Below are 114,628 nucleotides of genomic sequence, written 5' to 3'. Positions count from 1 at the left end.
GACCAAGGAGGAATCCAGCAGCGGACCGATACGCACAGCCACGTCATAGCCGTCTTCCACCAGGTCCACCACGCGATCGTTCAAGTCCAGGTCGATGATTACGTCGGGATAGCGTTGCAGGTACTCGGCAATGGCCGGGCCCAGGTGCAGGATGCCAAACGATACCGGCGCGCTTACCCGCAAGCGGCCACTGGGGCGCTGCCCTTCGGCCTGCAGCGACAGTTCCAGATCGGCCACCTCCGCCAGGATAGGCCGCACGCGCTCATAGAAGGCGCGCCCTGCGTCGGTCATGCTCAGCTTGCGCGTGGTGCGGTTCAGCAGGCGCACACCGTATTTTTGCTCCAGGTAGGCGATCTGGCGGGTGACCACGGACCGCGCCTGGCCCATCTTGTCGGCCGCAGCCGCGAACGAGCCCAATTCCACGACCTTGGCAAAGGTTTGCATGGCGGTGTGCGTATCCAAGATTGTTTCCTATCGGGGAACAATAATTTGCAATTCTGCATGTTTATCTTTGTTTTTGGAATCGCAAGAATAGCGCTCATCAAGAATCTTCCCATCCTGGGCGATTCCCTACCGCTCTAGGAGAGTGCAATGGTTGATACCCGTACCGCGCCCTATGCCGCGCTGCTGCTGCGTGTGGCGCTCGGCATCATGTTCCTGGCCCATGGCCTGACCAAACTGCTGGTGTTCACGCTGCCCGGCACGGCACAGTTCTTCGCCAAGATCGGCTTCGCCGGGTGGCTGGCATACCCTGTGACTTTCTTTGAGGTCGGCGCCGGCTTGTTGCTGATTCTGGGCGTCCTGCCGCGTTGGGTGGCCGCCATCGCCGTGGTGCAGCTGTTCGTGGCTTCGACGGTGCATTTCCCCAATGGCTGGGGCTTCGGCAACGCGGGCGGCGGCTGGGAATATCCGATCTTCCTGACGGTGGCGGCCGCCGTGCTGGCGCTGCTGGGCGACGGCAAGTTCGCGCTGGTCAAGAGCGGCCGCGGCTGATCGCTGCGCGCACCAGACTGTCTACCGCCACGGACGTGGCCGATGAGACGGCCGGACCATAGAATGGCCCGGCCGTTTTTCATTTTCGGAGTTTCCATGTTCAAGCCGTATTTCAAGCGCGCCGCAGCCGTGGCCATGCTGGCCCTGGCCTTGTCCCCCGCCGCCCATGCGTCCGCCGAGCAGGAGGCCGCCAACAAAGCGGCCGTGCTGGCCTTTTACGAGCAGGGCCTGAACCAGAAGGACGCCGAGGCGGCCCTGAAGTACGTGGGCGACCGCTACGTGCAACACAATCCGAACGCGGCGGATGGGCCCGAGGGTTTCCGTAAATTCATCGGCTTTCTGCGCGAGAAGTTTCCGCAGTCACGCAGCGAGATCAAGCGCGTCTTTACCGACGGCGATTACGTGATCCTGCATGTGCATGCGGTGCGCCAGCCTGGCGATCGCGGCAGCGCCATCATCGATATCTTCCGCCTGGAGCAGGGAAAGATCGTGGAGCACTGGGACGCGGTGCAGCCCATTCCCGAGCAGTCCGCCAATCCCAACGGTATGTTCTGAGCGCGCTTCAGGCGTGCGGAGCTGGATCGAAGCCCAGTTCCCGCGCCACATCCTTTTGCGCGATCAGCGCCAGCGGCGCGGCGGGATAGATACCGGGCAGGGTGGCCTGAATTACTTGGCCGGGGGCGAGATCCGCCAGCGCATCCAGTAGTGGCGCGCCTTCAGCCGTGGCCATTTTTTCCAGCAGCGGCGGCAGGTCGCGATCCAGCACGATGCCGGCGCCCAAGGGTGTCATGGCATACAGTTGGCCTGCGTCGTCCAGCCGCCAGGCGTCGACCGAATCCACCGCCGCATTCGTGTGCGTAAGCAGGCCGCGGCTATCGTCGCTCAAGCGCAGCACATAAGGCGCGGCGTCCAGCCGCAGGAACACGCGTTGGGGGCCGTTCTGGAAAAACCAGCGGCCCGCGTCGTCATGTTCATAGTTGCGGTTGATGAATTCCAGGATCTGTACGTTGGTGATGGACTCGCCCGGACCGCCTGCAGCCGACTGGCCTTGCGGGTGCAGGCGCCAGCGGCCGCGCGCATCCAGGGACAGCCAGCCGTACACCGCCGGCACGTTGGGCCAGCGGGCCAGCGCGTCCTTCACCGACTGATCCATGTTCAGGGCCGGATGATGATGGGGGGCGGGTTGATCACGATGGCGGGCGCCGGCATCGCAGGCACGACCACCGGCTGGGGCGCGTAGCCATAGCGGTAATCGTCGCGGCACTTGCGCTTTTCCTGGTAGTCGCCGTTGCGCTTCCATTTGCGCTCGACCTTACAGGCGCCGTCCCAATATTGCTCCTTGTACTCGCGGCCGTGGCGGTGGCGATGCTTGTCCGAATCCGCCTGCGCCGCCAGCGGCGCCAGGGTGAGCAATGCCGCCGCGGACAGCGTCAGCAGCGCGGAAGAGGAGCGGGCTCGAGAGTTCGGAATAGTGCGCATGGAATCGTCTTGAGTGGCAAACGGCGTCACCATAGCAATCATTTGATTGCCGGCGCGTAGTGATGCGTAACCAGATGCTGAGGAACAGATGCGCCTCGCTTGAGCCGTCGCGCGCTCCTCTCGCGTCGGTTAAATTTCAGCAGTCACTGTTGGCGGACCGGAAAACAAAAAACCCGCAGAGCCATGTCTGCGGGTTTTTTGAGAAATCGCTGGAGGCGCAAGCCGGAATCGAACCGACGTACACGGATTTGCAATCCGCTGCATAACCACTCTGCCATTGCGCCAGCACTTGCAAGAAAAAAGGAAGCGCGGTGTTGGCCGTTGCTTCCTTTTTGTATTTGGAGCGGGAGACGAGTCTCGAACTCGCGACCTCAACCTTGGCAAGGTTGCGCTCTACCAACTGAGCTACTCCCGCGGAGGCACTGCATTTTTGGTGTGATTTCTGACTTGGTTTTCAGAAGGCCGTGTCCACCAAAGACAGCGATTATACACAGAAATTTTGGCTTGTGTAGCCTGACCGCGCGGCGAGACGAAAAAATCGCCGCACGGCAGGCTTCACCGCGTTCTCAGGGCGTATCGCTCGACGCCGGCGCGGGGGCCGTGGATTCGGGAGCGGACTCGGCAACCGGCGCGTCAGCCGGCGTGGACTCAGGCGCGGCAGCCTTCTTCGCGGGACGGGCTTTGCCCGCCGGCCGGCGTGAAGCCTGGCGTCGCGCATAGGCGGCTTGTTCGGCCGTCACGGTGCCCGCAGGTTGGCCCTGCAGGTCGACGCGTGTTGCGTCCGCGACCATGCTGCTCCAGTAGCGCGTGCCCTTGCACCACGTTGCGATGGCTTGCTTCAACTGCTCTTGGGTCATGCCCAGCTTTTCGAGATGCTGAGCGGCGTCGGCCAGGATGCCCTGTTTGAGCGGCAGTTTCGGCGCCGGATTCTTGGGGAAGGCCTGCGGGAAGTGCTTTTGCAGGCGCCATATGGCTTCGACAGCCGGGTCGACAGGCTCCCGCTTCTGTTGCGGCCGGGCCGCGGCCTTCTGTTGAACAGGCTCCCGCTTTTTTGTCCGGCCTGCCGCCTTCGGTTGGACCGGCACCGCCTTTTGAGCCTGTGCCCGCAGCTGCTCGCGCAGGTCGGCAAGTTTTTCAAAACCCATTGTTATTTCCAACACCTCAGATTTGTTCAGGCAGAAGGTTACCCCATGTGCGCGAATGCAGCACTGCCGAGAGGTTCGCGTGTGGTAGCGGCGCCATGGTGGACGGGGGGAGTCCGCGCATGGCCACGGCGCCGTGACGGTCGAGGCCAGGACTTCCACCGTCGGTTTGGGAGTAAGAGTGGGGGCGAATTCCGGCCCGTCAAGGTCGCGGTTGATCGGGGAATTGTATGCCTGGTCAAACTGGCGCCCGGATATTGGCTGGAACGGTAAATCCTGCTTCGGTAAACACGGAAAAAATTCGAAGAATCACGCGGGTTTGGAACGGGTATTAATCACTGGAGACGGCGGCTGGAAACAGCGCCTGGAAAGCGGAAATCCTGAATAGGTCCGAATCAGTAATAAACATTCCCTCAAGAACTTCCGATCGGGCTTGCATTGCGGTCCGGCAAGATGGCGGCGTTTATGTCTATTTGTTTCCATCTTGTCGTGAAATATGCATGTATTTCAACAACTTGGATGGTATCCAAACTGGCTGTCTAGTGAATTCGTATAGTAATCGTTTTAACTAGAAAACTAATGTGGATGGTATCCAAACCAAATATGTAGATATTCGGATGGTATCCATGTTTGTTATTTCAATAATAAAGATGGTATCTATTCATTAATTATTGGTATTGCAAAAAAAGGGGTATAAATTGCGTCCTTTTTTCGAGAAAACTCATCCGCCCATTCGGATGGGGCGGTTACTTAATAATACTTTTATAGCGATCCAGTAATGTCTGGATGTCTCGGGTATTAATCGACATATGGAGGATTTACGTTGATAAACGACACAAAGAAATGGCTGACGGCGACGCTCGCGTTGAGCGCGTCCTACTGCGGTGGCGTCACGGCTGCGGACCTGACCGTTGGGGCGGGCAATACGCAAGTGTTCGACGGCTCGGTCAATTTCCCCGGTGGGGTCGATGTCAGCGGCGGCACGCTGGTGATCGGCGGCAACGGCGGTGGGGCAGGGGTGACTCTGGGCGGGAACGTCAATGGAAACTCGAACGGCACCATCGCGGGCTTCGGCTCGATCAGTGGCGATCTCAACGTGACGGGTGCGCGCGTGGCTCCCGGATACGAAGTCGGCACGCCGACCGGAGTCTCCAACGGCAACCTGGTCGTCAACGGCAATCTGTCGATGAACAACGCCGTGTTTGATTTCGAGACCGGCTATGCCGGGCTGCCCATCACGCAACCCGGCACGGGCGACAACATCACCGTGCGCGGCAACGCGGCCATCAACAACACCACGCTCAACGTATCGGTCAACACCCTGGGCGTCAATGCCGGTTACTACCGGATCCTGTCGTACGGCGGCAGCCTGAGCGGGAACGGCCTGACGCTGGGTTCGGTCTCCGGCGACTCGGCCCCCGCCGCAACCATCCAGACACTTACGGGCGACAAGCAGATCAATTTGATCCTGGGTCCGAGCACGACCAACCTGTGGAACGGCAATGGCGCGGCATCCGCGGCGCAATCGGGCGGCGGCAACGGCACCTGGAGCGCCAGCAGCGCGAACTGGAACAGCCCGAGCAACGCCACGGGAGCGCTGCCCGACGGTGGCTATGCCATTTTCACGGGCGCCGCTGGCACCGTGAGCGTGGACGGCAGCGCCGGTCCGGTGCGCGTGTCGGGCATTCAGTTCGCTACCGATCGGTATCGCCTGCAAGGCGCTCCGATCACTTTGGTCGGCAGCGGCGGCAACCCCCCGGTGATCGTGGTTGGCGACGGCACCTATGCGTCCGGTCAGTTCGTCGACACCATCGACAACCCGCTGCAAGGCACGCAGGGCTTCGTCAAGACCGGCCCGGGCTCGGTGATCCTGACCGCCGATAGCAGCGGTCTCACCGGTCCCATCCTGATCGCCGACGGCGCGCTGGAAATCGACGGCAAGCTGAACGGCCCCATGGATATCGGCCGCGAAGTCGTGTTGGCCGGCGTGGGTCAGGTTGGCTCCACCAATCTCTATCCCACCGCGGTCATTTCTCCCGGCAATGACGGCACGCCCATGGGCACGCTTACCGTCAACGGCAACCTGACCTTCGGCCAGAACACCATCTACCGCGTGCATGCCGATCCCACCAGTAGCACCAGCGATCGCATTCACGTCACGGGCGTAGCCTACCTCGACGGCACCGTGGCGCATGTGGGTCCCGATGGCAATTACGCGCCGCGCACGACCTATAACATCTTGACGGCGGATGGCGGCATACAAGGCCAGTTCACCGGCGCTTCGAGCGCGTATGCCTTCCTGACACCCACGCTCAGCTATGACCCGAAAAATGCGTACATGACGCTGACGCGCAATGACGTGCCGATCGGCAGCATTGGAGGCTCGGGCAACGAGAGCAACGTGGGCGGTGCGCTGGACAAGGAAGAGCCGCCCGTGTCTGGCAACGGCTCGACCTCGACGGGCAACGGCTCGACCTCGACGGGCAACGGCTCGACCTCGACGGGCAACGGCTCGACCTCGACGGGCAACGGCTCGGCCGCGACGGGCAACGGCTCGACCTCGACGGGCAACGGCTCGGCCGCGACGGGCAACGGCTCGACCTCGACGGGCAATGGCTCGGCCTCGACCGGCAATGGTTCGACCTCGACCGGCAGCGGGTCTGCAGGCGGCAATGAGTCTCCCTCGGCCGGTAGCGGCTCTAACCTGGTCGACAGCGGCATTGCCGCCGGCAAGGACACGGGCGCCAGCCAGGTGGCGACGGCTGTGCTCTCAATGACGCCGAACGAAGCGCGCTCGGCATTGAGGATGCTCTCGGGCGAAGCGTATGCAAGCACCGCCAGCGTACTGTTGAGCCAAGGAGATACCGTGCGCACGTTGCCGCTGTCCCACCTGCGCGGCAACCTCGACGCGCCGGCGCTCGCTGGACGTCCCACGGCGCAGCTGGGCTCGTCGTCGTCGTCCGCGGCCTTGCCGCAAAGCGGCGCATCGCCGGTTTGGGCGCAAGCGTTCGGCAACTGGAGCAAGTTCGGCAGTGACGGCAACGCATCGAGCCTGAGCCAATCGGCCGGCGGGCTCTTCGTCGGCGGCGATGGCGCGGTGGGCGGCGGATGGCGCCTGGGCGGCGCGGTTGGCTACATCGGCAGCCACAACTCCATCGACGACGTATCGTCGCGCACCAATGTCGACAGCTACACGGCAACTCTGTTCGGCGGGCGGAACTTCCAAGCAGGCCCCGGCAATATCCGCTTTATGGCCGGCGCAGCCTATACCTGGCACGATATCGATGCGAAGCGCGATGTCGTGGCTGGCAGCCTGAACCAGCGGCTCGAATCCTCCTACCACGCCTCGTCCACGCAAGTGTTCACCGAGCTGGGCTACAACCTGCCGCTGGCAGATGCCTACACCATCGAACCCTTTGCTGGCTTGGCGTGGAATCAGCTGCGCACGCGTGGTTTCGAGGAATCTGGCGGCACGGCGGCCCTGCGTGGTTCGAGCAGCTCCGATGACGTGACCAGCACCACGCTGGGACTGCGCGGCGCATGGGAGTTCGGTTCGGAGCATGCACCCGGCCGTCTGACCGCGTCGCTGGGCTGGCGCCACGCCATGGGTGATGTGACGCCCAAGCAGCAATTGGCGTTCGATGGCGGCAGCACGTTCTCCGTGACGGGCGTGCCGATCGCGCGCAACGCCGCAGTGCTCGGGCTGGGCGCCGAAATGGCCATCACGCGCAACACGACGGCCGGCATTGCCTACGACGCACAGTTCGGCGGCGGCAACCGCCAGCAGTCTGGTGTGCTCAAGCTGGCCATGCGCTTCTGATCCGGCGCTGGGCACCACGGAAGCCGAACAAGCCGCAGTCTGCCGCGGCTTGTTCGGCGACCTGGCGATTACGGGAGCTCTCTGGGCTGGCAGCGATACCGTCAGTCCCAGGAACGGGAGTATTCATGGCTGCTGAATAGTTCGGGCAGCCCTGCAACCTGCTTGAACCGCAGTACTTCTTCCGGGTCCATGCCCAGGTTCCGGGCAATGCACTCGTCGTTCCAGCCAGCATTACGCAACGCGACGACAACGTCTGTCATCGGTTGCACCCCATGGACGCCACGGGCGCGATTGTGCCGGATGGTCGATGCGATGCGATCGGGCAGATCCCCGCGCGAAGACCGGATGTGGACGATGGGCAGGTAGCCGTGAATGCGTAGGCGGATGGGCTCCGAAGTCTTGCCGATGTAATGGCGGTGGAACCCGTCAACGACCAGGTGCCGGGTCGACTCGGCGTGGGCGACGATGGGCTGGGTGAATCCGTCCATCTCGATCGAATGCTTGAGCAACCGGAGTTCGGGTGGCGCGACGCTATTCGGGTTGTAGTCGTTGCCCTCGACTTCTTCGGCTGGCAACCATTGCACGCAATCGACCGGCTCTTCGGAGAAAGGACTGCGCGAGTGCAGCTTCTGTCGAATTCTGTTGATCGCATCAACCTTCTGCCGCAGCGGCAGGCTCTCCAGGCGCTGAAACAGAAGGTCTGCCTGGTTGACGATATTGTCAGGCATTCAACTCTCCCAGCGCAAAGGTATCGGTCTTGCGAGGCTGCAACATGGTGTGTTGGGGTTCAATGGCTTGCATCAGATGGCTATCCTTCGGGCAGGGCCAGCGTTTTCAAATCGGTCTTCGATGTGCTGAATGACAGCGAGCGGGCCATGTCCTGCTTCAGCAGCGCCATCGCGACCCGCCTCCAGGACGGCTGTTTCTTCTTGTTCTCCAGCGCCGGTGTGCCCGCGTCCGGCCAGACATGCAGGGGATAGCCATTCTTGGCCCACCAGCCGATGAACTTCCGTATGCGCCGGCTATACACCGCCTTCAAGGGCGGCGGCAGGGTGCTGAGCAGGAATCCGCTATACGCGCGCCAGGAGGCGAACGTCGGCGGTAGCCCCAGCCCGCCGCGGTAGCCAAGAAACCTCTGCCTGCAGTATCGCGCCGCGTAGTTCGCTCCGGATACCCGCTGGACAACGCGTTCCCAGGTCTCTGGTTCGATCTTGTGGAACAGGTCCAGTCCTTTGCGCTGGTCGTCTCCGAAAGGTTGGCAAATGCGCATTTGGGAAAACGGTATGCCTACACGGTACATGTGGTCGTACAGCCGGTTGTAGCTGCAGCGTCGGTCGGCAACGTAGCGCCACAGATCTTCAAAGCGCCAGTCGTAGATCGGAAAAAACGACACTGCGCGGCCATCGCCGTTCGGATCCGAGCTCCAGGGGATCGCGGCGGCGGCGGCGTCAGGCCGCCAGGCGCCTTTCTTCGGCGTGTTCCTGGCCTTGACCGCCAGGTAACGATTGAGCGATTCATCCGAGCGGATGCCCACCAGGAAGGCGGTGGGAACGTCCCGGGCCAGCCAGGCATTGAACGCAGGAACGAAGTCCTCGAATTCCATCCGGCTGCGAAAGAAGGGGAAATACTTCAAGTCCCGAATGACCGCGGGGTGGTCTGGCATAGGGCGGATCCAGTCTGCCTCCCGGCCAGGTTCCCAGGCGCACCAGTAGGGCTCGCGCAGGCTGGAGGCATTGCGCAGATTGATGGGCAAGCACACCCACCAGGGACGGACGTCCGGGCGGTCGAACATTTCCCTGACGTGCGTGATGGTGGCGTGATACTGCCCTTCAAGGTCGATGAACAGCACGTCCACCGGCAACCTGTTGAGCTCATGCGCCACTTCCAGCGCCAAGTGCAGGGTGACGGAACTGTCCTTGCCTCCAGAGAATGCCACGCAGACACGTTCGAAGTGCTGGAATGCCAGACGGATGCGTGCCTTGGCCGCATCGTAGACATCAATGTTCTTATAGTTTTTCGCCACCTTCGACTCCATCTCGGTCCGCGCTCTCCATGACATAGGCTGTTGTGCCGGGCGCTTTCCGTATGCGGGCCTGCTCCAGCCGTTGCGTGGCTCATCCGGACAGCATCACGGTTGGCCGCGAGCGCAAGACAATAGCGGGAACCGGGCTCGAAACGTTTAGGACGATTCCTATTTCTCTTGTGACGAACCAGTGCTCGGACCTCTGAGGGGAGTCGGAGTAGTATGGCTGCGAAGCGCCGCTGATCGTCGGATCCGGTTAAGGATTGTCTGATGTCAAATCTCTGACCTGAGTCGTAGATTCAGATTATGAGATTAAAGAACTACCTGCAGCAGATCAGTCCGTTGCTTTCCAGTCCTGAAGCCGTTCGGCGCTTGCTTCGGATCTTTGCCGCCGTGTTGTCGATCGGCATCCTCAGCGGCGCCTACAATTTCCTGCTGTTCACGTTCAACAACGATATCTCCCAGCGTCGGGGATACATGAGCAGCGCGATTGCCGAAGCGCACACTTTCTTCACCATACGCGAGGCGTTGCTGGAAAGCCTGAGCCTGTCGGCCGTCCGCCACGTCAATCCGTCGGGGTCGCTGGCGTACGCCTCTTCGGTGGAAGAAGTGCACTTTCTCGTGGGCGAGCCACCGGAAAACCAATGGAGCATCTGGTTGACGCGGCGCATGAGCAACTATCTCGCCGCGCAGCAAGTGAACCTGCTGTATGTGGGAAGCGATCAGCGCTCAAGTGTCACCCGCCTGTTCAACGCCTCCGAAGAAACGCCTGTCCTGCCCAGCCATATCCTTCTGCGCCTGCATGCGCTCCGGGACGATCACGGAGCGCCATTGCAAGAATTGTGGCTGACCAATCGCAACAGGCAGGATCCGTACCTCTACATCTTCAAGCGGCTGGATCGGAACGATCCTAATTCCGGCTGGCTGGCCCTCGAAATGAACAGCCGGGCTGTGTCAGACACGCTTAGCGACCAGAGCGCGGGCGAATTCATGATGCTCAATGCGGATGGCATGCTGGTATTCAGCAACATGCCTCACGAGCGTCATGGCTGGTCGCTGTTTCAACATCAACGCGCCGACTTCTTCGGCTTCGTCGGCGATGGCCTATTTCCCGACCACCTGGTCATTCGAAAAAGCCTGATGTCGTCCGATTGGCAGCTGGTGTACTCCATCGGCCTGGCGGATGTCTTGCTGGGCCTGTGGAAGCAATTGCTGGGCGCGCTGCTGTTCTGCGTGATCAGTATCGCGATGATTCTTCTGCTGATGCGCCGCTTCGACAACCGGCTTATCAAACCTACCATCCACCGCATTCAGGCGTTGATCGAGAGCGAATCATTCAGTCGCGACCTGATCCAGATGGCGCCAGTGGCCCTGTGTGTCGTGCGCCGCAGCGATGCGCAGATGGTGCTGGAAAACCAATTGGCCCAGCAGTGGCTGGGCACTGGCGACGAACGGGAAGCCCTTTGCCGCGGCTGGATCCGATCGGCATTCATGGCACCGAATGTGCCCCATGACGTCAGTTTCGTGACGTCTGAGGGGCGCCATCTGCGTTTGAGTAGCGTGGTCACCCGCTACAAGAGCGAGGACGTCCTGCTTTGCGTGTTCAGCGACATCAGCGCGAGCAAGCAAGCCGAAGCGGCATTGGAGTCGGCGCGCCAGTCTGCCGATGCGGCCAATGCCGCCAAGACCTTGTTCCTGGCTACCATGAGTCACGAAATCCGCACCCCTCTGTATGGCGTGCAGGGCACCTTGGAGCTGCTTGCGCGAACCTCCCTTGACGCCCAGCAGCGCGAATATCTGCGGGCCCTGGAGGGGTCCTCGGCGACCTTGCTGCAGTTGATCTGCGACGTACTGGACGTATCGAAGATCGAGGCCGGCCAGCTGGAGCTGGAAGTCAGTGAGTTCTCCCCGACGGAGATTGTCCAGGAAGTAATCCAGGGCTACAGTGCGGCTGCCTTGGCCAAAGGTCTGGAACTCTATGCTTGCCTGGATCCGCAACTGCCCTTGCGGCTGCAAGGCGATCACGCGCGCATTCGGCAGATACTGAACAATCTGGTGAGCAATGCCGTCAAGTTCACGGACTACGGGCGTGTCGTGTTGCGTGTGCAACTGCTGGACCGGCAGGATGAGCGCTCCTGCCTGCTTTGGCAGGTGACAGACAATGGACGGGGCATCGCAGAAGAAGATCAACCCTACATCTTCGAGCCCTTCTATCAAACGGAAGGCAGTACCAACGTGGTGGCGGGTTCCGGCCTGGGCCTGGCGATTTGCCAGCGGCTCAGTCAGCTGATGAATGGCCAGATGCGCATGGTCAGTGATCTGGGCCTGGGCACGAGCTTCTCCTTGTTGCTGCCCCTGGAGGAGCCGGCCTTGCCGATGGACCCGGAGTCGCCGTGCTGCCACATCCTGCCGGAGCGAATCCATGTGATTTCTCCCCTGCACGAGCTGGCCGAATCCTTGGCCGGTTGGTTGCGCCGTTGGGGAGCGCGAGCCCAGGTTGGCCTGGCGGGGGCCGCGCCGTCGTCCGCGTTGTTGCTGGAAGCGCATCCCGGCAAGCTTGCCGCCGAACTGGCGCCCGGATGGACCGGGCGACGCGTCATCGCCAGTGCGGATGGATGCAGCGATCCCCGTCAGGACGGCGAATCCTGGTATGTCAACGTCAGCCATCTGGCCGCCATCCATCAAGCCGTCTGCCAGGCCCAGGGGCTTTGGGACGCCCACGAAGAAGCCGCTGGGCGCACTCGGGCGGACCGGGCTGGCGCGGGCGGCGTGGCGGATGCGAACCTGGGCCTGAATGTCCTGGTCGCCGAGGACAACGTTATCAATCAGCTGATCCTGCGCGACCAGCTTCAGCAGCTCGGATGCTCCGTGGTGCTGGCGACCGACGGCGAAGAGGCCTTGCGTTGCTGGCACGAGGGCGACTTCGACATTGTTCTGAGCGACGTCAATATGCCCGGGCTCAATGGGTATGAACTGGCGAAGGCGCTGCGCCGCGAGGGCAGCACGGTGCCGATCATCGGCGCTACCGCCAATGCCATGCGCGGCGAGGACCAGCTATGCATGGCCGCCGGCATGAATCATTGCTTAATCAAGCCCTTCACCCTACAGGCGCTATTCCATTGCCTGGTCGCATACCAAGGAAGTATGTATGAAACCCCGTGAAATCCTGATTATCGAGGATCACCCGTTCCAGGGCATGTATCTCCAGCGCTTGTTGACCGAGCTGGGCGAAGTGCATGTGGACATGGCGCGCGACGGCGGCGAGGCCCTGCAGCGCCTGCGGCAACGCGAGTATGGCCTGGTGCTGACCGACCTCATGATGCCGGGAATGGACAGGGTCCAGTTCATCCAGAAACTGGCCACGCTTCCGGGAAAGCCTGGCCTGGCCATCATGAGCTCGGCCTCTCGCCGCATGTTGACCGGTGCGTCACTGGTTGCCAAGCATCTGGGCATCGAAGTCGTCGGCCTGCTATCCAAGCCGGTATCGTCCCAGGCATTGCGAGGCGTGGTAGAGCACGTGCGCGACCAGCGTCGCTCCACGCGCCCCGCGGCTCCCAAGAAAGTTGAATACGATCGCCTGACCTTGATCGACGCCCTGGAAAGCCGCGCATTGCAAGCCTGGTTCCAACCCAAGAAGTCCCTCAGCACCGGCCGTATCGTTTCGGCGGAAGCGCTGGCGCGCTGGATGCACCCCACTCAGGGGGTGATGCTTCCCGGGGCGTTCATCCCCTCCGTCAAGGCCAGCGGCCTGGAAGAACGCCTGTTGTGGCTGGTTCTGGAACAAAGCCTGGAGGTCCAGGCCCATTGGCGGGCGCGGGGCTTTGACGTGCCGGTATCGATCAATTTGCCCACGCACCTGCTGAACGACCATGATCTGGCGGACCGCCTGTGGGAGTTCGTCGTGCGTCACAAGGGCGTCCCCGGAAAGATCAGTTTCGAGCTGATGGAGTGCTCCATGCCCGAGCAGGTCAGCAACTATTACGCGGGCGCTTGCCGCTTGCGCATGAAAGGATTCGGCCTGTCGCAAGACGATTTCGGAAAAGGCTATAGCTCTTACGTCAACCTGCTTTCCATACCGTTCACCGAGCTGAAGATAGACCGCGCGCTGGTCCAAGGCTGCCACGAGGACGACAATTTGCGGGCAACCCTGTCCAGCATCGTGGAGCTGGCCAAGCGCCTTAGCCTGAGCGTGGTCGCCGAAGGCGTGGAAAACGCCGCCGAACTGGCCCTGCTTCGCAAGATTGGATGCAGCCATGCCCAAGGCTTCCTGATCTCCCATGCGGTGCCCGCCGACCAGTTTCTCCATCTATTGAAGGTCGACGGTTCGCAATTCGTGCATTGAGCGGATTTTGGTCAAGTGATGTGTCGTGATTCGCGTGTAGACTCCAAGCGATAAAAGCAATGTGGGGTCACGCGATTCATCATGAAGCATTCTTATGCCGTTCTGGAGAAGCTCGCCCGCAGTTCGTTGCGGCTGAGCAAGGGCGTGATGATTCTGGGCGGGGTGGTGCTTTTGCTCGTCGGCTCCACCTACTGGTTGCTCCAGCGGCTGGTCGACGAAAACCACGACTCGGTGCGTTTTCATTTCACCCGTCTCATGGAGAATATCCAGGAGCAGGAACTGTTTCTGGTCTCCTTGCGCCAGCGCAGTTTGCAGGGCGATCTGCTGGGCGGCGATATCCCCCAGATGCAGGTGTTCGAGCCTGCTGCGGAAGAGGCCATCTTCCGCGGCCAGGAAAACGTGTTTTCCATGCCGTTCAATGCCCGCGTCAACGTGCAGGCCACGGATCCCAAGGATCTCGCCCTGATTCAGGGCTTGGGAGCCCAACTGAGCAGTTACTACAGCGCGTTCTGGTCCACGTCGCATTACCAGTCGCCGCGCGCGTTCCTGTTCAATCGGCGGGGCGAGTTCGACCTGGTTGTCCCTGCGCGGGGAGAGCGCAGCGCCACGGAACGTGATCAAGATGCACTTTCAAAGGTGCTCGACACGATACGCGCGCGCTCGCCGCAGGCCAACGATACAGAAGTGGAGTGGCGATCCTACGGTCCTGCTGGCAACACAGGCACGGGCGCTCGCCTGCTGGCCTACACCACCATAGACCTGCCGGCGGAATACCGCAGGATCAAAAGCGCCGGCACCCAGGCGACAGCTGCGGTCATGCTCGACCTGGTCCAGGCCAACGACTTCCAGCGCACGATGGATTGGGTGGTGTATGACAAGCTCACCCTTGTCACGCCGTCAGGGCAAATCCTCAAGGGAGTCTCCAGTCCTGATCCTGCCTTGCAAGAGGGATTCAACCTGAACACCGACGGGCTGGTGTTCAAGCTGGTCAATCACCAAGGGGCGCCGTGGGTGGCGGTGTACACCCTGGGCTACAAAAGCTTCTCCCGTTACGCACTGGGCTCCTTGATCACTCTTGGTGCGGGTTTTCTTTGCTTGATCGGCCTGGGCTGGGCGGTAACCCGTTGGTATCGTCGGCGAGTCATCCAGCCCGCGGACCAAGCGCGCGCGAGAATCGCCGAAAGCGAAGCCTTCAGCCGCGCGGTGATCGACACCGCCCCTACCGGCCTTTGCGTGGTGCGCCTGCCGGATCACCACGTGGTGCTGGAAAACCAGCGCGCCAAGTCCTGGCGGGGAACGGTGGGTTCTCTCGCGTCCCTGGACCATCTGCCAGACAGCGCAGGGGCCAGCGAACACCACCTGGAGGTCGCGGGGCGTCATCTGCAGGTCGGTTTTGTGTCCACGCGCTACCAAGGCGAGGAAGTGCGGCTTTACGCCTTCAATGATGTCACCCGGCATATTGAAGACGCGCGCGAGCTGGAAGAGGCCAGGCGCGAGGCGGCGACCGCCAATGAGGCGAAGACGCTGTTCCTGGCAACCATGAGCCACGAAATCCGCACGCCTCTGTACGGCGTGCTGGGTACCCTGGAGTTGCTGCAATTGACTCCGCTGACCGCCCGTCAGCAAGACTATCTGGACACTATCCAGCGCTCATCGGCGACCTTGTTTCAATTGATCAGCGACGTGCTGGACGTGTCGAAGATCGAATCCGGGCAGATGGCGCTCGAGCCGGTGGAGTTTTGTCCGCTGGAGATGATCGAGGACACCCTGCGCACTTACGCTGCGTTTGCCGAGCGCAAGGGCCTGCTGCTCTACGGTTGTGCCGATCCGGCGTTGCCCGATCGCGTGTTCGGCGATCCCATGCGGATCCGGCAGGTCCTCAATAATCTGCTGAGCAATGCCATCAAGTTCACGGATCGAGGACGGGTCGTCCTGCGCACCCGCGTGCTGGATAGCTCCGACGACCAGGTAACCCTGGAATGGCAGGTCGCCGACACCGGCGTTGGGCTGTCCGAAGCGCAGCAAGCCCGATTGTTCGAGTTGTTCTACCAGGTTCGCGAGGTGTCGAACGAAGGCGGAGCAGGCTTAGGACTGCCGATCTGCAAATGGCTCTGTGAAATGATGGGAGGGCAACTGAAGGTCGTGAGCGACCCCGGCCTGGGCAGCAGCTTCGTCATGCGGCTTTCGTTGCCTGTCGCGGGCCGCGGCTTGTCCGTCCCGGCGACGCCCGGCGCGGACCGGCCGGCAGTGTTCGTACGAGCCCCTGTGGAGGAGCTCGCCCAGCATTATTGCGACTGGCTGGCGCGCCTGGGGCTGAACCCTCGTCCGCTGCCGGCGGTGTCCAGCGCCATGTCGCCCGGGGCCGTGCTGGTTGACGTGCTACCCGACGACCGGGCGCCGTCCTGGCCCGGGCGGCGGATTTGCTGCCACGCCGCAGCTGCCGCGGGGGAGGCCAAAGGCGACCTGGACGCGAGCATGTTCGATGTGCGGGAAATCGCCCGTGCCGTGCGGCAGTTGAGCCGGGGGGAGGAAGGCAGAGCCGATGAACGTCCCGCTACCCTCAGCGCCGACCTGCATTTGAATGTGTTGGTCGCGGAGGACAACCCGATCAATCAGGGCATCGTACGGGAACAGCTCGAAGCCCTGGGCTGTCGCGTCGTCGTTGCCGACAATGGCCAGCAAGCCTTGCGGCTGTGGCAACCGGGTGAGTTCGACCTGGTGCTGACCGACGTCAATATGCCGTTCATGAATGGCTATGAGCTGGCCCGCGCGTTGCGCGAGCAGGACGCGGACTTGCCCATAATCGGGGTAACCGCCAACGCCATGCGTGAGGAAGGCGCGCGCTGCCTGGAAGTCGGGATGAACGCCTGGCTCGTCAAACCCCTGACGCTGAAGATCCTGCGGGCCGAGTTGGTCAAATTGGGATTGGGCTTTGCGCATGACGCGGTGCGGGATTCTCACCCCGAGGCGGTAGCGGCCGAGGATGGCGAGGATGGGGATGGCAAGGATGGGGATGGCAAGGATGGGGATGGCAAGGATGGGGAATCGCCGATCAGCCTGCCGCCCGCGATGCGTGGCATATTCGTCCAGACCATGGAGGCGGATATCCTGGCCATCCGGGACGCCTGGGATCAGGGGGATCTTGCGAAGGCTGGACAGTTCCTGCACAGGATCTCGGGCGCGCTTGCGGCCGTGAGGGCAGCGACCCTGTCAGGGCGCTGTTCGCAGGCGGAGATCCAACTCGCCACCGAAGGCTTCAATGAATCGCTGCACCAGGAAGTGCGGCAGCTATTGAGCGACATTGATAAGCTGACCAAGGCGCTGGGCTAGAAAAACATCATGCATGCCGCCCACAAGAGGCCGGTGGCATGCAAAACTCCATTCGCGGAGGTTCTATGGAAACACTAAACGTCATCATCGCGGACGACCATCCTATCGTGCTGTTCGGTCTGCGCGAACTGATCAAGGGAGACGCGCGCTTTCGTGTCATAGGCGAAGCAATGAGCTCCAGCGCCCTGGTCAAGCTTTTGCAGGAGCAGCCCGTGCACGTGGTCATTACCGACTACAACATGCCGGACGACTCATCCTACGGGGATGGGCTGAAACTGATCGACTATCTGATCCGGAACTTCCCGCAGATCCAGGTGCTGGTATTGACGATGATTTCCACGCCTACGGTCCATGCGCGTCTGCTGGACATGGGAGTTGTGGGGGTAATTCAGAAGCGGCACATGCACACGGAGATCGAGCGCGCGCTGGGCGCGATTTTTCTGCGCCGCCAATACCGGGGCTCGCAGTGGGACGCGCAGTCGGGCGGCGAGTCGGCACTTGACGAGGACCACCGTTTCGCCAGCCTGTCCTTCAAAGAGCGGGAGATTCTGCGGCTATTCGTGACGGGCAAGACCGTGGGAGAAATCGCGCGCAGCCTTAATCGCAGCCCCAAGACCATCAGCACCCAAAAGATGTCCGCCATGCGCAAGCTTGAGCTCAATAGTGACCAGGAACTGATGACGTACTGTATGGCAAATCGCTACTTCAGTTGAGTGAAATGCTTGATTTCTAAGGATTGTCTGATTCGTGATGGTACGCCGCGTTGCTTTAATGAATTTGTAGCCCGATTGCTACGACATTCACTGATCAACTAGGAATCCATTATGAATAAACTCTCCGTCGCTGCCGTTGCCCTGTCGGCGCTCGTGTTTTCCGCCGGGGCCTTCGCTGCCGAACCCGCGGCTCCTGTGAAGGGCGGTGAAGGCAAGATTACCTTCAGCGGCGTCATCAACAATGACGCTTGCTCGGTCGACGGCACCGACTCCGACCGCGTGATCGCGGTGGATATGGGCAGCGTCTCCATCAAGGACATGGGCACTGCCGAATCGCCCGCCTCCGGTCGTGTGACGGGCAAGGAGTTCAGCCTCAACGTCAACTGCAACCAAGGCACCAAGGTGACCATGGTCTTCGACCCCGCCGCGGGCGGTGGTTCCGGCATCGTGACCGGCAAGGGCGTGCTGGCCCTGGATCCGGGCAGCGATGCAGCCAAGAACGTCGGCATTGCGCTGATCGACGGCAACGGCGCAAAGATCGACCTCAGCACCAAGACCACCTCCCTGATCCAGAGCGACATGCGCGGCGGCGCTGCCGGCGGCGACGCCACTCTGCGATTCTCCGCTGCCTACGTCACGACTGGCGCCGCTGGCTCTGCCACGGCCGGCCGCGGTGACGCCACCCTCCCGTTCATCCTGCAGTACCAGTAAGTCTCACCCTTTGGGTCGTCAGCGGCGAGGCTCTGCCGAGCCTCGCCGTCCGCTTCAATCGAATAGGGATGAGATTTGCTTATGTTGTTCCAACGACTTTCCGCATGTCTGGGCTTGCTGGGCGTGCTTGCGGCTGCGCCAGCCATGGGTGGAATCTCATTGAGCGCCACTCGCGTGATCTTCGATGGTGGGCACAAAGAGGCCAACCTTACGGTGCGCAACAGCGGTCAGGACGTGCTGGTGCAGTCCTGGATAGACACGGATGAAGGGCAGGGCCAACGCGTTCCGTTCGCGGTCACGCCGCCGCTGGCCAGGGTCATGGCCAAAGAACAGCAGCTGCTGCGCATTCTGTACGAAGGCGTCGGCATGCCTGCCGACCGCGAATCCATGGTGTGGCTCAACGTCCAGGAAATTCCCAAGGCCAGCGAGCAGGCAAACACGTTGCAACTGGCTGTGCGCCAGCGGATAAAGATCTTCTTCCGCCCGGCAGGGTTGCCCGGCAGCGCCTTGACGGCGCCTGAAGAACTGGTGTGGCAGTTGACGCAGAACAGCGGCTCGACCGTGTTGTCGGTCCGCAATCCCAGCGTCTACCACGTGTCCATGGCGGACCTCAAGGTCGACGCTGGAAATCACTCGGCGGTGGCCGCCGAGCTGGCAACGATTGCACCCGGGCAATCCCGAACCTTCAATCTTGCCAAGGTATCGGCTAGCGCACCTGCGAGCCTGAGCTTCATCAGTATTAACGACTACGGCGCACAGAACGAGTATCGCGTTCGCCTTGCTCCGAATCAAGGCCGCACCGCCACGGTTATCGAGACCACTGCGACGCCCTGACGCTGCCGGCGTTTGTACGTCCTTGATGTGCGTCTTCGAGGTGCGTCTTCGGTGTGCGTCTTCGAGGTGCTTGCGGTACCTCATGGATTAAATGGGATTTCTTGTATGTTCGATGTCTGGTCCTTCCAGGGCAGGCGCGCGCGTGCGCGTCTCATCTTTCCCGCGACCTTGAAGCTCGCGGCGTTGACCCTGGCCATCCAGAGCGCCTGCGCCCATGCGGCGACTTCGGAGCAAGAAGTCGCGGATCCGCAACTGCTTGCCTTCAATACTGCCTTCTTTCAGGACGCACCCTCATCAGTGGACCTGCAACTGCTGTTGGCGGGCACCAATGTGCCCCCCGGCAATTATCGGGTCGATCTTTATAGCAACGAGGTGCTGGTTGGGCGGCGTGAAATCAGCTTCAATCGCAATCCGGCCAATGGCCGCGTCGAGCCCTGCCTTACCCTTGACGTACTAACGCAACTGGGTATCGACATGGAAAAGCTGCGAGCCCAAGGAAAGATCGACCCCAAGGCGGAACAGTCCTGCATGGATCTTGCCGGGCTGATCGATATGGCGACGGTACGCTTTGATGCCGGCCGCATGCGTTTGCTGGTCAGCGTGCCGCAGGTCGCCATGCAACGAGGCATACGCGGCTACGTGGATCCCGACTTATGGGACAACGGGGTTCCCGCCGCCTTCATCAATTATCAGGTGAGCGCGAACCGCAATGGCGGCGTCGGCGGCGTCCGCTACAACAACAACCTGGGCCTGCGCAACGGGATCAACCTGGGAGGCTGGCGCTTTCGCAACGAATCCAACTTCAGCCACGGGACCGGGCGCCCCAGCACTTTCCAGAGCAACCGCAGCTACCTGCAGCACGACGTGACCGCGCTCAAAGGGCAGTTCAGCGCAGGGGATGTTTTCAGCGATGCGCAGTTGTTTGACAGCGTGCGCTACCGCGGTCTGAAACTGGAGTCCGACGATGGCATGCGCGCCGACAGCGAACGCGGCTATGCGCCGATCGTCCGTGGCGTTGCGCAGACCAACGCCACCGTGGAAATCCGGCAGAACGGCTATCTGCTTTACTCCACAAACGTGCCGCCGGGCCCGTTCGAAATCAGCGATATCTACCCTAGCGGATCCAACGGCGATCTTGAGATAACCGTGATTGAGTCCGACGGGCGGCGCAGGGTAAGCCAGCAGGCCTTTTCCAGCCTGCCCATCATGGTGCGCGAAGGGCAGCTGAAATACAGCTTCTCGGTGGGACGCTATCGCAGCAACAGCGTGGGCGTTGCCACGCCTCAGTTGATCACCGGCAACATTGCGTATGGCCTTGGCAGCAATTTGACGGGGATAGTGGGGCTGCAGGCTACCGACGGATACCGGGCGCTGGCTGTTGGGGTGGGAACCAATACCCCGATAGGCGCAATGTCATTGGACTGGACGCACTCCACAAGCAAAGGCCACGGCCAAGGCCAGGATAAGTCGGGTAACAGCCTGCGCGCGCTGTACGCGAAGACCTTTACCGGCACGGCAACGACATTCACGCTGGCAGCCCATCGTTATTCGACCGAGGGCTACCGCACGCTTGCCAATCACGTCGAAGACCGAAGCGCCGGCCTGCTTTCCCGGACGCCGTACTCCAAGACCCGGACCGACCTGACCATCAACCAAAGCCTGGGCGAGCAGGCGCAATGGGGCAGCCTGTACGTAAGCGGCAGTGACCAGCGCTATTGGAACCGTGGCGGACTGCAAAGCATCTCGGCCGGCTACAGCAACAACTGGGGGGACGTCAGCTACAGCCTTAACGTGAGCCGCAGCAGGGATATCGGTGGCCGAAGCGCTGCGGGCGATACCATGGTCAGCCTGTCGATCTCATTTCCGTTGGGCGGGCGTTCGCGGGCGCCGCGCGCGTTTGTCACCACCAGTTCGCAAAAGCGCGGAGGCAGCGTTCAGGCCGGCATCAACGGGTATCTGACCGAAGAGGCCAACACGTTCTATTCCATCCAGGGCGGAGCGCGCAGTGGCGGAGACCGGTCGGCGTCGGCCACCATCAGTACGCGTACATCCGTGGCGGACATCAGCGCGGGCCACAGCCAAGGCCAAGGCTACAACGCTCAGAGCCTGAACGTCGCGGGTTCGGTCGTTGCGCATTCGGGGGGCGTCAATATGGGGCAGACCGTGGGCGAGACCTTTGCGCTGGTCGAGGTGCCTGGCGTGCAAGGCGCCAAGATCAGCAGCTATAGCGGCGTCGCCACTGGCTACAACGGGTACGCGGTCGTTCCTAGCGCCCAGCCGTATCGGGTCAACTGGATCAGCCTGGATACGCGAGAACTGGGCGCGGACATCGAGATCGACAACGCGACTCAGCAGCTTGTGCCGCGTCGTGGCGCCATTACGCTGGCCCGCTATACCGGCACGACCGGCCGGCGTGTGCAGTTCGAGCTGTATGACCATCAAGGCGGCAAGATTCCGTTCGGTGCTTCCGTGGAAAATGCGGGTGGCAAGCAGCTGGCGATTTCCGACCCCAGTGGCATGGCACTGGCACTGGTTGAAGAGGACCAGGGAACGTTGCGGATCCGTTGGGGGAATCAGCAGTGCTCCGCCTCTTATGCGCTGCCTGAACGCAACAAGACACTCAACTATGAGCGTGCCAGATTGCATTGCGAGCCTTGAGCCACGCCGTCGCGACGGGCATCTTTGCGCAGAAAGAAAAAAGGGCCCGCGGGCCCTTTTTTTCAAGAAGTTCAGGTTTTCCGATGAAGAAAGCCTGAATCAAAATCTGGAGCGGGAGACGAGTCTCGAACTCGCGACCTCAACCTTGGCAAGGTTGCGCTCTACCAACTGAGCTACTCCCGCATTTCCTGCCTGGCGCCATTCGTGATCGGAGAGATCCGGAACAGGCTTGCGGCAAGAGAGGCGGAAGTATACCTAATTTTTAAAAAGACGCTTTTCAAGTCCGCGCGGGGTGTGGGCGCGCCCGGTTCCTGCCTCGTCCGGTATCCGGAGACGGCCAGTGATCGTCAATCGTTGAACATGCGGCGCTGCGGAAGGCGCGAAATCGTCAACATCACCCTATGGACGGGTCGAAATTAACTTCAAAAAATATCAACCTAATCTATATTGATTCAACTGTACGCAAGATCCAGAATTCTTCTCATGGACGCAACCTGTCGTCCGAGGGCGGAAAATGGATACGAAGAACTCCACGAATCAGAGACAGCTCACGGTCCGCATCTCTCGGGGAACCGAAGATGGAAGCTATTCGACCTACTCAGTCCCCTGGCGTGAAAACCAGACGGTACTGGACGTGGTGACCGAAGTGCAACGGACTCAGGAACCCAGTCTCTCGTACCGCTACGCCTGCCGGGTCGGCGTATGCGGGTCCTGTGCGATGACGGTCAACGGCAAGCCCCGCTGGACCTGTCGGACCCACGTGAGCCGCGTCGAGGAAGGCGGTGTGATCGTGATCGAGCCGATGCGCAATATGCCGCGGGTCAAGGATCTCGTTGTCGACATGAGCGAGTTCTTCCAGAAGTGGGCGCGCGCCGGCAACACCTTTGTCGGCACGGCTACCCGCAATGATCCGCCGGCGCTGGTATCGCCACAGAGCAAAAAGCGCAAGCAGGCCGACGCCGCCATCGAATGCATCAATTGCGGCGTGTGCTACGCGGCCTGTGACGTTGTGTCCTGGGACAAGGATTACCTGGGACCGGCCGCCCTGAACCGCGCGTGGACGCTCTTCAATGACGAACGGCATGCCCATCCCAAGGAGGTGCTGCACAAGGCCACCTCCGGCAGCGGCTGCAATTCCTGCCACACCCAGGGCAGTTGCATGAAGCACTGTCCGGTCAGCCTCAGCCCCACCGGCAGCATTGCGGGGCTCAAGCGCAGCGCCATCCTGAGCCTGCTCAAGGGGGGCTGACATGGAAGCTCGGCTTTTCGCGCTCCAGCGCCTGACGGCGATGGTGATGGCGCCATTCGTCCTGGTGCATGTGGGCTTGGTCATTTATGCGGTCCGTGGCGGCCTGACCGCGGGCGAGATCTTGTCGCGCACCCAGGGGAACTGGTTCTGGATCGCCTTTTATGGCTTGTTCGTGTTGAGCGTGTCAGTCCACGTGCCCATCGGGGTGCGCAACATCCTGATCGAATGGTTGCGAATCGGGCGGTCTGCGGCATCCGTCATCGGATTGGCGTTCGGCGCGGGACTGCTCGTCCTGGGCGTGCGCGCCGTGGCGGCTGTGGGAGGGCTGATGCAATGAAATCCGCGCGCAACCATCAGGCGTACTGGGCGTTTCTGGGGCATCGCATTTCCGGCCTGGCGCTGGCCCTGTTCCTGCCGGCCCACTTTTATGTGTTGGCGATGGCATTGGATGAAGCGCGGCTGGACGGCTTCCTGAAACTTGCCGAGATGCCTGCAATGAAGTTCGGCGAATGGGGACTGGTGCTGTTGCTGACCCTGCACATGTTCTTCGGCCTGCGCCTGCTGGCGCTTGAACTGCTGCCCTGGCGATCGCCGCGGGATGCGCGCGTCGCCTGGATAGGCTGGGGTTTTGCGGTGTCGATGGTGACCGGCCTGGTTTTCGTTGCTGGAGTGATCTGAGATGCGGATCGACAATTACAAGACGGACATTCTGGTGTTGGGCACGGGCGGCGCGGGCCTGTTTGCGGCGCTGCATGCCAAGAAGGCAAACCCGTCCTTGCGGGTGACCGTGACGGTGAAAGGGCTGCTTGGCAAATGCGGCTGTACCCGCATGGTCCAGGGAGGCTACAACGTCGCGCTGGCGGCGGGCGATTCCGTCGAGCGCCATTTCATGGACACCATCGAAGGCGGGAAATGGTTGCCGCGGCAGGACCTGGCGTGGCGGCTGGTCGAAGGCGCGGTCGAACGGGTGCGCGAGCTGGAAAACGAGATCGGCTGCTTCTTCGACCGCAATCCCGATGGCACGCTGCATTCCAAGGCATTCGCCGGCCAGAGTTTCGACCGGACCGTGCACAAGGCGGACCTGACCGGCATCGAGATCATCAACCGTCTCATGGAGCAGGTACGGGCGCTGGACATAGACGAGCTGGAAGAGCATCGCGCCATCGAGCTGATTCCCGCTGCCGATGGCTCCGGCATCGCCGGTGTGCTGTTCATCGACATGCGGGCGGGCACGTACCGCTTCATCCAGGCCAAGGCCGTGCTTCTGGCCACCGGCGCGGGCCCGACGATGTATCGCTACCACACGCCCTCCGGCGACAAGACCTGCGACGGGCTGGCAATGGCGCTGCGCTATGGCTTGAAGCTGCGGGACATGGAAATGGTGCAGTTCCATCCGACCGGCCTGCTTGGCGGGCCCGACACCCGGATGACCGGAACGGTGCTGGAGGAGGGGCTGCGGGGCGCTGGCGGGTATCTGTTGAATGGCGACGGCGAGCGCTTCATGGCAAATTACGACAAGCGCGGCGAACGGGCCACCCGTGACGTGGTCAGCCGCGGCATTTACGCGGAAATGCGGGCGGGGCGCACCGGGCCGATGGGCGGCGTCTATATCCAGATGAGTCATCTGGGTGCGGACAAGGTCGCCAAGACATTCCCCGGCATGGTCAACCGGTGCAAGGATTGCGGCTTCGACCTGGCGGGCGGCAAGGTAGAGGTTGTGCCGACGGCCCACTACCTCATGGGCGGCGTCGAGTTCAACGTGGACGGCTCGACAGCCTCGCCGGGGCTCTACGCGGCCGGCGAGGATTGCGGCGGCGTGCACGGCGCCAATCGCCTGGGCGGAAACGGCGTGGCCAACTCCACGGTGTTCGGCGGCATTGCAGGCGATTCGATGGCCGCCTATGTGGCCAAGTCCGGCCAATGGCGCGATCCCGACACGCGCATCATCGAGCGCGGCGTCGAGCGCGCCGAGTTCCCGTTCTCCCGGCGTACCGGCCGCATTCACGAATTGCGCGATGCGCTCTCGCAGACCATGTGGGACGACGTCGGCGTGCTGCGCCGCCGCGACGCAATGGAGCATGGGTTGTCAGCCATCGCCGGCCACCATGCCGCCTTGCGCGACATCGGCGTGGCCGACGGCGACCGCCGCTACAACCTCACCTGGCACGACTGGCTCAACCTGGAAAGCCTGGTGGATATCTCGAAAGTCATCACGCTTGCAGCGCTTGCGCGGGAGAACAGCCGCGGCGCGCATTACCGCGAAGATTTTCCCGAGGCCGGCGACCTGCACACCAGCAGCTATACACGCGTGAGCGCGCAGGACGGCGAGATAGCGCTGGAGATGGTTCCGGTTTCCTTTGACATCGTAAAACCCGGCGAATCGCTTATCCAAGGCGAGGCGGGCATCCCCCAGAGCTGAGGCACATCCAACCATGAGCATTCCCGTCCAGAAAGTTGAAGAGGCGGCGCTGGAAATCATGCGCCGCGCGGCGATCGAGATTCCCGCCGACTACAAGCAAGGCATCCAGGAGCTGCAAAAGAAAGAGACTGGCAAGCTGCCGCGCTTCGTTATCCACGCCATGGTCGACAACTGGGAGGCCGCCGACCAGGACCGGCGGCCCATGTGCGCCGACACAGGCTTGCCACGCTACTACGTCAAAGTAGGCAACAACGCCTCGGTCGACGCTGGCTTCGTCGCCGTCGAGCGCGCATTGCGCCACGCTACGGCGGAGGGCACGGTCAGCATTCCCTTGCGGCCCAACCGCGTGCATCCGCTTTGGCGCACCGACCACAACAACAATGTCGGCATCAATGCGCCCGAGATCGAATGGTCCTTCGAGCCCGACCGCGACTGGATAGAAATCACCACTGTGCACAAGGGCGGGCTGTTCGGCACCGACTACCGCATGTTGTTCCCCGGCGATGGCATAGACGGCATCAAGCGCTTCGTGCTGGATACGCTTATCGCATTCGGCAAGCGCGGGCTGGCCTGCCAGCCGGCCATCGTCGGCATCGGGCTGGGCGGATCGAAGGACACCTGCATGCAGCTGGGAAAGCAGGCCGCCTGTCTGCGGACGGTGGGCGACCGCAACCCCGATCCGAGGGTGGCGGAACTGGAACTGGAGCTGATGCAGCTGGGAAATTCCATTGGCATGGGCGCGATGGGTTTCGTGGGCTCCGGCATGGTGGTCGACTGCCACATCGAGTGCGGCTACACCCATACGGGCGGCATGCCCATCAGCCTGCATACCTTCTGCCTGTCTTCGCGCCGCGCCACCGCGCGGATTCATGCCAACGGGGATATCGAATACCGCACCGATCCCCAGTGGTTCACGCCCTATATGCGCAGGGAGACGGTCGAATGGTAAACAACGACGACATCAAGGTCTTTCACCTGGACCTGCCCGCCAGGCGGGAGGACATCGCCAAGCTCGAGCTCGGTTCCGCCGTGTACCTGAATGGCGTGGTCTACACGGCCCGGGAAGGCGTGTACAAGAAGGTGCTGGACGAGGGACTGCCGCTGCCGGTGGACCTGCGCTCTCTCAGCAACGTCAACTTCCATTGCTCGCCGGCCGCGGCGCCGGACGGCCGCGGTGGCTACAACGTTGGAGCGGTCACCGCGACTGCGTCATTCCGGTTTTCCAAGTGGATTCCCCGCTGGCTGGAGGAAACCGATTGCCGCATCCTGATCGGCAAGGGTGGCATGCCCGCCGACGACTACAAGCGTGTGCTGGCGCCGGGCGGCGCTATTTACCTGACGACCGTGGGCTACGGCACGGGCGCCTTGCTGGGCCGGGGGATCAAGCGGGTGCGCGAAGTGCACTGGCTGGACGAACTGGGCATCGCGCAGGCGATGTGGCTGTTCGAGGTCGAGAACTTCGGGCCTTTCATCGTCGAGAGCGACCTTGAAGGGAATTCGCTGTTCGCCCAGCACGCGGAAACCATCAATGCAGGTATCGAGAAGCTCTATGCCGGGTTGAAGCCGCCTGCATTGCACCGCTATGGCGAGACGGATGACCGCAAGGACGAAGTGATGTAGCGGTGCCGAGCACGCCGCTTCCCGCAACCACGCATCTGACAGAGATACTTCGATGATCATCGACTTTCGGCTTCGGCCGCCAGTGGGCGGCTTTCTGGGCACGCTGATGTATTCGGCGGGAGAGCGCCGCGACGGTTTCACCAGGACGGTGGGCTTTGAGCCGTCGGCCGCGGCGCAGCAGCAGTCCATGACGCTGCTGCTCAAGGAGATGGACGCCGCAAAAATAGATCGTGGCGTGGTGGTGGGGCGCTTGGCCGGCGTGCTGGGCAGCGTGTCCAATGAGGACGTGCGAGGCGTCGTGGCCGAGCACCCTGACCGGTTCATCGGCGCGGCTTCCATAGATCCTACCGACAGGCGGCGCGCATGTCAGACCATCAGCCAGGCGGTGAAGGAAGGCTTCAAACTTATCAACATCGAGCCTGGATCCTATCCGGTGCCGATGTATGCCGACGACCGGCGCCTTTATCCGATCTACGGCCATTGCGAGGACGTCGGGGTTCCGGTGATCATGATGGTCGGCGGCACGGCGGGCCCGGACCTGAGCTATTCCGATCCGATCCGGACCGACCGGGTGCTGGCGGATTTTCCCGCGTTGAATGTCGTAGTCGCGCACGGCGGTTGGCCCTGGGTCAACGAAATCCTGCACCTGGCATTCCGCCGTCCCAACCTGTGGCTGTCGCCCGATATGTACTTTTCCCGCATGCCCGGCTGGGAGGAATACGTGAAAGCGGCCGACGGCTTTCTTGCGGACCGGATGCTCTACGCCAGCTCGTTCCCGTTCTGCCCGGTGCAGGGGTACAAAGAATGGTTCGAGACTTTGCCGATCCGGGAAGATAATCTCAACAAAGTCATGGGAGGCAATGCACGGCGGCTGCTTGGCATCTAGCGCGGCATACTCCTACTTTCCTCAATGCTGTTCTACACCGGGAATCGTCTTGCATGGACATCCGTACGCTCTACACGCTGATAGCGATTGCAGACCATGGCAGCTTTGCCGAGGCCGGCAATACCATCGGCCTGTCGCTGTCGGCGGTGAGCATGCAGGTGCGCGCGCTCGAGGACGAGCTGGGCATCACGATCTTCGACCGCAGCCGGCGTCCGCCGATCCTCACGGATACCGGGCTGGCGTTGGTGCACCGGGCGCGCGACCTGATCTCGCACTGGGAGAGCATGAGCGCCGCCCTGAAGAAGGGAACCTCATCGGGCCTGCTCAAGCTTGGCAGCGTCCACACCTGTGTCTCGGGGGTGCTGCCGCTTGCGCTGCGCCACCTGCAAAAGCAGGGGCATGGCCTGGAAGTCCATGTCACCACGGGGCTCACGCATGACCTGGAGCGCGCTATCTACCACCGTCAGCTGGACGTGGCGATCGTGACGGAACCCGACGCGCCGCGGTCGGGCCTGGATTTCCTCCCGTTCGTGGAGGAAGAACTGGTCGTCATCGCGCATCGTTCGGTGAAGGGCAACAGTGACCAGGAGATCCTGGAACAAACGCCTTATGTCCGTTTCAACCGCTCGGCGCGTGTAGGACATCTGGTGCAGGAAGAGATGGTGCGCAGGCGTATTACCGTGCGCTCGACCATGGAGATCGACAACCTGGAAGGCGTGATCGCCATGGTGGCCAATGGCCTGGGCGCATCGGTCGTGCCAGCCAGGCGCGGCCGCAACGAGTTTCCTGCCGGTATCCGCGTTATTCCGTTCGGTTCGCCGACCGTTACTCGCCGCTTGGGCATCCTGGCTCCAAAGGAGAATCCACGGGCCCACCTTTCGCAGTTGTTGCTTGACGCATTGAAATCAGTCTGCGCCGGCCAGCGCGATATGACGGAACAGGCCGGCGCCAGCCAGTAGTCCGCAGTCCAGCAGTGCCGTAGTTCAGCAGCGCAGTAGTCCGCAGAAAAACACCGCGACGCCCCAAAAAATCGAGCCCATCGGCCCGAGGGACAGTTGCTGCCTGGCGATTCGTCTGCCGGCCGAAACCCGGCAGGCACCGCCGTCCCGCGAACTGAAGGAGACAAAGCCATGAAAGATGAAATTCGCCCCAATGATGCGCGCCGCCGCGTCGTTAAGGCGCTGGGCTGTGGCCTGGCGCTATCGCCGTTCCTGGCCATGCCGGCGCGAGCCGACTGGCCTGCCGACAAGGTCATAAGGATGATCGTGCCATTTTCCGCGGGCGGCGCCACCGATCTGCTGGGCCGGGCGCTCGCGGCCGAACTGGGCAAGGGCCTGAAGCAGAGCGTGATCGTCGAGAACCGCGCAGGCGCCGGCGGCAGCGTAGGCGCGCAGGCGGTCGCCAGCTCGCCGGCCGACGGCTATACGCTGCTGCTCGCGTCGGGCAGCATGTTTACGGTGAACCAGTTCATCTATAGCAAGCTGCCGTACTCACTGGCGGATTTCAGTCCCATCGGCAAGGTGGCGAACGGACCCATGGTCGTCACGGTCAATGCCAATCTTCCTGTCAAGAACACACGGGAACTGATCGAGTACGCCCGGGCGCGGCCAGGAAAATTGAGCTTTTCGTCGGCGGGAGTGGGCAGCTAGACGCATATGGCGGGCGAGGCCTTTAGCGATGCGGCCGGGATCGAGCTCATGCACGTCCCATACAAGGGAGAAGGCCCCGCCTACACGGACTTGATGGCGGGCGTCATTGAAGTCGCCGTGGGCAACATCAACGCCATCGTCCCTTTGCTCAAGGGCGGGCGCCTGCGGGCGCTTTCGGTCACGGGCAAGGAACGCTCGGCACTGCTGCCCGATGTGCCGACGACGGCGGCAGACGGCGTGCCGGGTTTCGAATTCACCGGGTGGTTCGCGCTGCTGGCGCCTGCCGGCACGCCGCAGGCCGCCGTCGACCGGCTGCTGGCCGATGCCAGGACGGCTGTGGAACAACCGAACATGCAGCGCTATCTGGCTGACCAGGGCATGTCCCAGGCCATTGTGCCTTCCGCCCAGCTCAAAGAGGAAATCGCGCGGGAATCGGCCAAGTGGAAGGCGCTGGTGGAAAAGAAGAAGATCACCGCGAGCTGAGCTCGCCGTCTTCGTCCGCCGCGATTTTCAGGCCAGCCCCTGTTCTTGTCATCTTGCCTGCATGATGCCGCCCGACTCCCTCGCCATCGCCGCTCCCGTCATCTTTGTTGCCTATGTCGTCTTCGGGATGACGGGATTCGGCGCGGCCATGGTGGCCGTGCCGGTCCTGGTGCAATTCATCCCCTTGCAGTTCGCCGTTCCGCTGGTGGTGCTGTTCGACCTGGCCTGCACGGCCCTGGTGGGAGGCAGCAACTGGCGGCGCGTCTCCCGCGAAGAGCTCATGCGGCTGTTTCCCTGGTTATTGCTCGGGATAGGCATGGGCGTCACGTTGCTGCACAACGCCGGGGCCCGGTGGCCCCTGATACTGCTGGGCAGCTTTGTGCTGGCGGTGTGCATCAAGGGCCTGTGGGGCGCGTCGGGGAAGAGGGCGGCTCCGATGCATACGCGTTGGGCGTTGCCGTTTGGCATCTTTGGCGGCATCTTCAGCGCGCTGTTCGGCACCGGGGGGCCGATCTACACCATCTATCTGTCGCGCCGGCTCGATGCGCTGGACCAATTCCGCGCGACGATTTCGGTGGTGATCCTGCTGAGCGGCGTCATTCGCGCGGCGGCCTTTGGTGCCGCCGGGCTTTATGCGCAACCGGAAATCCTGCTTGCCGCCTCAGTGCTGCTTCCCGTGGCCCTGATCGGGCTGTATGCGGGCTCCCGCCTCAGGACCCGGGTGTCCCCGGCCCTGCTGAAGCGATCCATCTTTGTGCTGCTCGCGATAGCGGGCGCCGGCGCCATCTATCGCGGATGGATCTCTCCTGCGTGAAGGCGTCGCTTACTTTGCCGTAGGCATGGCGAACTCGGCCCCTTTGTCGATGCTCTCGGGCCAGCGTTGCATGATCGACTTCTGCCGGGTGTAGAAGCGCACGCCTTCCTCGCCGTAGGCGTGCATGTCGCCGAACAGGCTGCGCTTCCAGCCGCCGAAGCCGTGCCAGGCCATGGGCACCGGGATAGGCACGTTGATGCCAACCATGCCCACCTCGATGCGCCGGCCGAATTCGCGCGCCACGTTGCCATCCCGCGTGAAGCAGGCGACGCCGTTGCCGAATTCATGGGCGTTGATGAGGTCCACCGCCTCTTTCAGGTCTTTCACGCGCACGCAGCCCAGCACCGGGCCGAAGATCTCTTCCTTGTAGATGCGCATGTCGGGCGTGACGTGATCGAACAGCGTGCCGCCCATCCAGAAACCGTCGCCACAGCGCTCGCCCGCCAGTGAACCCCGGAAGCCGCGGCCATCCACCAGCAATTGCGCGCCTTCCTCCACGCCCAGGGCGATGTAGCCGCTGATGCGCTCGTGCGCGGCGCGGGTCACGATAGGGCCCATTTCTGCCGCAGGGTTCTCGCCGTCCAGCACCTTCAGCGTCTTGGTGCGCTCGATCAGCTTGGGGAGCAGCCTGTCGGCGACGTCGCCCACCAGCACTGCCACGCTGATCGCCATGCAGCGCTCGCCGGCCGAACCATAGCCCGCGCCGATCAGCGCATCGACCGCCTGGTCTATGTCCGCATCCGGCATGACCACCATGTGGTTCTTGGCGCCGCCCAGGGCCTGCACGCGCTTGCCGTGGCGCGCGCCGGTTTCGTAGATGTAGTTGGCGATAGGCGTCGAACCCACGAAGCTCACCGCTTTCACATCAGGGTGTTCGAGCAGCGCATCCACCGCTACCTTGTCCCCTTGCACGACGTTGAATACTCCATCGGGCAGGCCGGCCTCCTGGAGCAGTTCGGCGATGCGCAGCGACGCGCTGGGGTCCGTAGGGCTGGGCTTGAGCACGAAGGTGTTGCCCGTCGCGATCGCCACGGGGAACATCCACATCGGGACCATCACGGGAAAATTGAACGGGGTGATGCCGGCCACCACGCCCAGCGGCTGGCGCAGCGTCCAGTTGTCGATCCCGGTGGAAACCTGTTCGGTGTGGGCGCCCTTCAGGAGCTGGGGGACGCCGCAGGCGAACTCGACGATATCGATGCCGCGGGTGACTTCGCCTTGCGCATCGCTGAAAACCTTGCCATGCTCGGCGGTGATCAGGTGGGCCAGTTCGTCGCGGTGCTTGTTCATCAGTTCAAGGAACCTGAACAACACGCGCGCGCGCCGGATGGGAGGCGTATCCGCCCATTTCGGAAATGCCGCCCGGGCGCTGGCCACGGCGCGGTTCACCTCGTCTGGCGTGGCCAGGGCCACCTGCTTGGCAACGGCGCCCGTCGCCGGATTGAAGACGGGCTGGCGGCTGCCCGCCCCATCGACGAGGCTGCCGCCGATGAAGTGTCCGGCATCGCGGGATTGGGCGCTGGCATTGCTTGCGGTCATGGTGGGCTCCTGGCTCAGGCATGGTGTTCGGAAGAAGGCAATGTCGCGCATTGCCGGCCGGCCGTCGAGACCGGAGGACTGGAATCAGTGTTTGCGGTTTCGAACAATGGAGCGGGACATGACGAAAACGAGGCGCCTGGAAGATCTGTGGTCGCATATCCATTGCCTGGGGGTGCTGGCCGATACCGGCAGTTTTACGGCGGCGGCCCGCCGCCTGCAGATCAGCAAGGCCTCGGTGAGCCAGCGGATCGTCGAACTGGAGCAGGCGGCCGGAGTCCCCCTCGTACGCCGCACCACGCGCAGCGTCGGCTTGACCGAGGCCGGGCAGACCCTGGTGGATCAGACCGCGGCGGCCTATTCGCGCATCGAGGAGGGCTTCTCGGCCGTGCGGAATCTGTCCGAGGGACCGCGCGGCGTGCTTTCCGTGACCGCACCCGTGGCCCTGGGGCGTCAGGTCATTGCGCCGCTGATACCTGGGTTCCTGAAACGCTTTCCCGATGTCCGGATCCAGCTGGAGCTCAGCGACCATCTGGCATCGTTGGCCACCGAAGGCTTTGACCTGGCGATCCGGCATGTGGCCGGCGTGCCCGATACCCATGTCGCCTCGGTCATCTGCGAGACGCGTTCCGTCCTGGCTGCGACTCCGGAATACCTTGCGAAGCACGGCACGCCGAAGACTCCCCTCGATCTGGCGGGCCACAATTGCCTGCACTACCTGCGGCGCAGCGGCAGCGCCACCTGGTCGTTCGAATCGCTCGAAGGGGACAAGCGCGTGGCGGTGCCGGTGCGGGGCAGCTTCACGGCGAACAACAGCGAAGTGCTGCGGGAGGTGGCGGCCGGATCGCTGGGGATTGCGCTGCTGCCGGATTTCAGCGCGAACCCGGCCCTGCGCAGCGGTGAACTGGTTGAAGTCCTGCGTGGCTGGCGGGTGGTGGGCGACTACGCGGAACGGCTGTACGCCGTCAGGCCCTACACGCCGCGCGTGCCCCTGACCGTTTCTTCGTTCGTGGGCTACCTGCGCGAGGAGATTCCAGCCTCCGAGGCGCTCGGCGGACGGTCCGAGGCAACGGAGGGGCCCGCTAGTTGACCTGCAGCCCGGCCTTGGCCACGAGATCGGCATAGATCGCGGCGCCCTGGCTGACGTATTTTTCCGTTTCGGCGGGCGACAGCACGTGGGGGATGCCGCCAAAGTTGGCGTTTCCCGCGACCCACTTTGGATCCTGCGCAATCTGCTTGAGCGCGGAGGCCCATCTGGCCACGGCTTCAGGGTTCATGTTGGGCGGCCCGAACAGGCCGCTCCAGCCTATGACCGCTTCGAGTTGAGGCAGCCCGAGTTCGCGGGCGGTCGGTATGTCAGGGAATTGCGCCAGGCGCTCCGGCGTGGTCGTCAACAACGGTCGCAGCTTGCCGCTGGCGAGCAGGCCTGTCATCGAGCTCAGGTTGTTGCAGGCAAAATCGGCATCCTTGCTAAGAACCGCCAACGCGACCTCGTTGCCACCCTTGTAGGGAACATTGACCACGGCCTCTGGCTTCAGCCCCAGGCTGCTGAGCAGCAATTGGGGCGCAAGATTCTGCACCGTCGCCGGCCCGGAGTGGCTGTAATTGAGCTTGCCGGGGCGCGCCTTCAACGCCTGCGCGAGATCGCCGATCGTCTTATAGGGGCTGTCAGGATGCACGACGCACACGACAGGGTTGAGTTCCAGCAGTCCGATGTACGTGAAGTCTTTCGAGGTATAGGGCGTGGTCTTGGGCTGTAGCGCCGGCAGCAGGACCTGGGACCCTATCCGGCCCACCAGCAGCGTGTAGCCGTCGGGCGCGGCGTTTTTCACGGCGGCGGATCCGATCGCGCCGTTCGCGCCCGCCTTGTTGACGACGACCACGGGCTGGCCGAGTGCGCCTTGCGCGGCCGCGGCCAGATTGCGGGCCGCCATGTCGGCATCGCCGCCCGCGCTGAACGGAACGATGAGCTGCACTGGCTTGGAGGGATAGGCTTGGGCGCAAGCGAGCCCGGGCAGCGCGCCAAGCAGAAGAAACGCGGCGCGAGCGGACGCGCCCGGCCGCAGGCCGGTAGGTCTGATCATGGGAAGTCTCCTGTCGTGCTAAGGGACGAAACCGGACGGCAGCTGTGCTCGATGCCTCGAGGTCAATGACCGGTCGTGGACTGCGTTGATGCGCTGAAAACCGGGGCGGGTTCGCCCGCCAGGGAAACGTTGATGCAGGCGGGCAGCCCGCTGTTCATCGCCATGCCCAGGGCCGTGGCGAGGCTGTCGTTGTCATGCGCGGCAAAGCCCGCCCCGCCAAGCGCCGAGGCGACCTCGTGGTAGCGCGCGGTCGGCGCGAGCTCGCAGCCGATCAATCGTTGCGGACCGTACGTGCGCATCTGGATAAGGTGTTCCGCGTTCCAGCGCAGGTCATTGCCGATCACGGCGATGACGGGGGCCTGTTCGCGTACCGCCGTGTCCAGCTCCATCAAGTGAAAGCCCGCCGTGCCGTCGCCCATGAGCACTGCCACCGTCGCATCGGGCCGCGCAATCTTGGCGGCGATCGCATAGCAGATGCCCGCGCCGATCGCGCCGGACATGCCGTTGATAATGCGCACGGGCGCCTGGCAATACGCCTGGGCCCACTGGCCGAACTCGCCGCCATCGCAGACAAGGATAGGGTTCGGAACCGAGGCAAGAAATTCCTGGACCGTTGCGCAGAGCGCGCGCGGTCCCAATGCGCTGCTGGCGGGCGAAGCGACGCCCTGGGCGCTACGGTTGTTCACCGCCTCATCCACCCGCGCACGCCAGGCGGCGCGCTCTGCAGAAGCTGGCGTCGCCTGCACGGCGGCGAGCAAGGCATAGGGCTCGCCCTGTATGGTCAGGGCCAGGCGATCTCCCAGCAGGCGGCTGGCGCGCGCCAGCATGGCGGGGTCCGCGTCGATCACCACGACACGGGCATGCTTACCCAGCGCGGCGGGTCCGCCGAATCCCAGCGTGAAGTCCAGGCACTTGCCCGCCAGCACGATGAGGTCTGCCTGCGGCATGAGCTCTGCCAAGGAGCCCAGGGAAGGGTCCTTCAGGCCGCGAGGACTTTCCATGGGAATGATGCGCGCGCCAAGCGCCGCTTCCAGCTTCTCGCGGGTGGCGCGCATGTGCGGCCGCGCGCCAGTCGGCCCGGCCAGCACCAGGGGGCGTTGGGTCGAATTCACGAGGGCGGCAAGGTCTTCCAGGCCGGCGGTGTCCGTCGCGGCGGCTTCGCACTTCATGGTGGCGGCAGGAAGTTCTTCCAAGCCGGTCTCGGCCGTCATCAGATCGAAGGGCAGGGCCAGATGGACCGGCCCGCGGCGAGGGGCAAGTGCCTGCGTCACCGCGCTGTCCAGCGCAGGGTAAAGCTCCTGCACGGTCAGCGGACGCAGCGAAACCTTGGTCAAGGAGCGGGTGATGGCAACCTGGTCCAGTTCCTGGAAGGCGCCGGTACCGTCTTCGCGGACCGAGGAGTCGCCCGAGATCAGCAAGACGGGGCTTTCCGCCTGCGAAGCGGAATATAGCGGCGCCAGGCCATTAGTGAGGCCGGGCGCGGCGGTCAACATTGCGACGCCGAGTTCGCCGGTGATCTGGGCCCATGCGTCCGCCATGAAGACGGCCGCCGCCTCATGCCGCACATGGATAATGCGGATGCCTGAGTCGATACAGGCATCATAGAGCGGCATGATCTGATTGCCGGACAGGCTGAAGATGGTCTTGACGCCCAGGCGATGCAGCGTACGGATAATCAACTGAGATCCAAGCACCTGTGTCTCCGCTCGGGCTGCGCCTGGAAAATGCTGCGCGCCTGTTTTACCGGCTATGGGAGAGTTCAGTTTATCGGTGATCTGCAGCGTATTGGTTGATGATTTTTGAACCTAGGGCGCAGCCCGGCGTTGTCAGGCTCAGGCGTAATGCACGATGGGGGAATGGCCTGGCGGGCTACAAGTAGCTCATGACGAACGTAATCTCGGTATTTGCGGCGCCGGCTTTATACCTGGGTTCGTTGGTCAACCTGTAATAGTTGGCCATCAGCGGGATCTGGAAGCTGCCGCCCTGGCCGGTGTAGCCCGTGAAGGTGTGCGGCGTGTTCAAGGCGAGGGGCACGTCATTGCCATCGCGGATCTGCAGGCCGATCCCGACAGCCCCGGAGCCTTCGTTGAGCCTGACGAGCCCTTGGTTCGGGTCTATGACTTCGGTCACGGGCAGAAGTCTGTAGTTGATCTTATTGATCCTTGGCGGACAATTGTTCAGCTTCAAGATAAAAGAGACCGGCCTGGTCCGGGTGCCAGGCCCTTTGAAGTCAGACGACACATAGTCATCGCCCATGAAAACGTTGACGTCTGGGCTTTCACAGGAGCCAGCGATAAAGCCAACTTGGCGGCTGAGCTTCAAAGTGACGAGGTCTGCGGTCCAGGCGATTACGGTTCCTACATCGCCTGCTTGAATCAGGCCGCTGGGCTCGAATGCTGCGCTCTTGACGACTTCCAGGGTGATATTGCCGACCAACTTATATTGGCCGCGTTCGACCGCGAACGGCGGTGGCATGTAAGCCCCGGTCCGTATCATCATTCGAAACGATAGCCCTGGGGTGCCGGTAGGAAAATCGAATGTGCCTGCTGGAGGAGGGGATCCCCGCTTGGGGGAGACCTTCAGTCCATACAGGTTCGTACCGCCGAAGCAGTCGAAGGTGATTTCAGAAAGGACTTTCGTTTCGCGATACACCACCGTCCCATCAGGCACATCGCGAGGCACTGTGATATTTCCTGGGCCGGTGTAGGTCAAGGTCTGGGGAGCGCCGCGCACGTCACACGTCGCCCAGGCCCGACCCGAAACACCAAGCGCGATGACCGCCAGCCACCGTAAAGCATGCATCCGAACCCCCCCATTCCTGCCTGTTTGCTCATTGCAAACAGGCGCCTGACGTCGAGACCAGGCTCAATTGATTTATGTGAAATGTTAGGGGGCTACCGCGACGGCGACCCATCAGACAATCCCCAAATTCTTGCGGCGCGACGACGCCGTGGGAGTGCCGGGCAGAGGATAGCCCAGGCTCGTTGCGTACGCGAAGGTTCGGTGGAATGGGGATTTCGGTGGGTGTCACCGGAATGAAAAAAGGGCCCGCAGGCCCTTTCTCAAGGATTTTCAGCATGCCGGGAAGGCGGCTGAAAATCAGAATTTGGAGCGGGAGACGAGTCTCGAACTCGCGACCTCAACCTTGGCAAGGTTGCGCTCTACCAACTGAGCTACTCCCGCATGGGTTCTGCAGTAGAAACGGGCAGAACCAATTTTCTTATTCACTCTGATCAACTTGGTTATCGATCAGAAGGCGCGCATTCTACATGATTTTTTTGAGCTTGTCTTGGCCTGTGTTTTTTCAGCTTTGTTCACTGCATTTACTCACTTCAAGCAATTTCAGCCGCAGTTGTAGACGCAGTTGTAGAACAAGGCCCGAAACTCAGGGCAAGCACTCAATCAAGTAATATGAGCGAAGACAGAAACTATAGCAACCCGCAGCATCCATGTCAAATTTCTCCGTCGATACCGATCAGCCCCTTGCCTTGTCTCCAGTCAGCCAGGATCTCACTCGGCTGAACACCTTGGGCTTGGCGTCGCAGGCGGTCGCATTCGTGACGCTGGAAGACCCGGCGCAATTGCCGGCGCTGTCGCAACTGGCGAGCCAGGCGGCTTCCTTGCTGGTCTTGGGCGGGGGCAGCAATCTGGTGTTGCCGCGTCAGGTGGACGGGCTGGTCGCCCGGGTTGCCTTCAAAGGGGTGCGCCTGCTGGAAGCGCGGCCGGATGCCTGGCTGATCGAGGCGGCGGGCGGGGAGTCCTGGCATGGCTTCGTCGAGACTTGCGTGAACCAGGGCTGGGACGGATTGGAAAACCTGGCGCTGATTCCTGGCACGGTGGGTGCGGCGCCCGTGCAGAACATCGGCGCCTATGGGGTCGAGTTGCAGGAACGTTTCCATAGCCTGACCGCCTGGGATGTGCGGGCAGGCCGGCAAGTCGAAATGAGCGCGGCGGACTGCCGGTTTTCCTATCGCGACAGCGTCTTCAAGCACGACGAGCCTGGACGGTGGGTCATTACGAGCGTGCGTTTTGCCTTGCCCCGGCCATGGCGGCCGGTGCTGGGTTACCCGGACCTGCAGCGCCACGCCGGCCTGGCCGGTGATGCGCCAGCCGCGCGGGATATCTTCGATGCCGTTTGCGAGATCCGCCGGGCCAAGCTGCCCGATCCCGCGGTAACAGGCAATGCCGGCAGCTTTTTCAAGAATCCTATCGTGTCGGCCAAAGTGCGCGATGCGCTGCTCGGCCAGTTTCCCGGGCTGGTGTCTTATGCGCAGCCGGATGGCGGCTACAAACTGGCCGCGGGCTGGCTGATAGACCAGTGCGGCTGGAAGGGCCGTGCGCTGGGCGCGGCCGGCGTGCACGAGCGGCAGGCGCTGGTGCTGGTCAATCGCGGCGGAGCGACGGCCGCCGACATCATGGGCCTGGCCCATGCCATCCAGGCGGCGGTTTCCGAGCGTTACGGCGTGCGGCTCGAACCGGAACCCGTGGTCGTGTGAGTTGGTTGAGGCCCACGAATGAGAAAGGACCCCGCGGGGTCCTTTTTCATGGCCGGGCCGGCATCAAAGGCCCAGCACGGATTGCATGTCGTACAGGCCGTTGTGCTTGCCTTCCAGGAAGCGGGCAGCGCGCAGTGCGCCTTCCGCGTAGGTGGCGCGGCTGGCCGAGCGGTGAGTGATTTCGATGCGTTCGCCGGTGCCGCAGAAGGACACTGTGTGGTCGCCCACGATATCGCCGCCGCGCAGTACGGAGAAGCCGATGGTGCCCGGCTTGCGCACGCCGGTATCGCCGTGGCGGCTCCAGGTGGCGACATCGGGCAGGGCCACGTTCCAGGCCGACGCAATGGTTTCGCCCATTTTCAGCGCGGTCCCTGAGGGGGCGTCGACCTTGTTGCGGTGATGCGCTTCGAAGACTTCGACGTCGTAGCCGGAATTCAGGATGCGTGCGGCCATGTCGAGCAATTTGAGCGTGGCGTTGACGCCCACGCTCATGTTGGGGGCGAAGACGATGCCGATTTTCTGGGCGGCGACTTCGATCGCGGCGCGGCCGTTGTCGTCGAAACCGGTCGTGCCGATGACGGCGTTCACGCCATGCTTGACGCAAGCCTGCAGGTGTTCAAGCGTGCCCTCCGGGCGGGTGAAGTCGATCAGGCAGTCGGCCTGGGCCAGGGCATCGAGGTCATCGGTGATGGACACGCCCGTCTGTTTGCCCAACGGCGCGCCGGCGTCCTGGCCGAGCGCGGCCGAGCCCTGGCGATCCAGCGCCACGGCAAGTTGCAGGCCGGAAGCGTTCAGGACGGCTTCGATCAGCATCTGGCCCATACGGCCGCTGGCGCCGGCAATTGCGATACGCATAGAGAGTCCTTGGTGTTACTTGAGCGGTTCGGGGGCGTTGCCAGGCTGGCCAGGATACTGGTTGAGGGGGCTGACCGGAGCGGCGGCGTCACGCTTGCGCTGGGCTTCCTCTTCCTTCTGGCGGGCTTCGTCTTCGCTGAGGCGCTTTTCCGCTTTTTCGTCGGCGACGGCGTTCGGTGTGTTGATCTGGTAAGGCTGCAGGTCGGGCTGCTTGTCGCCTTCCCAGCGGACCAGGCGGTCGTTTTCGAACCAGACGGTGAACTTGCGCTCCTGGGCGTCGCCGTAGCCGGGCTTGAAATAGTAGGGGTAGTCCCAACGGTTGGCGTGCAGCACGCTGGTCAGCGTCGGGCTGCCGAGCGCGAAGCGCACTTGTTCGCGTGTCATGCCGGGCTGCAGCAGGGCGACCTGCTCCTGGGTGATCCAGTTTCCTTGCTGGACGCTGGCCTTGTAGGGGAAGCCCCACTTGTCCCCCGAGCATCCGGCCAGGGCGACGGCCAGGGCGGCCACCGCCAGACCGGTCTTCAGCGAGCGGGAGGGAATTCGTGCAATCATGGACACTACGCGCCCCTATTATTTGGAAGCAGACAAAACCGTTATCATAAAGGTTTCATAAGGATAGTTCCGCGTGGCGGCATGATTTCGGTGAGCCGGCTCGCGGTGCACCCATCCTGCCCATGCCAACGCGGACGGAGAGCGATTACACCATGAGCGACCAAAGCGAACTGAAGAACATGGGTTTGAAGGCGACGTTCCCCCGCCTGAAAATTCTTGATATTTTCCGGAAATCGGATCAACGGCACCTGAGCGCCGAAGACGTCTATCGCGCCCTGATCGGCGAAAACGTCGAAATCGGGCTGGCCACCGTCTACCGTGTCCTGACACAGTTCGAACAGGCCGGCATCCTTGCCCGCAGCCAGTTCGACAGCGGCAAGGCGGTGTTCGAGCTCAACGACGGCGATCACCACGATCACCTGATCTGCACGAATTGCGGCAAGGTGGTCGAGTTTTCCGACCCGGAAATCGAAAAGCGCCAACAAAAGATTGCCAAGGACAACGCCTTCGCGCTGGAAAGCCACGCCATGGTGCTGTACGGCATTTGCGGCAGCTGCATGAAGGGCCGTTGATCCTGGCCTGAACACCCGGCCCGCGGCTACGCTCGCAGCGGGCATGCGAGATCCAAAGCCCCTTCCAATGGAAGGGGCTTTTTTTATTGCCAGGGGATCGCAGCGGAACGGGGGGCTCCGCCAGTTGGCGGCAGGTCAGGTCTGGCCGAAACCTTCCAGCATTTCGCGGGCGTGTTCGCGGGTCGTTGCGGTGAGCTTGATGCCGCCCAGCATGCGCGCGATTTCCTCCACGCGAGCCTGCGCGTCCAGCTCTTCGATGCTGGAGCGGGTGGTGCCACGCGATTCGGCCTTGCTGACCAGGAACTGGTTGTTGGCGCAAGCCGCGACCTGGGGCAGGTGGGTGACGCACAGCACTTGATGGCGTTCACCGAGTTCGCGCAGCAGCTTGCCGACGGCCTCTGCGACCGCGCCGCCCACGCCGCTGTCGACTTCGTCGAAGATCAGGGTGGGCACGCGCGCGGCGCGGCTGGCGATGACCGACAGCGCCAGCGATATCCGCGACAGTTCGCCGCCAGAGGCTACCTTGGCCAGCGGGCGGGGTGTGGTGCCGGCGTGGCCGGCTACCAGGAACTCGACCTGCTCGTTGCCGTGGGCGGATGGCGCCGATTCGGCCAGCGTGGGCTCGAATTTGCCGCCCTGCATGGCCAGCGTCTGCATGGCTAGCGTGACCTGTTTGCCGAGGTCTTTGGCGACCTTGCGGCGCGCTGTTGTCAGCTTGGCGGCGGCGGCGTCGTATTGCGCCTGGGCGGCCTGCGCCTGGGCGCGCAGGGCATCGACGTCGCCCGCGGCCTGCAGCGCTGCAAGCTGCGTATGCAGCGAGTCGCGCAGTTCGCACAGCGCGTCGGGCTCCACGCGGAATTTGCGGGCGGTTTCGAACACCAGGCCCAGCCGCGCTTCAACGGCGACGAGCCGCTGGGGATCAAGGTCGACGCGGCTGACGTAGTTGTTCAGGTCGGAAACGGCTTCGGTGATTGCGATGCGCGCCGATTCCAGCTCGTCGTGCACGCCTTGCAGGCCGGGATCATGGCGCAGCATCTGCTGGAGGCGGTGGTTTGCCGAGGAGAGCCGGTGATGCGCAGAGTCGCCTTCGCCGTCGAGGGCTTCGAGGATCTGGTTGGCGCCGTCCAGCAGGGATTGCGCATGCGACAGGCGCGTGTGCTCGGACTGCAGTGCTTCCCATTCGTCTGGGCCGAGGTTCAGTTGGTCCAGTTCGTCGACCTGCCATTGCAGGCGGTCGCGTTCGTTGGCCAGGCTGGCGGCGTCTTTTTCGGCGGATTCCAGCTGGCGCGCCAGTGCGCGCCATTGTTTCCAGGCCTGGCCGACCGTGTTGCGCAGTTCGCCATGGCCGCCGTGGGCGTCCAGCAGGTCGCGCTGAGCATCCGAGCGCATCAGGCTCTGGTGCGCATGCTGGCCATGGATGTCGACCAGGCTGTCGCCCAGTTCGCGCAATTGCGCCACGGTGGCGGGCGTGCCGTTGATGTAGGCGCGGCTGCGTCCCTGCGCGTCGATGACGCGGCGCAGGGACAGCTCGGTGTCTACGTCGATCTCGCGTTCCTGCAGCCAGGCGATCAGCCCTTTGGGCGTGTCGAAAACGGCCGTGATGTCGGCGCGCGGCGCGCCCTCGCGCAGCATGCTGGCGTCGCCGCGTTCGCCCAGCGCCAGCGCCAGGGCGTCCACCAAAATGGATTTGCCTGCGCCTGTCTCGCCGGAAAAGACGGTGAAGCCGGGACCGAAATGGATCTCGGTCTGTTCGACGATGACGAAGTCGCGGATATGCAGGGTGCGCAGCATGTCGGGGCGCTTTACTACTCTACGTTGTCGGTGGCCTCGGGCATCAGGTTCCAATGCAGCTTGCGGCGCAGGGTGGAGAAGAAGCTGTAGCCTTCGGGATGCACGAAGCGGATGGTATAGGGGGCGCGCTGCACGACGATGCGGTCGCCCGGCTGCAGGTCGGACCACGTCTGCATGTCGAAATGCACGCTGGCGCCGACTTCCACGCGGCCCATTGCGGTCAGCGTCATGTTCAACACACCGGTGTCGGGGATGACGATGGGGCGGTTGGACAGCGTTTGCGGCGCTACCGGCACCAGCACCATGGCGTTCATGCCGGGATGCAGGATGGGGCCGTTGGCCGACAGCGCGTACGCGGTGGAGCCGGTCGGGGTGGCGATGATCAGGCCGTCGGCGCGCTGCGTGTACATGAAGGAGCCGTCCAGTTCGACCCGGACTTCGATCATGCCGCCGCGCCCGGCGCGGTTCAGCACCACGTCGTTTAGGGCGGATGCGGAGTACATCTTCTGGTCGCCGCGCCACACGCTGCCTTCAAGCAGCATGCGTTCTTCGATCTGGAAGCTGCCTTCGAGGACGCGCGCCAGCGCGCCATGCGCGTCCTGCAAGGCGATGTCGGTGATGAAACCCAGGCGTCCGTGGTTGATGCCGACCAGCGGCATGCCGTAGGGAGCCAGGTGGCGGCTTGCGCCGAGCACGGTGCCGTCGCCGCCCATGACCACGGCGAGCGATGCGGTCTTGCCGATTTCCTCGAGCGTGGCGACGGGGTATTCGGTCAGTCCGGTATTGCGCGCCGTGTCCGCGTCGATGAGCACCTGCCGGCCCGCCTGCGTCAGCGCGTGGGCCAGTGCTCTCAGCGGTGTGTCCAGGCCGGTGTCCTGGTATCTGCCGATCAGGGCTACGGTAGGAAAATGCATGGCTGCTTGCGAATGAAAAGGCGAAACCGGAAAGCCGAAACCTGCCCGGGATGGACGGTTTAGCCGATTATATGGGGCCGCATATGGGCTTGCGGGACAAAAATCGCCTCAACTGAAAAAGATTCCCTAAAATACTTGTTATGGATGACCGCGCACGCGCACTACTGAAAGCGTTGATCGAACGCTATATCGCCGATGGGCAGCCAGTCGGCTCGCGGACGCTATCGAAAGTATTCGACTTGTCCCCGGCCACGATCCGCAATGTTATGGCGGACCTCGAAGAACTGGGACTGATCCATAGCCCGCACACCTCCGCCGGCCGCATTCCCACGCCGCGGGGTTACCGCATGTTCGTCGATTCGCTGCTGGCGGTCCAATCCTACCAGCTGGAGCCCCACAACATGGGCGAAATGCTGGCGGCCGCCGAACCTACCCGGGCGGTCAACGCCGCGGCGGCATTGCTGTCCAACCTGACCCAATTCGCGGGCGTGGTGCTGACGCCCAAGCGTGCCCAGGTGTTTCGCCAGATCGAATTCATCCGTCTGTCCGACAAGCGCGTGCTGCTCATCATCGTCACCCCCGACGGCGACGTGCAGAACCGCATTCTTTTCGTGCAGCGCGACTATTCCGAAGCGGAACTGCTGGAAGCCGGCAATTTCTTCAACATGCACTTTGCCGGTAAATCCTTCAACGCCGTGCGGCAGACCCTGTCGACCGAACTGGCGCAACTGCGCGAAGACATCTCGCGCCTGATGCAGGCCGCGGTCGAGGCCAGCGCGGAAGCCGCCGAAGACGGCGATGCCATGGTCATTTCCGGCGAGCGCAAGCTGCTGGACGTAACCGACATCGCATCCGACATGGATCGGCTGCGCAAAATGTTCTCGCTGTTCGAGAAAAAGACCGATCTGCTACAGCTGCTGGACGTGTCCACCCGCGCCCAGGGCGTGCAGATCTACATCGGCGGCGATTCGCAGCTGGTGCCGATGGAAGAAGTGTCGGTCATCACCGCGCCTTATGGCGTGGACGGCAAGGTCGTGGGCACGCTGGGCGTCATCGGTCCCACGCGCATGGCCTACGAACGCGTCATTCCCATCGTGGATATCACGGCGCGCTTGCTGTCCAACGCCCTCAGCCACAACCAGTAGGTCCATCCGAAGCTACGTCCTCCTCGCGGAGGAAGGGGAGTGTTTGTGTTTCTTCGCCTGTTCAAGTACCTGTGGCCAGAGCGCTATCTGCCGGAACCCGAGCAGGAGGACCCCTTCAATGAAGACCCCGCGCCGCGTGGCGCCGCCAAGCTTGGCGTGCTGCTGGTGAACCTGGGCACTCCGGACACGCCGGACCGGAAAGACATACGCAGGTATCTGGGCGAGTTCCTGTCCGATCCGCGGGTGATCGAAATTCCGCGCTATCTGTGGAAGCCCATCCTGCATTGCCTGGTCCTGACGATGCGGCCCAAGAAGCTGGAGCCGCGCTATGCCGGCGTCTGGATGAAGGAAGGTTCGCCGCTGATGGTGTACAGCCGGCGCCAGGCCGACGGCGTGCGCGCCGCCCTGGCCGACGCCGGCATCGATGCCGTGGTCGAGCTCGGCATGCGCTACGGCAACCCTTCGATCCCCGACGCCATGTCGCGCCTGCGGCAGCAAGGCTGCGAGCGCATCCTGACCGTTCCGCTCTATCCGCAGTACGCCGCCAGCACCACCGCCACGGTGGTGGACGCGGTCACCCGCCATGCGGCCCGCCTGCGCGACCAGCCCGAACTGCGCTTCATCAAGCGCTTCCACGAAGAGCCTGCCTATCTGGACGCGCTGGCCGGCCGTATTGAACGTTACTGGCAGGATAACGGCAAGCCGCAGAAGCTGGTCATGAGCTTCCATGGGCTGCCGCGCTATTCGATCGAGCTGGGCGATCCTTACTACCGCGATTGCATGGAAACGGCGCGCCTGCTGTCCCAGCGCCTGTCGCTGCCGCGCGAGCAGATCGAGGTGACCTTCCAGAGCCGCTTCGGCACCGCCCGCTGGCTGGAGCCCTATACCGAACCCACCCTGAAGGCGCTGGCCGCAGCCGGGGTGACCGAGGTCGATGTGGTGTGTCCGGGTTTTGTGGCAGACTGTCTGGAAACCCTGGAAGAAATCAGCCTGGAGTGCCGCGACGCCTTCATCGGCGCCGGCGGCAAACAGTTCCGCTACATCCCGGCGATCAATGACGATCCGGCCTGGATCGCAGGGCTGGCCAGCCTGGTGGAACGCCACTTGCAGGGGTGGCCCGGGCAAATCACGGACTTGAAGGAGAAGGCGCATGCACCATGATCCCAAGACTGGAAAGGTCATCAAAAAGGGGCAGGTCAGCACCCCGGTGGACGAAGATCAGGTAGAGCACGAGCTGGACGAGGCGCTGGCCGAGACCTTTCCCGCCAGCGATCCCATTGCCATCAACCCCGAACCCGACGAGGACCGCGAGGTGGATCGGGCCCTGAAGGACAGTTTTCCCGCCAGCGATCCCGTGGCGCCCGCGCAGCCTCGCAAGAAGTAGCGCCGCTGCGGCGTCCGCCATTTGCCGGATGGCGACTGAAGGCGATGTATTTATGCTTGCAGTCTCGGATTTGACGGCATTTGGCAGAAGTTGGGCGGATTTTTCACGATTTCCGCCTGGCTGCGCTTCTACCTGCCGTCAGGGAATATTTGCTTTCCCGGGCTTGAAATAGGGGTATTGGCCCCCATTCATGTCTGCGAAAGCCATACTTTTTGGAGGATTCCCCATGACGGCACCCAACGAGCCTGTAGATCAGACGCCCGAAGTCGGCCAGAACGCCGATGCGGCTTCCGCCGCCGAGGGCGCCGCGCAGGCCGAGCTGAACGAGTTGCGCGCCCAGCTGGACGCCGCCCAGGCTACCGTCAATGAGCAGCACGACCAGCTTTTGCGCCTGCGGGCCGAAGCCGAGAACGTGCGCCGCCGCGCCCAGGAAGATGTTTCCAAGGCGCGCAAGTTCGGCATCGAGTCGTTTGCCGAAAGCCTGGTCCCGGTCAAGGACAGCCTGGAAGCCGCGCTGGCCCAGCCCGAACAAACCCTTGAGACCCTGAGCGAAGGCGTCCAGGTGACGCTCAAGCAGCTGACCGCTGCCTTCGAGCGCAACCTGCTGAAGGAAATCGCGCCGGCGCAGGGCGACAAGTTCGACCCGCACCTGCATCAGGCCATTTCGTCCATCCCTGCGGAACAGCCCGCCAATACGGTGGTGCAGCTGCTGCAGAAGGGTTACGCCATCGCGGACCGGACCTTGCGCCCGGCGCTGGTGGTGGTGTCCGCCGGCCAGGGCTGAGCAGGCCGCGCGCCATGACGGACCCCCGCTTCGATCCCGCCCAGGTATTCCAGGTGTTCGGCATGCGGCATGTCGACACTGCGGGCTTCGACGCGGACGTGGTCCAGGCGCCGGGGACGGATCTGCGTTGCGTGTTCCTGTGGGGCCAGGATTGCTACAACTGCAACCTGTTCAAGCAGGCCGCGCTGCTGCACCAGGAAACGCTGCTGGAACTGGGCCTGACCTGGTTCGAGGCCGACGTCTACGCAGACGAGGCGCTGGGAAGGCGGTTTTCGCTGCATGGCGTCCCCACTTTTGTGCTGTACCGGGCCGGCAAGCGGCTGGGCCGCATCACGGGCTGGCCCGGCCTGCCGCAGTTCACCGCGGCCATTCGCCGTTTGCAGGAAAGCGCTGCAGAAAATTCCGGCCAGGTGTCTTGAAAAACCCTGCGGGTAGCCCCAGTTATGTGGGGACAAGAAGTTTCTCCCTATTTTCATAGATTCAGATTCAATCAAGGTAACCGACCATGAGCAAGATTATTGGCATTGACCTGGGCACGACCAACAGCTGCGTGGCTGTCATGGACGGCGGGCAGGTCAAAATCATTGAAAACGCGGAAGGCGCTCGCACCACTCCGTCCATCGTCGCCTACATGGACGATGGCGAAACCCTGGTCGGCGCGCCGGCCAAGCGCCAGGCTGTGACCAACCCGCGCAACACCCTGTACGCGGTGAAGCGCCTGATCGGCCGCAAGTTCGAAGAGAAGGCGGTGCAGAAGGACATCAACCTGATGCCCTATGCCATCGTCAAGGCCGACAACGGCGACGCCTGGGTGGAAGTGCGCGGCAAGAAGATGGCGCCTCCCCAAGTGTCGGCCGACGTGCTGCGCAAGATGAAGAAGACCGCCGAGGACTACCTGGGCGAAGAAGTGACCGAGGCCGTCATCACCGTGCCCGCCTACTTCAACGACAGCCAGCGCCAGGCCACCAAGGACGCCGGCCGCATCGCCGGCCTGGAAGTCAAGCGCATCATCAACGAACCGACCGCTGCCGCGCTGGCTTTCGGCCTGGACAAGACCGAAAAGGGCGACCGCAAGATCGCCGTCTATGACCTGGGCGGCGGCACGTTCGACGTGTCCATCATCGAAATCGCCGACGTGGACGGCGAAAAGCAGTTCGAAGTGCTGTCGACCAACGGCGACACCTTCCTGGGCGGCGAAGACTTCGACCAGCGCATCATCGACTACATCATTGCCGAGTTCAAGAAGGAACAAGGCGTTGATCTGTCCAAGGACGTGCTGGCCCTGCAGCGCCTGAAGGAAGCGGCTGAAAAGGCCAAGATCGAACTGTCTTCGGCTCAACAGACCGAGATCAACCTGCCGTACATCACGGCCGACGCCTCGGGTCCGAAGCACTTGAACCTGAAGATCACGCGCGCCAAGCTGGAAGCGCTGGTCGAAGAACTGATCGAACGCACGATCGAGCCCTGCCGCGTGGCCATCAAGGACGCCGGCGTGAAGGTTTCCGACATCGATGACGTGATCCTGGTCGGCGGCATGACCCGCATGCCCAAGGTCCAGGAAAAGGTGAAGGAATTCTTCGGCAAGGATCCGCGCAAGGACGTGAACCCCGACGAGGCCGTCGCCGCTGGCGCCGCGATCCAGGGTTCCGTGCTGTCGGGCGACCGCAAGGACGTGCTGCTGCTGGACGTCACCCCTCTGTCCCTGGGCATTGAAACCCTGGGCGGCGTGATGACCAAGATGATCCAGAAGAACACGACCATCCCGACCCGTTTCTCGCAGACCTTCTCGACCGCTGACGACAACCAGCCGGCCGTGACGATCAAGGTGTTCCAGGGCGAGCGCGAAATTGCCGCGGGCAACAAGGCCCTGGGCGAGTTCAATCTCGAAGGGATCCCGCCGTCGCCGCGCGGCATGCCGCAGATCGAAGTCACGTTCGACATCGACGCCAACGGCATCCTGCACGTGTCGGCCAAGGACAAGGGTACCGGCAAGGAAAACAAGATCACCATCAAGGCCAACTCGGGTCTGTCGGAAGACGAGATCCAGCGCATGGTCAAGGATGCCGAGGCCAACGCCGAGGAAGATCACCGCGTCGCCGAACTGGCCCAGTCGCGTAACCAGGCCGATGCGCTGGTGCATGCCACCCGCAAGTCCCTGACCGAGTATGGCGACAAGCTCGAGGCTTCCGAAAAGGAAGGCATCGAAGCCGCCATCAAGGAACTGGAAGACACGCTGAAGGACGGCGACAAGGCCGCGATCGACGCCAAGGTGGAAGCCCTGTCGACGGTTTCGCAGAAGCTGGGCGAGAAGATGTACGCCGACATGCAGGCGCAGCAAGCCGCCGGCCAGCAGCAAGCGGCCGACAACGCGAAGCCGGTGGACGACAATGTTGTCGACGCCGACTTCAAGGAAGTCAAGCGCGACCAATAATGGCCGGGCGCTGACCTGCCTCTGCCGCCCGGTAGCCGGAGAAATCCGCCTACCGGGCGTACTCATTCTGTAGCACTGAAAAGAAGGCTCGTTTTCGAGCCCACGGATCATGGCAAAACGTGACTATTACGACGTCCTGGGCGTAGCGAAGAACGCCTCGGACGACGACCTCAAGAAGGCCTATCGAAAGCTGGCCATGAAATACCATCCGGACCGCAATCCGGACAGCAAAGAAGCCGAAGAGAAGTTCAAGGAAGCCAAGGAAGCCTACGAGGTCCTGGGCGATGAGCAAAAGCGCGCCGCATACGACCGCTACGGTCATGCGGGCGTGGATCCCAACTCCGCCGGCATGGGCGGTGGCATGGGCGGCGGTTTCGCCGACGCATTCGGCGACATCTTTGGCGAAATCTTTGGCGGTGGCGGCGGTGGCCGCCGTGGCGGCGGCCCGCAGGTCTATCGCGGCGCTGACCTGAAGTACGCGCTGGAAATCACACTGGAGCAGGCCGCGGCCGGCTTCGACACAGAAATCCGCGTGCCCAGCTGGGAGAACTGCGACACCTGCCACGGTTCCGGCGCCAAGGCCGGCACTTCGCCCAAGACCTGCCGCACCTGCGGCGGCTCGGGCGCCGTGCGCATGCAGCAGGGCTTTTTCAGCGTGCAGCAGACTTGCCCGACCTGCCATGGCAACGGTAAGGAAATCACCGATCCCTGCCCCGCCTGCGACGGCGTGGGCCGTATCCGCCGCAACAAGACGCTGCAGGTCAAGATTCCTGCCGGCATCGATGACGGCATGCGCATCCGCTCCAGCGGCAACGGCGAGCCGGGCATCAACGGCGGTCCTCCGGGAGATCTGTATGTGGAAATCCACATCAAGCAGCACAAGATCTTCCAGCGCGATGGCGATGACCTGCACTGCGAGCTGACGATCCCGTTCACCTCGGCGGCGCTGGGCGGTGAACTGCAGGTGCCAACGCTGGGCGGCAAGGCCGAGATCTCGATCCCCGAAGGCACGCAGTCGGGCAAGACCTTCCGTCTGCGCGGCAAGGGCATCCGCGGCGTGCGCGGAAGCTACCCGGGCGACCTGTATTGCCACGTGGTGGTGGAAACGCCGGTACGCCTGAGCGAGGATCAGAAGAATATCCTGCGCCAGTTCGAGGCTTCGCTGAATGACGGCGGCGATCGCCATTCGCCGCAAAGCAAGTCCTGGACCGATCGGGTGAAGGAATTCTTCAGTTGATCTGCCCGAAGCAAACAAAAAGCCGCGACCCGGGGTCGCGGCTTTTTTTTGCCGGTGCGAAGCATAGCGAACGCGCACGTGAAAAGACCGCGGCTTGCGCCGCGGTCCCGTGCTGCTACTGCTACTGCAAGTACTGCAACTGCTGTATCAACTTCAACTTCTGCTGCTACTTCAACTTCTACTGCTTACTTCTACTGCTACTTCTACCGCTGCTGTCGCCGGAAAAAACCGGCCTCAAACCATGATGCCGTTCGAGGCCGGCCGGGCCACAGCAAGCAGCTCACCGGGTGATCGGCGGGTACTCGAGTTCGCCGAACGTGTATTGGCCGCTGGCCTTGGCTTGAGCCAGTTCCTGCTGGACATCAGCGCGGGTCTTGGCGCTGGCCGGGGCGGACACAGCCGCGGGGTATTCCAGCTCGCCAAAGGTGTATTGACCGCTGATCTTGGCTTGTTGCAGCTGCGCCTGCACTTCCTGCGAGCTCAGGCTGGTGGTCTGGGGCAGGGCGGGCGGATATTCCAGTTCACCGAAGGTGTACTGGCCGCTGGCCTTGGCTTGCTGCAGTTCGGTTGCGACCTGGGCGCTGCTCTTGGCTTGTTCAACGCCGGCAGCTTGGGCACCGACGCCAACCAGGGCTAGGGACAGGAGCAGGGTGGTGGTTAGGGTTTTCATGGTAGACCTCCAATTCGTCTTAGTTGGGGACCGAATCCGGCGGCCCTCCGTCGTGGTTCGTTGTTGTTCCCGATGACTGAATTGTGCGCGTTGTCCCACCTGGGATAAACCCGTATTTCCTGAAAACATCTTTCCAAATAGCCGAGTAATCTAATCCACTATTCTTATTTCATCCATTTTTGGCATAGTCGAGCTTAAATTCTGGGACTTTTTCCAAGTACAGAAGCGCTGGAAGGCAAAAAAAAGGCCCCGCCATGGCGGGGCCTTTGTCGGTTACAAGAGGATCAGGGGGCTGTCTTTTTCTTGAAATCGCCAGCCACTGCCGTGCTGAAGCCGTCGGCGCGCAGGTACTTGCGCAAGGCGGTATTGACCGAGGCAGCGGTCAGCGCGGAGATCTTCTTGTCCATCTCTGCTGACCAGGCAAACGTGCGGCCGCGCTGCATGTAGTCCAGCCAGGTGCTGGCCAGAACGTCGTCCTGCGCGCGGGCCAGGTTGCGGTAGTTCAGCAGGGCGGTGATGCCGTCCGAGATTTCCTTGTCGGAGAAGCCGTCCTTCAGCACGCGAGCCAGTTCTTCGCCGACAGCCTTCTCAAGCCGTTCGCGGTTCTGCGGAGCGTAGATGGCATACATGGTCCAGCTGGCTGACGGTTCGTACGAAGACACCGACAGCGAGCTGCGTACGTTATACGACAGCCCGTCGGTCTCGCGCACGCGGTTCCACAGACGCGAAGTTTCCGAGGCGCCGAACAGGTAGTTGGCCAGGTACAGCGCGGCGTAGTCCGGGTCTGTGTCCTGCAGCTTCAGCGGCATGCGCGAGATATAGAACGCATTGGCCTTGTCGGGCGTGTCGATGTCGAACTGCTTGGCGGGAATGTCACGGTAGGGATTGGGCACGCGGGTGTAGGCGGGAGCCTTCTTCCAGCCAGCCAGTCCCTTCGTGAGCGCCTGCTCCACTGCCGCGGGTTCGAAATCGCCCACTGCCGAATACTCGATATTGCCCGCGCCGTAGAACTTGGAATGGAACTTGACCAGCGTGTCACGGTTCAATGCGCGCACGCCGGCAAGCGATTCCTCGAAGGTCGGAACGTAGCGCAGGTCGTTCGCGGGCCACGGGTTGTCCTGGCGGGCCAGCGCGCGTCCGGCCAGCGCCGAGGGTTCGGTCATGGCGTTCTGGATCGAGGTTTCGAGTTGGCGCTGGTATTCCTCGAGCTGTTCCTTGGGGAAATTGGCGTTGCGGACGATGTCCAGCGCCAGGGCGGTGAGTTCCGGCAGGTTTTCGCCCTTGGTCGACATGGCGATCTTCAGCGTCGTGCCGCCGCCGCTAAAGCCGAGTTCCGCCTGCAGTTTGTCCAGGCGGTCCTGGATGTCCTGGCGCGACAGCTTGGCGGTGCCGCGAATCAGCAAGTCCGCCACGGCGCTGGAGTTCACGCGTTGGCCGAGCAGGTCCTTTTCGTTGCCGAACTGGATGAGCATCTGGGCCTGTACGCGGTTGCCGCGCGTGGCCTTGGGCAGGAGCGCCAGCTGGACCGGCCCATTGGGCAGATCCAGCTTCTTGCGTTGTGTCAGCTTGTCGATGTTTTCAGGCGTGGGATCGAAGGCCGAGGCGGCCTTGAAGTCCGGATCACCCTTGTAGTCCTTGAAGACGGCGGTCAGGTCCACTCGCTGCTCTTGCGGTGCGCGCACGGGCTTTTCGGTGGGGATGTAGCGGCCTTCGACGCTGTTGCTGCGGACGAAATAAGTGGTCGCGGCGCGCTGCACTTCGGCCAGCGTTGCCTTGCGGGCGCGATCGCGCTGCAGGAAGAACAGACGCCAGTCACCGGCGGCGATGGCCTCCGACAGTGCCACCCCCACTTGCTCAGGATCGCTGTAGGTCTGTTCCCAGGCCGTCAGCCATTTGCTGCGGGCGCGATCCAGTTCCTGTTGCGTGAACGGCTTTTTGTCCAGCGTTTCCAGCGTGCCGGTCAGCGCCTTCATGGCCGCGTCCAGGCTCTTGCCGGGGGTGAGTTGGGCGGCGAACATCGCCAGGCCCGGATCGAGGTTTTCCATGGTGAAGCCAAACACGCCGGAGGCCAGCTTGGTCGGGACCAGGGCGTGATAGAGACGGCCCGAAGGCGTGTCGGCGAGGATGGTGGCGGCCAGATCCAGCGGCACGAACTCGGCGCTGCCAGCGGCCGGGATATGGTACATAGCCGCGACCAGCGGCGTGCCGCCCGTGCGGCGCAAGGTCACGGAGCGTTCGCCGTCCTGGGCGGGTTCGACGGTGTATTCAGGTGGGAGCTTGCGGTCGGGCTTGGGTAGCTTGCCCAGCGTTTCCTCGATATCGGCCAGCGTCGCCTGCGGATCGAACTTGCCCGCCACGATCAGCACCGCGTTATCCGGCTGGTAGTACTCGTGATAGAAGGCGCGCAACTGGCCGATGTCCACGTTCTCGACGTCGGAACGCGCGCCGATGGTGTTCTTGCCGTAGCTGTGCCACTGGAATGCCGCGGCCTGCATCTTCTGCATCAGGATGCGGAAAGGACTGTTTTCTCCGCTTTCCATTTCGTTGCGGACCACGGTCATTTCCGAATCCAGGTCTTCCTTGGCGATCAAGGAATTGACCATGGCGTCGGCCTGCCAGCCCAGGTACCACTTGAGCGTTTCGGGGTTGGCGGCAAAGCTGGCGAAGTAATTGGTGCGGTCGCTGGAGGTCGAGCCGTTGGCCTGCAGGCCGCGGCGCGAGAACTCGCCCATGGCGTTGCGGGTGGTCGAGGTGCCCTTGAAGAGCATGTGCTCCAGCAGGTGCGCCATGCCCGTCTGGCCGTAGTTCTCGTTGCGCGAGCCCACCAGATAGGTCATGTTGACGGTGGTGGACGGCTTGGATTCGTCTGGAACCAGCAGCACTCTCAGGCCATTGGCGAGGCGGTATTCGGTGATGCCTTCAATCGAGGCGGCCTCCGAGACGCCCGCCGGCAGGCTGGCGGCGCCGGCCTGAAAGGCCAGGAAGGAGGAAAACAGCAGCACGCTCAGCGGGCGCGGCAGCTTCGACAGGGACAAGCGCATGGCAGACAATTCCTTTGGCATGGCAGAATCCGTTGGAGTGTATACGTTGGCAATGGTTCAGGGGCCGCGGGGCGGCCTTTTCCGCGGGGCGGCCTTTTCCGCGGGGCGGGCTTCTCGGCCACCGGCGGCCTGGCATCACAAGGCAAGGAAGTCCGTTATGTCTCTATCCCTGGAAATCGAAACACCGCGCCTGGTCCTGCGACAGTGGCGCGCCGCCGATCGTGAACCTTTCGCGGCGCTGAACCAGGATTCCCGCGTGACCGAGTATCTGCTGCCGCTGAGCGCGCCGGAGAGCGACGCGCTCGCCGACAGGCTGGCCGCCGGCATCGACGAGCACGGCTGGGGCTTCTGGGCCGTGGAGGCGCCGGGTGTGGCGCCGTTCATCGGCTTTGTCGGCATCAAGCCGTTGACGCCCGTCTTGCCATTCGCGCCGGGCGTGGAGATCGGCTGGCGCCTGGCACAACGGTATTGGGGCAAGGGCTACGCCAGCGAAGGGGCCCAAGCGGCCCTGCGCGCCGGATTCGAGCAGGTGGGGCTGGAAGAGATCGTGGCGTTCACGGCCACCGGCAACCTGCGCTCGCGCGCCGTCATGGACCGCCTGGGCATGAAGGCGGATCCGCAGGAATTCGACCATCCCGCGGTACCGCAAGGTCATCCGCTGCGGCGGCATGTGTTGTACCGGATCGGGCGCGCTGACTGGCGCGCGCAAGAAAACGGTGACGCAGAGCCAGGCGCCATGCCGGTTGCCGCAGCATAAGAGGGCGCGAGCGCCGTCGATGCGGGATGTTGCGCTGCAATATCACGAAATACCGGGCTGATTTGAGGTCGATGGGCCCGCGGGTGTAAGCTTTTCAGGACGCAGTACCAGTTGCAGACGGGATGCGCGACAGCCCGCCCACAGGTTTCCCGTCCAACGCCAGACGCCGCCTCTCGCGCGGCGCCGGTGCTTGTCGTTCGCGCCTTCGCCGCCGGCATCCTGCCGGCGCATTTACCGGAGGAACGACCCATGCTGACCGAGATCGTCACGCGTGCCTTGTCCCAATTGACCGGCAGCCCCATGAGCGGCGACGGGATCAAAGGACAGTTTCAGTACGCCTATGCCAGTGATGACGGCCAATTCGTGGCCATACTGACCCATGACATGACCACCTATGTGGTGGACCTGAGCACACAACGATATTTCGCGGAGTGCGGCGGCTCGCCCAGGGGCTTTGCCGGACACGTGCTGGAAATGGAAGGCGCGGCGGCGCGCAGCCATCCCTGGCCCGCCGCCAATGACCTGTTCGACCTGGACATGGATGCGGACGAGCTTGCATGGCGCAATTGCCCCGGCCTGCGCCGCGAGCCGTCCATCGACCGATCTGCGGAGAGCCGCGCCGCCTGAGAGTGGCCAGAAGCGGCAACACCCCACTGAACCGGCGGCTTCGCCGGTTTTTTTTGTCCGGATCGGCCGCCGGCCCGAGGCCCGCAAGGCCCTGCGGCTCGCTACAATTTGCGCCATGACTACGCACGCCGAAACCCGCGCGCCGGATGGCGCAACCCTGGTCGATTGTTCGCATGCCCGCCATGCCGACCAGATACTGGCCATTTTCAACGACGCCATCGCCACGTCCACCGCGCTGTACGACTACAAGCCGCGGCCGCGCGAGGCGATGCAGGGCTGGTTCCAGGCCAAGCAGCAGGGCGGATTTCCGGTGGTGGGATACGAGAACGAAGCCGGCGAGCTCATGGCTTTTGCCAGCTATGGCACATTCCGCGCCTGGCCTGCGTACAAGTACTCGGTGGAGCATTCCGTGTACGTGGACGGGCGCTTTCGCGGGCGGGGATTGGGCGAGGCGCTGATGCGCGAGCTGATCCAGCGGGCGCGGGCCAATCAGGTGCATGTGCTGATCGGCGGCATCGACGCCGCCAATCAGGGCAGCATCCGGCTGCATGAGAAACTGGGCTTCACGCATGCGGGCACCATACGCGAGGCGGGCTTCAAGTTCGGACGCTGGCTGGATCTGGCGTTCTATCAACTGACGCTGGATACGCCGGAAAAGCCCGTGGATGGCTGAGCGCCAGTCCCGTCTGCTTCTACTTCGATAGCACGCGCATGGCCTGTTCCAGGCCGGCGACCGTTACGGGGTACATGCGGCCCTGCATGATGTCGCGCATCAGTGCAATGGACTGACGGTATTGCCACGATGCCGTGGGTTCGGGATTGAGCCAGACCGATTTGGGCCAGGCGTCCAGCAACCGGCGCATCCATTCAGCGCCGGGCTCCTTGTTGTAGTGCTCGACCGAGCCGCCCGGCTGCAGGATTTCGTAGGGACTCATGGTGGCGTCGCCAACGATGATCAGGCGCCAGTCCGGGTTGTACTTGCGCAGGACGTCCCAGGTGTCGAAACGCTCGCTCTGGCGTCTGCGATTGCTTTGCCACAGGCTTTCGTAGGGGCAGTTATGGAAGTAATAGACTTCCAGGTTGCGGAATTCGCTGCGCGCCGCCGAGAACAGTTCCTCGACACGCCCGATGTGGTCGTCCATGCTGCCGCCTACGTCCAGCAGCATCAGCACCTTCACGGTATTGTGGCGTTCCGGGACCATGCGCAGATCCAGGTGGCCGGCATTGCGCGCGGTGCTGGCGATGGTGTCGTCCAGATCCAGTTCCATTTCCGCGCCTTGCCGCGCGAAGCGCCGCAAGCGGCGCAGGGCAACCTTGAAGTTGCGCGTGCCCAGTTCGACCTGGTCGTCGTAGTCCTTGAACTGGCGCATGTCCCAGACCTTGACCGCGCTGCGGTTGCCGGCGGAATCGCCGCCCACGCGTATGCCTTCGGGGTGATAGCCTCCATTGCCGAAGGGCGAAGTGCCGCCGGTGCCGATCCATTTGCTGCCGCCGGCGTGGCGTTCCTTTTGCTCTTCGAGGCGCTCCTTGAAGAGTTCCATCAGCTTGTCCCAGCCGTGCTTTTCAATCGCGGCTTTTTCTTCCGGGGTCAGGCTTTTCTCAAATTGCTTGATGAGCCAGTCCAGCGGGATTTCCTTGCCCGCCGGCAGCGCGGCCGCGATGCCCTTGTAGTAGGCGCCGAAAGCCTTGTCATAGCGGTCGTAGAGCGCCTCGTCCTTGACCAGCGTGGCGCGCGCCAGGAAATAGAACTCGTCCAGCGTGGGCGCCATGAGGTCCTGGCGCAACGCGTCCACCAGGGTCAGGTATTCCTTGACCGAGACGGGGAGCTTGTGCGCCCGGAGGTGGTAGAAGAAATCGATCAGCATATGCGGGCCGTCGGTGCAAGGAGGCGGCTCAGCGGCGCTGGCCGCCGCGCGTCATGGCCGCCAGGCGTTCCAGGAGGTGCACGTCCTGCTCGTTCTTGAGCAGCGCGCCCGCCATCAGCGGCACGGCCGTGGCGGTGTGCGCGTCGATTTCCGCTGCGGTCGAGCCTTCGGCCAGCAGCAGGCGCAGCCAGTCCAGCAGCTCGGAGGTGGACGGTTTTTTCTTGAGGCCAGGCGCGTCGCGCAGCGCGAAGAACGTGTCCAGCGCGGCGCGCAGCACGTCCTGCTTCAGGTGCGGATAGTGCACCGCCACGATATCGCGCATGGTTTCGCGGTCGGGGAAGCGGATGTAATGGAAGAAGCAGCGGCGCAGGAAGGCGTCGGGCAGGTCCTTTTCGTTGTTGGACGTGATGATGACCAGCGGACGATGGCGCGCCGAGATGGTCTCGCGCGTTTCATATACGTGGAACTCCATGCGGTCCAGTTCGCGCAGCAGGTCGTTGGGGAACTCGATGTCGGCCTTGTCGATCTCGTCGATCAGCAGCACGACCGGTTCCGGCGACTGGAAGGCCTGCCACAGCGTGCCCTGCACGATGTAGTTCCGGATATCACGGACTTTTTCGTCGCCCAATTGCGAGTCGCGCAGGCGCGACACCGCGTCGTATTCGTACAGACCCTGATGGGCCTTGGTGGTGGATTTGATGTGCCATTGCAGCAGCGGACGCCCCAGCGCCCGCGCCACCTCTTCGGCCAGCATGGTCTTGCCGGTGCCGGGCTCGCCCTTGATCAGGAGCGGGCGCTGCAAGGTAAGGGCGGCATTGACGGCGAGTTTCAGGTCATCGGTGGCGACATAGTTGTCGGTCCCGTCGAAGCGGTCTGGCGAGGCGGAGGTAGCGGACTGGGCTGCGGACATGGTCTGATGGCTTCTGAGATTTGACGGTAATCAATACCATCGTAAGGTATTAATCCTGAGCAATTATCGTACAATCAGGCGGTTTTGCTTTGGGTTCGACCCGCAACGTGTTTGCCGAGGGCCTTTTCGTGTGAGCAGGCCCTAGTCCTTAGCCATACCAAGAAGAGCCATTCCAATGAAGTTGCGAACCTCTCTGAAGTACACGGTATCCGTGTTGGCCACGATGGCATCCTGTGCGATCGCCGGCCAGGCTGTTGCTGCAGACGCAGCAGTGGTCGGTAATGTCCAGAACGCCCGTGACAAGGTTTCCATGTGCATCGGTTGCCACGGCATCGAAGGCTACAAGGCAACATTTCCTGAGCTCTACCACGTGCCGATGATTGCTGGGCAGAACGCCAAGTACATCGAAACCGCCCTCAACGAGTACAAGAAAGGCGCGCGCAGCCATCCCACGATGGACGCCATCGCCGGCAGCCTGTCCGACCAGGACATCGCCGACCTGGCCGCGTACTACTCGAATCTCAAGTAAGGGGGCAAACACATGAATCGCTACATGCTTGCCCTTGCGGGCGCGACCCTGGCCATGACGGGCGTTGCCGCCCAGGCGCAGGACCTGGCGGCCGGCAAGGCCGTTTTCGACAAGTTCAACTGTGCATCCTGCCACGGCGCGGACGCCAAGACGGCGGTGGATCCGGCCTATCCGACCCTCGCCGGTCAGCACGCGGATTACCTGGTGCACGCCCTGAAGGCCTACAAGCGCGGCGCCTCCGGCAGCGCGGCCACGGCCAATGTGCGCAAGAACCCCATCATGGGCGCCTTCGCGACGCAACTGTCCGACCAGGACATCTCCAACGTGGCTGCCTGGCTGGCCGCCCAGCCGAGCGACCTGGGCGTGCGTAAATAGGCAACGCAGGCTCGTCCTTCCGCAAAACAAGAAAGCCCTCGATTCGAGGGCTTTTCTCTTTTGGGCAGGCGGGGCGTTTCAGCGGCTGGCGCGCTGGCGGATCAGATCGATATAGGTATCGCTGTCCAGCGGGGTGCCCAGGCGTTGCGCTTCCCAGACTACCTGGCCCAGGCATTCCATGATTTCATGCGCGGCCTGGTGGGCGTCGCTGCGGGCCACCAGTTGCTGGTAGGCCTGACGGATCCCGGGCGGATGGTCGATGGACAGCTGCTCGGCGATGGCCAGGTGCATGGACAGGTGCAGAAAGGGATTGGTACGGCCCTTTTCCACGGAGTATTCGGCCGTCATCGCCTCGGGGTTTTCCAGGTCGCCGTGGTACTCGGGATGTTCGATGATCCAGTCCAGAGCGATGGCCTCGAGCGGGGTCAGCACTTCGGAGGCGCGGTGCTTGCGCCAGGTTTCGATAAAGAATTCGCGGACTTGGTCGCGGGAGGGATTGAACATCTGAGGGGGGCGGAAAGCGGGCTGGTGATGCATTATTTTACCGCCGTGCGCGGACGGTCAGGCTCGCCAGCCGCTTTGCGATATAGAATTGGTTGCTATCGGCCATCCAGTGCGCGGTTCCCGAGGGCGATCATCCCCGCCGGAACGGGCACTTCCCGATGCCGGCGCGTGCAGAAAAACCACTCGGAGCAAATGGAGCATTCATGTCCTACCAACATATCAAGGTTCCCGCTGGCGGCCAGAAGATCACGGTCAATGCTGATTTCTCGCTGAATGTGCCCGATCAGCCCATCGTCCCCTTCATCGAAGGCGACGGCACGGGCGCCGACATCACGCCGGTGATGATCAAGGTCGTCGACGCGGCGGTGCAGAAGGCCTACGGCGGCAAGCGCAAGATCCACTGGATGGAAGTCTATGCCGGCGAGAAGGCCACCAAGGTCTACGGCCCGGACGTGTGGCTTCCCGACGAGACCCTGGATGTGGTCAAGGATTACGTGGTGTCCATCAAGGGCCCGCTGACCACGCCGGTGGGCGGCGGCATCCGTTCGCTGAACGTGGCGTTGCGCCAGCAGCTGGACCTGTACGTCTGCCTGCGCCCGGTGGCGTATTTCAAGGGCGTGCCTTCGCCGGTCCGCGAGCCGGAAAAGACCAATATGGTGATCTTCCGCGAGAACTCGGAAGACATCTACGCCGGCATCGAATACATGGCCGAAAGCGAGCAGGCCAAGGAACTGATCCAGTTCCTGCAGACCAAGCTCGGCGTGAAGAAGATCCGCTTCCCGAACACCTCGTCCATCGGCATCAAGCCGGTGTCGCGCGAAGGCACCGAGCGCCTGGTGCGCAAGGCGGCGCAGTACGTCATCGACAATGACCGCACGTCGCTGACGTTGGTGCACAAGGGCAACATCATGAAGTTCACGGAAGGCGGCTTCCGCGACTGGGGCTACGCGCTGCTGCAGAAGGAATTCGGCGCCACGCTGATCGACGGCGGCCCGTGGTGCAAGTTCAAGAATCCGAAGACCGGCCGGGAAGTCATCGTCAAGGACGTTATCGCCGACGCGTTCCTGCAACAGATCCTGCTGCGCCCGGCCGAGTATGACGTAATCGCCACGTTGAACCTGAACGGCGACTACATCTCCGACGCGCTGGCAGCGCAGGTGGGCGGCATCGGCATAGCTCCGGGCGCGAATCTGTCCGATTCTGTCGCCATGTTCGAAGCTACCCACGGCACGGCCCCAAAATACGCGGGCAAGGACTACGTGAACCCCGGTTCGGAAATCTTGTCGGCCGAAATGATGCTGCGCCACATGGGCTGGACCGAAGCGGCCGACCTGATCATTTCCAGCATGGAAAAATCCATCCTGTCCAAGAAGGTCACGTACGACTTTGCCCGCTTGCTCGAAGGCGCGACGCAGGTGTCGTGCTCGGGCTTCGGCCAGGTGATGATCGATAATATGTAAGCAGCACTGGCGGGTAGCTTTTCCGCGTTTCCCCAGACCCGCCCGCCGTCATGGCGGGCGGGTTTTGTCTAACTAATCAAACGGCATGATGCATGCCGCGTTTTTCCCAGGTTGATTGTTGTGCCCCGAATGTACGTTCTCTTGGCCACGTGGCTGGTGTTATTGGTTCCCGCACTGGCCTTGACCAGTCCAGTAGGGGGGCCGGCCATTGTCTATCTGTCCGGCTTGATTGCGCTGACGGCGCTGGCGGCCAATGCGATCAAGCACTACGAACCCATGAATTTCCGGGCCCTCTGGCCCGTGGGCCTGGTATTGCTGCTGCCGCTGCTCTGCCTGGCCCTCACGTCCATGGTGCGAGGCGTATGGAGCAATTCCGAGCTGGAGAAGCTGCTGCGGTTCGCGCTGGCGGTGCCGGTGCTCTGGCTGCTGTTGAGAGCGCCGCAACAGTGGCTCAAGCAGATCCAATGGAGCATTCTGGCCGGTGCGCTGGCGGGGTCGGGAATACTGATCGTCGCCATGACGTACTGGGGGCGAGGTTCGGTGGTCGATATCGGCGGGCGCTACAACGCCGTTGCCTTTGCGAACATGACCCTGCTGTTCGGTTCGATGTCGCTGTTGTCGATCGGTTGGGGCGCCTTGTCGCGCTGGCCGCGCGCGGAAACCGCGCTCAAGATCCTGGCCTTTGCCTTGAGCGTATGGGCGACCTGGCTGTCGCTGACGCGTAGCAGCTGGATGCTGCTTCCTATCCTGGCAGTGGTGTTTCTGCTGGGGCTGCGTGGTTGGAGCACCCGTCACAAAGGATATTGTGCATTGGCGGTCAGCGTGGTGCTGATCGTCAGCGCGGTCGGAATATGGAATTTCAGTAGCCGCATGCAGTCGGTCGCGACCGAGTTGCAGGGGTTCTCCACATCGGCTGACCGGGATACCTCGTTCGGCATCCGTCTGCAGCTGTGGCACGCGTCGCTCCTCATGTTCCAGAAAAGCCCCGTCGTAGGGGTGGGGCCGAGCAATTTCCGCAACGAACTGCTTGAGCTGCAGAAGCAGGGCGTGGTGTCCAAGGAGGTGGTCGAAGGCTACGGCGAACCTCACAACGACCTGCTTGCCGCGTTGTCTGGATACGGCCTGCTGGGCTTGCTGAGCATACTCGCGCTATATCTGGTACCCGCTTTCGTGTTTCTGCGCCGGCTGGCCAGCGACGATCGCGTCATACGCATCGGCGCGCAGATGGGGTTGCTGTTCTGCCTGGGGTATTGCGCCTTCAGCCTGACTGAAATGATGTTCCGCAACATGCGCAGCGTTCCCACCTATTCCTTGATCGTGGTGGCGCTGATTGCATTGACCACGCCGCGCTCCGCGGATGCGCGACGGCAGGCATCTTAGGATGACGTGAAGAAACCCGCGGCTTGAAATCGCCACCCCTCGAGAAACGCAAGGCAAGCGCGCCTTGCGTTTTTTTTATGCCTCTTGCGATAGATCAAGCTGCTCTCGCAGACCTGGTGAAAACCCTGGTGCCGTCCCTTATTCTGACGAAACGTATACATAAATAGTCACATTCGGCCGTGATTGGTTTCATGACGAATGGTCAGAGATAAGAGGGACTATGAAAAATTCCAGCTTGCGCAGAGAGCTGCTGTGGTTTGTGTTCGCGGTTGGCGCCGCAGTGCTGGCCCTGGGCGCATGGGGCAGCTGGGAACGCCGTGCCGAGATGGTGGCCGAGCGCAAGACCGAGCTGCGCCATGTTCTGGACCTGGCGGCGGGCATCGTGCGTAACGGCAAGCAGAGCGTGCGCGAGGGGATGGCCGTGGACGAGGCCAAGCGCAATGTGGCGCGGCGGCTGGCGCAATTGCGCTACGGTGAGGACGGTTACGTCGGCGCCTTCAGCGATGGCTATGAGTTGCTTGTGCATCCCGATGCCAAACTGGTTGGCACCAACGTGCGGGCCATCAAGGACAGCGAGGGGCAAGCGATTTTCGAGGATCTGTATGCCCAGGGCAAGGCGGGCGGGGGCTATACGCACTATCTCTTTCCACGGCCGGGAACGGAGCGGGCGCTGCCCAAGATCAGCTACGCCGCTTACGACCCCGAATGGGGCTGGCTGATGTTCTCGGGTCTTTACGTGGACGACGTCGATCAGGCTTTCTACAGTTCTTTGTGGCGGCAGGGCGGCATGACGCTGGGCCTTCTGGTTCTGCTGCTGGCGGCGGCGCTGCGCTTCTTCCGCACCCACGTCCTGAGGCCGCTGGACGAGGCGGTGGCGGTATGCGAACGCGTGGCGGACGGCGATCTGTCGGGCGACGTGCCTCGCAATCAGCGGGGCGAGATTGGCCGATTGTTCGATGCCATGGCGCGGATGCAGGGACGCCTGGATGCCGCGGTGCGCAGCATCGTGCATTCCACGGCATCCATTGCCGCGGCGTCGCGCCAGATCGCGGCGGGCAGCATGGACCTATCGGACCGCACCGAAAAGCAGGCCGCCGCGCTGGAGCAGACGGCCGCCAGCGTCGAGGAAATTACCGCGACCGCCAAGCAAAGCGCGGAGCACGTCCGCGAGGTCAGCTCGCTGGCCGGCCAGGCGGCGCAACTGGCACGGCAAGGCAGCGATGAAACCCAGCACGCGATAGATGCCATGCGCGAGATTTCGCAGAGCTCGCAGCGTATTGACGAAATCATCCGGCTGATCGACGAGATCGCATTCCAGACCAACATCCTGGCGCTGAATGCCGCCGTGGAAGCTGCGCGAGCGGGTGAACAGGGCCGGGGCTTCGCGGTGGTGGCGGGAGAGGTCCGCGCGCTGGCTCAGCGTTCGGCTACCGCAGCCAAGGAAATCAAGACATTGATCGAAGCGTCGGCGGACTCGGTGGCTCGGGGCAGCCAGCGTGTCGAGCAGGCCAGCGCAACCATGGGCAACGTGCTGGAATCGGCCGCCACCAGCGCACCGCTGATGGGTGAGATTGCCACGGCGTCGGCCGAGCAGAGCGTCGGCATCGAGCAGATCAACCAGGCCGTGACGCATCTGGACGGCGTGACGCAACAGAACGCCGCGTTGGTCGAAGAGTTCGCGGCGTCAGCCGCCGCCCTGAGCGACCAGGCGGGCGAACTGGCGAGCGCGGTGTCCGTCTTCAAGCTGTCTGCAGCCGGCTAGGCGAGCCCTGCACCACGCTCATGGCCCGCTGCAGGCGTTGCCCCAGCTCGCGGCTGGCGCTGGTCATGGGCATGCGCAGTTCGTCGGCGACAAGCCCCTGCATGGCGAGCGCCCGTTTGATCGGCGCGGGATTGGGTTCGGCGTAAAGCAGGCGGATCAAGCCGCGCAGCGGCTCGAACAGTGCGCGCGCGGCTTCCAGATGGCCGTCGCGGGCCAGTTGCATCACTTCGATATAGCGCTCGGGATAGAGGTGCGCGGCGGCCGGAATGGCCCCGCGGCCCCCCGCCGCGAAGTGGTCCAGCAGAGCCAGGTCCTCGCCGCAAAGCGGAGCCAAGGTGCCGCGCGCATTCAGCGCCGCCAATACGGAAGGATTGCATTCCTTCACAGCGCAGAAGTTGGGCAGGGCAGCCAGTGTCTCCATGGTTTCGACGGTCATCGTCACGCCGGTGCGCTTGGGGATGTTGTAGAGGATGATGGGCCGCTCGGTGGCCCAGGCGATCTGCCGGTAGTGCCACAGAATGCCTGCCTGGGACGGTCCGAGATAGTAGGGGGGCGGCACCAGGTAGCCGGCCGGCTGGTATTTGTCCAGGCGCCGGATCGCGGCGGCCACGCCGCGCGTATCGACGCCGCCCGCGCCAAACACCAGGGGCAGCGCGTGCGGGTCGCTGGAAATGGCTTCGATCATGTCGATCTTTTCTGGCATGCTTAGCAGGCTGCCCTCGCCAGTTGACCCGAACAACACCAGGCCGGCGATGCCCGCGTTGCGGTAATAGCGGGCCAGCGCCTGCGCGGCCTCCAGGTCCACATAGCCGCCGCGCATCGGGGTGATCATGGGCAGCCAGATGCCCTCGAATGCAGTCTTTCGTGGCGTGTCCATGGCTTACTGCACCGTGATCGGGTGCGCGGGGCGCACGGCGCCGAACTCCGCGCGGGGCAGGCCGGACATGACAGCGTGCATCAGCGCGTCGAGCTGTGCGCGGTCGCATTGCAATTGCAGCACGCTTTGCGCATGGGCGTGATCCACGGACAGAATGTAGACGCCGATGCGCTCGCCCAGCGCGCGATGCAGCGCCAGCCGCACGTTCAGCGCGTCCAGCGTGTCGATCCTGACGGTCAGGGCGACCAGGTCTGCCAAACCTTTTGTGCGCTGCGCGGGCAGGATGTCGGACATAGGGGTGTGGCGGGGTTGCAGTCGAGGGATCATGGCGGTGAGCGGGACGCTGACGCTGCTGGCGGCGTTCCGCGATCGGGTTGGTTGATGACGGTTCCACTATAGGAAGGGCGCCATAAATCCTGCCGATAAAAACGGACGCGACGCGTAAAAAACGCGTCAACGCCCGGGGTCTTCAAAATGTCTTCGTCAGTGACAGCAGGCCGGTGGCGCGGCCCATGTCGCGGCCGCGCGTGTTGGTGTACACAGCGCGATCGGCATTGGTGTCCAGATAGGCCAGCGACACCGAGAGCCCCTGGCCGAAGTCTTTCGTCAGGCCGAGTTTCCAGTCCGTGTAGTTGCCATTGTCGACGTTGCGCACCCACTGCCGGCCGACGTGGGCGTTCAGGGTCAGGCCCCAGAGGCCCGTGTCGAAGTTGCCGGACAGGTCCAGATACTGGCTGTACTTGCTGTCGGCGAAGCCGAACAGGTTGGTCAGGGACAGGGAATACTTGAACATCACCGGTCCATAGCCGATGCCGGCGTACAGCTCCGTGGTATCGGGGCTGGTGTAGCCGGAAGGATAGTCGCCCGGGTAGTAGTACCGCAGGACGCCCAGGTCGACGGGCACGTCCTTTGCGAGAGTGCCCTTGTAGCCGCCGTAGAAGTCCATTTCCACGGGGGCCGAGACATCGCTGTTGCTGTCGTTGAGCCAGCTGATGCTGGAGTTCCAGTTGCCCAGGTAGAAGCCGCTGGAGTGGCTCAGATCGAATCCGCCCTGGATGGCCGGCTTGTTATTGCTTTGCATCAGGCCGCGATACCGGTATTGGCTGGCCAGCGTGAGATTGGCCGTCAAGGCGAAATCAGAGACGGCCGGCACGTCGCCAGCGGTGTCGGCGGGCGCGTCGGCGGCCAGTGCATTGCCGGCTTGCGCGGCGGCCAGGGTCAGCAGCGCGAAGGCGGCCAGGGGATGGCGGGGCATGGGGAGTGCTCCTAGTGTTGGATGGGACCGCAACAATAGGAGGAATGGCATAAAGCCCGAGACAAGACTTGCGGGCTGCGTGTAAAGGCGGCATCAATACGCGCCGCCGGCGCCTGGCTCAGCCCGCGAAGCGATAGCCCACGCCAATCTCGGTCAACAGGTAGACGGGCTGGGCCGGGTCCGCTTCCAGCTTCTGGCGTAGATGGCCCATGTAGATGCGCAGATAGTGGTTGCTTTCCACGTGCGACGGCCCCCACACTTCGCGCAGCAGTTCGCGGTGCGTCATGACCTTGCCGCGATGCGCAAGCAGCGCCGCCAGCAGCCGGTATTCCATGGCGGTCAGGTGCACGTGCTGGCCGGCGCGTTCGACCACGCGACGGGCGAAATCCACGCGCACGTCGCCGAAGGCGATCTCGGACGCATTGCCGGCGCCGCCCCTGGCGTGCCGCCGCAGCAGCACGCGCAGGCGCGCCAGCAATTCGCTGACGCCAAAGGGCTTGGTCAGGTAGTCGTCGGCCCCGGCGTCCAGCGCATCGACCTTGTCGGCTTCGGCGCTGCGGGCGGAAAGCACCAGTACCGGCACTTCGGTCCAGCCGCGCAGTTCGCGGATCAGGGTCATGCCGTCTTCATCGGGCAGGCCCAGGTCCAACACCACCGCGTCGGGCTGGCGCGTGCCGGCTTCGATCAATCCGCGCTTGACGGTTTCGGCCTCGTGGACCACGCAGCCCTCGCTTTCCAGGGCCTGGCGCACGAAGCGCCGGATGTTGGCGTCGTCTTCAATGATCAGGACGGCAGGCTGGTAATCGAACATGCGGTGGGAGGCTCAAGGGGTTTCGGATTGGATCGGAGGCGGCGTGCCCAGGGGCAGTGTGAAGACAAACTGCGCGCCGGAGTCCTGACCGGGGGCATGCTCGACCCAGATTTTCCCATGATGGGCCGTAATGATGGCTTCGCAAACCGCCAGGCCCAGGCCGACACCCGGCGTGGCCGACTCGCGGTCGCCGCGCGTGAATTTCTCGAAGATACGGCGCTCCGCGCCCGGCGGCACGCCGGGACCGTTGTCGCTGACGGAGACGCGCAGTTCACCGTCCTGGACGGCGGCATGCAGCCGCAGCGCGCTGCCCGCAGGCGTGTACTTGGCCGCGTTTTCCAGCAGGTTGCACAGCACGCGCTCGATCAGCACGCCGTCGCATTCCACCAGCGGCAGATGCGACAGGCGGTCCACGGTGACGCGGTGCGCGGCCAATGGTTCGCGCATGGCGGCAAGCGAGGCGCCGACCAGCTCTTCGATGGACTGCCATTCCAGGCGCAGCGGCGTGTCGCGGTTTTGCAGCCGCGCCATGTCCAGCAGGTTGGCGACCAGCGCGTGCATGCGCTGGGCCTGGTCGCGCATGGCGCGGATGGTCTCGTGGACGTCGGGCGGCAACGCCGCCTGCTGGCGCATCAGTGTGTCCGTCATGCCGACCAGGCTGGTCAGCGGGGTGCGCAGGTCGTGCGACACGGCCGCCAGCAGCGAGTTGCGCAGCCTCTCGGATTCCATGCTGACCAGCGCCTGCTGCGCGACTTCCACATAGTGCAGGCGTTCCAGCGCAATGGCGATGAGCGTGGCATAGGCCTCGATCTGGCGGCGCGAGTCCGGATTCAGGAACAGGCTGCGACGCGGGGCAGCCAGCGCCAGCACGCCGCGCGTGCGCATGGGCGCCTTCAGCGGCAGGTACAGCAATTCGCTATTGGACAGGGTGGCGGTGCCAGCGCCTGCGGGCTGCCCGTGGTCATAGACCCATTGGGCCAGGGCGGATTCCAGCGGCGGCATGTCCTCCGCGGCGGGCGACGCCAGCTTCAGCCTGTCGTCCATGCCCAGGATGTACAGGGCGCAACGCGAGCCGAAGGTGGCATGCACGAAGGCGCCGGCAAGGGTGACGATCTGCTCCGGCAGCAGCGCCGACGACAATTCGCGCGCGAATTCGTAGAGGCTGCGCGCATCGGCTTCGCGTTTGACCGAAGTCTGCGCCTGCAGGCGCAGGCCGGCCGTCAACTGGCCGATGAGCAGGCCCACCGACAGCAGCACGCCGAAAGTCAGCAGATACTGCACGTCCGAAACGGCGAAGGATGCCAGCGGCTGCACGAAGAAGAAATCGAACAGGCCGACGCTGACTACCGAGGCCAGCGCCGCCGGTCCACGGCCGTGGCGCAGCGCCACCGCCACTACTGCCAGGAGGAACAGCATGACGATGTTGGTCTGGTGCAGGGCAGGGAAGGCAAGCATGGACAGCGCGGTGGCCGCCGCGCAGTAGCACAGCGCCCAGGCGTAGCCCGCCAGCGGCCGCGGGTTGCTTTCATCGGCGGCCTGGCGTGCTTGCCTGCCCAGCGTGAGCGGATCGCGTCCGGGCGGGGAGGCGGCTGGCAGCGGGGGCGCTCCCAGGCGGATGATGTCGATCTCTGGGCAGCCCGCAGCCAACATGTCGGCAAAGCTGTGGCGGCGCCATAGCCATCCCGGGGAGAGGGCCGCGGTCAACACGGCGGACAGTGACAGGCGCAGGCGTTGCAGGCCGCTGGCGCGGGTCCGTCCGATGATGGCCTTGGTGATGTTGTGGCGGCGCACGTAGCGCACGACTGCATCGACCATGTCGCCGCCGGCGAGGACCTCGCTGCGCGCGCCCAGCGCGTCCGCCAGGGCCAGGCTGCGCTGCATCCGTTCCTGCTCCGCCTGAGGCGGCGGGGCAGCGCGCGGGATGTCGATGGTGACCACGTGCAGATCGCATTCCAGCTGCTGGCTCAGGCGATGGGCGCTGCGGATGATGTAGTCGGCGTCCATGTCCGGGCCGATGCAGGCAACCACGGCTTCGCGCGTGCGCCATACGGGCTCGATGGCCCGGTCGCGGCGGTACGCCTGGACGTCCTCGTCCACGTGATCGGCGGTGCGGCGCAGCGCCAGCTCGCGCAGCGCGATCAGGTTGCCTTTGCGGAAGAAATTGCGGGTGGCGTGGCGCGCCTGCTCGGGCAGATAGACCTTGCCTTCCTTCAGGCGGCGCAACAGCTCGTCGGCCGACAGGTCCACCAGGATGACTTCATCGGCGGCGTCGAAGACCTCGTCGGGTACGGTTTCCCAGACGCGCACGCCGGTAATGCTGCCCACTGCTTCGTTCAGGCTGTCCAGGTGCTGCACGTTCAGCGTGGTCCAGACGTCGATGCCGGCCGTCAGGAGTTCATGGATGTCCTGCCAGCGCTTGGCATGGCGCGAACCGGGCGCGTTCGAGTGGGCCAGTTCGTCCACCAGCACCAGGTCCGGATGCCGGGCCAGCGCGCCATCAAGGTCGAATTCCTTGAGGGCGTGGCCCCGGTACGCGACGTCCTTGAGCGGCAGGACGGGCAGGCCTTCCAGCAGCGCGGCGGTTTCGCGCCGCCCGTGGGTTTCGACGATGCCTGCCAGCACGTCGGCGCCCTGGGTGGCCTGCGCGCGCGCGGCGACCAGCATGGCGTAGGTCTTGCCCACGCCGGCGGACGATCCGAAGTAGACGCGCAGCTTGCCGCGCACCGCCTGTCGCGCGGCATCGTCCAGGGTCTTCAAGAGCGCGTCGGGATCGGGACGCTCGCCAGCGATATCAGCCATGAACGCGCAATAGGTATGAGGAGACGGCTGGCAATACTATACGCCGCGGCATCAGCGCGCCGGACGCAACTGGTCCAGCGCCAGGTTCAGCGTCAGCACGTTGACCGCAGGGTCTCCCAGTACGCCCAACCAGGGTCTTTCGGTATGGGCCTGGATCAGGGCGTCGACGTCCGTGCGCGACAGGTTGCGGGCGCGCGCGACGCGTGCGGCCTGATAGGCCGCCGCGGCCGGACTGATGTGCGGATCCAGGCCACTGCCCGACGCGGTAACCAGGTCCACCGGTACCGGGACCGGGTTATCGGGATCGGCTGCCTTCAAGGCGGCGATGCGCGACTGGATGGCGTCAGCCAGCGCGGGATTGCGCGGCCCCAGGTTCGAACCGCTGGAGCCGGCGCCGTTGTACGGCATGGGTGCAGTGGCGGAGGGGCGGCCCCAGAAGTAGCCCGGCGAGCTGAACGCCTGGCCTATCAGCTCCGAACCTACGATGCGGTTGTCTTGCTTGATCAGCGATCCGGCCGCTTCGTGGGGGAAGACGGCGGCCGCGATGCCCGTGGTCAGAAAGGGGTAGGCCAGTCCGGTCACCAGCGACAGCGCCGCGAAGACGACCAGCGCGGGGCGCAGGATGCCGCCTTGGCGCGGCAGGGACGTGGAATTTTTCATGTGAATCTCCTAGCAGTTCGGGGCCTAGGCCCAACCCAGGGCGGCCAGCACCATATCGACCAGCTTGATGCCGGCGAAGGGGACCAGCAGCCCGCCCAGGCCATAGATGAGCAGATTGCGGCGCAAGAGGACGGCCGCGCCCAGCGGCCGGTAGCGCACGCCTTTGAGCGCCAGCGGGATCAGCACCACGATGATCAGCGCGTTGAAGATCACGGCCGACAGGATGGCCGAGGCAGGCGTGGCCAGGCCCATGATGTTCAGGACATTGAGCTGCGGATAGACGGTGGCGAACGCGGCCGGAATGATCGCGAAATACTTGGCCACGTCGTTGGCCACGCTGAAGGTCGTGAGCGCGCCCCGCGTCATCAGCATCTGCTTGCCGATTTCGACGATTTCGATCAGTTTGGTGGGATTGGAATCGAGGTCCACCATGTTGCCCGCCTCCTTGGCGGCCTGGGTGCCTGAATTCATCGCCACCGCTACGTCGGCCTGCGCCAGGGCGGGCGCATCGTTGGTGCCGTCGCCGGTCATCGCCACCAGCCGGCCTTCGGCCTGATAGGCGCGGATCAGCTTGAGCTTGGCCTCGGGCGTGGCTTCAGCCAGGAAATCGTCCACGCCCGCCTCGGCGGCGATGGACGCGGCGGTGAGCTTGTTGTCGCCCGTGATCATCACGGTCTTGATGCCCATGCGGCGCAGTTCCGCGAAGCGCGACTGGATATCCGGTTTGACGATGTCCTTCAGTTCGACCACGCCGAGCGCGCGGTTGCCGTCGCTGACCATCAGCGGCGTGCTGCCGCGGCGAGCCACGTCTTCGGCCAGGCGCAGGGCCTGTTCCGGCACGGTTGAGTCCTGCGCGCCCAGCCAGGCTTGCACGGCATCGACGGCGCCTTTGCGGATCATGCGGCCATTCAGGTTCACGCCGCTCATGCGGGACTGCGCGGTGAAAGGCACGAACTCGGCGTTTGTCGTGGTCGGGGCGGGCGCGTGGATGGATCTGTCGGCCAGCGCGACGATGCTGCGGCCTTCCGGCGTTTCGTCGGCCAGCGATGCCAGACGCGCGGCCTCGGCCAACTCCCGCGCGGAGACGCCTGGCGCGGGCAGGAAGGTCGAGGCCTGGCGGTTGCCGAAGGTGATGGTGCCGGTCTTGTCCAGTAGCAACACGTCCACGTCGCCGGCGGCCTCGACCGCGCGGCCGGACGTCGCGATGACGTTGGCGCCCATCATGCGGCTCATGCCGGCCACGCCGATGGCCGACAGCAGGCCGCCGATGGTGGTGGGAATCAGGCAGACCAGCAGCGCGACCAGCACCGTGACGGTGACTGTTGCGCCGCCGCCCGCGGCGCTGACCGCGTAGATCGAGAAGGGCATGAGGGTGACGACCACCAGCAGGAACACCACCGTCAGGCCCACCAGCAGAATGGTGAGCGCCAGTTCGTTCGGCGTCTTCTGGCGCTTGGCGCCTTCGACCATGGCGATCATGCGATCCAGGAAACTCTCGCCGGGATCGGCGGCGATGCGCACGAAGATCCAGTCCGACAGCACGCGCGTGCCGCCGGTCACCGAGGAAAAGTCGCCGCCGGATTCCCGGATCACGGGAGCGGACTCGCCCGTGATGGCGCTTTCATCCACCGACGCGACGCCGGCGATGACCTGGCCGTCGCCCGGGATGGTCTCGCCCGCTTCGACCAGCACGACGTCGCCACGCCGCAGCAGGCCCGATGGCTGGTTGACGGCCTTGCCGCGCCAGGCGCCGGGCTGTGCCGTGCTGGCGTCCGCATCGCGAAAGCCCTTGAGCAGGCGCGCGTCGATGGTGGTGCGCAGGCCCCGCAGGGTGGCGGCCTGCTGCTTGCCGCGGCCTTCGGCCAGGGCTTCGGCGAAGTTTGCGAACAGCACGGTAAACCAGAGCCACACCGCGATCGCCAGGATGAATCCGGCGGGCGCTTCGGCCTGGCCGCGCAAGGCCATGATCCATAGCGCCGTGGTCAGGATACTGCCCACGTACACCACGAACATCACGGGGTTCTTCAACTGGGCGGCGGGCGAGAGCTTGCGCAGGCTGTCCAGCACCGCTGGGCCGATCAGGGCGCGCGACCACATGCCGAATTGGCGTTCATGCACGCCGTGCGATGCGGCACGGGCGGCGCCGCCTCCGGCGCCGGTAGTAGAGGTTTCAATCTTGGCCATTTTCATTCCTAGCCTTTAATTTGCAGGTGTTCCGCCACGGGGCCCAAGGCCAGCGCGGGCACGTACGTCAAAGCGCCCACGAGCAGCACCGCGCCGATCAGTAGCACCACGAACAGCGGGCCCGTCGTGGGCATGCTGCCGGGGCCGGCGGGGAGCCGACGCTTGGCGGCCAGCGAGCCGGCCATCGCCAGGATGGCGACGATGATCGCGAAGCGGCCGAACCACATCGCGATGCCCAGCAGCACGTTGTAGAAGGGGGTGTTGGCGGACAAGCCGGCAAAGGCGCTGCCGTTGTTGTTGGCGGCGGACGTCAGGGCGTAGAGGATTTCGGAAAAGCCGTGGATGCCGGGGTTCAGCACGCCAGCCTGGCCAGCCGCTACCGAAACCGCCAGCGCAGTGCCGGCCAGCACCAGCAGCGGGGTCGCCAGGATGACGATGGAGACCATCTTCATGTCGTAGGCTTCGATTTTCTTGCCCAGGTACTCCGGGGTGCGGCCTATCATCAAGCCGGCGATGAAGACGCCCAGGATGGCGAAGGCCAGCATGCCGTACAGGCCCGAGCCCACGCCGCCGAAGACCACTTCGCCCAACTGCATCAGCAGCATCGGCGTGAGTCCGCCCATGGCGTTCAGTGAATCGTGCATGCCGTTGACGGCGCCGCAGGACGCCGCCGTGGTGACGGTGGCAAACAATGAAGTGGCGGCGATGCCGAAGCGGGTCTCCTTGCCTTCCATGTTGCCGCCGGGCGAGAAGACGCTGAGCGAGCTGTCGGCGCCGGCCTGCGCCGCCATTGGATTGGGCTGCTGCTCGAAATAGCCGGCGGACAGCGCGAATGCCGCGAACAGCACGGTCATGGCCGCGAGGATCGCGATGCCTTGGCGCCGATTGCCCACCATCTCGCCGAACGAGAAGCACAGCGCGGCGGGAATCGCCAGGATGGCCAGCATTTCCAGGAAGTTCGCCAGGGGCGTGGGGTTTTCGAATGGATGCGCGGAGTTGGCATTGAAGAAGCCGCCGCCATTGGTGCCCAGCAGCTTGATCGATTCCTGCGAGGCGACCGGGCCCATGGCCAGCGTCTGAGTCTTGCTGACGGCCGGATCCGTCACGGCTTGCCCCTTGGCGTCCAGCACGGGCTGGCCCAGGGCATCCACGCGCGGTTGGTCATAGCGCACGGCCTCGACCGTCTGGACTTCCTGGTAGGGGCTGAAGTTCTGGATTACGCCCTGGCTCACCAGCGCCAGCGCGAGCACGAGCGACAGCGGCAGAAGGACGTAAAGCGTGCTGCGCACCATGTCGGTCCAGAAGTTGCCGACCGTGGCCGAACAGTGGCGCGACAGGCCGCGGATCAGCGCGAACAGCACGGCGATGCCGGTGGCTGCCGAGACGAAATTCTGTACCGTCAACGCCAGCATCTGCGTCAGATAGCTCATCGTCGACTCGCCGCCGTAGCCTTGCCAATTGGTATTGGCCACGAAGCTGATGGCGGTATTCAGGGCGGAGTCCGGAGAGACCGGGCCCATGCCCGCAGGATTCAGCGGCAGCACGCCTTGCAGGCGCTGCAGGGCGTAGACCGCCGCGATGCCGATGATATTGAAGGCCAGCACTGCCACGGCGTAGCGCTTCCAACCCATCTCCGCCTGCGGGTCTATCCCCGCCAGCCGATAGATGCCGCGTTCTATCGGGCGGCCCCAGGCGGTCATCCGGGATTGTCCGTTTTCCATGGCGATGCGGATGTAGCGCCCAAGCAGCGGCGCGATCGCAAGCAGGACTGCCAGGTATGCGACCAGCAATCCGATGAATTCGGCGGTCATCAGAATTTCTCCGGTTTGAATAGCGCGACCAGCAGGTACACGAACAACAGGGCGGCCGTCAGGCCGCTCAACCCATAGAGCCAGTTCATGACTGCTCTCCCGAAGACAAGGCTTCGCAGAACCGGAGCAGAGCGAAAGTCAGCCCGGCCATGACGGCGAAGACGGCGATATAGATGGCATCCACGTTTTTCCTCCCCGGGAGCGGCGCTCCCTTCGAACGACGGGCCTGCGCGGCGAGGGATGCGCGCCGGGCAGGCGAAGTGACCAATCAGGACACCGGCAGGTTACGGAGCAGGGGATAAAAACGGGGTATACGTTGGGGAGGGGGGTATAAATGAAACGTAAACGCGCGGTGGGGCCCGGCGCTGCCCGAATACGGGCATGGGGTGTCCACCGCTGTGCCTCACACTGAAAGGCTTGCCGGAAACGGCGTCCGGAGCGGGGCGTCGGGAGCATCTTGGGCCGCAAGGTTCCCAAAAAATCCCAATATTTAGAACTTGATAGGCAAAATGCACCACATTGGTGCGGGAAATATGTAAATGAATGCTCCTTCTTAGGGCATTCCCCTAGTGTGACAATCCCGCATCTGGTGCAGAATCTCTTCCCATGCAGGTGAGGAGACAAAGCCCTGCATGGGCAAATACCGGCGGCACCGGTACATAAAAAAAGTAAAGCAGTACCCAAAAAAAGCAAAACGCACAACGGCTGGCACCAGGTAGTGCCAGCCGTTGTCGCATAAAAAGCCGGCATTTCAAGCGCAAAGGCTTTTCAAGCGCCGCGTTTCGCAATAATCAGGTAGGGTCCGCTCGTCCTAGTTATGCCGGAATCGCGCTTTTCATCCTCGAAACCCGACACGACTCCCTATTGGCGCCGCAATCTGTGGCTGATCCTGGCGTTGCTTGTCGTCTGGGCCGCGCTGACCTTCATCCCCGCTTTTTTTGCCCGCAGCCTGAGCGTCGACTTCATCGGTTGGCCGTTCGCCTTCTGGATGGCCGCTTATGGCGCGCCGCTGGCCTATCTGGTCATCATCGGCATTTACGCCCGGGTCATGAACCGCGCCGATGAGCGCTCCGATGACGCGGGGGGGCCCCGCTGATGCCGTTTTTCAGCGGAGACACACCCCAGCAATTCAGAGTCCGGCTGCGGCGCATCTACGTGCTGTATACGGCAGGCTTCGCGCTGATGATCCTGCTGATGGCGCTGGCCGAAATCCTGGGCATGCCCCGCAACTGGATCGGCTACGTGTTCCTGCTGGTCACGGTCAGCCTGTACGCCGGCATCGGCATCGTCTGCCGGACCTCGGACCAGGTGGAGTACTACGTCGCGGGCCGCCGGGTGCCGGCGATCTACAACGGCATGGCCACGGCCGCCGACTGGATGTCGGTGGCGTCCTTCATTGGCGTGGCCGGCACGCTCTACCTGACGGGTTACGGCGGGCTGGCCTACATCATGGGCTGGACCGGCGGCTATGTGCTGGTGGCGATGCTGCTGGCGCCCTATCTGCGCCGTTTCGGCCAGTACACCATTCCCGACTTCATGGGCGCCCGTTATGGCGGCAACATGCCGCGCCTGGCGGGCGTGGCCTGCGCCATCCTCTGTTCCTTCACCTATCTGGTGGCGCAGATCTACGGCGTGGGCATCATCACCACGCGCATGACCGGCATTTCTTTCGAGCTCGGTATCTTCGTGGCCTTGGGCGGAATGCTGGTCTGTTCGTTCCTGGGCGGCATGCGCGCGGTGACGTGGACGCAGGTGGGGCAGTACATCATCCTGGTCATCGCCTATCTGGTGCCGGTGGTGTGGCTGTCGATCAAGCACACGAACATGCCCGTGCCGCAGTTGTCGGCCGGCGTGGTGTTGCAGCAGGTCACCGAAAAAGAGGTCTACCTGCAGAACGACCCATCCGAAATCGAGGTGCGGCGGCTGTGGCAGGAGCGCGCCGACGAGATGGGCCGCCGCATGGCGGCCTTGCCCGAATCGTGGGCGCTGGAAAAAGACAAGCTGCGCAGCCGGCTGGCGCAACTGAACGCCACCGACGCACCCATGGTCGAAATCCGCTCGGCCGAGCGCGAGCTGGCCAGCTATCCCGGCAGCGTGGAAGAGGCGCGGATCGCATGGGCGCAATCGAAGGCCGCTTTCGAGGCGCGGGCGGCGCCGGCCACGCCGCATGCGGAGCCTTTCCCTTCCAAGGACCCGGTCGAACAGAGCAACATGCGTGTCAACTTCCTGGCGCTGGTGCTCTGCCTGATGCTGGGTACTGCGGGCATGCCGCATATCCTGATGCGCTCATACACCACGCCCTCGGTCATCGAGGCGCGCAAATCGGTGTGTTGGTCGCTGCTGTTCATCCTGCTTCTGTACTTCATGGCGCCGGCGCTGGCGCTGCTGGTGAAGTACGAGGTCTATACCCAGGTGGTCGGGTCCAGCTTCCTCAGCCTGCCGAATTGGGTGCACGCCTGGAGCGCCGTGGACAGCAATCTGCTGGACGTGACCGACGTCAATCGCGACGGCATCGTGCAATTGAGCGAGATCAGCATGGGCGCCGACGTAGTGGTGCTGGCCATGCCGGAAATCGGCGGCTTGCCCTACGTGATTTCGGCCCTGGTGGCAGCGGGCGGGCTGGCTGCGGCGCTGTCCACCGCCGATGGCTTGCTGTTGACCTTGTCCAATTCCCTCTCGCATGACATGTGGTACCGGATGGTTTCGCCGCGCATGTCGGCGGCGCGCCGCGTGATGGTGTCCAAGATCCTGTTGCTGCTGGTGGCCTTCGGCGCCGCGTGGGTGGCGGCGCGCAAGCCGGCGGACATTCTGTTCATGGTGTCGGCCGCGTTTTCGTTCGCGGCTTCGTCCTTTTTCCCGGCGCTGGTCATGGGCGTTTTCTGGCGCCGCGCCAACAAGTGGGGCGCTACGCTGGGCATGGCGGCGGGACTGGCGGTGACGTTCGCCTACATGACGCATACGCACCCGTGGCTGCGCGAGTGGGTGTTGGGCATTTCGCGCACGCAGCCGGTGGACCTGTGGTGGGGCATCCAGCCGATCGCGGCGGGCGTGTTCGGCGCGCCGGTGGCCTTCCTGACGATAATCGTGGTGTCCTTGCTGACTCCGCCGCCCGACCGCGCCACCTTGGCGCTGGTGGACTACCTGCGTCATCCGGGCGCGACCAAGCCGCAGGGCGAACGGGCCTGAACGCCGCGGCGGCTCAGTGCGAAACGGACTTCGAGAAGACGTTCATCACCACCACGCCGGCGATGATGAGTCCGATGCCGATCAGCGCCGGGGTATCCAGGTGCTGCTTGAACAGCACCGCGCCCACGATGGAAATCAGCACGATGCCCACGCCGGACCAGATGGCGTAGGCGATGCCCACCGGGATCTCGCGCAGCGTCAGCGACAGGAAGTAGAAGGAGATCAGGTAGCCGAACACCGTGACGATGGACGGCATCAGCCGGGTAAAGCCTTCGGATCCCTTGAGCGCGCTGGTTGCGAAGATCTCGGCGATGATGGCCACGCCCAGGTAAAGCCACTTCATTTGCGGGTTCCTTCCGATTGCCGTAACAGCACCAGCAGGGCGCCGGCGCCGCCTTCGCGTTCCGGAGCCTCGGAGAACGCGAGGACGTCGCTCTTTTGCACCAGCCAGGTGCGGGCCTTGTCCTTCAGCACCGGCTCAAGCCCCTGCGAGCCGTAGCCCTTGCCATGCACGATGCGCACGCAGCGGATCCCGTGTTCCAGGCATTCGTCCAGGAACGACAGCAGGGCGTGGCGGGCCTGTTCCACGCGCAGGCCGTGCAAATCGAGCTCGGCGCCGGCCCGCCATTGGCCGCGGCGCAGGTTGCGGGCGGTGTCCGGCGCGGCGTCGCTGCGCACGAAGGCCGTGCCGCCCTCGGACAGCAGATGCGTAATTTCGCCGCCATCGGAGACACCGGCATCGGCGCGCGAGGGCGTTTCACCCAGCGCATTGGCGCGGCGCAGGGCAGGCGCGGGTTGCGCCAGGGGCTTGTGTTCCACCCGCGCGGCCTGCTTGAGCGGCGTGACCGACTGCATCGTGCGCTTGAACGCCGCCATTTCGTCCAGGGGAGCGGACTCGGGCTTTTTCAGCGCCGCCGTCCGTTGGGCGAGGGCGGCGCGTTCGCGCTCGGCCTGCAGGTCTTTCTTCAGGCGTTTCAGGTCGGCCAGGCCGACCTTATTGCCCCGCATTCTCGAGCCACCGTTGCGCGTCCAGCGCGGCCATGCAGCCCGTGCCCGCGCTGGTGATGGCTTGGCGGTAGACGTGGTCCTGCACGTCGCCGGCGGCGAACACGCCCGGAACCGAGGTCATCGTGGCCATGCCGGACAGGCCGCTCTTGGTGACGATGTAGCCGTCCTTCATTTCCAGCTGGCCCTGGAAGATTTCGGTGTTGGGCTGGTGGCCGATGGCGATGAACGCGCCGGTGGCCGCCATGTCTTCGGTGACGCCGGTGTCCACGTGGCGCACGCGCACGCCGGTCACACCGCTGTCGTCGCCCAGCACTTCCTCCAGCGTATGGAACAGCTTGAGTTCCATATTGCCGTTCTCGACCTTGCTCATGAGCTTGTCGACCAGGATGGGCTCGGCGCGGAACTTGTCGCGGCGATGGATCAGGGTGACCTTGCGGCAGATGTTCGACAGGTAGAGCGCTTCTTCCACGGCGGTATTGCCGCCGCCGACCACGACCACGTCCTGGTTGCGGTAGAAGAATCCGTCGCAGGTGGCGCAGCCGGACACGCCGCGGCCCATGAAGGCCTCTTCCGACGGCAGGCCGAGGTACTTGGCCGAGGCGCCGGTGGCGATGATGAGGGCGTCGCAGGTGTAGACCTTGCCGGTGTCGCCCGTGAGGGTGAACGGGCGCTTGGACACATCAACCTTGGCGATGTGGTCGAAGATCATTTCGGTGTTGAAACGTTCGGCGTGCTTCTGGAAGCGCTGCATCAGGTCCGGGCCCTGCACGCCCTCCGCGTCCGCCGGCCAGTTGTCGACGTCCGTGGTGGTCATGAGCTGGCCGCCTTGGGCCAGACCTGTAACAAGAACAGGGCTCAGATTGGCGCGTGCCGCATAGACGGCCGCCGTGTAACCGGCAGGGCCGGAACCGAGTATCAAAACTTTAGCGTGCTTGGGCGTGGACATGGGCGGGTATCTTTAGGTTAACGCCCAATTATAATGAGCCGCATGCCGCGTATCTCGACTGCTTCTCCGCGCGCCTCGCGCAATACCCGTAACGGGCCTTCTCCCCTGCAGACGCGCCTATCCGCACTGCTGCGCGAAGCCCGCTGGATTCTCTTCGCCGCCCTGGCGGCCTGGCTGACGCTGGTGCTCGCCACGTGGAACCCGGCCGACCCGGGCTGGTCGCATTCCGTTCCTGCCGGGGCCATCCACAACCGCGGCGGGACTTTGGGCGCCTATCTGGCGGACATCCTCCTGTATCTGTTCGGTTTTTCCGCCTGGTGGTGGGTAGTACTGCTGTTGCACCGGGTGCGGGCCGGCTATCGGCGCCTTGCCAGTCATCTTAAAGTTACAAACAGTAAGCAATCGGAAGTGTTGCCCCGCGTCCACTGGGAAGAGGGCATTGGTTTCTTCCTGCTGCTGGTGGGTTCGCTGGGCATGGAAGCCCTGCGCCTGGCCAGCCGCGGCACGCACCTGCCTGGCGCCTCCGAGAACGCCAGCGGCGCCGGCGGGGTGATCGGCCAGACGCTGGCCGACCTGATCGGCCGCAGCATCGGTTTCACCGGCAGCACGCTGGCCTTCCTGGTGATGCTGGCCATCGGCCTGAGCCTGTTCTTTTCGTTCTCGTGGCTGTCCGTGGCCGAACGCGTCGGTTCGTGGCTGGAAGGTCTGGTGCGCCGCATCCGCAATTCCTATGCCGCGCGCGAAGATCGCAAGGTAGGCGAAGTCGCCAAGGCCGTTCGTACCGAACAGGTCGTGGCCAAGCAGGAAAAGCTGGTTCACGAACAACCGGTCCGGATCGAGCCCGCGATTACCGTGGTGCCCAAGTCCGAACGGGTCGAAAAGGAAAAGCAGCAGTCGCTGTTCTTCGCCCCGTCCGGCGGCGCCGAAGGCGATCTGCCGGCGATCAGCCTGCTGGATCCGCCGCTGGCCAACCAGGAAACCGTGTCGGCCGAGACCATCGAATTCACGTCGCGCCTGATCGAAAAGAAGCTGGCCGACTTCGGTGTGTCGGTTACCGTGGTGGCGGCGCAGGCCGGCCCGGTCATCACGCGCTACGAAATCGAGCCCGCCACCGGTGTGAAGGGCAGCCAGATCGTCAACCTGGCCAAGGACCTGGCGCGCGCGCTGAGCCTGGTCAGCATCCGGGTGGTGGAAACCATCCCCGGCAAGAATCTGATGGGCCTGGAACTGCCCAACCCGCGCCGCCAGATGGTGCGCCTGTCCGAGATCCTGGGCTCGCAGACTTACCACGCCAGTCATTCCGTCGTGACCATGGCGCTGGGCAAGGACATCGCCGGTAATCCGGTGGTGGCCGATCTGGCCAAGATGCCCCACCTGCTGGTGGCGGGCACGACCGGTTCGGGCAAGTCGGTGGGGATCAACGCCATGATCCTGTCGCTGCTGTACAAGGCGGACGCGTCCCATACCCGGCTGATCCTGATCGACCCGAAGATGCTCGAAATGAGCGTCTACGAAGGCATTCCGCACCTGCTGGCGCCGGTGGTCACCGACATGCGCCAGGCTTCCAACGCGCTGAACTGGTGCGTGGGCGAAATGGAAAAGCGCTACCGCCTGATGAGCAAGATGGGGGTGCGCAACCTGGCGGGCTACAACACCAAGATCCGCGATGCGATCAAGCGTGAAGAGCCCATCCCGAATCCGTTCTCGCTGACGCCCGACCAGCCCGAGCCCTTGTCGCCGCTGCCCACCATCGTGGTGGTCATCGACGAACTTGCCGACCTGATGATGGTGGTGGGCAAGAAGATCGAAGAACTGATCGCCCGCCTGGCGCAGAAGGCGCGCGCCGCCGGCATCCACCTCATCCTGGCCACGCAGCGTCCCAGCGTGGACGTCATCACGGGTCTGATCAAGGCCAACATCCCGACGCGTATTGCGTTCCAGGTGTCGTCCAAGATCGATTCGCGCACCATTCTTGACCAGATGGGCGCCGAAACCCTGCTGGGCCAGGGCGACATGCTGTACATGCCGCCGGGCACAGGCCTGCCGGTTCGCGTCCACGGCGCGTTCTGCAGCGACGACGAAGTGCACCGCGTGGTGGAAAGCCTCAAGGCGCAGGGCGAGCCCAATTACATCGAAGGCCTGCTGGAAGGCGGACTGGACGGCGATGGAGGCGAAGGCGCCAGCAGCGTGACCGGCATCGGCGGGGACGCCGAATCGGATCCGATGTACGACCAGGCTTGCGAAGTGGTGCTCAAGCATCGCCGCGCGTCCATCTCGCTGGTGCAGCGCCACCTGCGCATTGGTTACAACCGTGCGGCCCGGTTACTGGAGCAGATGGAGCAATCGGGTATGGTGTCGGCGATGCAGTCCAATGGCAACCGCGAGATCCTCGTTCCCGCGGCGGCCGCCGCCCGAGAGGAAGCTTGATGAAGACCCTACGCCGCCTGGCCGCCGTCGCGGCTTTGAGCCTGGCGCCGGCCATGGTGTTCGCCGCCAGCGCGCAGGAACAACTGCGAGCCTTCGTGGCCACGGTGACCTCGGCCACCGGCTCGTTTTCGCAGTACACGGTGAACAACCAGGGCCGCACGCAACCCGCCCAGACCGGCGTGTTTTCGTTTCAGCGTCCCGGCAAGTTCAAGTGGGCAGTGCAGAAGCCCTATGAACAACTGGTTGTGTCGGATGGCCGTCAGGTGTTTCAGTTCGACCCCGATCTGGCCCAGGTGACCGAACGCAAGGTCGATGCCGCCATCGGCACGTCGCCTGCTGCCATTCTGTTCGGCTCGGGTTCGCTGGAGCAGTCGTTCGACGTATCCGCCTTGCCGTCCAAGGACGGAATCGACTGGCTGCGCGCCAAGCCGCGCACCGCCGACGCGGGTTTTTCGCGCGTCGACATCGGCATGAAGGACAACCTGCCCGTGCGCGTCGAACTGCTGGACTCGTTCGGCCAGACCACCCGCGTGGATCTGTCCGGCATTGCCGCCAACCCGCAACTGCCCGCCAAGGAATTCCAGTTCGTCGCGCCCAAGGGCGTGGATGTGGTGAAGATGTAAAGACAAAGCCCGGCAACGCCGGGCTTTTTTTCGTAGGAATGGCGCACTTTCCCCGCCGGGCCGCCCCAAGGGGAAAGGGCCCCCTCGGGGGGCAGCTAGCCCGCGTCAGCGGGCGTGGCGTGGGGGCGCACTTTCCCCGCCGGGCCGCCCCAAGGGGAAAGGGCCCCCTCGGGGGGCAGCTAGCCCGCGTCAGCGGGCGTGGCGTGGGGGCGCTTATACGCGATACAGTCGACCTCGACCTTGGCGTCCACCACCAACGAAGACTGCACGCAGGCCCGGGCCGGCGGATTCTCTCCGAAGTACTCCTTGAATACCTTGTTGAACGACGCGAAGTCGCGCGCATCGTCCAACCATACGCCGCAGCGCACCACGTGTTCTGGACCGTAGCCTGCTTCCTTCAGGATGGCCAGCACCTGCTGGATCGCTTTGTGAGACTGCGTCACGATGCCGCCTTCGACGACTTCGCCGTTTTCCATTGGCACCTGTCCGGATACGTGCAGCCAGCCGTCGGCTGCAACCGCGCGGGCAAAGGGCATGTGCGAGCCGCCTTGGCCCGTGCCGCCGGCGACGCCGTAGCGGGTGATGCCGTTGTCGTCGGCGGTGGGAGTCGTGCTCATGGTTCTCTCCTTGAATTGATGGCGGACGCGCAAGACACCCGCCCGGCGTTTACTGGAAGTTCTTGCGCAGGTCGCCGCTGCGCGGCAGCCAGCGGCCGGCGCGGTCGCCGGTGGCTGCGCCCTGGCGGTAGGACAGGGCGCCGTTGACCCATACCGCCTCGATGCCGGCGGCGGTCTGCACGGGGGCGGCGAAGGTGGCGCGGTCGATGACCGTAGCCGGATCGAACAGCACCAGGTCGGCGTGATAGCCCTCGCGCACCAGGCCGCGCTCGGCCAGCCCGAAGCGGGCGGCGGACAGGCCCGTCATTTTGTGCACGGCTTCCGTCAGCGGGAACAGGCCCACGTCGCGGCTGTAGTGCCCCAGCACACGCGGAAACGCGCCCCAGAGCCGCGGGTGCGGCATGGGATCGTTGGGCAGTCCGTCCGAACCCACCATGGTGAGCCGATGGGACAGCACCCGCCGCACGTCGTCTTCATGCATGTTGTGGTACACCGCGCCCGCGGGCTGCAGGCGCGCGGCCGCTTCAAGCAAGGTCACGCCCCAGTCGGCGGCGATGTCGGCCAGCTTGCGGCGGGCCTGCTCGGGATGCGGCACGGACCAGGTGATGTCGATGTCGAATTCGTCCGTGACCTGCTTCAGGTCCAGGGTCGATGAGCTGGCCGAATAGGGATAGCAATCGCAGCCCACGTGTTGCAGACGGCCCGCGGTTTCCAGTGTGGACAGCACCTCTTTCGTGCGGCCCCAGTTGCCGGCGCCGGCGCATTTCAAGTGCGACACCACCACCGGCACGCGGGCGTGCCGGGCGATGTCGAAGGCTTCCTGCATGGCTTCCAGGATCGCGGCGAATTCCGAGCGCAGGTGAGTGGTGTAGAGCGCTCCGAATTCGTCCAGGGCCTCGGCCAGCAGCTTGACTTCTTCGGTGTCCGCATCGAAGGCCGAGGCGTACGCCAGCCCGGTGCTCAGGCCGATGGCGCCATGGGCCAGCGCGTCGCGCAGTTGCTCGCGCATGGCCAGCACTTCCGCGCGCGTGGCGGGACGGTCCAGCCGGTCCATGTGATTGCTGCGCAAGGCAGTGTGGCCGACCAGCGCGGCGACGTTCACGGCAGGGCGAGCGGCCTCGATGGCGCGGGTGTAATCGGCAAAGGTGGGATAGCTGAAGTCGGCACGGGCGCCCAGCAGGTTCATCGGATCCGGCGGCTCGCCGCGCAAGGCCACGGGCGAAGCGCTGATGCCGCAATTGCCTACCACCACGGTGGTTACGCCCTGGGACAGCTTGGGCAGCATGTCCGGCGTGCGGATGACGTTGGTGTCGTCGTGGGTATGGACGTCGATGAAGCCGGGGGCCAGGGCGAGCCGCGTGCCGTCGAAGCGTTGGCGGGCGGCCGCGCCGGGCAGGTCGCCGATGGCGGCGATGCGGCCGCCTTCCAGGGCGACGCTGGCGCGGTAGGCGGCCTCGCCGGTGCCATCCACGACCAGCACATTGCCTATGAGGGTGTCGTACATCTTGTGTTCCAGTTCAATCGCCCAGCGGCAGGCGGTTCGGGCCGCCGCGGTGTTCGTCGAGCGCCAGCTTGATGCGGCGCAGGCGCTCTCGGTTTTCTTCTTGGTTCAGCATGGCCAGCTCGGTCGAAAGCAGGTCGATGGCCAGCATCATTGCGTAGCGCGATGCCGAAGGCTTGTAGATGAAGTCGGTTTCGTCGGTGCGGATGGGCAGCACCACGTCGGCGAGCTCGGCCAGCGCGGAGGTCGCATCGGTGATAGCGACGATGCGCGCCCGGTACTGCTTGACGATGCGTGCCGCGCCCACGATTTCCGGCGTCAGGCCGGATGCCGACAGGATCAGCACGGCATCCCGTTCGTCCAGGGTGGCCGCCACCATGCGCAGCAGCACCGCATCGCTGTAGACGGCAATGGGGTAGCCCAGGCGCACCAGGCGCGACTGCACTTCCTGCGCCAGCACGGCCGATGCGCCGCCCATGCCGAACACATAGATCATGCGCGCGCCGTCGACGATGCCGGCTGCGGCCTCGAACAGTTGTTCAGTGAAGTTGGGCAGGTGCGCGCGCAACGTGCTTTCGATGTCGGCGTAGATGCGGGCGTAGAAGGTGCTTTCTTCGGGGGGCGCGCTGGGGTCCAGGAAGCGGCTGCCCACGGTGCTGGCCTGGGCCAGCTTCAGTTTCAGGTCGCGCGTGTCGTCGCAACCGACCGTGCGCGCAAAGCGCGAGATGGTGGCGATGCTGACGCCGGCCTTGGCCGCCAGCTGGTCGACGGTGGCGCTGGCGCCCCAGATGATGTCGTCAAGAATGGCGTCGGCGACTTTGCGCTCGGTGACGCTTAGCGAGTCCCGCCGACTGCGTATCTGGAAGACGATGTCGCGGATGATGTTCATGTGGGCTTCCTGGGTCTGGTCTGGGCTGGGCGGCGATCAGGCGGCCAGCTCGGCGTCGCCGATGCGCGAACAAGCCACGTAATGGCCCGGGCCGACATTGGCGGCCTGCGCCTCGGTCGTCGCACAGCTTTCGATAGCGTATGGACAGCGGGTGCGGAACACACAACCGGAAGGCGGGTTGACCGGGCTGGGGATATCGCCCTTGAGCAGGATACGCGAACGCGGGGCGCGCGGATCCGGCACCGGCGCGGCGGACAGCAGCGCGCGCGTATAGGGATGGCGGGGGCGGGCGTAGACTTCGCTGGTCGGCCCGCGCTCCATGACGCGGCCCAGGTACATCACCACGACCTCGTCGCACAGGTAGTCCACCACGGCCAGGTCGTGGGCCACGAACAGCATGGTCAGCCCCAGGTCGCGTTGCAGGTCCTGCAGCAGGTTCAGCACCTGCGCCTGTACCGACACGTCCAGCGCGGACACGGGCTCGTCGGCCACGATGAAGTCGGGCTCCACCGCCAGCGCGCGGGCGATGCCGATGCGCTGGCGCTGGCCGCCGGAGAATTCGTGCGGGTAGCGCCGGCTGTGGTCGGCATTGAGGCCCACGCGTTCCAGCAGTTCGCCGATGCGGGCCATGCGGCGATGCTGCGCCAGTTGATGAGTGTCCAGCGCTTCGCCCAGGATCTCGGCCACCGTCATGCGGGGGTTGAGACTGGCATAGGGATCCTGGAACACGATCTGCATGCGGCGGCGCCAGGGCAGCATTTGTTTTTCGGACAGCTTGGTGATGTCCTGCCCGTCGAACAAGATGCGTCCGGCAGTGGGGGCGAACAGGCGCAGCAGCGCGCGGCCGGTGGTGGTCTTGCCCGAGCCGGACTCGCCGACCAGGCCGACGATGGTGTTGCGCGGCACGTCGAAGCTGACGCCGTCCACCGCCTTCACCACCGGGGCGTTGCGCGCCTGGGATGTGGGGAAATGGACCTTCAGGTCCTGGATCCGCACCAGCGGCTCTTCAGCGCGGACGGGGATGGGGCTGTTCGTCATATCGAATTCACCTTGATGCAGCGCGCGCGGTGTTCGGTCTGCACCGGCACGAGTTCGGGCACGGCGGCGCGGCAGTCGTCGGCGGCCAGCGGGCAGCGCGGCGCGAACGTACAGCCAGGCGGCAGCGACAGCACGCTGGGCACGTTGCCGGGGATGGCGCGCAGGCGTTCGCCGGAGGCCAGCAGGGCGGCCGTGGGAATGCAGGACAGCAGACCACGCGTGTAGGGGTGAGTGGGTTTTTCGAACAGGTCGTAGACGCCCGCGTCCTCGACCACGCGGCCGGCATACATGACCGCCACGCGGTGCGCGATCTCGGCCACCACGCCCAGATTGTGCGTGATGAACAGGATGCTCATGTTCATCTCAGCCTGGAGCCGGCGCAGGAGGTCGAGGATCTGCGCCTGCACGGTCACGTCGAGCGCGGTGGTGGGCTCGTCGGCGATCAGCACTGCCGGGTTGCAGGCCAGTGCCAGCGCGATCATCACGCGTTGGCGCATCCCGCCCGACATCTGATGCGGATACTCATTGATGCGCCGGTCGGCCGCCGGGATCTCCACGCGCTCCAACATTTCGCGGGCGCGCCGCATGGCGGCATCGTAGGAACCGCCCTCGTGCTGCAGCACGGCCTCGGCGATCTGGTCGCCCACGGTGTATAGCGGGTTCAGGCTCGTCATGGGCTCCTGGAAGATCATGGCGATTTCGGCGCCGCGGATCTTGCGCAGGGTGGCGGGCGTGGCGTGAGCCAGATCGTGCTGAACGCCCTGGCGGTCGCGGAACAGGATCTTGCCGGCCTCAATGCGGCCCGCCGGCTTGGGCAGCAGGCCCATGATGGACAGGCTGGTTACGGACTTGCCGGAGCCGGATTCGCCGACGATGGCCAGCGTTTCGCCGCGGGCCAGGTCGAAGGTCACGCCATCCACGGACTTGGCGATGCCGTCGCGGCTGTGGAACCAGGTCTTGAGTCCTTCCACGGAAAGCACGACGTCTCGGGTGCTTGCGGTCATGATTACAGCTCCTTGCGCAGGCGCGGATCGAGGACGTCGCGCAGGCCGTCGCCGACCAATTGCAGCGACAGCACGGACAGGACGATGGCGATGCCGGGGAAGATCATGATCCAGTCGGCCGAGCCCATGTATTGCTGGCCGGCGTTGATCATGGTGCCCCAGGTGGGGATGTCAGGCGAAACGCCCACTCCCAGGAAGGACAGGCCGGCTTCGGCCAGGATCGCGTAGGCGAAGATGAAGGTGCCTTGCACCAGGATGGGCGACACCAGGTTGCGCAGCACGTGCACGGTGACGATGCGCCAGGTGGGCACGCCGAGCGCGCGGGCCGCCTCGACGAAGGGCAGTTCGCGAATTACCAGCGTCGAGGCGCGCACGATGCGCGCCAGGCGCGGCGTATAGACGATGCCCAGCGCGATCACCACGTTGATGAGCGAGGGGCCCAGCGCGGCCACCAGCGAGATCGCCAGCAGGATGTCGGGGAAGGCCATCATGGCGTCGATCAGGCGCGAAACGACCTTGTCCGCCGAGCGGAAGAAGCCCGCAATCAAGCCCAACGCAATGCCCAGCACGCTGGAGACGATCACGACGGAGAAGCCCACCATCAGCGACAGCCGGCCGCCGTAGATGACGCGGCTGAACACGTCGCGCCCGAAGTCGTCGGTGCCGAACCAATGCGCGGCGCCCGGCCCCTTTAGCCGGTTCATGATGGACAGCTTGAACGGATCGTAGGGGCTGATCCAGGGCGCCAGCAGCGCGGCCAGGACCAGCACGACGATCACGATCAGGCTGATCAGCACGGTCTTGCGCGACACCAGCAGGCGCAGCACCTGCCAGCGGTCGGTTCCGGAATTCACAGTAGTCCCGGTTGTCATTTCAAATGCTCCACTTGCGATGCGTCGGGGCCGCGCGGAGCCGGCTTCGCCGGGCCGCAGGCGGCGCCCCCTTGAGGGGGAAGCGCCGCGGGCGCTTCGGGGGTGGGATTCATCATCAGTAGCGGACCCGGGGATCGACCAGCAGGTACAGCAGATCGATGATGAGATTGATCAGGACATAGATGGCCGCGATGATCAGCAGCGCACCCTGGATGACGGGGTAGTCGCGGCGCAAGACCGCCGACACCACCAGACTGCCTACGCCGGGCAGGCCGAACACGGTTTCAGTCACCACCGCGCCGCTGATGAGCAGCGCCGTGGTCAGGCCCAGCACGGTCAAGATCGGGATCAGCGCATTGCGCACGGCATGCTTCAGGATCACCTTGCTTTCCGGCAGGCCCTTGGCGCGCGCAGTGCGCACGTAGTCGTCGCGCAGCACGTCCAGCATGCTGGCGCGGATGAAGCGGGTGATCAGCGCCGAGTTCACCAGGCCCAGCACCACGGCGGGCAGGATCAGGTGCGACAGGCGGGTCATGAGCGAGGCATCGGGCCCGCCGTAACCGGCCACGGGCAGCCATCCCAGCTTGACCGAGAATAATTGCATCAGTAGCAGCCCGAGCCAGAAGCTGGGCACGCTGGAGGTAAACATCGAGAAAGACAGCACCGACTGGTCCAGCGTGGTGCCGCGCTTGACCGCTGACAATATGCCCACCGGTAGCGCGATGGCGCTGGCGATCATGAGCGACATGAGCGTCAGCAGGATCGTGGGCTCGGCGCGGTCGGCCAGCGCCGACAACACCGGCTTGTTCATGAAGATGGATTGGCCCAGGTCGCCTTGGGCCAGCTTGCCCAGCCACGACAGGTATTGCACGGCCAGAGGCTGATCCAGCCCCAGTTGGGTGCGCAGCGCGGCGATGTCCTGCTGGCTGGCTTGCGGACCCAGCATCACGGCCGCCGGGTCGCCGGGCGTGACGCGGATGATCACGAACACGATGGTCGCGACGATGAACATCACGGCCACCAGCCCGACCAGCCGGTTTAAGAGATAACGCAACACGATGGATGTCCTAAGAAAGCGTCGTATCGTGGGGAGGGTGCGGCGCGCTCGATGACGAGCGCGCTTGCAGGCATGCGCCGATGGGTTGCGCGGCAGGCCGTTGGGTTCCGGCTACGCCTGCCGCGTGACACCCTGTCTTACTTGGACTTCCAGGCGTTCCAGAAGTAGGGCCACGGCACGGCTTTGGTGCCTTGCAGCGACGGCGAGCGGGCGGCCTGGGCGTTGAAGTCACCGACCTTGATAAAGGGCACTTCGTCGTACACGGCCTGCTGGACGTCAGCCCAGCGCTTGACGCGTTCTTCCTGGCTGCGGGCCTGGTTGAAGGCATCCAGTGTCTGGTTGCGGCGCGGCGTGTCCCACCAGCCCGGCGCGTCCTTGGACGGGAAGTCGATCAGCGCGGGTTCGGGCAGGAACGGGCTGTGCGTGATGAAGATATCCCACAAGGCTGGGTCCTGGCGGCGCTGCGTCAGCGTGGCCCAGTCCACCACCTGCATGTCCACGGTAAAGCCGGCGGCCTTCAGGTACTCCGCGGCCACTAGCGCCATCTTGTAGTGGAACTCGTATTGCTGGCTGGTCAGGATGCGGATCTTGCGGTCCTGCACATTGGCGCCGTCCACCATTTTCTTCGCGCCGGCGGCATCGCCCTTGTTGTAGACCTTGCCGCCCAGCGACGTGGCCCAGGGATAGCCCTCGGGATACAGGTCGCCATTGAGCTTGTAGAAGTTCTTGTCGCCGAACGCGGCGTACAGCATGTCCTCTTCGTTGAGGGCCAGCTGCACGGCCTGGCGTACCGCCAGATTGGACATGATGCCTTGCTTGGTGTTGAGCACCAGGCGCGGCCAGCCGAAGGGCTTGAGCATCACGGGATCGGAACGGCCGTTCTTGAGCTTGGGCAGCGATTCCACCGGCAAGGAATCGACATAGTCGAACTGGCCGGCCACCGCGCTTTCGACGCGGGTGTTGGCGTTGCTGACCGGCACGAAACGGATTTCATCCAGGTACTGCTTGCGCGCGCCGCCGAAGCCGTCGGGCTCGCCTTCGCGCTGCTTGTAGCCTTCGAAGCGGACCAGCTGGATGTACTGGTCGGGCACGCGCGCCTTCAGTTGGTACGGACCTGTGCCGACGAATTCGGTCAGGGCCGGAGCAATCTTGCCCTTGGGCATGATGACCGCAGCGCTGTTGTTCATGGCCAGCAGCGCAGTCAAGGGCGCATAGGGCTGCTTGAGCGTGATCCGGACAGTGTTGGCATCCGGCGCTTCCATGCCCGTAATGATCTTGGCGGCCATCTTGCCGCGCGTGGCGGTTTCGGTCCAGCGCTTCAGCGAGGCGAGCACGTCCGACGAATCCATCTTGGATCCGTCGTGGAAGGTGATGCCCTGGCGTAGCGGGATGGTGTAGGTCAGGCCGTCCGGCGAAACGTCCGGCAGCTTGTCGGCCAGCAGCGGAGTCAGGTTCCACTTGTCGTCGAAGGTGTACAGCGTTTCGAAGAAGTGCTGGGTCAGGATGCCGACCAGGTCGGCCGTGCTGGTCATGGGGTCCAGCGTGGGCGGCTCGCCTATGGTGGCGACCGAGATCGTGCCTCCCTTGACCGGCGTGGCACAGAGGGCGGGGGTCGACAATGCGGTCAAGCCAATTGCGCCGGCCAGCAGCAGGCTATTGAGCCCACCGCCTCGCCGGGAGGTACGGAAGTTCATGATTCTCTCTCCAGAGGGTCAAAAACGGGTTTTGCTTGTAGTAATAAGAGTTGTTGCGCCGGAGTCCCGCGATGCTTCCTGCCTCCGCGTGCCGGCGCGGCGCGGCGGGCAAGGTCGTTCAGAAAACGGATCGGATGTCAGAGGTCAGAAGAAGGTCTCGGCCACATCGGTGACGCGGTACTGCTCGTCCACCAGCAGCACCTGGCGCCACTTGTCGAAAGTCAGGCAGGGGTGGGAAATGTCGAAGGCGATCATGTCGCCGACCTGGATATCGTCGCCTTCGCCGATCTGCATGAAGGCATGCTGGTCCATCATCGCGCTCAGCTTCCAGTGGGCGGGAGCCTGGCCGGGTGCGGTATCGCGTCCGGGGCGGAACAAGGCGGCGGGCGTCGGCAGGCCGGCGTCGAAGGCCGCGTCGCGCTTGCCCATTGCCACGATGGCGCGGCCCGGTTCGGGCAACGATTGCACGTAGGCCCAGACCTGCAGGGCGGGCTGCAGGCCGGGTTCCATCTGCCGGGCGACGGGATTGTGGGCGTTGATGCGTTCGGCGGCGGATCGGTAGATGCCGACATCATGCGACAGGTAGCAACCGGGGCGCAGCACGATTTCGAGCGGCGCGCCAATGTCGAGTTGCGAGAATTCCTCGGCGACCACGTCGAACCAGGCCGAGCCCGCGCCCGAGATCAGCGCGGGGCCGTGCTTGCGCAGACGGCCGGCGGCTGCCAGGCCGCGCAGGGCGTCGGTGGCGCGGCGCAGGAAGGCGCGGATCGCGCTTTCTTCCTGCAGCACGCCTTCGTAGACTTCAATGCCAGCCAGCGCCAGGCCGGGCCATTTGCCGATCTCTTCGACCAGCGGCTGCAATTGGGCGTCGTCGCGCACGCCGGTGCGGCCGCCCTGCGGGCCTAATTCGATCAGCACCGGCAGGATCAGGCCTTGTTCGCCGAAGTAGGCGCCCAGCTGCGCCGCGTTGGCGGGGGAGTCCACGATGCAGAAGAAGGTGAAGGCCGGATCGCGCAGCAGGCGCGCGATGATGGCCATGTTGGCCCGGCCCACCAACTGGTTGGCCATCAGGACCCGGCGGATGCCGTGCTGATACGCTGCCTGGACCTGTGGCGCGGTCGCCAGCGTGATGCCCCAGGCGCCCCCCTCGATCTGGCGCCGGAACAGCGCCGGGCTCATCGTGGTCTTGCCGTGCGGGGCCAGCTTGACGCGGTACGCCTCCATGAAGCGCTGCATCCATTGCAGATTGTGGCGTACGCGGGCCTCGTACAGCACGGCCACGGGCAGGCTCACGTCCTCATTGAGCAGGTTCCAGTTCAGCGCGGCCACGTCGGCGGTGGTACAGGATTCCGGAAAGGCGCCCAGGCCTTTGCCGTTCACGTCCAGGGCGGCTGCGGGGAAAAAGGGGTTCGTCATGGGGGGCGCCTGCTATGGAAAATATTTACGTCAAATCCGATTTTTTTCATTATCGTGAAAGAAATTTACATGCGGGAGCTAGGAGTTTCCCGTAGTCGGCGCTGGCCGGCGGTTGGCGCGACAATAGGAAAAACCTCCGACACAAGGAAGCGCCATGCTGAAAGTTGCTTTGGGCCAGTTCGCCGTCAGCCGGGTCTGGGAAGAAAACGCCCAGGTCTGCATAGACCTGATGGAGCGCGCCCGAGCGGGCGGCGCCGGCCTGCTGGTCTTGCCCGAGGGCATTCTGGCCCGCGATATCACCGATCCGCAGATTGTTCTGAAGGCGGCGCAGCCGCTGGACGGCCCTTTCATGAGCCGCCTGCTGGAAGCCAGCCGCGGTTCGCAGCTGGCGACGATGATGTGCGTGCACGTGCCGACCGGGGAAGGGCGGGTCTGGAATACGCTGGTCACGCTGCGCGACGGCCAGATCCTGTCGCAATACCGCAAGCTGCACCTGTACGACGCCTTCAACATGAAGGAATCCACCAACGTCACGCCCGGCATCGACATTCCGCCCTTGCTGGACATCGGCGGCCTGCGCGTCGGCCTGATGACCTGCTATGACGTGCGCTTTCCCGAGTTGGCGCGGCGTCTGGCGCTGGACGGCGCGGATCTGCTGGTGCTGCCGGCCGCCTGGGTGCGCGGCCCGTTGAAGGAAATGCACTGGGAAGTGCTGGTCACGGCGCGCGCGCTGGAAAATACCTGCTACGTGGCGGCCACGGGCGAATGCGGCGAACGCAACATCGGTTGCAGCATGGTGGTGGACCCGTTGGGCGTGGTGACGGCGCGCGCGGGCGAGGCCCCGGCGCTGGTGTTCGCCGATATCGACCCCGAACGGCTGGCCCATGCCCGCAAGGTGCTGCCGGTGCTGGCGAACCGGCGCTTCGCGCCGCCGGGGCTGGCCTAGGTTGCCGGGCTCCGCAGGGCGGGGCGCGCGCGCGGCATGGTGTAATGCTGACTTGATTTACTTGCTGTCTCCCCTCATCTGCTGCCAATGAGCAACGATCTCTTCGCGGCCGATCCTGCGCATCGGCCTTATGTGCCCCTGGCCGAGCGGCTGCGCCCGCGCACGCTGTCCGACGTGGTCGGGCAGTCGCACCTGCTCGGGCCGGACAAACCCCTGCGCGTCGCTTTCGATTCGGGGCGTCCGCATTCCATGATCTTCTGGGGGCCGCCCGGCGTGGGCAAGACCACGTTGGCGCGCCTGATGGCCGATGGCTTCGATGCCCAGTTCATCGCCATTTCGGCGGTGCTGGGCGGGGTCAAGGACATCCGTGACGCGGTCACGGTGGCCCAGGTGGCTCAAGGCCAGGGACGGCGCACTATCCTCTTCGTCGACGAAGTGCACCGCTTCAACAAGGCGCAGCAGGACGCGTTCCTGCCCTATGTGGAAAGCGGGCTGTTCACCTTTATCGGCGCCACCACCGAAAACCCCTCGTTCGAAGTCAATTCGGCATTGTTGTCGCGGGCGCGCGTGTATGTGCTGCAATCGCTCACCACCGAAGAGCTGCAACAGCTGGTCGATCGGGCCGAACAGGCGCTGAACGACGGACTGGACGAGGGCGAGCGCATCCGCATCGAGCCTGATGCGCGCGAACAGCTCGCGGCCTGGGCCGACGGCGACGCGCGCCGGCTGATCAGCGCGGTCGAAGTGGTGGCCGAGTCGGCACAGGCAGCGGGCCGGGACACGGTGGACGCGGCCTGGCTGGAAATTTCGCTGTCGCAGAACCTGCGTCGCTTCGACAAGGGCGGCGACGCGTTCTATGACCAGATCAGCGCGCTGCATAAATCGGTGCGGGGCTCCAATCCCGACGCTGCGCTGTACTGGTTCTGCCGCATGATCGACGGCGGAGCCGATCCCAAATACCTGTCGCGGCGGCTGGTGCGCATGGCGGTGGAAGACATCGGCCTGGCCGATCCCCGCGCGACGGACCTGGCCGTGAACGGCGCCGACATCTACGAGCGCCTGGGTTCGCCGGAAGGCGAGCTGGCTCTCGCGCAGGCGGTGGTCTACATGGCGTGCGCGGCCAAGTCGAACGCCGTCTACAACGCCTACAACCAGGCGCGCAAGTTCGCGGCCGAGCACGGCAGCGCGCCGGTGCCGATCCACCTGCGCAATGCGCCCACCAAATTGATGAAACAGCTGGGCCACGGAAAGGCATATCGCTACGCGCACGACGAGCCTCACGGTTATGCCGCCGCCGAGCAATATTTCCCCGATGGGCTCAATCCCTCCTTCTATCGGCCGACCGATCGCGGCCTGGAGGCTAAAATCCAGCAAAAGCTGGCATTCCTGCGCGAGCTGGACGCTCAGGAACGCGCCAAAAAACGGTAACGGGCCACGCCCGTTGCTTCACGCAACCTCACCGATATCACCATGCTAGACCCGATACTGCTGCGCAAAGACCTGCAAACCGTCGTAGACCGCCTCAAGAGCCGTGGCGTGTCCTTCGACACGGAACGGTTCAATGAGCTGGAATCCCGCCGCAAGGCCGTCCAGACCGAAACCGAGTCCCTGCAAGCCCGCCGCAACGCGCTGGCCAAGCAGATCGGCCAGCTCAAGGCCAAGGGCGAGGACGCCAGCGCCGTGATGGCGGAGTCGCAGGCTGTGCCCGTCCGCCTGAAGCAGCTGGAAGAAGAGCTGGCCGGGCTGCAGCAGCCCCTGAACGAATTGCTGATGTCGGTGCCCAACCTGCCGCACGCCAGCGTGCCGCTGGGCGAATCCGCCGACGACAACGTCGAAGTCCGCCGTTGGCTGCCTGGCGAGGCTGGCGCCGATGGCAACCCGCCCGGCCTGCCGTTCGAAGCCCGCGACCACGTCGCCATTGGCGAACCCCTGGGGCTGGATTTCGACATGGCCGCCAAGCTGTCCGGCGCCCGCTTTTCGTTCATGCGCGGCCCCATCGCGCGCCTGCATCGCGCGTTGTCGCAGTTCATGCTGGACCTGCAGACCGGCACGCACGGCTATACCGAGTGCTACACGCCCTATATCGTCAATGCGTCGACGCTGTACGGTACGGGCCAACTGCCGAAGTTCAAGGACGACATGTTCGCGGTGTCCAAGGGCGGCGGCGACGACGATCCCAAGGTCGACGATCAGGGCAAGCCTTACGTGCGCGAAGACCAGTACCTGATCTCGACGTCGGAAATCACCCTGACCAGCGTGGCGCGCGACACCATCCAGGCTGCCGCCGACCTGCCCCTCAAGCTGACCGCGCACACGCCGTGCTTCCGCTCGGAAGCCGGTAGCGGCGGCCGCGATACGCGCGGAATGATCCGCCAGCACCAGTTCGACAAGGTCGAAATGGTGCAGATCACGCAGCCGGAGCAGTCCTACGAGGCGCTGGAAGAAATGGTCGGCCATGCCGAGCGCGTGCTGCAGCTGCTGAACCTGCCGTACCGCGTGGTGCTGCTGTGCACGGGCGACATGGGATTCGGTTCGGCCAAGACCTACGACCTGGAAGTGTGGCTGCCCGCGCAGAATACCTGGCGCGAGATTTCCTCGGTGTCCAACTGCGAAACTTTCCAGGCCCGTCGCATGCAGGCGCGTTTCCGTAATGCCCAGGGCAAGCCGGAATACGTCCACACGCTCAATGGTTCCGGTTTGGCCGTGGGCCGCGCCCTGGTCGCCGTGCTGGAAAACCACCAGCAAGCCGATGGCAGCGTGCTTATCCCGCAAGCGCTCCAGCCTTATATGGGTGGTTTGACGGTATTGAATCCGGCGGCGCAAGCCTGACGGGATTTCGCTGTCCATCCGTCATTTGGCGGAGTAAAAGACGGAGCCTTCAGGCTCCGTTTTTTTTTATTATCTGTACATATTCCTGTCGTCTGAGACTATTAATCTCCTGGCGAGAGTGTCTGATTTTGATGTGAGAAATTGTGTATTCCAATAAAAGGGCCGGATAGTTGCGGCACAATATGCCCCGTGTGCTACACGCTTCATTCACTTAAATAACAAGGAGTTGTCCATGACTTCAAGAATGATTGGAGATTTTCGTGTGAGATGCTCCGTGGCTCGAGAGGACGAGCAGGGCTACCGTGTGCAGATCTGGACCCGCCGAGTCGGCGGCACCGCACCGGAAAAATGCTGGACCGTGCCTGGACAGGCGCCGTTCACGACTTTGCACGAAGCCGAGCAGGAAAGCCTGCAGTTGTTCCATGGCATTAATGGCGTGCGTTTCAACGGTGAACCGGAGTTTGCCCATGCGTCCGCATAATGGTTGGTGGCGGTCGTCGAGCGAGCCCCGCCGCTGGATCGATCTCGTTCAGGAAGCCGCACCGCGATGGGTGGACGGCAAGTCCCGGCAGGCGCCGCAGCAACCGGTCGCGCTGGCCGGTAAACCCGTGCAGACCCCCGCGGCCTGAGACATTTCCGCGCGGCACCGGATATTGCCCGCAGAAAAAAGGCCACTCTTTCGAGTGGCCTTTGTCTTTTCCGGGCTGGCGTTAACCGGCTGGCGGCCGGCAACAGCCTCAAACTTTAATCGCGGTCGTGTCCGCGGCCGCGGCCGTGATGGTGGTCATGTCCGCGTCCGCGGCCATAATAGTAGCCGCGGTCATAGTAGCGGCCGCCGCCGCGATAATAAACCGGCGCCGGGTAGACCACGGGCGGCGCGACATAAACCGGCGCCGGGCGGTAGTAGACGGGCGGCGGGGGCGGCACGTATACCGGCTGGGGCGCGACATACACGGGCGCCGGGTACACGACACCGGGCAAGCCGATGGAGATGCCCACGTCCACACGAGCCAGGGCGACGCTGGAGATCAGCAGCCCAGCCGCACCAGCACCAGCGATAAGCCATTTTTTCATGTTGCACCTGCCTGCCGCATGACGCAGCAAAGTTGAGTATTCGTTGATGCCATTTTCGGGCTTTTTGCGCCGCCAGAAGTAAGCGGGTCGGCGTCAATCGCGACAATCCGCAACCGCCCCCGCCGGTGGGGCACGCCTCTTGCTGCTCCGCAGCAGCATCGGTCCGCTCTGGGAGGGCCAGGATTGAAATAGATTGAAATTGCCTGGAATCGGATGAAGCCTGACGGCCTGGTTACAGGCAGTCACCATCCGCCCCTGTTTCCGCGTAACGGCGTTGCGCGGGTGCACCAGTTTCCTGGGGCCCGCCAGCCAGCGCACTAGATATCTTGCTCGCCGTCCGTTTGCTGACGGCGGAATTCGACGACCCATACCCAGGGGTTTGCGGCCCAGGCGTGCGCGCCATAGCGTTCGCACCACGTCAACGCGAAGGCGGTCTGCAGCGGCACGCCAGGGAGCAGGGCGGAGCTTTGATACAACGCGTGGGTACCTTCGGCGCGGGCATCGGCCTCGGACAGGGTCTGCAGGCGTTGCACGCGCACGCCCACAATGACGGCGGTCGCGAAGGGAACGCCCGCTTCGTCGGTCAATTCGATGCTATCGCCTGACTTTCCATAAGGGCATCTGACCCAGCTGGAGGTTTTGCGCAGTTCGGAAGGATTATCCAGGGATGGTCCCATGGCCACCCATCTGCCGGAATCCGCGGCATCGGCATACCAAACCGTGGTCAGTTTGGTCGGTTGCGGCTTCAGGATGCGCCGGCTCTGCACTTTGCGGCCGTCCAAAACAGCTTGTTTGAGCGGCTCGCTGAATTGAAGAGACTGCCTTTTCATACGCTCGCGGTTCCTCTCACGATCAAAGCATATGCGCCGATGCGGCGACAGCCGGGTCGACGCACGTCAACGGTGCGGGCGGTTTGGGCCTGGAACCGGGAAGTATGCCGTTTCGCGCTCATCGTGTCAGGCATGGCCTGGATTTGTGTGTCTTTTTGAATACGGCGGGGGGATGTTTGTATACTCGAAACATGACTACGAACCTGCATGATCTCAAGCCGGGTTACTACTGGTACACCATGGCAAACGACCCGCTGGCCATCATCCATATCCACGAGGATGGCGGCGCCACGCTGATGGGCACGGATTACCGCATCGGCGCCGAAGGCGTGGCCGACATGGTCCGCCAGGGCGAACGCTTTTTCTGGATAGAACCGCCCCAAGTCTGAGCTTGACGGCGCTTGCCCCCCGGCCGGCGCCCGACCGCCCGCCGCGCGCGGTGCCAGGAACCCTGTCATGACCGATCTGTTGTTGAAGAACGTCCGCGTGCCGCAAGGCGGCGCGGCGGACGTGCTCGTGCGCGGTGGCTGTATCCAGCGCATTGGGCCCGGCCTCGCCGTCGACCCGGGCACGCTCGTGGAGGATGGCGCAGGCGCCTTGCTCCTGCCGGGTCTGGTTGAAGGCCATACGCATCTGGACAAGACCACCTGGGATTCTCCCTGGTACGTGAACGAAGTGGGGCCGGCGCTGACCGACCGCATCGAGAACGAGCGCGCCTGGCGCGCTCGAACCGGTCATGACGCCGCCAGCCATTCGCGCGCCCTGGCCCTGGCCTTCCTGCGTGAAGGCACGACGCGGATCCGCACGCATGTCGATATCGACACCGAAGCGGGGTTGCGCCACCTGGAAGGCGTGCATGCCACGCGCCAGGAACTGGCCGGCCGCGTCGAAATCCAGACCGTAGCCTTCCCGCAGTCGGGCCTGCTGATCCGGCCAGGCACGGCCGAGTTGCTGGATCAGGCCCTGGGGCAGGGGGCGGATGTGCTGGGCGGACTGGATCCCTCCGCCATCGATCGCGATCCGGCGCGCTCGCTCGATGTGTTGTTCGGTATTGCGGACAAGCACGGCAAGCCCATCGATATCCACTTGCACGAACCGGGCGAACTGGGTGCCTTCACGCTGGACCTGATCCTGGACCGCGTTCAGGCGCTGGGCATGCAGGGCAAGGTTGTCATCAGCCACGCTTTCTGTCTGGGCGGCGTGGATGCGAAGCGGCTGGACGGTTTGCTACGTCGGCTGGCCACGTTGGAGGTCGCCTTATTGACCACGGCGCCGCCGTCGCGCCCCGTGCCGGCCGTGCGAGCCTGCCGTGAGGCAGGGGTGACGATCTTCGGCGGCAATGACGGAATCCGCGACACCTGGACGCCCTATGGCAGTCCGGACATGCTGGCTCGCGCCATGTTGATCGGCCTGCGCAACGACCTGCGCCGCGACGATGAAGTCGAGTGGGCCTTCGACTGCGTGACCGATGCCGCAGCCCGCGCGTGCGGGTTCTCGAACTATGGGCTGACGCCGGGGGCGCGCGCAGATCTGGTGCTGGTCGATGCCAGCTGCATCGCGCAAGCGGTGGCAGCACGGGCGCCGCGCCGCCTGGTCGTGTCGGGCGGCGTAGTCGTGGCGCGCGACGGCCGGGACGCGCTTTCCCAGGGCTGAGGGGCCTTTCGCGTTCAATCCAGGCCGAGCTGGGTCTCGGCCATTTCCACGAAGGCCTGCATCAGCGCCGAGCGCACGCCGGAGCGCAGCCAGATCGCGCCTACGGTGCGCACCGGGCAGGGCGGCGGCAAGGGCCAACGCCTGACGCTCGCCGACGGCTCGCCCGTGGCCGCCCAATCAGGCAGCAGCGCCACACCTAATCCCTCCGATACCAGCTTGGCGATGGAATCGATTCCATCGAGCTCGAACCTCACATGCGGCCGCAGGTTGCGCGCGCGCAGATAATCGTCGGCCATCTTGCCGCCCACCACACTGCGGTCATAGCAGATGTAGGGTTCGCGCGCGAGGATCTCCAGGGGATCCCGCACCTTCATGCCGGCTGGCGTGACCAGCACCAGGGGTTCCTGCCGCAGGTCGCGCCAGGCGCAGGTCTTGGGTATGGCGAACAGGGGATGCACCAGCAGCGCGCCGTCCAGTTCGCCGGACAGCACCTTGCCATAGAGCAGGGTGGTGGGCGCGGGTTCTATATAGATTTCGATATGGGGATGGCGCGCCACCCACGTTCTCAGCACGGGCGGCATGATGCCGGTCAGCGCGGTGGGCGTGGCGCCCAGACGCAACGGGCCGGCCGGGAGTTCGGTGTCGGAAGCGGCGGAACGCAGGTCGCGCACGTCGCGCAGGATGGCGCGAGCCCGTTCGAGAATCCGCAAGCCTGCCTGCGTGGGCTTGACGGTGCGGCCGGAACGCGCGATCAAGGCGCTGCCCATGTCCGCTTCAAGCGCGCGCAGCCGCTGTTGCACGGTGGCGGGAGTCAGCCCCTGATGGCGCGCGGCCTGGGCGATGGAACCCAGCTCCACCACATGCACATAGGTTTGCAGAAAGCGCGAATCCACGGTCAGGGGCCTCCCTAAAAGATGCTTTTTACGTATTCTAAAGATGGATGAAGATAATTGTTGTTTTCTTTGGCGGGGGCAAGAATACGGTCAGAGCGTTGAGGCCGCGCACGATGCGCCGGCCGCGCCAGCCCGAATATCGCGACTACCAAGGAGCCAGTTGTGCCCATCATTGAATCCATAGACGTATGCGCCGCAGCGGTGCCGCTGGACAAGGTGACTTCGTTTTCGAACCGCACCGTGTCGACGCGGCATTACGGCCTCGTGAAGGTCCGTTCCACCGACGGCGTGGAAGGCATCGGCTTCTGCTACGTGGGCAGCGCCGGTGGTGCCATCTTCGAAGCCGCGGTGCAGGGGCTGCTGGGTCCGGTGCTGCTGGGCAAGGATACGCATGCCGTCGAAGGCCTGTGGCAGTCCATGTACCAGGAAGCCCTGCTGCAGGGCCGCCAAGGCACGGTGATGCGGGCGCTGAGCGCCCTGGACATCGCGTTGTGGGACCTGAACGCCAAGACCGCCGGTTTGCCGCTGCACAAGTTCCTGGGTGCGGTCGAACTGGAATCCGTGCCGGCCTACGCCAGCGGCGGCTATTACCTGGATGGCAAGACGCCCCAGCACCTGGGCGAGGAAATGGCGAGCTACGTGGACAAGGGCTTCCGTGCCGTCAAGATGAAGACCGGCCGCTTGTCGCCGGCAGAGGAAGAGGCGCGCCTGAAAGCCGCGCGCGCAGCCATCGGACCCGACGTCGAGCTGATGATGGACTGCAACAACGCCTGGCAGGACGTGACCCAGGCCATGCAATACATCCGCCGCTTTGAACAGTACGACCCGTACTTCATCGAAGAACCCTTCGGCCCCGACGACATCGACAGCCATGCCAAGCTGGCGCGCCTGACGCGCCTGCCCATCGCCACCGCCGAGATCGGCTATGGCCGCTGGTATCACAAGGAATTGCTGGACAAGGGCGCGGCGGGCATTCTGCAAACCGACGCCGCGGTCTGCGGCGGCATCACCGAATGGAAGCGCATCGCCGCCACCGCCGCCAGCTATGGCGTCATGGTCTGCCCGCATTGGTTCCATGATGTGCACGCTCCGCTGGTCGCCGCGACGCCCAATGCGCGCTACGTCGAATTCTTCTGGGACGATCAGGTGCTGAACTTCCGCAAGCTGGTGGACCGCCAGCTGACACACAAGCAGGGACGCGTGATCCTGCACCAGGAACCCGGCCTGGGCTTCGGCTTTGACGAGCGCATGGTCGAACGCTACGGCAAGTGGAGCCGCGTGCCCCGCTGATGGCAGTGTTTCGATAATCAGTCGTCGGCCGCTGGACCGGCGCGAGGAGACAGCAATGCAACGTAGGCAATTCATGACCGGCGCGGCAGCGCTGGGGGCCGCGCTGGTCTTGCCGGCGGCGGCGCGGGCGCAAGACCTGCCGCAAGGGCCGGTAAAGATCGTGGTGGGCTTTCCCGCAGGCGGCGGCACGGACGTGCTGGCCCGCCTGCTGGGACAGAAGCTGGGCGTGATGTGGAATATTCCGGTCATCGTCGAGAACCGCGCGGGCGCGGCCGGCATCATCGCCGCCGAACAGGTGGCGCGCCAACCCAACGACGGCAACACCCTGCTGATGGCCCACGTCAACAGCCATGGCATCGCGCCCGGGCTGCAGCCCAAGCTGGCCTATTCGGTGGAGCGCGACTTCACGCCCATCGCCCTGGTCGGCAAGACGCCCACCATCCTGATCGGCGGCGCTACGCAGCCCGCCAAGACGCTGCCCGAACTGGTCGCGCTATGCAAGGCGCAACCGGGCAAGATCGTATTTGGTTCTGCCGGCAGCGGCTCGGCGCAGCATCTTGCGCTGGAAATCTTCAAGGCCCGCGCCGGTATCGACGTGCTGCACGTCCCCTACAAGGGGTCGGCTCCCCTGATGAACGACTTGATGGGCGGGCACGTGCAGTACTGCTTCGAAGGCATGACCACCGCCACGCCGCTGGTGCAGTCCGGCAAGGTGATCGCGTTGGCGCAAACCCTGCAGCAGCGGTCCAAGAGCCAGCCCAATGTGCCCACCGTGGCCGAACAGGGCTACCCCGGCTTCGAGGCCAGCATCTGGTTCGGCATGGTGGGTCCCGGCAAGATGCCGGCCGCCATGGTGCAACGCATGAACCAGGACATCGATCGCGTGCTGGCGATGGCCGATGTCCAGGAGAAGCTGGCGCAGGTGGGGGCGGAGGACGGTGGCGGCAGCGTTCAGCGCTTCGCCGATTTCATGAAACAGGAGCAGCAGAAGTACGCCCAGACCATCCGCGATGCGAAGATCGTAGCGGAAGGCTGACACCGCCGCCGGCGCGCGGAAATTGATGCAGACACTTGCCCCCCAAAAAGTGTAAAAAGATATAACCTCGCCAGCCGGCGATCCCTGGGGACGGCCTCGATGCCGCGCAAGTATGTAATCGGCATCGCCATCGCTCTCGCCGCCGCCGCAGCGCTGCTGCCCATCGGCTTCGCGCTGCACATGTCCTGGGCGCGCGCGGTGGCGGGCGAGCAGCGCTATCTGGACGGCCAGGCCGAGCGCATCCTGACGGAAACCCAGGACATGCTGGACCAGATCGTGGCCACGCTGCGCGATCTGGGCGACCTTGCGTTCGAGCCCTGTTCGTCGCAGCACATTCGCCACATGCGGGCCCTGGCCTTGCGGGATCGGGCCGTGGACGATCTGGCCTTTGTGGCCGGTGGCGTCGTCCAGTGCACCACCTGGGGCGTGCCCAGCTACGAAGAGCCCTTGGTGCCGGCGCAGGTCGAACTCACCAACGGCGCGCGCTTGCTGCTGGACGCCGTGCCGGTGCTGAGCCCCTCCATCAGGATGGTGGCGGTGCGCCACGGCGATTACAGCGCCTTGCTTGAGCCGGGCCGCTTTACCGAAAAAGCGGCGGCGGACGACGCCCAGCTCGCCGTGGTCCTGCCTGGCGTGGGCATGCTTGGAACCCGCAACGACCCCGATCTGGTGCTGGTGTCCCAGGCGCTCAATGGCGGCAAGCTGGACATCGACGAGGCCTATCTCAGCGCCGTCGCCCGCAATGCGGATCTGGCTGTGGTCCTGCTTGAACCGCAAAGCGAAGCGCTGGATATGTTGCCGCGCGAACGCCTGTTCTGGCTCCCCATGGGGGCGCTGGTCGCGGCCGTGATGATCGGCCTGGTGGTCTGGCTGTCGCGGCGGCGCCTGTCGATCGCGGGCGAACTGGCTGCCGCCATCAGGCGTCGGGAGTTCGTTGTGCACTACCAGCCCATCATCGACCTGCGGACCGGACGCTGCATCGGCGCCGAGGCGCTGGTCCGGTGGATCCGCCGCGGCGGCAAGACGCTGCGGCCGGACCTCTTCATTTCCATCGCCGAGGACAACGGGCTGATGAACCGCATCACCGAAGAGGTGTTCCGCCTGGTGATCCGGGACATGGAGGATCTGCTGGGCGAGGACCGGGGGGCACACATCGCGGTCAATCTGAGCGCAAGCGACCTCAAGGACGGCAAGGCGCTGCGAGTGCTCCAGCGCATGCTGGAAGGCACGGCCATCGATCCGCAGCAGATCTGGCTGGAAGCGACCGAACGCGGTTTCATGGATGTGGACAAGGCCTGCAGCGTCATTGCCCAGGCCCGGGCGCAGGGCCATGCCGTGGCCATTGATGATTTCGGCACCGGGTATTCCAGCCTGTCGTACCTGCAGCGGCTGCCGCTGGATTCGTTGAAGATCGACAAGTCCTTCGTCGATACGATAGGCACCGATTCGGCGACCCACAAGGTCACGGACCACATCATCGACATGGCGAAATCCTTGAATCTGCTGACCGTGGCCGAAGGCATCGAGCGCCAGGAGCAGGCGGACCACCTGAAGGCGCGCGAGGTGGATTTTGGCCAGGGATGGCTCTACGGCAAGCCCATGCCGGCGATGGAGTTCATTGCGTACTACCGGAAAAACGTGGCCAGCACGCCGCCGCCCAGCCGGCTGCCCGACGCGCGCGCATGAGGCGGACCGCCGCGCCGCTCAGCGCGCCTGCGGTTCCACCCAGCCGGCCGTGGCCGAGATCGAGCGGGCTTTTTCGCTGAGCAAGTGGGCGGTGCCGGATTGCAGGTCATCGTCGATGGCGCCCACGGGGCCCATCAGGGTGATGGCGGCTTTCATTTCGCCCAGCATGTCGAAGATGGGGGCCGACAGCGACGTGAAGTGCGGCAGCAGCGCGTCGCGGCAACGGCTGAGGTGGTGCTTGAGGACTTCGTCGCGGATGGCCTGCACGTCTTGCTGTGTGTAGGACTTGCCGGCGGCGCTGCCATATCCGTCCAGGCCGGATGAAGCCATTTCCTGTTCCAGGAGTTCTCGCGTGCTGGCCTCCGGCAGGTGGGCCAGGAAGTTGCGGCCCAGCGCCGAGGACAACAACGGCAGCACACTGCCCACGCGCAATTCCAGCAGCGGACGGCTGCGGGCGCCTTCGACGCGGTAGACGATGGTCGGCCCCTTGTTGCCCCAGACACCCAGGAACACGGTGTGGCCGGTGATCGCGGCGACTTCGGCCATGATGGGCCGGGCGGTGGTGAACACGTCGAACTGTTCGAGGGCGGCCAGGCCCAGGCGCAGTGCATACGGCCCCAGGCCGTAGTGGCCGGAGTCCGCGTGCTGTTGCACCACGCCCACCTTCTGGAAGCTCACCAGGTAGTAATGGACGTTGGGCACCGTCAGCTCACAGGCGTCGGCGATTTCCTTCAGGGGCAGGGGGTGGCCGGCCTTGCGGATGACATCGAGGATCCGGAATCCCACTTCGATCGACTGGATGCCCCTGCGCGCCGAGGCCGGCGCCTGTTCCGCGTTCTTTTCTGCCTTGCCGGCGGGCCTTGCCATTGCTGCCTCCACTGATTTTCTGGCGGGAGTGTAGCAGCGGGGCGGGTCGCTCCCGGTGAGGCGCGGGCTTGGGTGCGCCGGGTTTCCCCTAGTTTTTCATGCCCCGAGTTAAGTTTGATAATAGTTAATGACTACAGCATTATCAATCTAGAACGTTTGGGGAACGCAGGCATGGAAGCGAATGTGGCAATGCAGCGGATCGAGGCCGGTCCGACGCTCAGCAGGAAAGAGGAACGCCAGGTGGTGGTTGCCTCGACCCTGGGCACCTTGTTCGAGTGGTACGACTTTTTCATTTACGGGACCTTGGCCGTCTTCATGAGCCAGGTACTGTTTCCGCAGGACAATCCCACGGTCGCGCTGCTGGCCGCGCTCGGCGCCCTGGCGGTGGGGTTCATCATCCGGCCGCTGGGCGCAGTGCTGTTCGGCTACCTGGGCGACAAGCTGGGCCGCAAGTACACCTTCCTCATCACCGTGGTCATGATGGGCGGCGCGACCGTGCTGATCGGCTGCCTGCCCACGTATGAATCGGCCGGCCACTTGTCGTGGATCCTGTTGCTGACCTTGCGCGTGGTGCAGGGCCTGGCGGTAGGCGGCGAGTACGGCGGCGCGGTCATCTACGTGGCCGAACACTGCGAACCCAGGCGCCGCGGGTTGCTGACGGGCTGGATCCAGATTACCTCGTCGGCGGGCCTGATCCTGTCTTTGATTGTGATCCTGTGCACGCAGGCGTCCATGAGCGCGGAGGATTTCCGCCAATGGGGCTGGCGCCTGCCGTTCATCCTGTCGATCGTGATGCTGGCGATTTCGATCTACGTGCGTGCCAAGCTGCACGAGTCGCCCGTATTCACGCGCATGAAGCAGCAGAACCGCCTGTCCAAGAACCCGGTCAAGGAGACGTTCGGCCAATGGTCCAGCCTGCGGCTGGTGCTGCTGGCGCTGATCGGCGTCACCGCCGGCCAGGGCGCGACCTACTTCACCGGCCAGTTCTACGTCATGATCTTCCTGCAGCAGGCAGTGCAGCTGGATCAGACCAGTGTCTACACGCTGATTCTGATCGGTTTCATCATCGGCGCGCCCACCTTCGTGCTGTTTGGCTGGCTGTCGGACCGTATCGGCCGCAAGTGGATCATGATGGCAGGCCTGTTCGTCGCGGCTCTCGGCTACCACTCCATGTTCGAGGTGCTGCTCAAGGCGGGCAACCCGGCCTTGGCGCAGGCCATGCAGACCACGCCGGTGCGCGTGCATGCCGACACCAGCGGCGGCGCCTGCGATTTCGGGCTGCAGGCGGCCATGATAGGCAGCCATGCCGACCACAAGAAGGTCTGCGTGCAAGCGAAGAAATTCCTCGTCGGCAAGGGCATCAACTTCGAGTACGCGGCGCCGCTGCCCGGCCAGAGCATCGCCATGAGCGTGGGCGGCACGACCGTCAACGGTTTTGACCGCGCCGCCTACACCAGCGCGCTGACCGCCGCCGGCTATCCCGAGCGCGCCGACCCCGCGCGCGTCGACCGCACGACCATCATCCTGCTCCTGGTGCTGATGACGGCAGTCGTGGCGATGGTCTACGGTCCCGTCGCGTCCTATCTGGTCGAGCTCTTCCCCGCCCGTATCCGCTATACGGCACTATCCTTCCCGTATCACATCGGTGCCGGCATCTTCGGCGGTATCGTGCCCTTTACCGCCACCTACCTGGCCCAGGCCAGCGGAAACATCTTTGGCGGCCTGATGTATCCGGTCGTCGTGACTGCGGTGGTGGGCGTCATCGGCAGCCTGTTCCTGCCCAACACCCGCGCCCGCGCCATCGACGAAGACGCTGCACACTGAAAAAAAGGAGAGACATGTCCACGCAACAGAGCTTCAAGGCTGCCGTCATCCAGGCGGCCTCCATCCCCACCGACAGCGTCGCCTGCGCCGAGAAGGCGGCTTCCCTGATCCGCCAGGCGGCCGAGCAGGGCGCCCGGGTGCTTGTGTTCCCCGAGGCGTTCCTGGGCGGCTATCCCAAGGGCAATTCCTTTGGCGCGCCCATAGGCATGCGCAAACCCGAAGGCCGCGACGCGTTCGCGAGCTACCACCGCCAGGCGATCCGGCTGGACGGTGAAGAGGTTGCGCTGGTGGCCCAGGCCGCGGTCGACACCGACAGCTTCGTGGTCATGGGCTGCATCGAGGCCGACGGCGGCACGCTGTATTGCACCGTGCTGTATTTCAATGGCCGCGAAGGGCTGGCGGGTAAGCACCGCAAGCTGATGCCCACCGCGGGCGAGCGCTTGATCTGGGGCTTCGGCGACGGCTCCACCATGCCCGTCATCGATACGCCTTACGGCAAGATCGGCGCCGTCATCTGCTGGGAAAACTACATGCCCATGCTGCGCATGTACATGTACAGCCAGGGCGTGGCGTTGTATTGCGCGCCCACCGCCGACGACCGCGATTCTTGGATCCCCAGCATGCGCCATATCGCGCTGGAAGGCCGTTGCTACGTCCTCACGGCTTGCCAGCACTTGCGCCGCGACGCCTATCCCGACGATTTCGAATGCGCCCTGGGCGACGCGCCCGACACCGTGCTGATGCGCGGCGGCAGCGCCATCATCGATCCGCTGGGCGAAGTGCTGGCGGGCCCGGATTTTTCGGCCGAGACTATTCTGTACGCGGACATCAATCCCAACCAGATCCTGCGCGGCAAGTATGACTTTGACGTCTCCGGCCATTACGCCCGTCCCGACGTGTTCCAGCTGCAAGTCGACACCCGCGAAAAGCGCGCCGTCTCGGCGCTGAACACCGGGGAGGCTTGAATCATGCATTTTGATTTCAGCGCCTTGCCGACGCAGACGGTCTACAACGTGCTGACCTCAACCGTCACGCCCCGCCCGATCGCGTGGCTCACCACGATTTCTGGCAAAGGCGTTGTCAACGCGGCTCCCTTCAGCTTCTTCAATGTGATGGGGCCTCAGCCGCCGACGGTGGCCATCGGCCTGATGCGCCATGCCAGCGGTGAACTGAAGGACTCTGGCGCCAACATCATCGAGAACGGCGAGTTCGTGGTGAATCTGGTGCCGGAGTCGCTGGTCGCGCAAATGAACCAGACTTGTGCTGACTACCCGGCGGATGTGGACGAATTGGCGGCGGCCGGCCTGACTGCACTGCCGGCAATCCATGTGCGTCCCCCGCTGATCAAGGGCTCTCCTGTGTCGCTGGAATGCGTCAGCCAGGCAACCATCGTGACCGGTCCGCGCCAGCTCGTGGTGATCGGCCGGGTGTTGGGCGCGCATGTCGACGATGCCTACGTGCAGGATGCCGAGCGCGGGTACATGGATACGCCCAGCATGGGGCTGATCGCTCGCATGCATGGCGGCGGCTGGTACGCGCGCAGCACGGATCTGTTCCAACTGGCGCGGCCGACGGCGCCGCTGTAATACGTGATGGGGCGGTGGGAAAGGCGGCTGCTTCAGCCGCCTTTTTTCTTGGGGGGGCGGCCGGACCCGGCGATCTGGCACCGGTTACGCAAAGCGAAGAGCTTGCGTCAATTCGTTCTTCATTTCCCTCGATGCGGGCCAAATCGGCGCTGTTAGCATTCCGCCGGCTGTCTCGTTTGTCCTCGCAACAGAGGCTTCCGGCGGCATCTTTCATATACAACGGACACAATTTTGGGGGCGGATATCCAGGGGCTTGCGGGCATCTGGCTTGCATTGGCGGCGGCGATTGCCCGGCGTCGAGGCTTCTGCCCGAGTGCGTGTCCGATTGCCCCTGAAGTAGCCGGGAGCAATATGAACAACATGAAGCTTGGAACCCGCCTGGCGGGTGGATTTGCCATCCTGCTGGCCATGATCATCGTCATGTGCGTGGTCGGCCTGGTCAGTCTGGCCAATATCAACGAGTCGGTGGAAACCGTGACGCAGCGCTCCTTGATCAAGGAGCGCCTGATCAACGATTGGGCCCGCAACATCCAGTCCGGGGTGACGCGCACTACGGCGATCGCCAAAAGCGCCGACGCCAGCCTGGCGGGCTTTTTCGCGGAAGAAGCGGCGGCCTCCACCCGGAATTCCTCGGCGCTGCAGCAGCAAATCGAACCCTTGATCCAAAGCGATCAGGAAAAAGACCTGTGGGAAGGCATCCGGAAGTCCCGCGCGGACTATTTGCGTACCCGCGACGGCATCTTCAAGGCCAAGCAGGAAGGCAACGTGCAGGCCGCCGACGCCATTTTCAACCGGGAGTTCCTGCCGGCGACGCGCCAGTTCATTGAACAGATCACACGCTTGTCCAGCCTGCAGCGGGCCGAAATCGACGCCCGGGCCGCCGATATCCAGAGCGCATACGGCACGGCCAATTTCTGGATGATCGCCATCGGTTCCATCGCGGTGGTCAGCGGCCTGCTGCTGGCCGTTCTGCTGACGCGCAGCATTACGCGTCCGCTGTCCGAGGCGGTGCGCGTGGCGCGCACGGTCGCAGCCAGCGATCTCACCAGTTCCATTGCCGTGACTTCCCGCGACGAAATCGGGCAACTGATGCGGGCGCTGGAGTCCATGAATGCGAACCTGGCCGGCACTGTCGCCAGGATACGCGCGGGCGTCGACAGCATCGCTTCCGCATCGGGCGAGATCGCGGCGGGCAACACAGACCTGTCTTCCCGGACGGAGCAGCAGGCCGCGTCGCTGGAAGAGACTGCGGCTTCGATGGAGCAACTGTCGTCCACCGTGAAGCTGAACGCCGAACGCGCCATGCAGGCCAACCAGCTTGCCGCGGCGGCGTCCGACACGGCTTCCCTGGGCGGCTCCACGGTTTCCGAAGTCGTCAGCACCATGAGCGCGATTTCGGCCAGTTCGGTCAAGATCGCCGATATTGTTTCGGTGATAGAGGGAATCGCCTTCCAGACCAACATCCTGGCGCTGAACGCGGCGGTGGAAGCGGCGCGGGCGGGCGAGCAGGGCAAGGGCTTCGCCGTGGTCGCGGCCGAGGTGCGCACCTTGGCGCAACGCAGCGCCCAGGCCGCCAAGGAGATCAAGACCCTGATCGAAGACACCGTGCAGAAAATCGACCAGGGTTCCGGCAGCGCGCAACGCGCCGGGTCGACGATGCAGGAGATCGTCGGCGCCGTGCGGCGCGTGACGGACATCATGGGCGAGATCGCCGCGGCGTCCGCCGAACAGGCGGACGGCATCGGGCACGTCAACCTCGCCGTGTCGCAGATGGACGAAGTGACGCAGCAGAATGCGGCGCTGGTCGAAGAGGCCGCCGCCGCGGCGGGGTCCATGCAGGACCAGACGGCGGAGTTGACGCGGGCGGTCAGCGCATTCAAGTTGCCGGGCGCGGAGGCGGGGGCTGTGCTGGCCGCGCCCCGCCAGGCGTCGGCGGCCTTGCAGCTCGCGGCGTACTAGCCTCGGGAGAGCGCCTCGGGCCAATCTTCCGGCCAGAGGCGTCCATAGGTCGGAAGAGAAACACGCCGGAAAAAACAAAAGCCCCTCGGAAGGGGCTTTTGAGTTGCGCTTGGCTGATCGCTTGAATCAGGCACAAGTGCTTGGAATACTTGGCGGAGAGGGTGGGATTCGAACCCACGGTACGGGGATACCGTACGCCTGATTTCGAGTCAGGTACATTCGACCACTCTGCCACCTCTCCGTGGCTGGGTTTCGTAACGGTGGTTGTCCTGGCTGGGTTTGCCCCGGGCCGGGTCTTCCACTAAAGATCCCTGGTCGGAAGGATCTACGTTGTCGAAGCAGCGAAGCCCGCAATTCTACAGGATTTTTTTTGTTTGTGTAAAGGGGGCGTGGATAGTCTCCCACAACGGGTTTCAACCGGCTTTCAGTGGCGGGGTTCTTTGCCCCAGAATTCCGACATGCCCGGCGTTCCAGTCCGGGCATCCCTCCGTCCAGGCGCACATCCCGGAACCGCTCGTCCCATGGATCTGATCCTTATCCTCCTGCTTGCGGCAGTATTGTGCGTGCCTCTCACCCAGTTGCTGGGCCTGGGCGCCATCCCCGGCTATCTGCTGGCCGGCGTGCTGGTCGGGCCGTCCTGCCTCAGGCTGGTCACCAACGTGGACACGATGATCGGGGTGTCGCAGTGGGGCGTGGTGATGATGCTGTTCATCATCGGGCTGGAGCTTTCCCCCAAGCGCCTGTGGGCCATGCGCAACGAAGTCTTCGTGCTGGGCTCTTTGCAGATGCTGGCTTGCGGGCTGCTGCTGGCGGTGGTGTTCGGTGCCGCGCTGCGGCACTTGGCTGGCATGGAGTGGCAGGCGGCGATCCTGTGCGGCCTGTCGCTAGCCTTGTCCTCGACGGCGGTGGCCTTGCGGCTGCTGGATGAGCGCATGCTGACGCGCACGCCGCTGGGCAGGTCGGCCTTGGGGATATTGCTTTTTCAGGATATGGCGGCAATTCCGATGTTGGTGGCGGCGGGTCTGCTCGGTTCCGACGGCACTTCGGCGCCATCCTTCAAGGAGGCGCTGATAGCGGTGCTGGTGGTGGCGGCCGCGTACCGGCTGCGGCTGCTGGGTTGGGCGGCGAAGGCGCAACTGAACGAATTGTTCACCGCCGCGGCCTTGTTGATGGTGGTGGGCGCCGCGCAACTGTTCGACTTCGCCGGCCTGTCCGCCGGCCTGGGCGGATTCCTGGTGGGCGTGCTGATGGCCGAATCGCGCTATCGGGACGACCTGGAAAAGGCGATCGACCCGTTCAAGGGTTTATTGCTGGGCCTGTTCTTCGTGGCCATCGGCATGTCCGTGAACCTGAAGGTGGTGGCCAGCCATTGGCCTTTCATTCTTTTGGGCGTATTTGCCCTGCTGCTGGTCAAGGCCTCGATTCTGTATGGATTTTCCCGCTTTCTCGGGTTGCCGCGTTATCACCGCCTGCTGTTCGCCCTGGCGCTGGCGCAGGGCGGGGAGTTCAGCTTCGCCATCTTCAACGAAGCCTGGGACAACAAACTGGTGAACCTGGAACAGCGCGACGTGCTGTCCGTCATCGTGGCGATCTCGATGGGCGTGGTGCCGATGCTGATCAAGCTGCTGGAGCGCATCCCGGAGAACCGGGGCGGCATGGCTGATCTGCCGGCGGCGGAGCCGGTCCAGGACGAGACGCCGAACCCTCCTGCGCCGCGCGATCCTCCGCCTGCTGCTTGACCCCGCGGGCCGTACGGGCATGGCATGATTGCCGCCATGCCGGGCAGCTACACTTGAACCCCGCTTGGCCCGTCCAATGTGCCCGACCACAGGAGAATGCTCATGCTTAAAGGAAAAGTCGCCCTTGTCACCGGTTCCACCAGCGGCATCGGCCTGGGTATCGCCACAGCCTTCGCCCAGCAAGGCGCCGATATCGTCTTGAACGGCTTTGGCGACGCCGCCGAAATCGAAAAGGTCCGCGCCGGCCTGGCCGACAAGCACGGCGTGAAGGTGATCTACGACGGCGCCGACCTGTCCAAGGGCGCCGCCGTGCGCGAGCTGGTCGAGAACACCGTGCGCCAGATGGGCCGCATTGACATCCTGGTCAATAACGCCGGTATCCAGCACACCGCGCTGATCGAGGATTTCCCCGCGGAAAAGTGGGATGCAATCCTGGCGCTGAACCTGTCCGCCGTGTTCCATGGCACGGCCGCCGCCTTGCCGCACATGAAGAAACAGGGTTTTGGCCGCATCATCAATATCGCTTCTGCCCATGGGCTGGTGGCGTCGGCCAACAAGTCGGCCTACGTTGCGGCCAAGCATGGCGTGGTCGGCTTTACCAAGGTCACGGCACTGGAGACCGCCGGGCAGGGCATCACCGCCAACTCGATCTGCCCGGGTTGGGTGCGCACCCCTCTGGTTGAAAAACAGATCACCGCGCTGGCGGAAAAGAATGGCGTCGACCAGGAAACGGCCGCGCGCGAACTGCTGAGCGAGAAGCAGCCGTCGCTGCAATTCGTGACGCCGGAGCAATTGGGGGGCACCGCCGTGTTCCTGGCTTCGGACGCCGCGGCTCAAATTACAGGTACGTCCGTCTCGGTCGATGGCGGCTGGACGGCACGCTAAAAAGGAATTTCCGGAATGTTGTTTCTGCTT

The 114,628-nt window shown here is 64.0% G+C and carries 101 protein-coding genes, 5 tRNA genes and 1 pseudogene (2 of these 107 only partly in view); 58 read left to right on the top strand and 49 right to left on the bottom strand.

Translation table 11 applies throughout. The features are described from left to right. Positions 1-462 carry the start of a LysR family transcriptional regulator gene (locus CEY08_RS04345; RefSeq protein ID WP_042796565.1) on the bottom strand. 471 nt of this gene lie to the left of the window's left edge, so 462 of the gene's 933 nt are visible here — the first part of the coding sequence; it begins with the start codon at positions 460-462; the stop codon falls past the left edge of the window. Between the two features lie 129 nt (positions 463-591). Here CEY08_RS04345 and CEY08_RS04340 point away from each other — a divergent pair, with 129 nt between their 5' ends. After that, positions 592-993, top strand: coding sequence for a DoxX family protein (locus CEY08_RS04340; RefSeq protein WP_042796566.1), 402 nt, complete (start codon positions 592-594; stop codon positions 991-993). 135 nt (positions 994-1,128) lie between these two features. Beyond that, a complete protein-coding gene (locus tag CEY08_RS04335) occupies positions 1,129-1,548 on the top strand; it encodes a nuclear transport factor 2 family protein (RefSeq protein ID WP_063642349.1) in 420 nt (139 codons plus the stop codon). Between the two features lie 7 nt (positions 1,549-1,555). Here the strand turns inward: CEY08_RS04335 and CEY08_RS04330 are convergent, their stop codons facing one another. The 5 genes from CEY08_RS04330 to CEY08_RS04310 all read right to left on the bottom strand — a co-directional run bounded on the left by CEY08_RS04330 (position 1,556) and on the right by CEY08_RS04310 (position 3,617). Next, the gene (locus CEY08_RS04330) at positions 1,556-2,146 is read right to left on the bottom strand and encodes a DUF2946 family protein (protein WP_076816103.1); all 591 of its coding nucleotides are present in this window, start codon (positions 2,144-2,146) and stop codon (positions 1,556-1,558) included. A 2-nt stretch (positions 2,147-2,148) separates the two neighbouring features. Further along, positions 2,149-2,472, bottom strand: a complete 324-nt coding sequence (locus CEY08_RS04325; RefSeq protein ID WP_232033762.1) for a hypothetical protein — start codon at positions 2,470-2,472, stop codon at positions 2,149-2,151. Positions 2,473-2,682: 210 nt separating this feature from the next. Then, a tRNA-Cys gene (locus CEY08_RS04320) sits at positions 2,683-2,756 on the bottom strand. Positions 2,757-2,811: 55 nt separating this feature from the next. Beyond that, positions 2,812-2,887, bottom strand: a tRNA-Gly gene (locus tag CEY08_RS04315). A gap of 151 nt (positions 2,888-3,038) precedes the next feature. After that, the gene (locus CEY08_RS04310) at positions 3,039-3,617 is read right to left on the bottom strand and encodes a ProQ/FinO family protein (protein ID WP_088607588.1); all 579 of its coding nucleotides are present in this window, start codon (positions 3,615-3,617) and stop codon (positions 3,039-3,041) included. Between the two features lie 820 nt (positions 3,618-4,437). Between CEY08_RS04310 and CEY08_RS04305 the strand changes: the two genes are divergently transcribed. Continuing rightward, positions 4,438-7,434, top strand: a complete 2,997-nt coding sequence (locus CEY08_RS04305) for an autotransporter outer membrane beta-barrel domain-containing protein (protein ID WP_088607587.1) — start codon at positions 4,438-4,440, stop codon at positions 7,432-7,434. Between the two features lie 101 nt (positions 7,435-7,535). Here the strand turns inward: CEY08_RS04305 and CEY08_RS04300 are convergent, their stop codons facing one another. Then, positions 7,536-8,162: an IbrB-like domain-containing protein gene (locus CEY08_RS04300; protein ID WP_076816096.1), complete on the bottom strand. Its 627-nt coding sequence runs from the start codon at positions 8,160-8,162 to the stop codon at positions 7,536-7,538. An 80-nt stretch (positions 8,163-8,242) separates the two neighbouring features. After that, positions 8,243-9,457 (bottom strand): DUF3440 domain-containing protein, encoded by a 1,215-nt coding sequence (locus CEY08_RS04295; RefSeq protein ID WP_063642347.1) that lies wholly within the window; start codon positions 9,455-9,457, stop codon positions 8,243-8,245. Positions 9,458-9,763: 306 nt separating this feature from the next. Here CEY08_RS04295 and CEY08_RS04290 point away from each other — a divergent pair, with 306 nt between their 5' ends. The 7 genes from CEY08_RS04290 (at position 9,764) to CEY08_RS04260 (ending at position 22,045) form a co-directional block, all read left to right on the top strand. Next, positions 9,764-12,619 carry an ATP-binding protein gene (locus CEY08_RS04290; RefSeq protein WP_076816093.1) on the top strand — a complete coding sequence of 952 codons (2,856 nt, stop codon included), beginning with the start codon at positions 9,764-9,766 and terminating at the stop codon, positions 12,617-12,619. Then, entirely contained in the window at positions 12,606-13,799 is a 1,194-nt protein-coding gene (pvrR, locus tag CEY08_RS04285; protein WP_076816091.1) for a response regulator cyclic di-GMP phosphodiesterase PvrR, read from the top strand. The genes CEY08_RS04290 and pvrR overlap by 14 nt, the downstream gene beginning before the upstream one ends. 81 nt (positions 13,800-13,880) lie before the next feature. Beyond that, complete coding sequence (locus tag CEY08_RS04280; protein WP_076816089.1) at positions 13,881-17,129, top strand: hybrid sensor histidine kinase/response regulator; 3,249 nt, start codon at positions 13,881-13,883, stop codon at positions 17,127-17,129. Positions 17,130-17,194: 65 nt separating this feature from the next. Further along, positions 17,195-17,842, top strand: a complete 648-nt coding sequence (locus tag CEY08_RS04275; protein WP_076816087.1) for a response regulator — start codon at positions 17,195-17,197, stop codon at positions 17,840-17,842. A gap of 111 nt (positions 17,843-17,953) precedes the next feature. Then, the gene (locus CEY08_RS04270; protein ID WP_076816085.1) at positions 17,954-18,553 is read left to right on the top strand and encodes a fimbrial protein; all 600 of its coding nucleotides are present in this window, start codon (positions 17,954-17,956) and stop codon (positions 18,551-18,553) included. 81 nt (positions 18,554-18,634) lie between these two features. Continuing rightward, positions 18,635-19,387, top strand: a complete 753-nt coding sequence (locus tag CEY08_RS04265) for a fimbrial biogenesis chaperone (protein WP_076816083.1) — start codon at positions 18,635-18,637, stop codon at positions 19,385-19,387. Positions 19,388-19,492: 105 nt separating this feature from the next. Beyond that, positions 19,493-22,045: a fimbria/pilus outer membrane usher protein gene (locus CEY08_RS04260; protein ID WP_088607586.1), complete on the top strand. Its 2,553-nt coding sequence runs from the start codon at positions 19,493-19,495 to the stop codon at positions 22,043-22,045. A 107-nt stretch (positions 22,046-22,152) separates the two neighbouring features. Here CEY08_RS04260 and CEY08_RS04255 read toward each other — a convergent pair. Beyond that, positions 22,153-22,228: transfer RNA gene (locus CEY08_RS04255), tRNA-Gly, on the bottom strand. Between the two features lie 331 nt (positions 22,229-22,559). Here CEY08_RS04255 and CEY08_RS04250 point away from each other — a divergent pair. From CEY08_RS04250 to CEY08_RS04205, 10 genes and pseudogenes are all read left to right on the top strand, one after another. Next, positions 22,560-23,294 carry a succinate dehydrogenase/fumarate reductase iron-sulfur subunit gene (locus CEY08_RS04250; protein WP_076816081.1) on the top strand — a complete coding sequence of 245 codons (735 nt, stop codon included), beginning with the start codon at positions 22,560-22,562 and terminating at the stop codon, positions 23,292-23,294. Position 23,295: 1 nt separating this feature from the next. Continuing rightward, a complete protein-coding gene (locus CEY08_RS04245; RefSeq protein WP_063642181.1) occupies positions 23,296-23,631 on the top strand; it encodes a succinate dehydrogenase in 336 nt (111 codons plus the stop codon). Continuing rightward, on the top strand, positions 23,628-23,972 hold the full coding sequence (locus CEY08_RS04240) for a succinate dehydrogenase/fumarate reductase transmembrane subunit (protein WP_063642180.1): 345 nt from the start codon (positions 23,628-23,630) through the stop codon (positions 23,970-23,972). Before CEY08_RS04245 ends, CEY08_RS04240 begins: the two co-directional genes overlap by 4 nt. A 1-nt stretch (position 23,973) precedes the next feature. Then, complete coding sequence (locus CEY08_RS04235) at positions 23,974-25,713, top strand: L-aspartate oxidase (protein WP_063642179.1); 1,740 nt, start codon at positions 23,974-23,976, stop codon at positions 25,711-25,713. A gap of 13 nt (positions 25,714-25,726) precedes the next feature. Continuing rightward, complete coding sequence (locus CEY08_RS04230; protein WP_042796577.1) at positions 25,727-26,662, top strand: fumarate hydratase; 936 nt, start codon at positions 25,727-25,729, stop codon at positions 26,660-26,662. Continuing rightward, positions 26,656-27,333, top strand: a complete 678-nt coding sequence (locus CEY08_RS04225; RefSeq protein ID WP_076816079.1) for a fumarate hydratase C-terminal domain-containing protein — start codon at positions 26,656-26,658, stop codon at positions 27,331-27,333. The genes CEY08_RS04230 and CEY08_RS04225 overlap by 7 nt, the downstream gene beginning before the upstream one ends. A 52-nt stretch (positions 27,334-27,385) precedes the next feature. After that, positions 27,386-28,219, top strand: coding sequence for an amidohydrolase family protein (locus tag CEY08_RS04220; RefSeq protein ID WP_042796579.1), 834 nt, complete (start codon positions 27,386-27,388; stop codon positions 28,217-28,219). Positions 28,220-28,272: 53 nt separating this feature from the next. Beyond that, a complete protein-coding gene (locus CEY08_RS04215; RefSeq protein WP_063642177.1) occupies positions 28,273-29,178 on the top strand; it encodes a LysR family transcriptional regulator in 906 nt (301 codons plus the stop codon). A gap of 171 nt (positions 29,179-29,349) precedes the next feature. Beyond that, positions 29,350-30,351: pseudogene (locus CEY08_RS04210) on the top strand (Bug family tripartite tricarboxylate transporter substrate binding protein). 61 nt (positions 30,352-30,412) lie between these two features. Further along, positions 30,413-31,165, top strand: coding sequence for a sulfite exporter TauE/SafE family protein (locus CEY08_RS04205; protein ID WP_331866633.1), 753 nt, complete (start codon positions 30,413-30,415; stop codon positions 31,163-31,165). 9 nt (positions 31,166-31,174) lie between these two features. Here CEY08_RS04205 and CEY08_RS04200 read toward each other — a convergent pair whose 3' ends face one another. Beyond that, positions 31,175-32,704, bottom strand: a complete 1,530-nt coding sequence (locus CEY08_RS04200; RefSeq protein WP_042796580.1) for a CoA-acylating methylmalonate-semialdehyde dehydrogenase — start codon at positions 32,702-32,704, stop codon at positions 31,175-31,177. 118 nt (positions 32,705-32,822) lie between these two features. Between CEY08_RS04200 and CEY08_RS04195 the strand changes: the two genes are divergently transcribed. Continuing rightward, the gene (locus tag CEY08_RS04195; RefSeq protein WP_076816077.1) at positions 32,823-33,791 is read left to right on the top strand and encodes a LysR family transcriptional regulator; all 969 of its coding nucleotides are present in this window, start codon (positions 32,823-32,825) and stop codon (positions 33,789-33,791) included. Here CEY08_RS04195 and CEY08_RS04190 read toward each other — a convergent pair. From CEY08_RS04190 to CEY08_RS04175, 4 genes are all read right to left on the bottom strand, one after another. Next, the gene (locus tag CEY08_RS04190) at positions 33,784-34,785 is read right to left on the bottom strand and encodes a Bug family tripartite tricarboxylate transporter substrate binding protein (RefSeq protein WP_084738620.1); all 1,002 of its coding nucleotides are present in this window, start codon (positions 34,783-34,785) and stop codon (positions 33,784-33,786) included. The two genes, CEY08_RS04195 and CEY08_RS04190, sit on opposite strands and share 8 nt — an antisense overlap. Positions 34,786-34,847: 62 nt before the next feature. Then, complete coding sequence (locus CEY08_RS04185; protein WP_232033761.1) at positions 34,848-36,464, bottom strand: thiamine pyrophosphate-binding protein; 1,617 nt, start codon at positions 36,462-36,464, stop codon at positions 34,848-34,850. Between the two features lie 190 nt (positions 36,465-36,654). Beyond that, complete coding sequence (locus tag CEY08_RS04180; protein ID WP_244169050.1) at positions 36,655-37,467, bottom strand: fimbrial protein; 813 nt, start codon at positions 37,465-37,467, stop codon at positions 36,655-36,657. Between the two features lie 425 nt (positions 37,468-37,892). Continuing rightward, positions 37,893-37,968, bottom strand: a tRNA-Gly gene (locus tag CEY08_RS04175). A gap of 266 nt (positions 37,969-38,234) precedes the next feature. On the opposite strand from CEY08_RS04175, the gene murB reads away from it, so the two are divergent. Beyond that, positions 38,235-39,281 carry a UDP-N-acetylmuramate dehydrogenase gene (gene murB, locus CEY08_RS04170; RefSeq protein WP_076816070.1) on the top strand — a complete coding sequence of 349 codons (1,047 nt, stop codon included), beginning with the start codon at positions 38,235-38,237 and terminating at the stop codon, positions 39,279-39,281. Between the two features lie 63 nt (positions 39,282-39,344). Here murB and dapB read toward each other — a convergent pair whose 3' ends face one another. After that, on the bottom strand, positions 39,345-40,136 hold the full coding sequence (gene dapB / locus CEY08_RS04165; protein WP_042796586.1) for a 4-hydroxy-tetrahydrodipicolinate reductase: 792 nt from the start codon (positions 40,134-40,136) through the stop codon (positions 39,345-39,347). A gap of 15 nt (positions 40,137-40,151) precedes the next feature. After that, positions 40,152-40,688 (bottom strand): outer membrane protein assembly factor BamE, encoded by a 537-nt coding sequence (locus tag CEY08_RS04160; protein ID WP_076816068.1) that lies wholly within the window; start codon positions 40,686-40,688, stop codon positions 40,152-40,154. Between the two features lie 152 nt (positions 40,689-40,840). On the opposite strand from CEY08_RS04160, the gene fur reads away from it, so the two are divergent. Then, positions 40,841-41,260: a ferric iron uptake transcriptional regulator gene (gene fur / locus CEY08_RS04155; RefSeq protein ID WP_013391855.1), complete on the top strand. Its 420-nt coding sequence runs from the start codon at positions 40,841-40,843 to the stop codon at positions 41,258-41,260. A gap of 135 nt (positions 41,261-41,395) precedes the next feature. Here the strand turns inward: fur and recN are convergent, their stop codons facing one another. Further along, a complete protein-coding gene (gene recN / locus CEY08_RS04150; protein ID WP_076816066.1) occupies positions 41,396-43,051 on the bottom strand; it encodes a DNA repair protein RecN in 1,656 nt (551 codons plus the stop codon). Between the two features lie 14 nt (positions 43,052-43,065). Further along, positions 43,066-43,965: an NAD kinase gene (locus CEY08_RS04145; RefSeq protein ID WP_042796589.1), complete on the bottom strand. Its 900-nt coding sequence runs from the start codon at positions 43,963-43,965 to the stop codon at positions 43,066-43,068. Positions 43,966-44,105: 140 nt separating this feature from the next. Here CEY08_RS04145 and hrcA point away from each other — a divergent pair, with 140 nt between their 5' ends. The 7 genes from hrcA (at position 44,106) to dnaJ (ending at position 50,946) form a co-directional block, all read left to right on the top strand. After that, the gene (gene hrcA / locus CEY08_RS04140) at positions 44,106-45,110 is read left to right on the top strand and encodes a heat-inducible transcriptional repressor HrcA (RefSeq protein ID WP_042796590.1); all 1,005 of its coding nucleotides are present in this window, start codon (positions 44,106-44,108) and stop codon (positions 45,108-45,110) included. A gap of 45 nt (positions 45,111-45,155) precedes the next feature. Then, the gene (gene hemH / locus CEY08_RS04135; RefSeq protein ID WP_076817984.1) at positions 45,156-46,271 is read left to right on the top strand and encodes a ferrochelatase; all 1,116 of its coding nucleotides are present in this window, start codon (positions 45,156-45,158) and stop codon (positions 46,269-46,271) included. Beyond that, positions 46,261-46,494, top strand: a complete 234-nt coding sequence (locus CEY08_RS04130) for a hypothetical protein (protein ID WP_076816064.1) — start codon at positions 46,261-46,263, stop codon at positions 46,492-46,494. The genes hemH and CEY08_RS04130 overlap by 11 nt, the downstream gene beginning before the upstream one ends. Positions 46,495-46,720: 226 nt before the next feature. Continuing rightward, positions 46,721-47,278: a nucleotide exchange factor GrpE gene (gene grpE / locus CEY08_RS04125; RefSeq protein WP_076816062.1), complete on the top strand. Its 558-nt coding sequence runs from the start codon at positions 46,721-46,723 to the stop codon at positions 47,276-47,278. Between the two features lie 14 nt (positions 47,279-47,292). Next, on the top strand, positions 47,293-47,697 hold the full coding sequence (locus CEY08_RS04120; protein ID WP_042796593.1) for a thioredoxin family protein: 405 nt from the start codon (positions 47,293-47,295) through the stop codon (positions 47,695-47,697). A gap of 86 nt (positions 47,698-47,783) precedes the next feature. Further along, positions 47,784-49,709, top strand: a complete 1,926-nt coding sequence (gene dnaK / locus CEY08_RS04115) for a molecular chaperone DnaK (protein WP_054450039.1) — start codon at positions 47,784-47,786, stop codon at positions 49,707-49,709. 109 nt (positions 49,710-49,818) lie between these two features. Then, positions 49,819-50,946 (top strand): molecular chaperone DnaJ, encoded by a 1,128-nt coding sequence (gene dnaJ, locus CEY08_RS04110; RefSeq protein WP_042796595.1) that lies wholly within the window; start codon positions 49,819-49,821, stop codon positions 50,944-50,946. Positions 50,947-51,226: 280 nt separating this feature from the next. Here dnaJ and CEY08_RS04105 read toward each other — a convergent pair whose 3' ends face one another. Both CEY08_RS04105 and CEY08_RS04100 read right to left on the bottom strand, forming a co-directional pair. Continuing rightward, positions 51,227-51,616, bottom strand: coding sequence for a DUF4148 domain-containing protein (locus tag CEY08_RS04105; protein ID WP_063960039.1), 390 nt, complete (start codon positions 51,614-51,616; stop codon positions 51,227-51,229). A gap of 284 nt (positions 51,617-51,900) precedes the next feature. Further along, entirely contained in the window at positions 51,901-54,657 is a 2,757-nt protein-coding gene (locus CEY08_RS04100) for a M16 family metallopeptidase (RefSeq protein ID WP_076816060.1), read from the bottom strand. A gap of 157 nt (positions 54,658-54,814) precedes the next feature. On the opposite strand from CEY08_RS04100, the gene CEY08_RS04095 reads away from it, so the two are divergent. The 3 genes from CEY08_RS04095 to CEY08_RS04085 all read left to right on the top strand — a co-directional run bounded on the left by CEY08_RS04095 (position 54,815) and on the right by CEY08_RS04085 (position 56,714). Beyond that, positions 54,815-55,414, top strand: coding sequence for a GNAT family N-acetyltransferase (locus CEY08_RS04095; RefSeq protein ID WP_076816058.1), 600 nt, complete (start codon positions 54,815-54,817; stop codon positions 55,412-55,414). A 249-nt stretch (positions 55,415-55,663) separates the two neighbouring features. Then, positions 55,664-56,041 (top strand): hypothetical protein, encoded by a 378-nt coding sequence (locus CEY08_RS04090; protein WP_042796598.1) that lies wholly within the window; start codon positions 55,664-55,666, stop codon positions 56,039-56,041. Positions 56,042-56,156: 115 nt separating this feature from the next. Beyond that, a complete protein-coding gene (locus CEY08_RS04085) occupies positions 56,157-56,714 on the top strand; it encodes a GNAT family N-acetyltransferase (protein WP_063642166.1) in 558 nt (185 codons plus the stop codon). Between the two features lie 19 nt (positions 56,715-56,733). Here CEY08_RS04085 and CEY08_RS04080 read toward each other — a convergent pair whose 3' ends face one another. Next, on the bottom strand, positions 56,734-57,906 hold the full coding sequence (locus CEY08_RS04080; RefSeq protein WP_042796599.1) for a vWA domain-containing protein: 1,173 nt from the start codon (positions 57,904-57,906) through the stop codon (positions 56,734-56,736). Between the two features lie 28 nt (positions 57,907-57,934). After that, the gene (locus CEY08_RS04075) at positions 57,935-58,816 is read right to left on the bottom strand and encodes an AAA family ATPase (RefSeq protein ID WP_042796600.1); all 882 of its coding nucleotides are present in this window, start codon (positions 58,814-58,816) and stop codon (positions 57,935-57,937) included. Positions 58,817-58,991: 175 nt separating this feature from the next. Between CEY08_RS04075 and CEY08_RS04070 the strand changes: the two genes are divergently transcribed. Continuing rightward, complete coding sequence (locus tag CEY08_RS04070; protein WP_042796601.1) at positions 58,992-59,345, top strand: c-type cytochrome; 354 nt, start codon at positions 58,992-58,994, stop codon at positions 59,343-59,345. 12 nt (positions 59,346-59,357) lie between these two features. Continuing rightward, positions 59,358-59,720: a c-type cytochrome gene (locus CEY08_RS04065; RefSeq protein ID WP_042796602.1), complete on the top strand. Its 363-nt coding sequence runs from the start codon at positions 59,358-59,360 to the stop codon at positions 59,718-59,720. Between the two features lie 78 nt (positions 59,721-59,798). Here CEY08_RS04065 and CEY08_RS04060 read toward each other — a convergent pair whose 3' ends face one another. After that, a complete protein-coding gene (locus CEY08_RS04060) occupies positions 59,799-60,224 on the bottom strand; it encodes a DUF1841 family protein (RefSeq protein ID WP_042796603.1) in 426 nt (141 codons plus the stop codon). Positions 60,225-60,427: 203 nt separating this feature from the next. Here CEY08_RS04060 and icd point away from each other — a divergent pair, with 203 nt between their 5' ends. The 3 genes from icd to CEY08_RS04045 all read left to right on the top strand — a co-directional run bounded on the left by icd (position 60,428) and on the right by CEY08_RS04045 (position 64,826). After that, entirely contained in the window at positions 60,428-61,684 is a 1,257-nt protein-coding gene (icd, locus tag CEY08_RS04055) for an NADP-dependent isocitrate dehydrogenase (protein WP_042796604.1), read from the top strand. Between the two features lie 120 nt (positions 61,685-61,804). Further along, positions 61,805-63,064, top strand: coding sequence for an O-antigen ligase family protein (locus CEY08_RS04050; RefSeq protein WP_408609553.1), 1,260 nt, complete (start codon positions 61,805-61,807; stop codon positions 63,062-63,064). A gap of 220 nt (positions 63,065-63,284) precedes the next feature. After that, positions 63,285-64,826 carry a methyl-accepting chemotaxis protein gene (locus CEY08_RS04045; RefSeq protein WP_076816056.1) on the top strand — a complete coding sequence of 514 codons (1,542 nt, stop codon included), beginning with the start codon at positions 63,285-63,287 and terminating at the stop codon, positions 64,824-64,826. Here the strand turns inward: CEY08_RS04045 and CEY08_RS04040 are convergent. The 9 genes from CEY08_RS04040 to kdpF form a co-directional block, all read right to left on the bottom strand. Further along, positions 64,804-65,703, bottom strand: a complete 900-nt coding sequence (locus tag CEY08_RS04040; RefSeq protein ID WP_076816053.1) for a 4-hydroxy-tetrahydrodipicolinate synthase family protein — start codon at positions 65,701-65,703, stop codon at positions 64,804-64,806. The two genes, CEY08_RS04045 and CEY08_RS04040, sit on opposite strands and share 23 nt — an antisense overlap. A gap of 3 nt (positions 65,704-65,706) precedes the next feature. After that, the gene (locus CEY08_RS04035) at positions 65,707-65,997 is read right to left on the bottom strand and encodes a hypothetical protein (protein WP_076816051.1); all 291 of its coding nucleotides are present in this window, start codon (positions 65,995-65,997) and stop codon (positions 65,707-65,709) included. A gap of 175 nt (positions 65,998-66,172) precedes the next feature. Beyond that, a complete protein-coding gene (locus tag CEY08_RS04030) occupies positions 66,173-66,958 on the bottom strand; it encodes a TorF family putative porin (protein ID WP_076816048.1) in 786 nt (261 codons plus the stop codon). Positions 66,959-67,076: 118 nt separating this feature from the next. Then, positions 67,077-67,769, bottom strand: a complete 693-nt coding sequence (gene kdpE / locus CEY08_RS04025; protein WP_076816046.1) for a two-component system response regulator KdpE — start codon at positions 67,767-67,769, stop codon at positions 67,077-67,079. A 12-nt stretch (positions 67,770-67,781) separates the two neighbouring features. Further along, entirely contained in the window at positions 67,782-70,568 is a 2,787-nt protein-coding gene (locus tag CEY08_RS04020; protein WP_076816044.1) for a sensor histidine kinase, read from the bottom strand. Positions 70,569-70,619: 51 nt separating this feature from the next. Further along, a complete protein-coding gene (gene kdpC, locus CEY08_RS04015; protein ID WP_076816041.1) occupies positions 70,620-71,228 on the bottom strand; it encodes a potassium-transporting ATPase subunit KdpC in 609 nt (202 codons plus the stop codon). A 24-nt stretch (positions 71,229-71,252) separates the two neighbouring features. Continuing rightward, positions 71,253-73,412, bottom strand: a complete 2,160-nt coding sequence (gene kdpB / locus CEY08_RS04010) for a potassium-transporting ATPase subunit KdpB (RefSeq protein ID WP_076816039.1) — start codon at positions 73,410-73,412, stop codon at positions 71,253-71,255. 8 nt (positions 73,413-73,420) lie between these two features. Then, positions 73,421-75,223: a potassium-transporting ATPase subunit KdpA gene (gene kdpA / locus CEY08_RS04005; RefSeq protein ID WP_076816036.1), complete on the bottom strand. Its 1,803-nt coding sequence runs from the start codon at positions 75,221-75,223 to the stop codon at positions 73,421-73,423. Beyond that, positions 75,223-75,312, bottom strand: a complete 90-nt coding sequence (gene kdpF / locus CEY08_RS04000) for a K(+)-transporting ATPase subunit F (protein WP_042796610.1) — start codon at positions 75,310-75,312, stop codon at positions 75,223-75,225. The genes kdpA and kdpF overlap by 1 nt, the downstream gene beginning before the upstream one ends. Positions 75,313-76,040: 728 nt before the next feature. On the opposite strand from kdpF, the gene CEY08_RS03995 reads away from it, so the two are divergent. Beyond that, positions 76,041-76,319 (top strand): DUF4212 domain-containing protein, encoded by a 279-nt coding sequence (locus CEY08_RS03995; protein WP_076816034.1) that lies wholly within the window; start codon positions 76,041-76,043, stop codon positions 76,317-76,319. Then, positions 76,319-78,409 (top strand): sodium:solute symporter family protein, encoded by a 2,091-nt coding sequence (locus tag CEY08_RS03990; RefSeq protein ID WP_076816032.1) that lies wholly within the window; start codon positions 76,319-76,321, stop codon positions 78,407-78,409. Before CEY08_RS03995 ends, CEY08_RS03990 begins: the two co-directional genes overlap by 1 nt. 13 nt (positions 78,410-78,422) lie before the next feature. Here CEY08_RS03990 and CEY08_RS03985 read toward each other — a convergent pair whose 3' ends face one another. Genes CEY08_RS03985 through trxB form a run of 3 tightly spaced genes read right to left on the bottom strand, consistent with a single transcriptional unit; the run spans position 78,423 to position 80,363 of the window. Continuing rightward, positions 78,423-78,752: a DMT family transporter gene (locus CEY08_RS03985; RefSeq protein ID WP_008158844.1), complete on the bottom strand. Its 330-nt coding sequence runs from the start codon at positions 78,750-78,752 to the stop codon at positions 78,423-78,425. Next, the gene (locus tag CEY08_RS03980; protein WP_076816030.1) at positions 78,749-79,417 is read right to left on the bottom strand and encodes a Smr/MutS family protein; all 669 of its coding nucleotides are present in this window, start codon (positions 79,415-79,417) and stop codon (positions 78,749-78,751) included. The genes CEY08_RS03985 and CEY08_RS03980 overlap by 4 nt, the downstream gene beginning before the upstream one ends. Then, the gene (gene trxB, locus CEY08_RS03975; protein WP_042796614.1) at positions 79,404-80,363 is read right to left on the bottom strand and encodes a thioredoxin-disulfide reductase; all 960 of its coding nucleotides are present in this window, start codon (positions 80,361-80,363) and stop codon (positions 79,404-79,406) included. The genes CEY08_RS03980 and trxB overlap by 14 nt, the downstream gene beginning before the upstream one ends. A 42-nt stretch (positions 80,364-80,405) precedes the next feature. On the opposite strand from trxB, the gene CEY08_RS03970 reads away from it, so the two are divergent. Beyond that, the gene (locus CEY08_RS03970; RefSeq protein ID WP_088607584.1) at positions 80,406-82,790 is read left to right on the top strand and encodes a DNA translocase FtsK; all 2,385 of its coding nucleotides are present in this window, start codon (positions 80,406-80,408) and stop codon (positions 82,788-82,790) included. Continuing rightward, positions 82,790-83,413: an outer membrane lipoprotein chaperone LolA gene (gene lolA / locus CEY08_RS03965; protein ID WP_042796616.1), complete on the top strand. Its 624-nt coding sequence runs from the start codon at positions 82,790-82,792 to the stop codon at positions 83,411-83,413. The genes CEY08_RS03970 and lolA overlap by 1 nt, the downstream gene beginning before the upstream one ends. A 179-nt stretch (positions 83,414-83,592) precedes the next feature. Here lolA and CEY08_RS03960 read toward each other — a convergent pair whose 3' ends face one another. The 9 genes from CEY08_RS03960 to CEY08_RS03920 form a co-directional block, all read right to left on the bottom strand. Continuing rightward, entirely contained in the window at positions 83,593-84,030 is a 438-nt protein-coding gene (locus tag CEY08_RS03960) for a RidA family protein (RefSeq protein ID WP_076816027.1), read from the bottom strand. A 49-nt stretch (positions 84,031-84,079) separates the two neighbouring features. Continuing rightward, positions 84,080-85,534, bottom strand: coding sequence for an N-acyl-D-amino-acid deacylase family protein (locus CEY08_RS03955; protein WP_042796618.1), 1,455 nt, complete (start codon positions 85,532-85,534; stop codon positions 84,080-84,082). A 13-nt stretch (positions 85,535-85,547) separates the two neighbouring features. Continuing rightward, complete coding sequence (locus tag CEY08_RS03950) at positions 85,548-86,420, bottom strand: MurR/RpiR family transcriptional regulator (protein WP_063642159.1); 873 nt, start codon at positions 86,418-86,420, stop codon at positions 85,548-85,550. A gap of 36 nt (positions 86,421-86,456) precedes the next feature. Next, the gene (locus CEY08_RS03945) at positions 86,457-87,458 is read right to left on the bottom strand and encodes an ABC transporter ATP-binding protein (RefSeq protein ID WP_063960046.1); all 1,002 of its coding nucleotides are present in this window, start codon (positions 87,456-87,458) and stop codon (positions 86,457-86,459) included. Beyond that, positions 87,455-88,462, bottom strand: a complete 1,008-nt coding sequence (locus CEY08_RS03940; protein WP_042796620.1) for an ABC transporter ATP-binding protein — start codon at positions 88,460-88,462, stop codon at positions 87,455-87,457. Before CEY08_RS03940 ends, CEY08_RS03945 begins: the two co-directional genes overlap by 4 nt. A 2-nt stretch (positions 88,463-88,464) precedes the next feature. Continuing rightward, complete coding sequence (locus CEY08_RS03935) at positions 88,465-89,334, bottom strand: ABC transporter permease (protein WP_042796621.1); 870 nt, start codon at positions 89,332-89,334, stop codon at positions 88,465-88,467. A gap of 115 nt (positions 89,335-89,449) precedes the next feature. After that, the gene (locus CEY08_RS03930; protein WP_042796622.1) at positions 89,450-90,391 is read right to left on the bottom strand and encodes an ABC transporter permease; all 942 of its coding nucleotides are present in this window, start codon (positions 90,389-90,391) and stop codon (positions 89,450-89,452) included. Between the two features lie 137 nt (positions 90,392-90,528). After that, a complete protein-coding gene (locus CEY08_RS03925; protein ID WP_063642158.1) occupies positions 90,529-92,085 on the bottom strand; it encodes an ABC transporter substrate-binding protein in 1,557 nt (518 codons plus the stop codon). A gap of 144 nt (positions 92,086-92,229) precedes the next feature. Further along, positions 92,230-93,501, bottom strand: a complete 1,272-nt coding sequence (locus CEY08_RS03920) for an amino acid deaminase (RefSeq protein WP_076816025.1) — start codon at positions 93,499-93,501, stop codon at positions 92,230-92,232. 154 nt (positions 93,502-93,655) lie between these two features. Between CEY08_RS03920 and CEY08_RS03915 the strand changes: the two genes are divergently transcribed. The 4 genes from CEY08_RS03915 (at position 93,656) to CEY08_RS03900 (ending at position 97,757) form a co-directional block, all read left to right on the top strand. Then, positions 93,656-94,447, top strand: coding sequence for a deaminated glutathione amidase (locus CEY08_RS03915; protein WP_084738619.1), 792 nt, complete (start codon positions 93,656-93,658; stop codon positions 94,445-94,447). Positions 94,448-94,534: 87 nt separating this feature from the next. Continuing rightward, positions 94,535-95,875: a replication-associated recombination protein A gene (locus CEY08_RS03910; RefSeq protein WP_042796624.1), complete on the top strand. Its 1,341-nt coding sequence runs from the start codon at positions 94,535-94,537 to the stop codon at positions 95,873-95,875. Positions 95,876-95,917: 42 nt separating this feature from the next. Beyond that, a complete protein-coding gene (gene serS / locus CEY08_RS03905; protein WP_042796625.1) occupies positions 95,918-97,276 on the top strand; it encodes a serine--tRNA ligase in 1,359 nt (452 codons plus the stop codon). A gap of 232 nt (positions 97,277-97,508) precedes the next feature. After that, positions 97,509-97,757, top strand: a complete 249-nt coding sequence (locus CEY08_RS03900) for a hypothetical protein (protein ID WP_082884704.1) — start codon at positions 97,509-97,511, stop codon at positions 97,755-97,757. 263 nt (positions 97,758-98,020) lie between these two features. On the opposite strand, the gene CEY08_RS03895 is transcribed toward CEY08_RS03900, so the two are convergent. Together CEY08_RS03895 and CEY08_RS03890 are read right to left on the bottom strand one after the other, a co-directional pair. Beyond that, the gene (locus CEY08_RS03895; RefSeq protein WP_042796627.1) at positions 98,021-98,350 is read right to left on the bottom strand and encodes a virulence factor; all 330 of its coding nucleotides are present in this window, start codon (positions 98,348-98,350) and stop codon (positions 98,021-98,023) included. A 317-nt stretch (positions 98,351-98,667) separates the two neighbouring features. Further along, positions 98,668-99,180, bottom strand: a complete 513-nt coding sequence (locus CEY08_RS03890) for an ASCH domain-containing protein (protein WP_042796628.1) — start codon at positions 99,178-99,180, stop codon at positions 98,668-98,670. A 191-nt stretch (positions 99,181-99,371) separates the two neighbouring features. On the opposite strand from CEY08_RS03890, the gene CEY08_RS03885 reads away from it, so the two are divergent. Together CEY08_RS03885 and CEY08_RS03880 are read left to right on the top strand one after the other, a co-directional pair. Further along, complete coding sequence (locus tag CEY08_RS03885) at positions 99,372-99,569, top strand: hypothetical protein (RefSeq protein WP_042796629.1); 198 nt, start codon at positions 99,372-99,374, stop codon at positions 99,567-99,569. Between the two features lie 67 nt (positions 99,570-99,636). After that, positions 99,637-100,833, top strand: a complete 1,197-nt coding sequence (locus CEY08_RS03880; protein WP_076816023.1) for an amidohydrolase family protein — start codon at positions 99,637-99,639, stop codon at positions 100,831-100,833. 14 nt (positions 100,834-100,847) lie between these two features. Here the strand turns inward: CEY08_RS03880 and CEY08_RS03875 are convergent, their stop codons facing one another. Beyond that, positions 100,848-101,726, bottom strand: coding sequence for a LysR family transcriptional regulator (locus tag CEY08_RS03875; protein ID WP_076816021.1), 879 nt, complete (start codon positions 101,724-101,726; stop codon positions 100,848-100,850). A gap of 162 nt (positions 101,727-101,888) precedes the next feature. On the opposite strand from CEY08_RS03875, the gene CEY08_RS03870 reads away from it, so the two are divergent. The 3 genes from CEY08_RS03870 (at position 101,889) to CEY08_RS03860 (ending at position 105,738) form a co-directional block, all read left to right on the top strand. Next, positions 101,889-103,016, top strand: coding sequence for a mandelate racemase/muconate lactonizing enzyme family protein (locus CEY08_RS03870; protein ID WP_076816019.1), 1,128 nt, complete (start codon positions 101,889-101,891; stop codon positions 103,014-103,016). Between the two features lie 55 nt (positions 103,017-103,071). Further along, complete coding sequence (locus CEY08_RS03865; RefSeq protein ID WP_076816017.1) at positions 103,072-104,052, top strand: Bug family tripartite tricarboxylate transporter substrate binding protein; 981 nt, start codon at positions 103,072-103,074, stop codon at positions 104,050-104,052. Between the two features lie 99 nt (positions 104,053-104,151). Then, the gene (locus tag CEY08_RS03860) at positions 104,152-105,738 is read left to right on the top strand and encodes an EAL domain-containing protein (protein ID WP_063642155.1); all 1,587 of its coding nucleotides are present in this window, start codon (positions 104,152-104,154) and stop codon (positions 105,736-105,738) included. An 18-nt stretch (positions 105,739-105,756) separates the two neighbouring features. On the opposite strand, the gene CEY08_RS03855 is transcribed toward CEY08_RS03860, so the two are convergent. Further along, complete coding sequence (locus CEY08_RS03855) at positions 105,757-106,605, bottom strand: IclR family transcriptional regulator (protein ID WP_076816015.1); 849 nt, start codon at positions 106,603-106,605, stop codon at positions 105,757-105,759. A 171-nt stretch (positions 106,606-106,776) separates the two neighbouring features. Between CEY08_RS03855 and CEY08_RS03850 the strand changes: the two genes are divergently transcribed. The 4 genes from CEY08_RS03850 to CEY08_RS03835 all read left to right on the top strand — a co-directional run bounded on the left by CEY08_RS03850 (position 106,777) and on the right by CEY08_RS03835 (position 111,974). Further along, positions 106,777-108,429, top strand: a complete 1,653-nt coding sequence (locus CEY08_RS03850) for an MFS transporter (protein ID WP_063642154.1) — start codon at positions 106,777-106,779, stop codon at positions 108,427-108,429. A gap of 14 nt (positions 108,430-108,443) precedes the next feature. After that, complete coding sequence (locus CEY08_RS03845) at positions 108,444-109,394, top strand: carbon-nitrogen hydrolase family protein (RefSeq protein ID WP_076816013.1); 951 nt, start codon at positions 108,444-108,446, stop codon at positions 109,392-109,394. A 3-nt stretch (positions 109,395-109,397) separates the two neighbouring features. Then, complete coding sequence (locus tag CEY08_RS03840; protein WP_076816011.1) at positions 109,398-110,015, top strand: flavin reductase family protein; 618 nt, start codon at positions 109,398-109,400, stop codon at positions 110,013-110,015. Between the two features lie 360 nt (positions 110,016-110,375). After that, positions 110,376-111,974, top strand: coding sequence for a methyl-accepting chemotaxis protein (locus tag CEY08_RS03835; protein ID WP_269471926.1), 1,599 nt, complete (start codon positions 110,376-110,378; stop codon positions 111,972-111,974). A gap of 150 nt (positions 111,975-112,124) precedes the next feature. Here the strand turns inward: CEY08_RS03835 and CEY08_RS03830 are convergent. Then, positions 112,125-112,215, bottom strand: a tRNA-Ser gene (locus CEY08_RS03830). Between the two features lie 280 nt (positions 112,216-112,495). Here CEY08_RS03830 and CEY08_RS03825 point away from each other — a divergent pair. The 3 genes from CEY08_RS03825 to yaaA form a co-directional block, all read left to right on the top strand. Then, positions 112,496-113,713 carry a cation:proton antiporter domain-containing protein gene (locus tag CEY08_RS03825; protein WP_042796639.1) on the top strand — a complete coding sequence of 406 codons (1,218 nt, stop codon included), beginning with the start codon at positions 112,496-112,498 and terminating at the stop codon, positions 113,711-113,713. A gap of 102 nt (positions 113,714-113,815) precedes the next feature. Further along, the gene (locus tag CEY08_RS03820) at positions 113,816-114,598 is read left to right on the top strand and encodes a 3-hydroxybutyrate dehydrogenase (RefSeq protein WP_042796640.1); all 783 of its coding nucleotides are present in this window, start codon (positions 113,816-113,818) and stop codon (positions 114,596-114,598) included. A 15-nt stretch (positions 114,599-114,613) separates the two neighbouring features. Next, a protein-coding gene (gene yaaA / locus CEY08_RS03815) for a peroxide stress protein YaaA (protein ID WP_042796641.1) crosses the window boundary here: on the top strand, positions 114,614-114,628 show its 5' end (the start). Its footprint extends 756 nt past the window's final position; only the first 15 of its 771 coding nucleotides appear in the window; the start codon lies at positions 114,614-114,616; the stop codon falls past the right edge of the window.

This window comes from Achromobacter insolitus, assembly GCF_002209555.1.
Classification (GTDB): Bacteria; Pseudomonadota; Gammaproteobacteria; order Burkholderiales; family Burkholderiaceae_B; genus Achromobacter; species Achromobacter insolitus.
This window is presented reverse-complemented; position numbering and strand designations above follow the sequence as displayed.

Coding starts and splice junctions, on each gene's coding strand:
- CEY08_RS03860 (WP_063642155.1), top strand. CDS start 104,152: ATGCCGCGCAAGTATGTAATCGGCATCGCCATCGCTCTCGCCGCCGCC.
- recN (WP_076816066.1), bottom strand. CDS start 43,051: ATGCTGCGCACCCTGCATATCCGCGACTTCGTCATCGTCGAACAGACC.
- CEY08_RS04200 (WP_042796580.1), bottom strand. CDS start 32,704: ATGACCGCAAGCAATGCCAGCGCCCAATCCCGCGATGCCGGACACTTC.
- CEY08_RS04340 (WP_042796566.1), top strand. CDS start 592: ATGGTTGATACCCGTACCGCGCCCTATGCCGCGCTGCTGCTGCGTGTG.
- CEY08_RS04250 (WP_076816081.1), top strand. CDS start 22,560: ATGGATACGAAGAACTCCACGAATCAGAGACAGCTCACGGTCCGCATC.
- CEY08_RS04240 (WP_063642180.1), top strand. CDS start 23,628: ATGAAATCCGCGCGCAACCATCAGGCGTACTGGGCGTTTCTGGGGCAT.
- CEY08_RS04235 (WP_063642179.1), top strand. CDS start 23,974: ATGCGGATCGACAATTACAAGACGGACATTCTGGTGTTGGGCACGGGC.
- CEY08_RS04220 (WP_042796579.1), top strand. CDS start 27,386: ATGATCATCGACTTTCGGCTTCGGCCGCCAGTGGGCGGCTTTCTGGGC.
- CEY08_RS03950 (WP_063642159.1), bottom strand. CDS start 86,420: ATGAACATCATCCGCGACATCGTCTTCCAGATACGCAGTCGGCGGGAC.
- CEY08_RS04205 (WP_331866633.1), top strand. CDS start 30,413: ATGATGCCGCCCGACTCCCTCGCCATCGCCGCTCCCGTCATCTTTGTT.
- kdpC (WP_076816041.1), bottom strand. CDS start 71,228: ATGAAAAATTCCACGTCCCTGCCGCGCCAAGGCGGCATCCTGCGCCCC.
- CEY08_RS04105 (WP_063960039.1), bottom strand. CDS start 51,616: ATGAAAACCCTAACCACCACCCTGCTCCTGTCCCTAGCCCTGGTTGGC.
- dnaK (WP_054450039.1), top strand. CDS start 47,784: ATGAGCAAGATTATTGGCATTGACCTGGGCACGACCAACAGCTGCGTG.
- CEY08_RS04080 (WP_042796599.1), bottom strand. CDS start 57,906: ATGCTGATCGATTTCTTCTACCACCTCCGGGCGCACAAGCTCCCCGTC.
- kdpE (WP_076816046.1), bottom strand. CDS start 67,769: ATGTTCGATTACCAGCCTGCCGTCCTGATCATTGAAGACGACGCCAAC.
- CEY08_RS04190 (WP_084738620.1), bottom strand. CDS start 34,785: ATGATCAGACCTACCGGCCTGCGGCCGGGCGCGTCCGCTCGCGCCGCG.
- CEY08_RS03985 (WP_008158844.1), bottom strand. CDS start 78,752: ATGAAGTGGCTTTACCTGGGCGTGGCCATCATCGCCGAGATCTTCGCA.
- CEY08_RS03890 (WP_042796628.1), bottom strand. CDS start 99,180: ATGAAAAGGCAGTCTCTTCAATTCAGCGAGCCGCTCAAACAAGCTGTT.
- CEY08_RS03940 (WP_042796620.1), bottom strand. CDS start 88,462: ATGACCGCAAGCACCCGAGACGTCGTGCTTTCCGTGGAAGGACTCAAG.
- CEY08_RS04130 (WP_076816064.1), top strand. CDS start 46,261: ATGCACCATGATCCCAAGACTGGAAAGGTCATCAAAAAGGGGCAGGTC.
- CEY08_RS03835 (WP_269471926.1), top strand. CDS start 110,376: ATGAAGCTTGGAACCCGCCTGGCGGGTGGATTTGCCATCCTGCTGGCC.
- icd (WP_042796604.1), top strand. CDS start 60,428: ATGTCCTACCAACATATCAAGGTTCCCGCTGGCGGCCAGAAGATCACG.
- CEY08_RS04230 (WP_042796577.1), top strand. CDS start 25,727: ATGAGCATTCCCGTCCAGAAAGTTGAAGAGGCGGCGCTGGAAATCATG.
- CEY08_RS04020 (WP_076816044.1), bottom strand. CDS start 70,568: ATGGCTGATATCGCTGGCGAGCGTCCCGATCCCGACGCGCTCTTGAAG.
- CEY08_RS04145 (WP_042796589.1), bottom strand. CDS start 43,965: ATGCATTTTCCTACCGTAGCCCTGATCGGCAGATACCAGGACACCGGC.
- CEY08_RS04330 (WP_076816103.1), bottom strand. CDS start 2,146: ATGGATCAGTCGGTGAAGGACGCGCTGGCCCGCTGGCCCAACGTGCCG.
- CEY08_RS03825 (WP_042796639.1), top strand. CDS start 112,496: ATGGATCTGATCCTTATCCTCCTGCTTGCGGCAGTATTGTGCGTGCCT.
- CEY08_RS04035 (WP_076816051.1), bottom strand. CDS start 65,997: ATGTCCGACATCCTGCCCGCGCAGCGCACAAAAGGTTTGGCAGACCTG.
- CEY08_RS03920 (WP_076816025.1), bottom strand. CDS start 93,501: ATGACGAACCCCTTTTTCCCCGCAGCCGCCCTGGACGTGAACGGCAAA.
- CEY08_RS03945 (WP_063960046.1), bottom strand. CDS start 87,458: ATGACGAACAGCCCCATCCCCGTCCGCGCTGAAGAGCCGCTGGTGCGG.
- CEY08_RS04215 (WP_063642177.1), top strand. CDS start 28,273: ATGGACATCCGTACGCTCTACACGCTGATAGCGATTGCAGACCATGGC.
- CEY08_RS04045 (WP_076816056.1), top strand. CDS start 63,285: ATGAAAAATTCCAGCTTGCGCAGAGAGCTGCTGTGGTTTGTGTTCGCG.
- CEY08_RS04100 (WP_076816060.1), bottom strand. CDS start 54,657: ATGCGCTTGTCCCTGTCGAAGCTGCCGCGCCCGCTGAGCGTGCTGCTG.
- CEY08_RS03970 (WP_088607584.1), top strand. CDS start 80,406: ATGCCGCGTATCTCGACTGCTTCTCCGCGCGCCTCGCGCAATACCCGT.
- CEY08_RS04335 (WP_063642349.1), top strand. CDS start 1,129: ATGCTGGCCCTGGCCTTGTCCCCCGCCGCCCATGCGTCCGCCGAGCAG.
- CEY08_RS03850 (WP_063642154.1), top strand. CDS start 106,777: ATGGAAGCGAATGTGGCAATGCAGCGGATCGAGGCCGGTCCGACGCTC.
- CEY08_RS04310 (WP_088607588.1), bottom strand. CDS start 3,617: ATGGGTTTTGAAAAACTTGCCGACCTGCGCGAGCAGCTGCGGGCACAG.
- CEY08_RS04120 (WP_042796593.1), top strand. CDS start 47,293: ATGACGGACCCCCGCTTCGATCCCGCCCAGGTATTCCAGGTGTTCGGC.
- trxB (WP_042796614.1), bottom strand. CDS start 80,363: ATGTCCACGCCCAAGCACGCTAAAGTTTTGATACTCGGTTCCGGCCCT.
- dnaJ (WP_042796595.1), top strand. CDS start 49,819: ATGGCAAAACGTGACTATTACGACGTCCTGGGCGTAGCGAAGAACGCC.
- CEY08_RS04160 (WP_076816068.1), bottom strand. CDS start 40,688: ATGATTGCACGAATTCCCTCCCGCTCGCTGAAGACCGGTCTGGCGGTG.
- CEY08_RS03845 (WP_076816013.1), top strand. CDS start 108,444: ATGTCCACGCAACAGAGCTTCAAGGCTGCCGTCATCCAGGCGGCCTCC.
- CEY08_RS03910 (WP_042796624.1), top strand. CDS start 94,535: ATGAGCAACGATCTCTTCGCGGCCGATCCTGCGCATCGGCCTTATGTG.
- CEY08_RS04075 (WP_042796600.1), bottom strand. CDS start 58,816: ATGTCCGCAGCCCAGTCCGCTACCTCCGCCTCGCCAGACCGCTTCGAC.
- CEY08_RS03925 (WP_063642158.1), bottom strand. CDS start 92,085: ATGAACTTCCGTACCTCCCGGCGAGGCGGTGGGCTCAATAGCCTGCTG.
- CEY08_RS04280 (WP_076816089.1), top strand. CDS start 13,881: ATGAAGCATTCTTATGCCGTTCTGGAGAAGCTCGCCCGCAGTTCGTTG.
- CEY08_RS03820 (WP_042796640.1), top strand. CDS start 113,816: ATGCTTAAAGGAAAAGTCGCCCTTGTCACCGGTTCCACCAGCGGCATC.
- pvrR (WP_076816091.1), top strand. CDS start 12,606: ATGAAACCCCGTGAAATCCTGATTATCGAGGATCACCCGTTCCAGGGC.
- CEY08_RS03880 (WP_076816023.1), top strand. CDS start 99,637: ATGACCGATCTGTTGTTGAAGAACGTCCGCGTGCCGCAAGGCGGCGCG.
- CEY08_RS03955 (WP_042796618.1), bottom strand. CDS start 85,534: ATGTACGACACCCTCATAGGCAATGTGCTGGTCGTGGATGGCACCGGC.
- CEY08_RS03990 (WP_076816032.1), top strand. CDS start 76,319: ATGCCGTTTTTCAGCGGAGACACACCCCAGCAATTCAGAGTCCGGCTG.
- CEY08_RS03995 (WP_076816034.1), top strand. CDS start 76,041: ATGCCGGAATCGCGCTTTTCATCCTCGAAACCCGACACGACTCCCTAT.
- CEY08_RS04195 (WP_076816077.1), top strand. CDS start 32,823: ATGACGAAAACGAGGCGCCTGGAAGATCTGTGGTCGCATATCCATTGC.
- serS (WP_042796625.1), top strand. CDS start 95,918: ATGCTAGACCCGATACTGCTGCGCAAAGACCTGCAAACCGTCGTAGAC.
- CEY08_RS04030 (WP_076816048.1), bottom strand. CDS start 66,958: ATGCCCCGCCATCCCCTGGCCGCCTTCGCGCTGCTGACCCTGGCCGCC.
- CEY08_RS03865 (WP_076816017.1), top strand. CDS start 103,072: ATGCAACGTAGGCAATTCATGACCGGCGCGGCAGCGCTGGGGGCCGCG.
- kdpF (WP_042796610.1), bottom strand. CDS start 75,312: ATGAACTGGCTCTATGGGTTGAGCGGCCTGACGGCCGCCCTGTTGTTC.
- CEY08_RS04065 (WP_042796602.1), top strand. CDS start 59,358: ATGAATCGCTACATGCTTGCCCTTGCGGGCGCGACCCTGGCCATGACG.
- CEY08_RS03900 (WP_082884704.1), top strand. CDS start 97,509: ATGACTTCAAGAATGATTGGAGATTTTCGTGTGAGATGCTCCGTGGCT.
- CEY08_RS03960 (WP_076816027.1), bottom strand. CDS start 84,030: ATGAGCACGACTCCCACCGCCGACGACAACGGCATCACCCGCTACGGC.
- CEY08_RS03895 (WP_042796627.1), bottom strand. CDS start 98,350: ATGAAAAAATGGCTTATCGCTGGTGCTGGTGCGGCTGGGCTGCTGATC.
- CEY08_RS03980 (WP_076816030.1), bottom strand. CDS start 79,417: ATGCGGGGCAATAAGGTCGGCCTGGCCGACCTGAAACGCCTGAAGAAA.
- CEY08_RS04275 (WP_076816087.1), top strand. CDS start 17,195: ATGGAAACACTAAACGTCATCATCGCGGACGACCATCCTATCGTGCTG.
- kdpA (WP_076816036.1), bottom strand. CDS start 75,223: ATGACCGCCGAATTCATCGGATTGCTGGTCGCATACCTGGCAGTCCTG.
- CEY08_RS04290 (WP_076816093.1), top strand. CDS start 9,764: ATGAGATTAAAGAACTACCTGCAGCAGATCAGTCCGTTGCTTTCCAGT.
- CEY08_RS03935 (WP_042796621.1), bottom strand. CDS start 89,334: ATGACAACCGGGACTACTGTGAATTCCGGAACCGACCGCTGGCAGGTG.
- dapB (WP_042796586.1), bottom strand. CDS start 40,136: ATGCGTATCGCAATTGCCGGCGCCAGCGGCCGTATGGGCCAGATGCTG.
- CEY08_RS04325 (WP_232033762.1), bottom strand. CDS start 2,472: ATGCGCACTATTCCGAACTCTCGAGCCCGCTCCTCTTCCGCGCTGCTG.
- CEY08_RS04085 (WP_063642166.1), top strand. CDS start 56,157: ATGACTACGCACGCCGAAACCCGCGCGCCGGATGGCGCAACCCTGGTC.
- CEY08_RS04245 (WP_063642181.1), top strand. CDS start 23,296: ATGGAAGCTCGGCTTTTCGCGCTCCAGCGCCTGACGGCGATGGTGATG.
- CEY08_RS03885 (WP_042796629.1), top strand. CDS start 99,372: ATGACTACGAACCTGCATGATCTCAAGCCGGGTTACTACTGGTACACC.
- CEY08_RS04300 (WP_076816096.1), bottom strand. CDS start 8,162: ATGCCTGACAATATCGTCAACCAGGCAGACCTTCTGTTTCAGCGCCTG.
- CEY08_RS04095 (WP_076816058.1), top strand. CDS start 54,815: ATGTCTCTATCCCTGGAAATCGAAACACCGCGCCTGGTCCTGCGACAG.
- CEY08_RS04070 (WP_042796601.1), top strand. CDS start 58,992: ATGAAGTTGCGAACCTCTCTGAAGTACACGGTATCCGTGTTGGCCACG.
- hrcA (WP_042796590.1), top strand. CDS start 44,106: ATGGATGACCGCGCACGCGCACTACTGAAAGCGTTGATCGAACGCTAT.
- CEY08_RS03840 (WP_076816011.1), top strand. CDS start 109,398: ATGCATTTTGATTTCAGCGCCTTGCCGACGCAGACGGTCTACAACGTG.
- kdpB (WP_076816039.1), bottom strand. CDS start 73,412: ATGGCCAAGATTGAAACCTCTACTACCGGCGCCGGAGGCGGCGCCGCC.
- CEY08_RS04260 (WP_088607586.1), top strand. CDS start 19,493: ATGTTCGATGTCTGGTCCTTCCAGGGCAGGCGCGCGCGTGCGCGTCTC.
- CEY08_RS04265 (WP_076816083.1), top strand. CDS start 18,635: ATGTTGTTCCAACGACTTTCCGCATGTCTGGGCTTGCTGGGCGTGCTT.
- CEY08_RS04060 (WP_042796603.1), bottom strand. CDS start 60,224: ATGTTCAATCCCTCCCGCGACCAAGTCCGCGAATTCTTTATCGAAACC.
- CEY08_RS03915 (WP_084738619.1), top strand. CDS start 93,656: ATGCTGAAAGTTGCTTTGGGCCAGTTCGCCGTCAGCCGGGTCTGGGAA.
- fur (WP_013391855.1), top strand. CDS start 40,841: ATGAGCGACCAAAGCGAACTGAAGAACATGGGTTTGAAGGCGACGTTC.
- CEY08_RS04090 (WP_042796598.1), top strand. CDS start 55,664: ATGCTGACCGAGATCGTCACGCGTGCCTTGTCCCAATTGACCGGCAGC.
- CEY08_RS04225 (WP_076816079.1), top strand. CDS start 26,656: ATGGTAAACAACGACGACATCAAGGTCTTTCACCTGGACCTGCCCGCC.
- grpE (WP_076816062.1), top strand. CDS start 46,721: ATGACGGCACCCAACGAGCCTGTAGATCAGACGCCCGAAGTCGGCCAG.
- lolA (WP_042796616.1), top strand. CDS start 82,790: ATGAAGACCCTACGCCGCCTGGCCGCCGTCGCGGCTTTGAGCCTGGCG.
- CEY08_RS03855 (WP_076816015.1), bottom strand. CDS start 106,605: ATGGCAAGGCCCGCCGGCAAGGCAGAAAAGAACGCGGAACAGGCGCCG.
- CEY08_RS04040 (WP_076816053.1), bottom strand. CDS start 65,703: ATGGACACGCCACGAAAGACTGCATTCGAGGGCATCTGGCTGCCCATG.
- CEY08_RS04270 (WP_076816085.1), top strand. CDS start 17,954: ATGAATAAACTCTCCGTCGCTGCCGTTGCCCTGTCGGCGCTCGTGTTT.
- murB (WP_076816070.1), top strand. CDS start 38,235: ATGTCAAATTTCTCCGTCGATACCGATCAGCCCCTTGCCTTGTCTCCA.